Annotated in this window: 115 protein-coding genes and 1 pseudogene; 16 read left to right on the top strand and 100 right to left on the bottom strand. The window is 50.4% G+C overall.

The window, feature by feature from the left end:
• Nucleotides 1-81: 81 nt before the first annotated feature.
• Together AB5Y53_RS08635 and AB5Y53_RS08630 are read right to left on the bottom strand one after the other, a co-directional pair.
• Nucleotides 82-324 carry a hypothetical protein gene (locus tag AB5Y53_RS08635; RefSeq protein WP_135320540.1) on the bottom strand — a complete coding sequence of 81 codons (243 nt, stop codon included), beginning with the start codon at nt 322-324 and terminating at the stop codon, nt 82-84.
• A 72-nt stretch (nt 325-396) separates the two neighbouring features.
• Nucleotides 397-744, bottom strand: a complete 348-nt coding sequence (locus AB5Y53_RS08630) for a hypothetical protein (RefSeq protein ID WP_135320539.1) — start codon at nt 742-744, stop codon at nt 397-399.
• Nucleotides 745-1,207: 463 nt separating this feature from the next.
• Between AB5Y53_RS08630 and AB5Y53_RS08625 the strand changes: the two genes are divergently transcribed.
• The 6 genes from AB5Y53_RS08625 (at nt 1,208) to AB5Y53_RS08600 (ending at nt 7,299) form a co-directional block, all read left to right on the top strand.
• Entirely contained in the window at nt 1,208-2,026 is an 819-nt protein-coding gene (locus tag AB5Y53_RS08625) for a hypothetical protein (protein WP_368181659.1), read from the top strand.
• The gene (locus AB5Y53_RS08620) at nt 2,023-2,595 is read left to right on the top strand and encodes a hypothetical protein (RefSeq protein WP_368181657.1); all 573 of its coding nucleotides are present in this window, start codon (nt 2,023-2,025) and stop codon (nt 2,593-2,595) included. The genes AB5Y53_RS08625 and AB5Y53_RS08620 overlap by 4 nt, the downstream gene beginning before the upstream one ends.
• Nucleotides 2,592-4,541, top strand: coding sequence for a helicase C-terminal domain-containing protein (locus tag AB5Y53_RS08615; RefSeq protein ID WP_368181656.1), 1,950 nt, complete (start codon nt 2,592-2,594; stop codon nt 4,539-4,541). The genes AB5Y53_RS08620 and AB5Y53_RS08615 overlap by 4 nt, the downstream gene beginning before the upstream one ends.
• On the top strand, nt 4,541-5,239 hold the full coding sequence (locus AB5Y53_RS08610) for a hypothetical protein (protein ID WP_368181654.1): 699 nt from the start codon (nt 4,541-4,543) through the stop codon (nt 5,237-5,239). The genes AB5Y53_RS08615 and AB5Y53_RS08610 overlap by 1 nt, the downstream gene beginning before the upstream one ends.
• Nucleotides 5,240-5,257: 18 nt before the next feature.
• Nucleotides 5,258-6,289 carry a hypothetical protein gene (locus AB5Y53_RS08605; protein WP_368181652.1) on the top strand — a complete coding sequence of 344 codons (1,032 nt, stop codon included), beginning with the start codon at nt 5,258-5,260 and terminating at the stop codon, nt 6,287-6,289.
• Nucleotides 6,290-6,750: 461 nt separating this feature from the next.
• Nucleotides 6,751-7,299: a hypothetical protein gene (locus AB5Y53_RS08600; RefSeq protein ID WP_368181650.1), complete on the top strand. Its 549-nt coding sequence runs from the start codon at nt 6,751-6,753 to the stop codon at nt 7,297-7,299.
• A 17-nt stretch (nt 7,300-7,316) separates the two neighbouring features.
• Here AB5Y53_RS08600 and AB5Y53_RS08595 read toward each other — a convergent pair whose 3' ends face one another.
• The 36 genes from AB5Y53_RS08595 to AB5Y53_RS08420 all read right to left on the bottom strand — a co-directional run bounded on the left by AB5Y53_RS08595 (nt 7,317) and on the right by AB5Y53_RS08420 (nt 37,375).
• A complete protein-coding gene (locus AB5Y53_RS08595) occupies nt 7,317-8,042 on the bottom strand; it encodes a hypothetical protein (protein WP_368181647.1) in 726 nt (241 codons plus the stop codon).
• Nucleotides 8,043-9,366: 1,324 nt separating this feature from the next.
• The gene (locus AB5Y53_RS08590; RefSeq protein WP_047235032.1) at nt 9,367-9,615 is read right to left on the bottom strand and encodes a hypothetical protein; all 249 of its coding nucleotides are present in this window, start codon (nt 9,613-9,615) and stop codon (nt 9,367-9,369) included.
• Nucleotides 9,616-9,947: 332 nt separating this feature from the next.
• The gene (locus AB5Y53_RS08585; protein ID WP_047235075.1) at nt 9,948-11,654 is read right to left on the bottom strand and encodes a toprim domain-containing protein; all 1,707 of its coding nucleotides are present in this window, start codon (nt 11,652-11,654) and stop codon (nt 9,948-9,950) included.
• 177 nt (nt 11,655-11,831) lie between these two features.
• Nucleotides 11,832-12,218 carry a hypothetical protein gene (locus AB5Y53_RS08580; RefSeq protein ID WP_059296309.1) on the bottom strand — a complete coding sequence of 129 codons (387 nt, stop codon included), beginning with the start codon at nt 12,216-12,218 and terminating at the stop codon, nt 11,832-11,834.
• A gap of 258 nt (nt 12,219-12,476) precedes the next feature.
• A complete protein-coding gene (locus tag AB5Y53_RS08575) occupies nt 12,477-13,337 on the bottom strand; it encodes an NgrC (RefSeq protein ID WP_368181644.1) in 861 nt (286 codons plus the stop codon).
• Nucleotides 13,338-13,406: 69 nt separating this feature from the next.
• A complete protein-coding gene (locus AB5Y53_RS08570) occupies nt 13,407-13,628 on the bottom strand; it encodes a hypothetical protein (protein WP_368181642.1) in 222 nt (73 codons plus the stop codon).
• Nucleotides 13,629-13,633: 5 nt separating this feature from the next.
• Entirely contained in the window at nt 13,634-13,870 is a 237-nt protein-coding gene (locus AB5Y53_RS08565; RefSeq protein WP_047235036.1) for a hypothetical protein, read from the bottom strand.
• A gap of 34 nt (nt 13,871-13,904) precedes the next feature.
• Nucleotides 13,905-14,096 carry a hypothetical protein gene (locus AB5Y53_RS08560; protein WP_047235037.1) on the bottom strand — a complete coding sequence of 64 codons (192 nt, stop codon included), beginning with the start codon at nt 14,094-14,096 and terminating at the stop codon, nt 13,905-13,907.
• 120 nt (nt 14,097-14,216) lie between these two features.
• Nucleotides 14,217-14,414, bottom strand: coding sequence for a hypothetical protein (locus AB5Y53_RS08555; protein WP_047235038.1), 198 nt, complete (start codon nt 14,412-14,414; stop codon nt 14,217-14,219).
• A gap of 202 nt (nt 14,415-14,616) precedes the next feature.
• On the bottom strand, nt 14,617-17,067 hold the full coding sequence (locus AB5Y53_RS08550) for a phosphoadenosine phosphosulfate reductase (protein WP_368181639.1): 2,451 nt from the start codon (nt 17,065-17,067) through the stop codon (nt 14,617-14,619).
• A gap of 79 nt (nt 17,068-17,146) precedes the next feature.
• Nucleotides 17,147-18,214, bottom strand: coding sequence for a type I restriction endonuclease subunit M (locus AB5Y53_RS08545; RefSeq protein WP_235695763.1), 1,068 nt, complete (start codon nt 18,212-18,214; stop codon nt 17,147-17,149).
• Nucleotides 18,215-18,444: 230 nt separating this feature from the next.
• Nucleotides 18,445-18,813, bottom strand: coding sequence for a hypothetical protein (locus AB5Y53_RS08540; RefSeq protein ID WP_232489908.1), 369 nt, complete (start codon nt 18,811-18,813; stop codon nt 18,445-18,447).
• 79 nt (nt 18,814-18,892) lie between these two features.
• Complete coding sequence (locus AB5Y53_RS08535) at nt 18,893-19,291, bottom strand: hypothetical protein (RefSeq protein WP_368181636.1); 399 nt, start codon at nt 19,289-19,291, stop codon at nt 18,893-18,895.
• A 73-nt stretch (nt 19,292-19,364) separates the two neighbouring features.
• Nucleotides 19,365-19,796, bottom strand: a complete 432-nt coding sequence (locus AB5Y53_RS08530; protein ID WP_059296313.1) for a hypothetical protein — start codon at nt 19,794-19,796, stop codon at nt 19,365-19,367.
• 60 nt (nt 19,797-19,856) lie between these two features.
• Nucleotides 19,857-21,482 (bottom strand): DNA cytosine methyltransferase, encoded by a 1,626-nt coding sequence (locus AB5Y53_RS08525; RefSeq protein ID WP_368181633.1) that lies wholly within the window; start codon nt 21,480-21,482, stop codon nt 19,857-19,859.
• Nucleotides 21,483-21,576: 94 nt separating this feature from the next.
• A complete protein-coding gene (locus AB5Y53_RS08520) occupies nt 21,577-21,882 on the bottom strand; it encodes a hypothetical protein (RefSeq protein ID WP_059296315.1) in 306 nt (101 codons plus the stop codon).
• A gap of 437 nt (nt 21,883-22,319) precedes the next feature.
• Entirely contained in the window at nt 22,320-22,652 is a 333-nt protein-coding gene (locus tag AB5Y53_RS08515) for a hypothetical protein (protein ID WP_059296316.1), read from the bottom strand.
• Between the two features lie 224 nt (nt 22,653-22,876).
• The gene (locus AB5Y53_RS08510; RefSeq protein ID WP_081051749.1) at nt 22,877-23,230 is read right to left on the bottom strand and encodes a topoisomerase II; all 354 of its coding nucleotides are present in this window, start codon (nt 23,228-23,230) and stop codon (nt 22,877-22,879) included.
• 76 nt (nt 23,231-23,306) lie between these two features.
• Nucleotides 23,307-23,756, bottom strand: a complete 450-nt coding sequence (locus AB5Y53_RS08505; RefSeq protein WP_059296317.1) for a hypothetical protein — start codon at nt 23,754-23,756, stop codon at nt 23,307-23,309.
• Nucleotides 23,746-24,150 carry a hypothetical protein gene (locus AB5Y53_RS08500; protein ID WP_059296318.1) on the bottom strand — a complete coding sequence of 135 codons (405 nt, stop codon included), beginning with the start codon at nt 24,148-24,150 and terminating at the stop codon, nt 23,746-23,748. The genes AB5Y53_RS08505 and AB5Y53_RS08500 overlap by 11 nt, the downstream gene beginning before the upstream one ends.
• A gap of 59 nt (nt 24,151-24,209) precedes the next feature.
• On the bottom strand, nt 24,210-24,440 hold the full coding sequence (gene yfaE, locus AB5Y53_RS08495) for a class I ribonucleotide reductase maintenance protein YfaE (RefSeq protein ID WP_155621638.1): 231 nt from the start codon (nt 24,438-24,440) through the stop codon (nt 24,210-24,212).
• 57 nt (nt 24,441-24,497) lie between these two features.
• Nucleotides 24,498-25,382: a hypothetical protein gene (locus AB5Y53_RS08490; protein ID WP_059296320.1), complete on the bottom strand. Its 885-nt coding sequence runs from the start codon at nt 25,380-25,382 to the stop codon at nt 24,498-24,500.
• Between the two features lie 66 nt (nt 25,383-25,448).
• A complete protein-coding gene (locus AB5Y53_RS08485) occupies nt 25,449-25,943 on the bottom strand; it encodes a hypothetical protein (protein WP_059296321.1) in 495 nt (164 codons plus the stop codon).
• A 74-nt stretch (nt 25,944-26,017) separates the two neighbouring features.
• The gene (locus AB5Y53_RS08480; protein ID WP_157162474.1) at nt 26,018-26,626 is read right to left on the bottom strand and encodes a hypothetical protein; all 609 of its coding nucleotides are present in this window, start codon (nt 26,624-26,626) and stop codon (nt 26,018-26,020) included.
• An 11-nt stretch (nt 26,627-26,637) separates the two neighbouring features.
• Nucleotides 26,638-27,180 (bottom strand): hypothetical protein, encoded by a 543-nt coding sequence (locus AB5Y53_RS08475; RefSeq protein WP_059296323.1) that lies wholly within the window; start codon nt 27,178-27,180, stop codon nt 26,638-26,640.
• 343 nt (nt 27,181-27,523) lie between these two features.
• On the bottom strand, nt 27,524-28,015 hold the full coding sequence (locus AB5Y53_RS08470) for a DUF3085 domain-containing protein (protein ID WP_059296324.1): 492 nt from the start codon (nt 28,013-28,015) through the stop codon (nt 27,524-27,526).
• Between the two features lie 132 nt (nt 28,016-28,147).
• Nucleotides 28,148-28,342 (bottom strand): hypothetical protein, encoded by a 195-nt coding sequence (locus AB5Y53_RS08465; RefSeq protein ID WP_232489909.1) that lies wholly within the window; start codon nt 28,340-28,342, stop codon nt 28,148-28,150.
• Nucleotides 28,343-28,404: 62 nt separating this feature from the next.
• Nucleotides 28,405-28,884 carry a hypothetical protein gene (locus AB5Y53_RS08460; RefSeq protein WP_368181627.1) on the bottom strand — a complete coding sequence of 160 codons (480 nt, stop codon included), beginning with the start codon at nt 28,882-28,884 and terminating at the stop codon, nt 28,405-28,407.
• A 107-nt stretch (nt 28,885-28,991) separates the two neighbouring features.
• A complete protein-coding gene (locus AB5Y53_RS08455) occupies nt 28,992-30,788 on the bottom strand; it encodes a VWA domain-containing protein (protein WP_059296327.1) in 1,797 nt (598 codons plus the stop codon).
• 81 nt (nt 30,789-30,869) lie between these two features.
• Nucleotides 30,870-32,060 carry a DUF3150 domain-containing protein gene (locus AB5Y53_RS08450; protein WP_059296328.1) on the bottom strand — a complete coding sequence of 397 codons (1,191 nt, stop codon included), beginning with the start codon at nt 32,058-32,060 and terminating at the stop codon, nt 30,870-30,872.
• 204 nt (nt 32,061-32,264) lie between these two features.
• The gene (locus AB5Y53_RS08445) at nt 32,265-33,275 is read right to left on the bottom strand and encodes a YqaJ viral recombinase family protein (protein ID WP_368181624.1); all 1,011 of its coding nucleotides are present in this window, start codon (nt 33,273-33,275) and stop codon (nt 32,265-32,267) included.
• A gap of 68 nt (nt 33,276-33,343) precedes the next feature.
• Nucleotides 33,344-34,348, bottom strand: coding sequence for a phage recombination protein Bet (gene bet / locus AB5Y53_RS08440; protein WP_059296330.1), 1,005 nt, complete (start codon nt 34,346-34,348; stop codon nt 33,344-33,346).
• Nucleotides 34,349-34,450: 102 nt separating this feature from the next.
• Entirely contained in the window at nt 34,451-35,350 is a 900-nt protein-coding gene (locus tag AB5Y53_RS08435; protein WP_230947786.1) for a hypothetical protein, read from the bottom strand.
• A gap of 11 nt (nt 35,351-35,361) precedes the next feature.
• Nucleotides 35,362-36,330: an AAA family ATPase gene (locus tag AB5Y53_RS08430; RefSeq protein ID WP_059296331.1), complete on the bottom strand. Its 969-nt coding sequence runs from the start codon at nt 36,328-36,330 to the stop codon at nt 35,362-35,364.
• Nucleotides 36,331-36,541: 211 nt separating this feature from the next.
• Complete coding sequence (locus AB5Y53_RS08425; protein ID WP_059296332.1) at nt 36,542-36,721, bottom strand: hypothetical protein; 180 nt, start codon at nt 36,719-36,721, stop codon at nt 36,542-36,544.
• 291 nt (nt 36,722-37,012) lie between these two features.
• Entirely contained in the window at nt 37,013-37,375 is a 363-nt protein-coding gene (locus tag AB5Y53_RS08420; protein WP_059296333.1) for a hypothetical protein, read from the bottom strand.
• Between the two features lie 290 nt (nt 37,376-37,665).
• On the opposite strand from AB5Y53_RS08420, the gene AB5Y53_RS08415 reads away from it, so the two are divergent.
• Nucleotides 37,666-38,331 carry a hypothetical protein gene (locus AB5Y53_RS08415; protein ID WP_059296334.1) on the top strand — a complete coding sequence of 222 codons (666 nt, stop codon included), beginning with the start codon at nt 37,666-37,668 and terminating at the stop codon, nt 38,329-38,331.
• 140 nt (nt 38,332-38,471) lie between these two features.
• Nucleotides 38,472-39,335: a hypothetical protein gene (locus AB5Y53_RS08410; protein ID WP_059296335.1), complete on the top strand. Its 864-nt coding sequence runs from the start codon at nt 38,472-38,474 to the stop codon at nt 39,333-39,335.
• 754 nt (nt 39,336-40,089) lie between these two features.
• On the opposite strand, the gene traN is transcribed toward AB5Y53_RS08410, so the two are convergent.
• From traN to mobH, 26 genes are all read right to left on the bottom strand, one after another.
• On the bottom strand, nt 40,090-42,870 hold the full coding sequence (gene traN / locus AB5Y53_RS08405) for a conjugal transfer mating pair stabilization protein TraN (RefSeq protein WP_157162487.1): 2,781 nt from the start codon (nt 42,868-42,870) through the stop codon (nt 40,090-40,092).
• A gap of 8 nt (nt 42,871-42,878) precedes the next feature.
• Nucleotides 42,879-43,886: a TraU family protein gene (locus tag AB5Y53_RS08400; protein ID WP_081051744.1), complete on the bottom strand. Its 1,008-nt coding sequence runs from the start codon at nt 43,884-43,886 to the stop codon at nt 42,879-42,881.
• Nucleotides 43,883-44,554: an EAL domain-containing protein gene (locus tag AB5Y53_RS08395; protein ID WP_368181619.1), complete on the bottom strand. Its 672-nt coding sequence runs from the start codon at nt 44,552-44,554 to the stop codon at nt 43,883-43,885. The genes AB5Y53_RS08400 and AB5Y53_RS08395 overlap by 4 nt, the downstream gene beginning before the upstream one ends.
• The gene (locus AB5Y53_RS08390; protein ID WP_059296338.1) at nt 44,554-45,816 is read right to left on the bottom strand and encodes a TrbC family F-type conjugative pilus assembly protein; all 1,263 of its coding nucleotides are present in this window, start codon (nt 45,814-45,816) and stop codon (nt 44,554-44,556) included. Before AB5Y53_RS08390 ends, AB5Y53_RS08395 begins: the two co-directional genes overlap by 1 nt.
• The gene (locus AB5Y53_RS08385) at nt 45,779-46,309 is read right to left on the bottom strand and encodes a S26 family signal peptidase (protein ID WP_059296339.1); all 531 of its coding nucleotides are present in this window, start codon (nt 46,307-46,309) and stop codon (nt 45,779-45,781) included. The genes AB5Y53_RS08390 and AB5Y53_RS08385 overlap by 38 nt, the downstream gene beginning before the upstream one ends.
• On the bottom strand, nt 46,306-46,623 hold the full coding sequence (locus tag AB5Y53_RS08380; RefSeq protein ID WP_059296340.1) for a hypothetical protein: 318 nt from the start codon (nt 46,621-46,623) through the stop codon (nt 46,306-46,308). The genes AB5Y53_RS08385 and AB5Y53_RS08380 overlap by 4 nt, the downstream gene beginning before the upstream one ends.
• A 13-nt stretch (nt 46,624-46,636) precedes the next feature.
• On the bottom strand, nt 46,637-49,081 hold the full coding sequence (gene traC / locus AB5Y53_RS08375) for a type IV secretion system protein TraC (RefSeq protein ID WP_368181617.1): 2,445 nt from the start codon (nt 49,079-49,081) through the stop codon (nt 46,637-46,639).
• Nucleotides 49,078-49,791: a DsbC family protein gene (locus AB5Y53_RS08370; protein WP_059296372.1), complete on the bottom strand. Its 714-nt coding sequence runs from the start codon at nt 49,789-49,791 to the stop codon at nt 49,078-49,080. Before AB5Y53_RS08370 ends, traC begins: the two co-directional genes overlap by 4 nt.
• 153 nt (nt 49,792-49,944) lie before the next feature.
• Nucleotides 49,945-55,404, bottom strand: a complete 5,460-nt coding sequence (locus AB5Y53_RS08365) for an Ig-like domain-containing protein (RefSeq protein WP_368181615.1) — start codon at nt 55,402-55,404, stop codon at nt 49,945-49,947.
• 169 nt (nt 55,405-55,573) lie between these two features.
• Nucleotides 55,574-55,900, bottom strand: coding sequence for a TraA family conjugative transfer protein (gene traA, locus AB5Y53_RS08360; protein ID WP_059296373.1), 327 nt, complete (start codon nt 55,898-55,900; stop codon nt 55,574-55,576).
• 90 nt (nt 55,901-55,990) lie between these two features.
• Nucleotides 55,991-56,563, bottom strand: a complete 573-nt coding sequence (gene traV, locus AB5Y53_RS08355; protein WP_080962342.1) for a type IV conjugative transfer system lipoprotein TraV — start codon at nt 56,561-56,563, stop codon at nt 55,991-55,993.
• Nucleotides 56,560-57,870, bottom strand: coding sequence for a TraB/VirB10 family protein (locus tag AB5Y53_RS08350; RefSeq protein WP_196481600.1), 1,311 nt, complete (start codon nt 57,868-57,870; stop codon nt 56,560-56,562). Before AB5Y53_RS08350 ends, traV begins: the two co-directional genes overlap by 4 nt.
• Before the next feature lie 2 nt (nt 57,871-57,872).
• Complete coding sequence (locus AB5Y53_RS08345) at nt 57,873-58,778, bottom strand: type-F conjugative transfer system secretin TraK (RefSeq protein WP_047234959.1); 906 nt, start codon at nt 58,776-58,778, stop codon at nt 57,873-57,875.
• The gene (locus tag AB5Y53_RS08340) at nt 58,762-59,397 is read right to left on the bottom strand and encodes a TraE/TraK family type IV conjugative transfer system protein (RefSeq protein WP_047234960.1); all 636 of its coding nucleotides are present in this window, start codon (nt 59,395-59,397) and stop codon (nt 58,762-58,764) included. The genes AB5Y53_RS08345 and AB5Y53_RS08340 overlap by 17 nt, the downstream gene beginning before the upstream one ends.
• Nucleotides 59,394-59,675: a type IV conjugative transfer system protein TraL gene (traL, locus tag AB5Y53_RS08335; protein ID WP_011899398.1), complete on the bottom strand. Its 282-nt coding sequence runs from the start codon at nt 59,673-59,675 to the stop codon at nt 59,394-59,396. Before traL ends, AB5Y53_RS08340 begins: the two co-directional genes overlap by 4 nt.
• A 529-nt stretch (nt 59,676-60,204) precedes the next feature.
• Nucleotides 60,205-60,462, bottom strand: a complete 258-nt coding sequence (locus tag AB5Y53_RS08330) for a hypothetical protein (protein WP_047234961.1) — start codon at nt 60,460-60,462, stop codon at nt 60,205-60,207.
• Nucleotides 60,459-60,914 carry a hypothetical protein gene (locus tag AB5Y53_RS08325; RefSeq protein WP_047234962.1) on the bottom strand — a complete coding sequence of 152 codons (456 nt, stop codon included), beginning with the start codon at nt 60,912-60,914 and terminating at the stop codon, nt 60,459-60,461. Before AB5Y53_RS08325 ends, AB5Y53_RS08330 begins: the two co-directional genes overlap by 4 nt.
• A 24-nt stretch (nt 60,915-60,938) precedes the next feature.
• Nucleotides 60,939-61,307: a hypothetical protein gene (locus tag AB5Y53_RS08320; RefSeq protein ID WP_368181612.1), complete on the bottom strand. Its 369-nt coding sequence runs from the start codon at nt 61,305-61,307 to the stop codon at nt 60,939-60,941.
• 14 nt (nt 61,308-61,321) lie between these two features.
• Nucleotides 61,322-61,561 carry a hypothetical protein gene (locus AB5Y53_RS08315; RefSeq protein WP_047234964.1) on the bottom strand — a complete coding sequence of 80 codons (240 nt, stop codon included), beginning with the start codon at nt 61,559-61,561 and terminating at the stop codon, nt 61,322-61,324.
• Nucleotides 61,562-61,990: 429 nt separating this feature from the next.
• On the bottom strand, nt 61,991-62,185 hold the full coding sequence (locus tag AB5Y53_RS08310) for a hypothetical protein (RefSeq protein WP_047234966.1): 195 nt from the start codon (nt 62,183-62,185) through the stop codon (nt 61,991-61,993).
• A 385-nt stretch (nt 62,186-62,570) separates the two neighbouring features.
• Nucleotides 62,571-63,098 carry a hypothetical protein gene (locus AB5Y53_RS08305; RefSeq protein WP_368181610.1) on the bottom strand — a complete coding sequence of 176 codons (528 nt, stop codon included), beginning with the start codon at nt 63,096-63,098 and terminating at the stop codon, nt 62,571-62,573.
• 176 nt (nt 63,099-63,274) lie between these two features.
• Entirely contained in the window at nt 63,275-63,679 is a 405-nt protein-coding gene (locus AB5Y53_RS08300; protein ID WP_059296345.1) for a hypothetical protein, read from the bottom strand.
• A 141-nt stretch (nt 63,680-63,820) separates the two neighbouring features.
• Complete coding sequence (locus tag AB5Y53_RS08295; RefSeq protein WP_047234967.1) at nt 63,821-64,450, bottom strand: DUF4400 domain-containing protein; 630 nt, start codon at nt 64,448-64,450, stop codon at nt 63,821-63,823.
• Complete coding sequence (locus tag AB5Y53_RS08290; RefSeq protein ID WP_230947777.1) at nt 64,407-64,958, bottom strand: hypothetical protein; 552 nt, start codon at nt 64,956-64,958, stop codon at nt 64,407-64,409. Before AB5Y53_RS08290 ends, AB5Y53_RS08295 begins: the two co-directional genes overlap by 44 nt.
• A gap of 43 nt (nt 64,959-65,001) precedes the next feature.
• Nucleotides 65,002-66,867: a conjugative transfer system coupling protein TraD gene (gene traD / locus AB5Y53_RS08285; RefSeq protein ID WP_059296346.1), complete on the bottom strand. Its 1,866-nt coding sequence runs from the start codon at nt 66,865-66,867 to the stop codon at nt 65,002-65,004.
• Between the two features lie 2 nt (nt 66,868-66,869).
• Nucleotides 66,870-69,923 carry a MobH family relaxase gene (gene mobH, locus AB5Y53_RS08280; RefSeq protein ID WP_368181607.1) on the bottom strand — a complete coding sequence of 1,018 codons (3,054 nt, stop codon included), beginning with the start codon at nt 69,921-69,923 and terminating at the stop codon, nt 66,870-66,872.
• A gap of 162 nt (nt 69,924-70,085) precedes the next feature.
• On the opposite strand from mobH, the gene AB5Y53_RS08275 reads away from it, so the two are divergent.
• From AB5Y53_RS08275 to AB5Y53_RS08265, 3 genes are read left to right on the top strand one after another with little or no spacing between them, the layout of a single operon-like run.
• Nucleotides 70,086-70,700 (top strand): hypothetical protein, encoded by a 615-nt coding sequence (locus tag AB5Y53_RS08275; RefSeq protein ID WP_080962344.1) that lies wholly within the window; start codon nt 70,086-70,088, stop codon nt 70,698-70,700.
• Nucleotides 70,682-70,897 (top strand): hypothetical protein, encoded by a 216-nt coding sequence (locus AB5Y53_RS08270; protein ID WP_047234968.1) that lies wholly within the window; start codon nt 70,682-70,684, stop codon nt 70,895-70,897. The genes AB5Y53_RS08275 and AB5Y53_RS08270 overlap by 19 nt, the downstream gene beginning before the upstream one ends.
• Nucleotides 70,897-73,092, top strand: coding sequence for a DNA topoisomerase 3 (locus AB5Y53_RS08265; protein ID WP_368181606.1), 2,196 nt, complete (start codon nt 70,897-70,899; stop codon nt 73,090-73,092). The genes AB5Y53_RS08270 and AB5Y53_RS08265 overlap by 1 nt, the downstream gene beginning before the upstream one ends.
• A 125-nt stretch (nt 73,093-73,217) precedes the next feature.
• Here the strand turns inward: AB5Y53_RS08265 and AB5Y53_RS08260 are convergent, their stop codons facing one another.
• The 6 genes from AB5Y53_RS08260 to AB5Y53_RS08235 form a co-directional block, all read right to left on the bottom strand.
• Nucleotides 73,218-73,895 carry a hypothetical protein gene (locus AB5Y53_RS08260; protein ID WP_368181605.1) on the bottom strand — a complete coding sequence of 226 codons (678 nt, stop codon included), beginning with the start codon at nt 73,893-73,895 and terminating at the stop codon, nt 73,218-73,220.
• A gap of 33 nt (nt 73,896-73,928) precedes the next feature.
• Nucleotides 73,929-74,432 (bottom strand): hypothetical protein, encoded by a 504-nt coding sequence (locus AB5Y53_RS08255; protein ID WP_368181604.1) that lies wholly within the window; start codon nt 74,430-74,432, stop codon nt 73,929-73,931.
• Nucleotides 74,433-74,661: 229 nt separating this feature from the next.
• Nucleotides 74,662-75,273 (bottom strand): DUF262 domain-containing protein, encoded by a 612-nt coding sequence (locus tag AB5Y53_RS08250; protein WP_368181601.1) that lies wholly within the window; start codon nt 75,271-75,273, stop codon nt 74,662-74,664.
• Between the two features lie 19 nt (nt 75,274-75,292).
• On the bottom strand, nt 75,293-75,757 hold the full coding sequence (locus tag AB5Y53_RS08245; protein ID WP_368181600.1) for a hypothetical protein: 465 nt from the start codon (nt 75,755-75,757) through the stop codon (nt 75,293-75,295).
• A 4-nt stretch (nt 75,758-75,761) separates the two neighbouring features.
• The gene (locus AB5Y53_RS08240; RefSeq protein WP_368181599.1) at nt 75,762-76,193 is read right to left on the bottom strand and encodes a hypothetical protein; all 432 of its coding nucleotides are present in this window, start codon (nt 76,191-76,193) and stop codon (nt 75,762-75,764) included.
• A 64-nt stretch (nt 76,194-76,257) separates the two neighbouring features.
• Nucleotides 76,258-76,854, bottom strand: coding sequence for a hypothetical protein (locus tag AB5Y53_RS08235; RefSeq protein WP_368181597.1), 597 nt, complete (start codon nt 76,852-76,854; stop codon nt 76,258-76,260).
• Nucleotides 76,855-77,335: 481 nt separating this feature from the next.
• On the opposite strand from AB5Y53_RS08235, the gene AB5Y53_RS08230 reads away from it, so the two are divergent.
• A complete protein-coding gene (locus tag AB5Y53_RS08230; protein ID WP_047234973.1) occupies nt 77,336-77,965 on the top strand; it encodes a hypothetical protein in 630 nt (209 codons plus the stop codon).
• Nucleotides 77,966-78,330: 365 nt separating this feature from the next.
• On the opposite strand, the gene AB5Y53_RS08225 is transcribed toward AB5Y53_RS08230, so the two are convergent.
• The 13 genes from AB5Y53_RS08225 to AB5Y53_RS08165 form a co-directional block, all read right to left on the bottom strand.
• Entirely contained in the window at nt 78,331-79,497 is a 1,167-nt protein-coding gene (locus AB5Y53_RS08225) for a ParB/RepB/Spo0J family partition protein (RefSeq protein ID WP_368181596.1), read from the bottom strand.
• Between the two features lie 2 nt (nt 79,498-79,499).
• The gene (locus AB5Y53_RS08220; RefSeq protein WP_368181594.1) at nt 79,500-80,285 is read right to left on the bottom strand and encodes a ParA family protein; all 786 of its coding nucleotides are present in this window, start codon (nt 80,283-80,285) and stop codon (nt 79,500-79,502) included.
• A gap of 507 nt (nt 80,286-80,792) precedes the next feature.
• Complete coding sequence (locus AB5Y53_RS08215) at nt 80,793-82,040, bottom strand: DNA methyltransferase (protein WP_368181593.1); 1,248 nt, start codon at nt 82,038-82,040, stop codon at nt 80,793-80,795.
• Nucleotides 82,041-82,056: 16 nt separating this feature from the next.
• Nucleotides 82,057-82,410, bottom strand: coding sequence for a hypothetical protein (locus AB5Y53_RS08210; protein WP_138135586.1), 354 nt, complete (start codon nt 82,408-82,410; stop codon nt 82,057-82,059).
• Between the two features lie 429 nt (nt 82,411-82,839).
• Entirely contained in the window at nt 82,840-83,799 is a 960-nt protein-coding gene (locus tag AB5Y53_RS08205; protein WP_368181592.1) for a ParB/RepB/Spo0J family partition protein, read from the bottom strand.
• Nucleotides 83,800-83,949: 150 nt separating this feature from the next.
• Complete coding sequence (locus AB5Y53_RS08200; RefSeq protein ID WP_047234980.1) at nt 83,950-84,144, bottom strand: hypothetical protein; 195 nt, start codon at nt 84,142-84,144, stop codon at nt 83,950-83,952.
• Between the two features lie 14 nt (nt 84,145-84,158).
• Nucleotides 84,159-84,689, bottom strand: a complete 531-nt coding sequence (locus AB5Y53_RS08195) for a hypothetical protein (protein ID WP_368181589.1) — start codon at nt 84,687-84,689, stop codon at nt 84,159-84,161.
• A gap of 6 nt (nt 84,690-84,695) precedes the next feature.
• Nucleotides 84,696-85,025 carry a hypothetical protein gene (locus AB5Y53_RS08190; RefSeq protein WP_368181588.1) on the bottom strand — a complete coding sequence of 110 codons (330 nt, stop codon included), beginning with the start codon at nt 85,023-85,025 and terminating at the stop codon, nt 84,696-84,698.
• 12 nt (nt 85,026-85,037) lie between these two features.
• The gene (locus tag AB5Y53_RS08185; RefSeq protein ID WP_368181587.1) at nt 85,038-86,228 is read right to left on the bottom strand and encodes a hypothetical protein; all 1,191 of its coding nucleotides are present in this window, start codon (nt 86,226-86,228) and stop codon (nt 85,038-85,040) included.
• Entirely contained in the window at nt 86,222-86,407 is a 186-nt protein-coding gene (locus AB5Y53_RS08180; protein ID WP_368181586.1) for a hypothetical protein, read from the bottom strand. The genes AB5Y53_RS08185 and AB5Y53_RS08180 overlap by 7 nt, the downstream gene beginning before the upstream one ends.
• A gap of 79 nt (nt 86,408-86,486) precedes the next feature.
• A complete protein-coding gene (locus AB5Y53_RS08175; protein ID WP_368181584.1) occupies nt 86,487-86,879 on the bottom strand; it encodes a hypothetical protein in 393 nt (130 codons plus the stop codon).
• Nucleotides 86,880-86,940: 61 nt separating this feature from the next.
• Entirely contained in the window at nt 86,941-88,401 is a 1,461-nt protein-coding gene (locus tag AB5Y53_RS08170) for an AAA family ATPase (RefSeq protein ID WP_368181583.1), read from the bottom strand.
• Between the two features lie 61 nt (nt 88,402-88,462).
• Entirely contained in the window at nt 88,463-89,395 is a 933-nt protein-coding gene (locus tag AB5Y53_RS08165; protein ID WP_368181582.1) for a hypothetical protein, read from the bottom strand.
• Nucleotides 89,396-89,656: 261 nt separating this feature from the next.
• Here AB5Y53_RS08165 and AB5Y53_RS08160 point away from each other — a divergent pair, with 261 nt between their 5' ends.
• Complete coding sequence (locus AB5Y53_RS08160; protein ID WP_047234987.1) at nt 89,657-90,010, top strand: hypothetical protein; 354 nt, start codon at nt 89,657-89,659, stop codon at nt 90,008-90,010.
• A 410-nt stretch (nt 90,011-90,420) separates the two neighbouring features.
• On the opposite strand, the gene AB5Y53_RS08155 is transcribed toward AB5Y53_RS08160, so the two are convergent.
• From AB5Y53_RS08155 to AB5Y53_RS08120, 8 genes are all read right to left on the bottom strand, one after another.
• Nucleotides 90,421-90,693 carry an HU family DNA-binding protein gene (locus tag AB5Y53_RS08155; protein ID WP_368181580.1) on the bottom strand — a complete coding sequence of 91 codons (273 nt, stop codon included), beginning with the start codon at nt 90,691-90,693 and terminating at the stop codon, nt 90,421-90,423.
• A gap of 169 nt (nt 90,694-90,862) precedes the next feature.
• The gene (locus AB5Y53_RS08150) at nt 90,863-91,390 is read right to left on the bottom strand and encodes a thermonuclease family protein (protein WP_368181579.1); all 528 of its coding nucleotides are present in this window, start codon (nt 91,388-91,390) and stop codon (nt 90,863-90,865) included.
• A 231-nt stretch (nt 91,391-91,621) separates the two neighbouring features.
• On the bottom strand, nt 91,622-92,482 hold the full coding sequence (locus tag AB5Y53_RS08145; protein ID WP_047235064.1) for a hypothetical protein: 861 nt from the start codon (nt 92,480-92,482) through the stop codon (nt 91,622-91,624).
• Complete coding sequence (locus AB5Y53_RS08140) at nt 92,469-92,696, bottom strand: hypothetical protein (protein WP_368181577.1); 228 nt, start codon at nt 92,694-92,696, stop codon at nt 92,469-92,471. Before AB5Y53_RS08140 ends, AB5Y53_RS08145 begins: the two co-directional genes overlap by 14 nt.
• 2 nt (nt 92,697-92,698) lie before the next feature.
• Nucleotides 92,699-93,214: a nitrite reductase gene (locus AB5Y53_RS08135; RefSeq protein ID WP_368181576.1), complete on the bottom strand. Its 516-nt coding sequence runs from the start codon at nt 93,212-93,214 to the stop codon at nt 92,699-92,701.
• A 33-nt stretch (nt 93,215-93,247) separates the two neighbouring features.
• Complete coding sequence (locus AB5Y53_RS08130) at nt 93,248-94,114, bottom strand: DsbA family protein (protein WP_368181575.1); 867 nt, start codon at nt 94,112-94,114, stop codon at nt 93,248-93,250.
• 158 nt (nt 94,115-94,272) lie between these two features.
• On the bottom strand, nt 94,273-94,566 hold the full coding sequence (locus tag AB5Y53_RS08125; protein ID WP_230947781.1) for a hypothetical protein: 294 nt from the start codon (nt 94,564-94,566) through the stop codon (nt 94,273-94,275).
• 10 nt (nt 94,567-94,576) lie between these two features.
• A complete protein-coding gene (locus AB5Y53_RS08120; protein ID WP_052814312.1) occupies nt 94,577-95,050 on the bottom strand; it encodes a hypothetical protein in 474 nt (157 codons plus the stop codon).
• A 1,150-nt stretch (nt 95,051-96,200) separates the two neighbouring features.
• Between AB5Y53_RS08120 and AB5Y53_RS08115 the strand changes: the two genes are divergently transcribed.
• Nucleotides 96,201-98,294 (top strand): hypothetical protein, encoded by a 2,094-nt coding sequence (locus AB5Y53_RS08115; RefSeq protein ID WP_059296355.1) that lies wholly within the window; start codon nt 96,201-96,203, stop codon nt 98,292-98,294.
• A gap of 364 nt (nt 98,295-98,658) precedes the next feature.
• On the opposite strand, the gene AB5Y53_RS08110 is transcribed toward AB5Y53_RS08115, so the two are convergent.
• The 9 genes and pseudogenes from AB5Y53_RS08110 to AB5Y53_RS08070 all read right to left on the bottom strand — a co-directional run bounded on the left by AB5Y53_RS08110 (nt 98,659) and on the right by AB5Y53_RS08070 (nt 102,740).
• Entirely contained in the window at nt 98,659-98,865 is a 207-nt protein-coding gene (locus AB5Y53_RS08110) for a hypothetical protein (protein WP_047234995.1), read from the bottom strand.
• Between the two features lie 62 nt (nt 98,866-98,927).
• Complete coding sequence (locus AB5Y53_RS08105) at nt 98,928-99,218, bottom strand: hypothetical protein (protein ID WP_047234996.1); 291 nt, start codon at nt 99,216-99,218, stop codon at nt 98,928-98,930.
• 13 nt (nt 99,219-99,231) lie between these two features.
• Nucleotides 99,232-99,594, bottom strand: a complete 363-nt coding sequence (locus AB5Y53_RS08100) for a type II toxin-antitoxin system PemK/MazF family toxin (RefSeq protein WP_047234997.1) — start codon at nt 99,592-99,594, stop codon at nt 99,232-99,234.
• The gene (locus tag AB5Y53_RS08095) at nt 99,594-99,854 is read right to left on the bottom strand and encodes an AbrB/MazE/SpoVT family DNA-binding domain-containing protein (protein WP_080962347.1); all 261 of its coding nucleotides are present in this window, start codon (nt 99,852-99,854) and stop codon (nt 99,594-99,596) included. The genes AB5Y53_RS08100 and AB5Y53_RS08095 overlap by 1 nt, the downstream gene beginning before the upstream one ends.
• 342 nt (nt 99,855-100,196) lie before the next feature.
• Entirely contained in the window at nt 100,197-100,982 is a 786-nt protein-coding gene (locus AB5Y53_RS08090) for a hypothetical protein (RefSeq protein WP_059296356.1), read from the bottom strand.
• 2 nt (nt 100,983-100,984) lie between these two features.
• Nucleotides 100,985-101,146, bottom strand: a pseudogene (rdgC, locus tag AB5Y53_RS08085) (recombination-associated protein RdgC); the annotation flags it as partial.
• Between the two features lie 58 nt (nt 101,147-101,204).
• Complete coding sequence (locus AB5Y53_RS08080) at nt 101,205-101,735, bottom strand: hypothetical protein (protein WP_059296358.1); 531 nt, start codon at nt 101,733-101,735, stop codon at nt 101,205-101,207.
• Between the two features lie 2 nt (nt 101,736-101,737).
• Complete coding sequence (locus AB5Y53_RS08075) at nt 101,738-102,283, bottom strand: hypothetical protein (protein WP_047235067.1); 546 nt, start codon at nt 102,281-102,283, stop codon at nt 101,738-101,740.
• A gap of 16 nt (nt 102,284-102,299) precedes the next feature.
• Nucleotides 102,300-102,740, bottom strand: coding sequence for a hypothetical protein (locus AB5Y53_RS08070; RefSeq protein WP_232489913.1), 441 nt, complete (start codon nt 102,738-102,740; stop codon nt 102,300-102,302).
• A gap of 304 nt (nt 102,741-103,044) precedes the next feature.
• On the opposite strand from AB5Y53_RS08070, the gene AB5Y53_RS08065 reads away from it, so the two are divergent.
• A complete protein-coding gene (locus AB5Y53_RS08065; protein WP_047235001.1) occupies nt 103,045-104,157 on the top strand; it encodes a phosphoadenosine phosphosulfate reductase family protein in 1,113 nt (370 codons plus the stop codon).
• Nucleotides 104,158-104,163: 6 nt separating this feature from the next.
• The gene (locus AB5Y53_RS08060; RefSeq protein WP_052814313.1) at nt 104,164-104,604 is read left to right on the top strand and encodes a hypothetical protein; all 441 of its coding nucleotides are present in this window, start codon (nt 104,164-104,166) and stop codon (nt 104,602-104,604) included.
• The last annotated feature ends 934 nt before the right edge of the window (nt 104,605-105,538 follow it).

Genomic DNA, 105,538 nt, shown 5'->3' with positions numbered 1-105,538 from the left:
CGTTTCATTATGCGCAGTCAGACACAGGCCTGTGGGTAGAACAAAGGGGCCAGTGGCCCCCTTAGTTATAAATGCACTCGCTCAAAATCGAATGCTGTTAGCTGGATGGTCAGCAAATCCTTGTCCAAGCTCAGATTCATGAACAAAAACACCATCATCGCTAGGATGTACTTCAACTGCAATTGGACGAGTACCATGAGCAATCATGCCTGTAACCGTACCAGCAACACACTTCCATGCAATCACTGGGCGAAGGACACCATCAGAGGTACTAAGAAACCAACCAGATGCAGGAAGGATTTGAAATGGCATATCGGGAATCACTTTATCTCCTAGATAGAGCAGGTCTGAAAAAAGACACTAAGTCATTGATGCCGATAACTAGCTTTATCGGCATCAATCGCCTTTGGCTACGCCATTAGCAATACGTCCTGCTACAAAAGCCTCTTGCTCAGCGCAATCATCACACTGGACGGATTCGGGGTCTTGAGATTGGGTATAGGCTTCGAGTAAATCATCGCCTTCCAAAAGACGTGCGCAATCTACCCATTCATCACCGTCTCGATGACCACAGCACTCTCGTGAAAACCACTTTCTAAACAGTGCTTGTTGAGGGCCTGAAAGATTCTCATAGCCACCGTTATCTTTAGCATATTGAGCAACACCAGCTCTCTTACCGCCATCATCTTCGCGATCAAAAGCGTCATGATCCAACAAAAATGCAAGAATTTTATTATTTACCATCAGAAAGGCCCTTTAAAAACATGATGTTATAGATTATCGGTCAAACCTTTACTGGGACTTAATCGGAGATTGATAAATCAAAAGAGATAACACCCCTCGCCCGTGCATGGTGTGAGCATGGTTGTCTGGGAATTCCCCCCGTATTACTGGACGGAGAGACCGTCTTTCAATAGAGATTGGTACCGGATCCGACGATAAACCAACGGGGCATGGCTACGGCCTAAGTAAGGATGAATCTTTATTGCTCGGTATGACACTTTGATGCTTGGTATGGCACTTTATTACTCGCCAACACTTGACTATTCGTTCGCGCATCTGGCCGCGACCTTTTTCAAGGTAGTAGGTCGCGGATCTCGATGCTGGCCAGTTCTGTGACCCAAGCGCGGGTCCAGCCTTCCGACCACTTTACAAAAAAAAGAAATCTATTATCTTATGTGAAGATTCAAATGTTTCCGGAGGGGACGTGCAACATCCAATTGATCTTCTTTATGCCCATCTAACTCACATTTTGGCTCCCGCATTGGGGGAGTCGGTTGCGACTGTAGCGGCATGTTCTTGCTGCAAACGTCCTGCAAGTTCGTTCGGCAATGTGGGATATCAGGGGCTAGATAGCTATAAAACACCTTTCAACCACTGCGCTCCCTGCCAAGCCATGTTTGTCACTGATCCCAATATCATGGGGAACGAGCGAACTGCTGGAAAAAGCGATAAGAAAGTGGGTCAGCGTTTTGGGATGATGAGTGGTGTCGGTTGGGTGCACGAAATTGCAGATGCCTCTGGGGTGCCTCATCGCTCAACGCTACTTGCCCCGCCTGGGGTATACGACAAGTTCCCTGCATCATTTTTTGAATGCATTGATGTTGTGAAGATTACCGTCGGCGGCCACCTGCCTTGGATCGCAAAGAATGCAAAATTCCCTCTGCTCTACATAGAATCGTTTGGCCGTAAAACTGCGGCGCTAATGCGCGGGCTGACCATATCGCTGTCGCCGCACGCGCTCTATTGCTGTAGTGATGCAGGCATGGATTCGGTTACCAGAGTTGAATGCACGATAGATCTGGTCGCGGCAATGCAGCTATCTGAGGGCCTAAGTTCACTGACAAGCCCGGAACGCAATGCCTTCAATAAGCTTGTGGTTGATATATCGAATGGGCGGATCTCTCCCAAACAGGCTAGCGAACAGATTAACAAGAAGCCAGCGTTCGGACCGATATTTCGCACCTTACCAGCAGATCCCCATCAGCGTATCAAGTTGATTAACATCGCGGACAAACTCCAATGATTTACTATGAAAATACCCTCAAGCTGCGTGAAACTGATCCATCTAGCCCTTATTTGGTCCACCAGCGTCTTGATTATCTGGTACAGGAGACATTGCGCAGTAAAGTGCCATATAGCTGGCGACGCATTGCCCACCCTCATGAGCCCAACACTACAGTCATTTACTTGCGTTCGGCAACACAGCTTGGCCTGGCTGGCGAACAAGCAATAAAGCTTGAACTGAACGTGGCGGATATTGTCATGTTCAACATCAACTTCTGCTTCCCTATCAAGCATCCGATACCTGGGACCACAAAAAAACGGTCGATGCATCTGCCAATGGCTATTTTGCCTGATGTTCTAGCCAGACAATGCGAAGGGGCAGGCCTCTCACTCCAGAGCCACTCAGCCAACAGCCCCTACCTAGAGTGCTACCACAAGAAAAAGCAGAGCTTCACCCTCCAGTGCAACCCGGTCAGTGTAGTTGCTGAGATCAAGGATGTTACGCTGGCAGAGCTGGCAGTTGTTTATGGCATTGGCCGTAAGCGGGTGTTTGGCTACGGCCAGTTGTCGAACCTGGAGGTGCTATGAGCCCATTGCCAGAGGACGGGATCCACACAGCCAAGTTCGAAGAGCTGATGGCCGCTGGCGGTCTCATCGCTCGGGATGAGCAGACCCAATATGCGCTACTGGCTGAGCAAGTGCTGGCTGATACAGGGAAAATATCGCTTCTTCACGCAGATACCGGCCTAGGAAAGTCGCTGGGCTACCTCTTACCAGCCATGCAGTTTGTACTCCGCGACCCACGTCGCCCTCGGGTTATCGTCGCAACGCACAGCCACGCACTGATGCAACAACTGCTCGAAAAAGACTGTGTGCTGCTGACCAAAGTTGCCCGTCATTATGGACATAGCCCGTTGTCTATCGGTCGTCTTCTTGGGCGGGTCAATTTCGTATCGCCAAAGCGGGTAAACATTGCCCTCGCCAACCGCTCTCTGTCCACCCTAGAAGAGCGCGAAGTGGCTACCCTACGTGACTGGTCAGGGACGATTGCAGAATTTGAGGATGAGTTTGGCGGACTCCCCTGCGACTTGTTGGCCTCTCAAATTTGCCTGACGGCTGAGTGTGAAAATGGGGCATTTGACGAACAGCAACAGGCTGAATCTCAATGCGACATCGTGATCACAACTCACGCCATGATCGCAGTAGACATGCTGCGAAATAATGCGCTTTTGGCTGATAAATCACGGCCGACAGTGCTGATTGTTGATGAAGCTGATGCCCTGGTGGATCGGTTACAAGAATGGACTCAGAGGCGCCTGAATCTTGTTCGTGTCGCCTCCCTGCTGGGGGAGCATCTTACTGCTAGACAGTTAGCCCCTCTTACCAATTCAGTTAAGACAATCCAAGAGCGGCTAGGGATGCAGCAATATGCTTGGGATACCGAGTTGGCGGAACTGGCGCGGGTCACCATTGGAAAGATCGAGAAGATTTGCCGCTTAAATAATCTCGACAAAGATGTCTCAACATCCTTACAGCAGCAGCTCCAGATGATGCAAACCTCATCCATGGGGATCGGGGTTTCTCAGATACGTTGCGAACCAGCCATCGTGTCACTCTCACCTTGGTTTGTTCGGTTCTTCGGAAAATACGCAACCTCAGCCTTTGAGTCGGTACTCCTGACTTCTGGCACTTTGAGTATCACTCCTGAACCTGTGAACGGTACCACATCACTTCGAATTGAACTTGGCATCGAAGACACCATGCTGGGCGCTATTGCCCTTTTCTCACCAAAAATTTTTGGCAACATGGCCCTGACGCTAGCTGGTCCCTCGTTTCCGTCTATCTACTCAGGAGCGCACCAGTACGGAACACGCCCAAGCCTCTCTGAAAAATGGTTGCAGGCGGTAGTTCGCCAGATCACCAACCGTTCCGGGCGAGTGGTTGTGTTGACAGCCTCGCATGAAGAGAGCCAAAAATTGGCCGCGATTATGTCACCAATTGAGAACCGGCAGGTTCTGGTCCACCAGCGCGGTATTCCGCTCAAGTCACTAACTGAGGAGTTCAAGAAAATATGCAAGCTTCATGGAAGGGGAGTAATGATCACCGCGGCGGGTCATACTGGCCTCAACATAATCGACAATTCAGGTTCAATTGGATTTGACCATCTTATTATCACTCGCATTGCCTACGGCCAACCTCACACTTCCGAAGTTGAAGCTCTGGTGAGTTTCTACAAGAAGACCAAGAAAATCGACCTGAGTCAGCAACTCCGCAAACAGGAGTATATGCGTACTCAAAACGCCGTTGTTCGGTTGATGCGACAAGCCATTGGCCGTGGGATCCGTTCACCTGACGACTCCATTGAAATCGATATTCTCGACCCCCGCTTTCCACTGTCTCACGATTTGTCGTCCAAACATGCCATCCTGCGAAACATCATTCCCGTTCGTTTTCTGCAACAGTACCGGCAGGCCAAAGTGCTGTTAACTGACGGTGAGCAATCACCAGCAACACCAATGGAGGTTTACTTTTGATGTTCGAATTTGAGCCCTTTCGCTTGGTCATGTCGTTAAAGACCCCGGTGGTATTAACTGACTACCCCCCAACCCTTGATGCCTTGGTTTTCGAAGCGCTGAGCCAGCGCTCCCCACTGGCTAGCAGGGAGGAACTCTTGCAGGAAATGAGCAATTACCTTCTCTATAACGACCAACTTGGTGTCTTCCATGCCTCGGCAATGAGATTCGGTGTCACCATGGCCGTTGGCTTGACTGTCGGCAGTTATGTCAGAGCTGATCGGCATACTCCCGAGAAACTATCTCCTGCGATGTTTGCCCCCAACGGAAAAGGACGCTATGTGAAGATCAAGCTCAAGGGAGGACCGACCAAACGACGCTTGCGGGAAATGCCAGCTTACCAGGCCCCTTTTGCTGTGTTCGATGGGCTGGGGAACCCCTACTTAATAAAGGGGTTGCTGGATTTTTTCGTTCTGGGCTTAGGTTACGACGCTCAGAATTGCCAGATGGGAGCCTTCGATAATCTGATCATCACACCCATGCAGGAAGATACCAGCCTTGTCTTGTTGAATAAGGCTAATCGACCACTCCCGGTATCATCCGGGATCGCTGGGATAGCAGGCCTATCTCCACTACTACCTCCTTATTACACAAAAGAAAAAATGCCCATTGTCGCCCCCCAAAGGGTCCGTTCAGAAATGCTTCACCAGCTGATTTAACTTCAAAAAGGAAATACCATGACTCAAAACACCTTTGTTTTTGACGGCCACCTAACCGCTGTAGAACCCCTGACCGTCAGCATGAAGAACTCCCAAGGCCGCCTCCCACGTAATGGGGGAATTGATGCCCCGGCCTATTGGCCTGCAACCACAATTCGCGGGTCATTGCGCCATGCTGCGCACCGAGTTGTGTTGATGTTCAATGAAGACAATAAACGCCCACCATTTGACCTCGCAGAACATTTCATGCTGGCCCAAGGAGTAGATATTGTGGGGGATATTTCTACTCCCGCCGATGATGAGGTAAACGCCGAGCAGCATCTGCGCGAAGGCAACCCGATGTTGAGTCTATTTGGCTTATGGGGACTTTCTTCAAAAGCCAACATAGGGAACGGCTTCCCCATAACTACCAACTCGACGGCTCTGTTTGGTGGCGGGGCTCGCAGCATCATGTTTGAACGCAACCCGGAACTACTCGAAACGCTGGATCAGTCAGAAAGAAATCGGCTCCAAGTAATCTTGGAAGAGCAGAGCCTTGCGTCAGCTGATATCGTGGCGTTAAAGGACAAACAAAAAGAACTAAAAAAACAGCTAAAAACGGCGACAAGCGACGAAAAAACGGTGTTGTTTGAGCAGATCGCTGCACTAGCATCACAAATCCAGGCTCGTAAGGATCAGAAAGGGGAAGCTCGTGAATCTATACGTCGCCCTATCGATCAGTACGAGGCGATCTGTGCCGGTACCGTGATGGAACACCGCATGTCCCTAAAGTCGGTCAATCAGATCGAACTGGGCTTTTTCATAGCCGTTTTGCTAGAATTTGCTCGTTTCCCCCGAATGGGCGGACACCAAGCTCATAACTGTGGTTTGGTATCAGGTTCTTGGGAAGTGAAGACTTGGCCGCCGAAAGCTTTGAGCCCAGTCACTATTGGTTCGATTGCATTTGATGGTGAAGGGTTCCGGGTTGAAGGTGACGCGCTCCTCTCTGCCTATGATGCTTGGTGCAAAGACGTCACAAGTTCCTTCCACAAAGTAAAGGATGGTGCCTGATAGACGTGTTGTATTGCTTCCGCCCAATGGTTGGCGGTTTACGACTATTTTCTTAGGTGCTTCTTCAAAGTCCTATCTCTCATCCCTCCTTTAGCTGAGGGCCAATTAAATGGCTCATCGTGTAGGAACGAACGTCCAACACGGCGAGTCATTTAAGTCTCACCATTAACTAATGGCTATGCCCCAATTAAGTGTTGCATGGGGCGCCTCATGCAAACACGCTTTGATATTCTCACTTTTCCCGTAACGCTCCTGCATCCTTCACCAACCCAGGCAGTTTACAAAGCGGCAAGCTAAAATTGGTACTATTAGTGAGTCATGATCTGTCGATTGGTTTAGTGTGCAACCTAACTTCAAGTCTGTTCTACTGGTACAATCTTGGGCTGTGCAAGCCCAGTTCAAGCATAGTGGTTTATTATCAACCTACGGATGCCATACAACAAATTAAGAGGTGTGTGTGAATGTACAAGAATCAGGATGAGCTGATAGCAGCCATCTATTCGATGGCTGCGCCAGGTGGCACCATCTTCCAGAATGTCTCCGACTTCTTTCTTGAACGAGGCATCGCTCTTGAGCAGGTCAGTTCTGGTCTGTGGGTCTTTTCATGGCTCAAGAGCAGCCCCCAAGGGGAAGTAACAATACAACGCGACATCCCCGGTCACGGTGCTGTATTAGTTCTCCCCACCCACGATGACATGCTCATGCAGCGAGTTACGGCATTGATTGCCCGCGAGTGTGAAGGACTGAGTTACGTTGCCAAGTACGGCAATGTGGAAGATTGGCTCTGCGACGGCTCAGTGGAAAAAAGTAAGGAGGAACTAAAAGCGGGAGCAATAGTGGAAGACTTTATAGAAGGCTTCCACGATATCGCCGATACAGCCTTAATTAATGTACTTGATAGTTATCATTTAATAACGGAGCCTGAAATTTCAACTCTTCTTTTCCATGGTGATTTATCCGACAACTGCTTAGTTGGCACAGCTTTTACACACCTTGCTGATGAACCATAAATGTAATGGCCGAGATTCTATTCCTTCCGTTCGAATACAGTGACTAACACTCGCTTGTTATTATCATCGTTAATGACCATCAGGTATTTGAATTTTGAATCCCTGTGCCCCCAAACCTCCACATTGTCCACACGACCATATTTTACAGCTTTATGACGAGCGACCTTATCATCGAATGGTTGAAGCTGTAGCTCTGGGTGTTGAAGGCGGCCAACAAGTGATGCCCATGGCTTTTTAGGGTCGCCAGATGTAATCCGTGCTTGATACTGGTTGAGGGCATGTTGAGTAACCAGTACCGGCCCAATAGCTGGGGTGTCGATCTCATCATAGGTCTGAGTGAAGGCCTGCTTGTCCACATCAAGGATCTCTACATTCCCCTCACTTGGCTCATCCATGTAATCCATGCTCTGAGCCACTTCAATCATGGCCCCCTGCATCCTGCCAGTCAGAAAAGACGCAAACCTAGTGGCAAAAGCCTTACTTGATTTTCCTAATGCAAGTTTCTTGATCGCACCTTTCGATACCACTAGCTTGTAACCGGTACCGCCACCAGGCTCCCGGCAGAATACCTGCTTGTCCAATGCCAAGTATCGAATGGCAATCAGCTCAGCTATGAGATCCGACTCATCATGCTCGAAGTCCGTGTGAACATCCAGAATGCCCTTCCTTTTCGTACCAACACGCCAAAATACCAAAGCGGAATTGCGGGATGTCTTTTTGGCGACCGTGGTCAATGTCATCATGATATTTACCTCGTTATGGTTTCAGGGTGTTGATCGGCCTCACCGTCAAATCCCCTATTTGTGTTTTATTCAATGGTATCACTACATCTCAAAATGCAACTGCATAGACTGGTGCCCCCCCCGAGCTCGGGGCAACAACGTACATCAATCTTCCTCTATTTTTTATCGCTGGTTCTCGACGGGAAAAATTTCACATGTGAAATTTTTCCCGTTCAAGTGTGGCACCGTAGACATGCTCACTCTGGTTTTTCCTTATGAGGCAAGCAGGTTGCAGTATCAGGGGCTCTTGATGCTTTTCAGTTGTAAAACAAAGATCTAGCGCCACCCGAACTTCTCTCGTAACGGGATGAACTCTTCGAGCAAGTTGGATGAGTGATTGATACGAATTGGGCTGTTGGGCATTAACCTCGACCCCGGCTGGAATTTTGTTATCTTAAAATCCAAATGCTCCTTAGCCGAAGATAATGGCCCCCCACACATTGGACAGTTTAATTGCACCCCGAATGGGGCCTGTTCAATATCCCCCTTCCACCAAACTTTTTTACAGGTTCCTTTGCACTTATAAATTGGAAGTTCGTCTAAATCCGAGTTGGTGATATGGTACTCGGTAGTGACTTCAATCATAATTTTCCCTTTTATTGCTGTTAGCGGCAGGTATACCATTCACGAGAGCACACACCGCCATCAAGTTTAAAAACCCCCATATGACCTGATAGCCATGCTCGATGAAGTCTTGTGCCAGCAATACGTCGCCTCAACCACCTTGGCCATAGATGTTGCTGGTACCCCTCAAGATATGCCCACAAAAGAATTCGCTCGATGATTCAATCCTCACACCTTGAACTCAGGGTCGATAATCCAAGTCTTCCCCTTGCTTGTAACGGCCGAGGGCTTAACTCGCAACGCATAAATAGCATGTCGGAGGGTGAGCTCTCCAGCTAAAAAATGTTGTGCTACCCTGAGTATGTACCGCATCTTTGCTCCTTAGACTCCGCACCGCACCAGCAACTCAGATTGGTTGAATGCATGAGGGATCATGATGACTTCTTTTGGACGTATTAGTCATATGTGTCTACTCTAATCCCCGCAGCATCCCCCATCAAGTCTACCAGGCTTTAACCAGAAACCTGATAAGATCCACTTAGCCACCTGTTTTCGAGGCATAAAAAAGGGCCAGCACTATGGCTGGCCCTTTTTATCATCGTGATTCACAGATGACTGTGAGGATGCTTTTTTTGCTTTTCGCGCTCATGGAAAAGGTATGCACTTCCAATCGCAAACAATACTAAGAATCCAAACAGACCACCCAAGATGGCGATGCTGCTCATTCGTCCTCCCTATTGCTCATGCCGGTCAGAATTACCCCTGTTAACCAAAGGATAACGCCCCCCAGCAGTACGAGCAAGGCTTCGTCGGCGGTTATTGTATCTCCAGTAACAACTACGCCGACAATGCCGACACTAATCGCGTTAACGGCAACCTTACGCAGGTCCTCCCCAATTGCAATCATTGTCTTTTTGTCAGGTGCGAACATCTGCACCAACCATGTTTTCATGCGCAAAAACTTTTTCATCGTTTTCTCCAAAAAATGGAGGGCGCATGTCTCCCCTCAGGGGAAAGCGCCCCCTGAGGGTTTAAAAAATCACCTAGGCCCGGAGGGCTTTTGGCTTGTTATGAATGGCTTCAATGATCTTGGTTGCCTCCTTGGCATAGGGCCCGACTATCTCCACCTTGTTTCCCCTTCTCGCGAAAGAGCTGGTGAACATCATTCGTTGCCCATGCATTAAGTGGCTGTACCGAGAACGCATCAAATCCATATATGCCGCGGAATCACCCTCCCACCCAAGAGGGGGTGAGAAGGGACATACTGCGTCGTTTCCAGGAGTAGTATCAACTTTCGATGAGTTAAGAACGGCCATATTCAGCTCTCCTTCTCGCAATGAAATCGCGTAGATAGCGAGCATTTGGGAACCCAAGGCTCCCCTGGCTCATCAAAACATCATTCCAGTCAACACCCTTCTCCCTAGCTGGGATGGGGAGTTTCGGCAGCAGCACGTAAACTTGAATGCCAAGCTTTTCAAGCTTCGCTTTGAGTACGTTTGCTGACTTCTCACCAGTCACCGACTTATCTTTGTCTGCCCAGATCAACACGGTGTGAACACCGTCCGGAACCTCGAAAGACTCCATCAGGGTCGCATTCACAGTTGACCACACTGGGATTTGAGTCACTCGATAGGCAGATAGTGCTGTCTCCAGCCCTTCGGCCAGACCCAGAATCCCTTCCGTTGGTTCGCCCAGCCTCACCGCGGCGCCATTGACATCCAATCCATCCGGAATAGGCATCATCTTCTTCGCGCTACCGACCTTGGCCTTTTTACCGCTCTTGGTCAGATAGGTGCGGTGGAGCGTTACCAGATTGCCAGCAACGTCTCTGATAGCGCACACGATAGCCGGAAATTTCCCGACCTCATTGCCATCTTCGTCGTAGTAAGGCATTTCTGGATTGAACCGCAGGCAGTCTGATTTCTCTACTTCATCCACGTTGAACACGAGTTCGCGGCTTTGGAGGTAGAGCCTCATAGGCTCGGTTATCCGGCAGGAATACGGAACGCACCCGGCCCAAATTTTCTCAATCTTCTCGCGAAGACGAGCGCTGTAGACGCGTTCACGCTCCATCCGCTTCGCCATTTCTTCTTGAAGTTCGAGTAACCAAGGCTTCGGTTGTTCACGGAACATTGGAACAACTGTCGCCTTTTGGGTGGGTTCTTCGCGAGACGCCTCCTGTTGAGGATCCGTCACGGTAGTCACAACTTCATTACCGCAAACTGGCTCAACACCGCCGTTTGAGCGAGCGCGGAGCTCAGTTACCGTTGCACTATTGCGCTTCACCACCCAAGTATTGCGGTGGGTTTGCATGGGTTGCTCTTTCACAACATGCCCCTGCTCATCCTTTACCTGGATGATGACAGTTACGGGCTCACGCCCGAGGTTTGTCATGACGATCTCATCGCCCAATGCCACTCCACTTTCACTAATAGCTCTCTCAAGATCCACTCCCCAGGAAGTCAAATTGACACCAGACTTACTACGGAGCACTGCGAAGTAATTGAGCTCGTTTTCCTCTTTGTGGTCAAACGGCGCTTGGCCGTGATCAATCAGAGTACCGACAACAGTCTTGTAAGGTTTACCTTCACGAAGCTTGTTGTTCACCTTCATAGGCTCTTGCTGAACAGGCGCTTTGGCTTGGGCAGGAGATCGTGTCGGTGCAGCGGCTTGTTGATACTGGGGTTGCTCTTTCTCAACCCCCAAATAATCACCAACCTCGCTCAGGCACTGTTTAAAGTCCCAGTTATTGAGCCACATCAGCAGCTCAAAACCGTCGTGTTTGGCACCGCATGAGTTACATACGCCGCCACCAGTCTGGTGGGCATCTTTGTACAGACGGAAGCCATCACCTTTACCATTCCGGTTTTTTGTTCCATGAACAGGGCAAGTGACATGATGACCAGGTTTACGGAGAGCTGGTTCAAGATGGGGCGCTAGGGCCGCCAGGATGAATAGCCAGTTCCCGTTTGCAGCTTCACGAACAGTGTCAGCTTTGTAGTAAGACATAGGTTTTCTCCTTAGCGTGAACCCCAGCATCGAGGTTTCCTTAACCCCCCGTCGCCAGGGTTTTAAGGAAACCCCGACACCGGGAGGATGTGCCAAGGAGGCTCCCCAGCCGGGGAGAACTCCCCGGCAAGGGGTTTAAAAAGGTCGCCCCCGAAACGGAGGCGAATTTTGTGAACATCACAAGCACAAATGGGTGCCCTCTTCCGAGGCCATCATGATTGTGACATCTGCGGTAACAGGATCTGACTTAATCACAACTTCAGTTGGTTTGAAAAAGCCATCTACAGTGGGCATGGGGTAATAAAGACGAATCTTTCCCCAGTTCTTGTTGTCGGTAAAAGCGACCTTTGTCTGAGCAGCGCAAAGTTGCAAAAACATGGAGAGATAAGCCTCTGCCGGATGTTTACCAACAACACTGATTACTCCCTTGATAAGAGCTGGAGTGACGGCGACATTCGTCATGAAGCCGACTTGTTCCGCAATTATCGAGTGATCCACCAGCAAACCATCATCGATGGCATTCTGACGAATTTGAGCATGATCAAATTTTGTTACTTGGTTCATAAGGTGTACTCCAATGTTATGGGGTACACCGATCCCGTGCGGGAGGGTGTACCCGCAGGGGTTATATTGAATACACGGCAGATTCGCCGTGGCAGGGAGTTAAACCTGCATTGATTGAGGTAAATAAAATTTGCTGTTTGTTTTTGGCGACCAGCTATCGCACGTTTTCGTCCTCAAAGAGGACAAAATCAACTTACTGATGGCCTGACCATGAGTAAGATGACTTGGGCAGTAAAGCAGGGGTTGCCCCCTGCCCTATTATGCCGCCTTGAGGTGGCGAGAGAAAAAATCTCTGGTTTGCTGAATAGCCCCCCGAAGAAGTTCTCGTCTGTAGCCAGCGTAGACCTTATCATCACTAGCGACGGTCAAACCGTGCAGACTCTCTTCACCCAGGACAATCTCGTTTTCACGAGATAGCACCTCAATACGTAGGCCAAGCACTCGCTCTTTCCCCTCCAGGATAGAACTAATCGTTTGGTCTCTTATGTCATCATCCCAGTGGTTCATGTCGAAATCCCGTTCAGGGAGTTCTGTCACTCGCACCAAGTAATTTTCAGTAGTCCGTTCCCAAACTACTTTCTCTTCGTATGGCGAGGCCTCGATCAACGCATAGCCGTCGGATTCGAGCTTCTTTGAAAGCTGTTTCACATCATCCGACAGTTCCAACACGAAACGATCCCAGATATCTTGCCAACGTTCTAACATCGCTTGATCAATCCCTTCAATGCCGGTTCTAAGCATGGTGTCATCATCAGGAAAGATCTCAGTGAAGGCCACGTTGCTATCAACACGCATGGTGTTCCAGTGACTGTAATGAAGACCGTAGCTGTTTTTGCTGATGTCCAGCTCGCAGAACTGGAGCTCCGCATACTCACGAAGGACAAAAAACATATTATCAATGTCTTTTTGCGCCATCAGATTCTTCACTCTGCTGACAGCATCTACTTGCCCTTTTGTGGTGCTTAACAAGCGCTTCATTAGCACCTGAGCATTATCAATGCCCAAACATCCGTAGAACGCCACGCCATCACCCTGACAGTACCCAAGACTGTACTCAATGGTCAGGTCATCCGGGTATCCGCATTTAACCAGTTCGTTTTGAAAATGCTGTTTAATCATTGGTATCTCCTTAGTTTCATTGGGAGACACCATCCCCTCGGGGACTGATGTCTCCATGGGGTTAAGTCATTACTTAGCTGGAATTTGGAGGTATTCTCTCTTGCCAGTGACAGGATGATTGCGATGGCGGAATGAATGAGCGCCACAGCTGCTTCCCATGTACTGCCAAGATTCAAGCGTTTCGGGATGGACACACTCAGTATCGCCGAAGTTGATGTCCTTAGACGCCAGCTCGGCCCACATGCGGTTCCACTCGTGCGAATCGCGCTGCACTTCAAATCCTTTCATCATCGAACCTAAACCTCTGTTGAGCCTATCCAGGTATTACCAAGATAGGCATCAGCGCCTTGAAGGCGTTCCAGTGGAATATCAAGGGCGCATAGTTTCTCATGTGTCCAACCCCCTACAGGAGAAGCATATTCAAACAGGACATCAGTTCTGTCGAATAAATCCACGATCTGGAGTTGGTTAAAAATGACAGAGGGAATGAGGATCACTCTTTCCCCCGGCAAGATATCAGTGATGAAAATCATAGCGATGCTACCTCTGTGATTTGATACGAATCTCTTACGAGCTCACATGACGCGGTAGGCAACCTTCGCTGGGGATTAAAATCCAAGGAGCGTTCTCCATCATGCTCTCCAGTTCCGAAATGCGAGAATTGGTGTCACCGGTCTCTTCGCCCTTCGCAATAGCGAGATTTAAACGCTCCAGTTCATCCTGAAATTGCAGGAACTTTTCTTTTGTCATTGCAGCCATGGTGGTTTTCTCCGCTTTAAATGGAGGTACACCAAGCCCGACCGGGGCATGATGTACCCGGTGGGTGAAAGTGGGATAGATGGAATTGTGCTCTCACAGCATTTTGCGAGAGAGGCACAGTCACTTTTTGTTGATCTTGTGCGAGAGGGCGGCAACAAACGGCATGAAGGGATGGTTCGCGGGTAGCGAGCCAACTAACTCCAGCGCCAAGCCTTGCTCTCGGCTTTGAATGACGTTGATGACCTCTTCGATGATTTCATCATCAAGTTCGGCCTGGACGTTCTCAAGTTGAGAAACGAGAGAGTTCAATTTTTCCATGAGGCATTCTCCTTTGTGGGGGTTGGATCACCCCCAGAGAGGGCTCTCCGGATTGAGGAAGTTTTGCTGTTTTGGGCCAGCTACCATTGAGCCAGCAAACGCTGACAATGGGGAGATACTATGTGCCCCAGATCTTTTTGTAAAACGCTGTAACTGCCTTTTTGGGGTGCAAAAAAACCCTCCCCGTATGGGGAGGGCCATGTTATGCAGCCAAAGACAGTACAACCTGTCCCTTATGCGGTTTACCATGCTGATGCCCTTGGCGATGGATTGCCTTGATCATCGTTCTGACATGCCGATGCAGGACCTCAGGATGACGCTTTGACAGTAAATTCAACCAGTCCAGACTCAACGCTAACGCTGAACCCTCGTTAAGCGCAGCCAGAATGCCCTCATACTCTTTCACAAGCTCATGGATAACCTTACCAGCCCAATTACTGCTAGCATGTTCCAGAAGTTCGCTGAGAGCCTTATAGGCCTTCCTTCGCGTGGCGATCATGTAGCGACGGATGTCCGTATTACCGGCACCTTCCTTCCCTTCCATGACACTCATGCCAAAAGCACTGGAGTAGCCAAGCATTGCACCGGATACGTTGTTAAACCAACGAGCTTGGTGCTCTCTAGCCTCCGCCTGAGCTTCCGCATCAAGACGAGCCTGAATGAACAGGCCTGTCGGCGTTTTGTGGTGGAGGTGGTATCTGAACGCAAGATCTAGATTCAGCCACCAGCGCACCGTTGCCAGTCTTCCTTTGATTTTTCGTTTCACCAGATCCCGGTACTTAGCATCACTGAGCACCTTGAGATCCTTGCGTTGCTGGAGGCCTTCCATCGTTTGGTACCCGGTGAGGCCCATTTGATGGTAGGTTTGGCCACGCTGCATCATTTTGTGATACAGAGCGCCCTTCCCCTTTGCAAGCTGGATTACTCCAAATCTGAGGTAGAACTGTGCTGCACTGCCGGGGGTATATTGTCCTGCCAGTACAGATTCACGTAATCGCGGATACTCTTCCCAGATAATGAACGCTGCGGAATCCGGATCTACCGTCACCTCGTCATCCTCTGCGAAACAAACAACCCGCCTTTTTCCATCCACGGTATTTATGACCCGCACTGCTGCCGGATCATCGCCACCGTCAAAGTAGGTCATCTCCGCCATCGGATCGGCCAAGCCATCAAATAGGGAACCATCCCCCCAACGGGCTACCTTTAGCCACAAAGGCTTCGGGATTGGTGTCTGAGGAAAAGTTTCACACTCAGCTTCATCTTCCAACAAATCCAACTCGCCGAACGACCAAACCCGGTGATAAATCTCCAGGGCTTGGAATGGTTTGTCGTTAAAATGGTGGAAGGACCACATGAAGTCGATGTGGACCAGCGCTTGCTCCGAGACGATCCGAAACTGTGGTTCAGCCATACGACGATTCCACTCGTTATCCTCGATCAGCCCCATAGCCAGCATGTCAGCCTGTTTTTCGGCTCTCTGCTGCTCTACATAGTCCATGCTGCAACAAACATGAAGCAGCCTCTCGATGAACTTCGGATGGTAAACGTCTGGCTGAATTTTGATGTATCCGCCCTCATAGATCGTTCTCCCAATAGGATGGCGATCTTCCCAAGCATAACGCCGCTTAGCTAGATAACGTTGGATGCGGTTCAGTCCCTTCATGTAGCCATGCTTCTCAGGGTCAGTGGCGAGCAACGTCTCCATGGACTTGTCCAGCCCGACAGCCTGACAAGCCCAGCACCCGAAACGGGCACCGCAGGCGTCACTCTTCTTCTTGTCTATAGCAGACCAGACACATTCCCCTGTCGCAGCCTTGTAGAGCTCGGCCGTTTCGGTATTGCTCTCCAAGTAACTTGGTAAAGGGTATGCTGGCCCCATTCCTGATGACAGCAACAGTTCCCACACGTCGCTTGCCAGCCATTGCTTTACAACGTACAACTCGCCGCCCTCTTTCGTTTTCACGACACGTTCGGCGTTTCCTTGTTGTTTCGCAATGTTGGCCGCACGGATGGAGCTCTCAGCATCACGGCTACCAAGCATCAGGCAGACCTTCTCACGCACCTCCTTGGGGAGTTCTCGCATGTAGGCCGCTTTGGCTCTCTTCGCCGCCCCGACCTTTAGATCTTGGGAGCACTGCCTAACGGCACTCCCCGTGAAAGTTGGAAGTCCCCGTCCAGTAAGGATTCGGCCTGTCCAACTTTGAGTGATCCCTGGTTTTGCTAAAACGATGGTCAGCGGCAGATTTTCCTGCGCGATGAAACGCTCCAGCGCGGCCAATTTTTTATCCGCCAACCAGCGTACTTCCGGGCTCTCGATCAGAGTATCCGTGTGGATAACAAAGTGGTGCTGACTAATATTTTGTCCTGTCCGAACAGCCCGGATCAGAGCCATCAAAAACAGGTGCAACACTGTCTCTGAGTCTTTTCCACTTGAGTACCCTAGCATCATTGTCCACCCATCCAATAGAGCTGTATGGATAGCTTCTACAGATGAGGTGATCAACGATGCTAGGCTGGTACCTCGACTGGCATCCACGAAGTTCAGATCTTCGTTATCTGCCAGCGTTGACCATACCGAATCCCACTTGTCCCCCCTAAGAAGAACTGCGTGAGGCTGTACCGGCACGTCAAAGTTCAGTGATTGTTGCATTTAGGGCCTCCTGGTTAAGTTAAGCAGGGTGCCCTCCCCTTCCGGGTAAGCACCCCGGTAGGGTTTGTTTCAACGACACTTATGCCACTAGCGAAGTTTTGCGGCGGCTAGGTATCCGAACGATGCAGCTTTTGACTTGAGTACCGGAGTCTTTGAAGGTTCCAGCAGGCAAGTCTTCTGGCTTTATTCCAAACGCATCCAGCAAGGATCGAAACCCCTGATAGATCCGGCTTGAGTTGCTCGGCACGGCCCCTGACATGATGGAGTGGATCTCCACATGGTCAGGAACAATCGAAAGTACATATTCAACGTGTTTCACATCCTGGGCACCGGAGAATGGCGGGTTCATGAGCACAACGTCTACATTCGCGACATCATCAGGAGTGACATCGAAAATATCGCGCCCAATAACACGGCCACCAGCTCGGCGGAGAGACTCATGGAACGGCTCATAGAGCTCGACCGCCAACACCTCTTTAGCACCGGCAGCTAGAGCCCGACGAACAATGGAACCTTCTCCGGCCGATGGTTCAAAAACCACCTTACCGCTGAGCTTCAAACCATCCAGAAGACGTTCACCAGCAAGATCTGTGGTCGGATAATACTGGAGAGTTTTCTTGATGTTGATGTCATGCCCTTGCATAAGCTTGGTCAGTACATCGGTTGCGGTTTCCTGACTATCAAACACAAACGAGGCGTCTTGATACTTCCCATTTGCTTTGGTCAGTGCTTTTCTAAGTGCCTGATAGGAAAGCGGTGAAAAGGTGACCACGGTTGGCAATACCAAGCGCGGGCCATCCACCACAAGCAATTCAAGCATTTTGGCCATTGTCAGATCGATTCCCTCATCACGTAGCTGAGATTCGGAAACCGGCTCGACACTCAACAGTCGGTACTGGCTTACGTTGTCTAGGTATTTCTTACGGGGTACACAAGGCACATTCCTCGGGGTTCCTTTATGGCCCTCCCAAGTCACGACACCGAGGTGTTCTCCCAGCCGATACACACTCCAGCTCACGCCGTTGTCCACGATTGTCACATGCCCTTGACGGTGCATGGCAATGGCGTCTTCGACGGTAGCGGCTTTGTATTTCATCATCTGCTGAACTTCCACAGGAAGGTCACTGCATTGCACGTAATTAGTCATCGTTCTTCTCCGGTAGGAGAAGGAACGGCCCCATCAGGGGCACGTTCCCCCAGTGGGTTAATAAAAAATTGCTAGTTTGCTGTTTGTTTTTGGCGACCAGCTATCGCACGTTTTCGCTCTCCAGAGAGAACAAAATCTGCTTACCGATGGCGCGGCCATGGGTAAGTAGACTGTGGTGAAAGCAGGGGTTCCCCCCTGCCCTTTAAGACAAATGACTGAGCCGGATTGGCTCAGGCAATACCTCTCATCAGCTTGACGAAATCGATGCTCTCTTGCATTGCACCGGGCGTCTGACCTTCGAGTTTCACCGCCAACATGCCAGAGTCTATCCCGTTGACTGCATCCATATGTGGATACGGGGGGAAAGTCTCTCTTGGTGGGGCGATGTAATCACCAAACACCGCGAACAACTCCCGGCACTCCAGCGTTGACCCATGAAGCAGCGCAGCTTCCAGTTGCTTCGCATAAGCGTCGTCTTCGCGAGACTTGCTGATGGCTTTATCCAGCAGCTCAAGGGCCCCGGTTCTGCGAGTCTCTGTCAGCACATAACGCAGCTTCTCCAGCGTTTCCGCCAGGGTATACGGATTGGTTAATCCCATGCTCTCTTCCTTCATGATGGGGAGGGAACATGGCCCAGAAGGCGGCATGTCCCCCCTCTGGGTTGGTATTGAGATCTGGCTAGTTGGTTCTGACATAACAAGCGGCCAGCGCTTGGGGACGCCAGCCATTATCCATCAGCTTCGCAACCAGAAACTGTGTCTCCGAACAGATGTGAGGGTTTGTTGCCTTCACGCCGAGCTCGTTAAGCAACGGTGCGTACCGAAGATGGAAGGTGTTACACCAGGTCCGGTAAACTCGCCAGTCAACAGCCAGATACTGGCCTTGGAGCTCCACCTTGAAGGTGCTGCATCCCTGGTACTTGGTACTGTAGACATGAGGCTTGCGCCGGTACTGCATGAACCACTGATCCCATTGTTCGAGATCCGCTTCCTCCACTTCCAGGTTGATATACCTGTAGCAGGGGATTGTCAGCAGCTCTTCGTTGGAAAGAGGTGCGAGTGTTGCTTGATATGCCATGTTTGTTCTCCATTGAAGGGAGAGCAAAGTAAACCCTCACCGGGCTCACTTTGCCCGTTAAAGGGTTATTGGATTATCCCAGAAGGTACGGAGCAAGCCCGGTAAGGAAGCCAAGGATTCCCAAAACCGTTCCGACTACGCCCATCTTGATGGACAGCTGAACGCTCTGATCCCGATGGTTCCAGAACCATTGCCATACTTCCCAGCGCTTAGCCCTGCGAACCTCAAGATCTACAGCGCTCTTGAACCGGACGCCAAGCGCATCAACCGCGTCGTAATCCAGCGCGATCGCTACCTTGGTGATAGAGAGTCCACCAGGGTTACCCATCGCATACCGCAAAACTTTTGCGTTTGTCTCAGGGTTCACGATGACAACTGGCTCCCTGCGGAAGAACCTGGCTTTATCTTGCCTCTTTGAGTCCATGTTAAAATTATGGAACCTGGCAATGCTGTGTTGAAGCCCCGAATCCTCTACAGGTAGGGGCACAACCATTTCGATTCTCATGACTTACTCCTTTTCGGATAAACCGGGGTAATTGCCTTTCGGCATTACCCCGGTGAGTTACTAATGGACAAGTGAGGACTGAACCATGAGCGCATCTCCGTACATCATGACCGGGAGGTACTCACAGGGCCCATGGCCATGGCTTGTCTTCGAACCAGTTCGGGAGTAAACGGCTAGTTGGCCGTCCCGGACGTGGATGGGCATCCCCAGCTGTTTCGCCGTCGGCGACAGCGTGAGAGTGCCTTTCGTATCAACCAGAGCAGTTGCCCAGTGGAAGTCACCCCCACCGATGGTCGGCTGAGAGTCGTCCACCAGCTCAACCATGAGTGGTGTCAGCCCCACCCAGCTCCAAAGGCTGTTACCCAGCGATGAGGCCAAGGCCTCGAACGCAGGATAAACAACCGACTGCCCGAGGATCTCGTGAGCTGTCGTGTCCGACAGACCATCAATTAGCTCAACGGGAATCCCCTTAATCCGGCAATGCTCTACCGGTGTGAAAAGTCTGGACAGCTCACTCTGCTCCGGATGGACAATGAACGGCTCAGTCGATCTGCACTTGCTGTATCCCTTACCTACCGTACCGCAGAAAGCTTCATCGCCAGTCAAAAGCTGACGAGAGAAGCCTTTGCCCGCGGCCTTGTCTCTCAGTTCTTTATCCGCCAAGTAGTCGAATGACTTCCAGCGTTGGGAATCGAGCGCTACCGGCTCCAGGATGTCGTTGATGCAGCTTTCTTTGGTACGGACAGGCTGAACCTGTTCAAGGTCAAACCCATCAATCCCGTGAGAAAGCGCAACGACGCAAAGACGCTTTCGACATTCAATGACACCGAACTCGTTGCCATCGAGTATCCGCTCCTGTAGCGAATAACCGAGCGAAGAGAGGACAGATCGGATCACCTCCATACTGGCGGTTCTCTGGTACTCAGGCACATTCTCAATCAGCACCATTGCCGGATTGAGGGCTTTGACAAACTCAAGGAAGTTGAAGAACAGGGCACCGGCATCCGAATGAGATTCGGCGTACTCCAGTTTGTTCTTGCTCCGCCCACTTTTTGAGGCCCCAGTGCAGGGTATCCCGCCGATAACGAGATCCACTTGAACTCCACCTCTATTCAGGTTCACGGCCTGGATTGGTGACTCAATAGCTATCGAGTTTTCATCCCACAGCTCAGGATTGTTGGCGAGGGACGAGTCAAGATATGACCCCTCCATCTCGACAGCGACCGCGATAGAGCTTGCGATACCTGCTTTCTTAAATCCCGCATGGATCGCTTTATCCAGCACACCGCCCCCATGGAAGAGACTGCATACCGAAAGAGGCTCTCCTTTCTCCAGTTTGCTGGTGAGGCGGTTGACACGCTCAACGACTCGCTCATGTTGATGATGAGCGGAGATCAGAATCGCGCCTTGACGAATGAACACCCGGAGCATCTCAACACCGTCAAAGACGGTAGCGAGCTCCTGCGCGTTCAAATCGATGATGGGGGTGACACGGCCATTACGCTCCCGCTTGCTGACCGTGAACTTGCCTTCTTCCTTGACCCGCAGAACGATTTGAGAGTCTTTTAACTCCAGATCGAACTTAGTGCCAGGCGAGTAGCCTTCACGCAGCAGCTTGTAGCCTTCCAGCCACACACGCGGTTTGCCCCGATGTTCCCCTAATTTGGTGTTAACGATAGTAGCCATTTGCATCTCCTTGATGTAGGGAGGGCCACTACCGGCCCAAAAGGGGGGTGGCCCCCAATTGGGTTTGTGTGTTGTTAATACAAAGCGATCTGCATTACTGAATGGCGTGGGAATACCCAGCCATGTTTTCGGGGAAGGTGTAGCGGTTGATGTCCTGACTGCGAGCGAGTCGCAGATAGACCTTTTTCACCCGTACCTCGTCACCGTTGGGCTTTGCAGCAACATTTCCATTGAACTTCTCAGTCACCAGTTGTTCGGCTTCCTGTTGATCGCGGCCTAATGAATAGGCGTAGATCACGTCGGTGAACCCCAGCCCGGTACCCATCGAATAGATCACGTCGTCAAAATAGACATCGGCGAAATAAATGCTGTATCCGTCTTTGAGGTGTAATTTTTCCATGATGCTCTCCAAGTAAATTGTGAGCGCATCACGTCCCAACCGGGCGGATGCGCCGGTTGGCTTGTTGTAAAAAACAATCTAGTTCGCGAGCTCTTGGCCGCTGTAGGCATCACCTAATCTTAGGCAATCGAGCACATGCTGATTGGTAACTTTGTCCCGACACCACTGATTGAAAAGTTCTGACCATGCACTGGGATAGCAACCAGCACAGGCCTCTCGCTCCTCACGAGTTTTTGCCTTGGACAACCTTGAGTTGTACGCAGCTCTGGCCGCAGCACTCACCCGTTGTTCCAGCAAGTCATAGATCTGGTTGAAGTGAGGGTCTGGTAATTGGCTTGCGTATTCCATGTATTGCACTCCTATCGTTGACATGGGCGCAATGCCCCATCAGGGGTTGCGCCCTGGTGGGTTAGTAAGTCTGCTTTAGGGTGTGAGGCTTAATGGTGAGCCAACGCGTAAACGTCAAAGCAATACTGCCCTGACTCACCGCTGTCAAAGCCGGATGTGAATCCCCCCTTCAACTTGGCAACGAGCTCATCCAGTTCGCAAGCTTCATCCAGACCAACATCGCTTTCGATGAAGGCGGTCAACCAGTAGCCATAGCTATCGGTACCATGGGTGAGCGCCTCCTCCTTTTCAGTGAGGAAGCGGTAGCAAATAGACTCGGCATCGAGGTTGTTGATTGGCCGCTGCTTCTGAGTTTGGCATTGAGCCACGCGAAGTGTTTCTTTGATCGCCTCAAGAACCAGGGTTTTGATATTTACATTCATGACGCACTCCTTAGGGTTAAAGAAGGACGCACGACCCCAAAGGGCGTCTACGTCCCAATGGGTTTTTGATGGTCTGACCGGTGAAACCGGCCCGAGTAACTATGAGCTGTTTGTTTTGGGAGACCAGCTATCTCACGATTTACTCTCGACAGAGAGCAAAATCTTGCTTTCCGAGTAACACAAAATTTCACATGTGAAATTTATGCCCCTGGGAAAGCAGGGGGTTACCCCCCCACTTTAACCCGCGCAAGGCGGTTTAGGATAGACTCAACGCCTTCCCGAATACCTGATGGGTCATAACCCGCTTGAGCGCAACAGACGACGAACGAAAACGGATGGATGTCATCTGACATCATCCATCCCATCGTCTCCTGTTTGATCTCCACACCAGCTCGACCATCGGCCAGGACTCTTAGGCTATGCCAGAGCAGTCCGTCTCGTAATTGCAAAACCTCATCATCAGTCCATTCAAGCTGTGGCTCGAAAGGTATGATTTCTGCGGTCTTGGGTATTTCCTCCGGGAAAAAAAGTTGTAGCTCAAGCTGGCTTTCTTTCTGGAGCAACTTCACTGCGTTCATGGTGACTCCTGTGACGGGCACCATGTCCCCCATAGGGGCATTGTGCCCCGATTAGGGTTGTGTTCATTCCTACTGCTCAGTCCTCGTCGTCGTCGCAAATACAGAGATCACGAGACACGATTTCTGCCGCTATGTCTGCATAGTCGTGACCTAAGCAGAACCATTTCTCCGCCAGTTCATAGGCGTCGTTAGACGGCACGCCATAACCATATGCAACCACGTAGTCATGGAACATGTCCTGGTCGAAGGTACGACCATGCGCCTCCATGAACCAGTCCAACGGGCACTCCAAAATGCGATGTCTGATAACATCACGTTCGTCGTACCCTTCTTTGATTGCATCGCCTAACATTTCCCGAGACATCCCCGGTGGGGCGATGATCTCAAGATTGATACCTTCACTCCCAGACTGCTTCTCATCGAACGGCAGGCCTGCCAGTGAAAGGTGGTTACGTCGGCACCAACCGATGGCTCGCAGGATCCGGCTTTTATCAACGCTTTGAGCTGCGTATCGATTAAGCTGCATACCCACCTCCAGCAGTCTCAGCCTGTTCGAGCTCACTCCCCTTTTCGACCATAGATTTCAGGTCAAGCTGGTTCAGGTCCGAATCCAGCGTACAATCAATCGCAGATTGCACAATGCCTTTATGGGCGAGTGACAGCACGGTCTTCAACGTTGAAAGCAGAGCTTCGGCCTCATTGTCGATCTGGTTCAGAACATCGAGCAAACTCCAATCTTCGAAAGGTCCCCAAGCCGAAATGCCATCAGGAAGCTGTTCGTTTGGATCTTCACTTTGTTCAGCCAGCACGCACAAATACAGATAAGCTGAATAGCCATTTTCATGTGTTCCCAGATTACTGAGCATCATCGCGGTAGCATGGCTGTAGGCGATCTGTTCCAATTGGGTTTTGATGGACATATTCTTTTCCTCATATTTCAGAGGAGCCCCCCCCTCGGGGGTTGGCCCCTCCGGGTGGGTTAAATTTCAAGGGTCACGTCAGTTTTTGCTTTAGCGCAACAAACCAATACTTCCCCTTCGTTCACAAATGCTATCGGTATCTCCTCATAGGCGACTTGGCCTTTGATGAGACGAGTCCTGCACATGCCACAAAAGCCACTGCGACAATGTGTTTCGACAGTAAGACCCTTGCGTTCGATTTGTAACAACAGCACATCACTGTTGGCATGGAGCTCAATGTTCATGGTCATGTTCCTTAGGGTTAATAGAACGTGACCAGCCCATCCGGGAGTCACGCCACGGAAGGACTACTCAGCAAGTGCATAGACACCAGCCTCGCGTTGAACAAAAAACTTACTGTCTTCGAGAATCTGCCTGACATTTTCACGCCAATACTGACTATCAAAGTGTTTCGCATAAGCCTCTATCTCTTGATAAATCTGCTCAAGCGTTAACGTCTTTCCTTGCATCACACGCCTTATTGCTGCACTCCAAGTAGTCGCAACCGATTTGGTTGCTCTACGGTCAACAGCAGGAAGAAGACGAAGCGATGCCATGGAATCACTACGACGAAACACGAGGAGTTTTTCATGTGAGATTCGGACTAGCTTCCCAGCATACTGGGTACGGTCACTGACACAGTTGTGCTGCGTCTTGATGATCTCATCCACCAGCTTCCCAGGAGCCAGACGTTCTACGAGGCTGGATAGGTTGTAGTAGTCCCCTTCCCGCCTCATATTGCCCATCAGGATCCCGTAGTGGCCACCAGGTTCGCAAGCATCATGAATATTCATGATTGCGAGCTCCAGAGCCTCCACAAAGGCAGGTAAGGTCATTCGACTCATATCCCACTTATGTGGTTCTCCCCACTGTTCACCGGAATATTGGATCATGTCCCAGTAAGGTGGATGCCACCAGATTAGATGGGCTGGCTCTCCGAGAAACTCCCGGAAGTCGTCCCGCAGCAGATTGAACCCCTGATGCAGATCTGTACCTTTAAAACGAACTCCAAGTTCATTGGCGACATCGACACTGGATCCTCCCCCGATACTGGGGTCAGCAACCAAGCCTCCAGGCCTTTTCATGTAAGTTTCAATAAAGTCCCTCACAATGTGGCCCGTGCAATTGCCGCGATACTTGTTGTTTCCATAAGGCCCCCGGTTTTCATAGGAGCATACTGACGATTTGAACATGGTGTCCTCCATCTTGGATGGGGCGCACCTACCCCCGTCAGGAGCATGTTCGCCCCTGGTTAGGGATTAATTCTCCTCGTACCACTGGTACAGACGATCGTAATCACGTTCGAAGGCTCCTTCATCAGGAGACCTCATCATGACCACATCACCTTCACAGTAAGTACAGAGCTGTAGCTCATGTACGTTTACCCAAAAACCACTGTAAGGAGACGGCACGAAAGTGCTCTCCCAACCGGTTCCAAGGTGATGTTGGAAAAACATCCATACATCTCCACCAAGATATTTGAAGCGCTCCATCTCGGAACCATGCACTGTCAATTCAGGCTTGGCCCGCCCGGTACTCAGGCGTTTCTTGATGATGCGCCAGATCCAACGAAGCCGAGCAAATTGTCGGGTGGAATCTTTTTTGAACCACTGGGGATTACGTTTGTACCAGTAGAACTTGGCAAAAACCTCACCAGATAGAGAGCGCAGTTCGTTCTTATCGAGTTGTTCGACAAAGCGACGCATTGAACTATCACGGGAGATCATTGTTTCCAGGGTGGATAGGTTGTTCATAGGGGCTCCTTAATTGTGTTTTGGAGCCACCAGCCCCTTGGGGCAGCATGGCCCCAGAGGGTTGTTATTAAGTGTTAGCTATACCGGATACGAGGCCAGTACAGAATGGAGCCATGCCCCATACTGTCTTTGCTACCTTGGCCCAGTAACTTGAACGCCTCCCCCATCTTGATGGCTACGGGGGTTGCATCCTTACCTGGCGGAATGTCGAGAGCAAGACAATAACGTCCGTACATACCGCGACCAGAGTACGATCGAAGGGAATACTTCTCCCGATCGGAATCACAACCTTTGTTGGCTTCTTCCACTGCTCTGACGAGAGCTTGAATCAGCACTTTATGTTTGCTTTCCGGATCAAGACTATGAACGTATTCAACATTCAAGGCTTGACCATTATTTCTTTCTACCGCAGTACAGAGAACACGCTCCCTAGCCGCTTGTAGCTCTTTTTCCATTGGTTTCCAGATTTCCTCGGCCGATTGCTCGACATGGGAAACCACTTCAAACCAACTCCAGAAGTCAAATCCTTCTCGGATAGAACAATGCTCAGGCTGGCGCCCTTCACGAACATCATTCTGGAGCCGTTCAAAAGCCTCGTTCCACCGCCCCGAATACTCAGGGGCAAATTCGAGAACCTGCAACGCAGCCAAACCGAGAGCTTGCTGCTTGATAGAGTCAATCATGCTCCCCCCTATCAGCGTTGACTGGTGAAACGAATTGCCTTACCCAAGAAATCAGCCATCAGGTGATTCCCGGAAGTAAGGAAATATCGCTGCCACTGCCCCCAACTACCGATTGAATCGATGCTGGAGGGCGACTCAAATACTCCCCAAATCTTGAGCTCACAACCAAGGGCCAGCGCTTCGTTGACCTGTTTGGTTATAACCTCTTTACCAAGGGAAATACTAAGCTGACGCGGCGGCTGCATAATCATGCGTTCCGCCTCTTCAAAATCGATCTTTTCGATGACACCGGTAAGAGTATCAATCGCGTAAGTCACTATTTGCTGTCCTGAGTTTCCCCAGATCCAATGAGTTACATGGCAGGGATGAACTCCAACCTTGGTCGGAACCAGGGCAGAGCCACAAGTACGGAGCACCCATACCAACTTACGGCCACTGAAATTCTCTATAAGGGATATGTCATGTGACAGGTCCTCTTTATAGATTTCAGGCAGTTTGTTCTTCTTGGAGATGCTCAGCATTTCTGCTTTGATTTTTTCGATGATGGTAGACATATGCGTTCCTTAAAAGTTTAGGACGCACATTGCCCAACGGGCGCAGTGCGCCCAAGGGGCTTAGGTTGATTGCTGTTTGTTTTAGGAGACCAGCTATCTCACGATTTACTCTCGACAGAGAGCAAAATCTTGCTTTCCGAGGAACACAAAAAATTTCACATGTGAAATTTATGCTCCTGGGAAAGCAGGAGGGGAGCATCCCCCTCCATGCTTAAATTGTTGCATAACAACAGCATGAGCTATACCGCTCAAACTGCCCTTTTCGGGTGCAATACCCGTGGCAGAACAGCCCTCCCAAAGGGGACAACTATCTGGAACAATTACACTCTGCTGAGTGTATTTATCACTTAGTTACCAGCGAAATAGAACCACTGGTGGATTTAATGCGAAACTCTTTCATCTTGTTTTGGATAGCCCATTCGGCCCATGCCATAGGCAGGGTTACCGAGCCATCGTCATCACCAAAAAGTTCACACTTATTCTCGTAGAAATCGTCATCTAGCGTGGGGTTGCAACCTGCTGCATAGACTACTGTTCCACGAGAAGCAGGACTACCTTCGACCTTCGCGTTTGTAATCAAATACAAACCATGATCACCCACCAGCACCAAAGCAGGCTTAACTTTGCTCTGGTTGATGTACTTTGACGAAGGCCAAAAAAACTCACCCAACTTCTCTGCCTCTTGCTCACTGCGGCCATGTTCATCGCGTGGTATACCATCCGAATACATGGCTGGATTGAACAGATCATCAGTGCTGGCTGAGTAGGCTTGTGCAGCCTTGAGTTCATCAACAAGCTTTTTAACTTCTTGGATGTTGAAAGAAATGATGGACATGAGTATTCCTCGATAATCTGAGGCCTCATCCCCCAGCAGGGGGAAATCAGCCCCCAGTGGGTTTTAGTAAAGGCCGGTTACCCAAGGGGTAACCGCTATCGTTTCACAGCGCGGGACCAAACTGCTCCAGCACTAATTTTTCACACCAGCCCAGTATGCGGGGGTATATGCCGCACCGCAGAGAAAAGAGCCGTCGGTTTTCAGTACCAGCACATCCCGGTGGTCTGCTGTCAACTCCACTCCATTCAGGTGCGTACATTCATAATACGATCCCTCACAAAGCGCTTTCAGCGTGTAGCCTTTCGTGGTCGTGATGGTGTTTTCCATGATGATCTCCTCAAAAACTTGAGGCTTCATCCCCAGCAGGGGAGCTCAGCCCCTGGTGGGTTTTAGTATCCGTAGTGCTGTTCTCTTGCAGATACTGTTGGTCGTTTTCCTTCGACTTCGCGAACCAGTGCAACAATTCGGGTCAATATTTCTATTTGCTCTGTGCAGAGCCCCATTCTTGTGCCAACTGATAGCACGGCCTCCTGCGACCTGTTCTTGTCAGCTTGTTGCGCAGATTTCTCTGTGCTGCTGTTGCTATAAAAATAACCCCAGCCGCCTCTGTAGTGTGGGGGAAGCTCTTTTCCCCAACCGAGGAACCCCCCCTGTTGGAGCTGCCGGTAAATATCTTCCGGCCAACTAGACAACTCCAAATGTTGCAGCTCATAAGAGTCCGGGCGGTACCACTTAGAAAAACTGGCTTGCACAGGATCTGATACGGTCACACAACCGCGAAGTTCCCAGCAGTCCCTCTTTTCGTCAGCCACCCAGCTGATGTCCGCACAGATGGTTTTGTTATCTAGTTCGAAGATTGGTTTTTTCATGATGTCTTCCTCGAAAATTTGAGGCTACATCCCCCAACGGGGGAATCAGCCCCGATGGGTTTAGAAACTGGCGGCCACCCCCGAGGGAGTAGCCGCTATATGCTCAATCAAGCAGCGAAGGAGGTCAAAGACCGCTCAAGCAACTTGAACAATGTGCGTTGGAGAGCCGCCGCGTCATCAATGACAATGTTCGTTGGGAACAGTCTTGTTACCGCGTTAGTCTCAACTCCAATGCCTATCACTTCTACATTACTGCATTCACAGAGGTTAATGACCGAACTACAGGCCGGGGCATTCTGAGGTGCCCCATCAGTAACAACGATCAACATCTTCCGCTCTTCACGGGTCTTGGTAAGCTCAAAGGCGGCGTACCAAATGGCTTCTGCCATCGGAGTATTACCTCTCGCCTTGAACCCAAAACGACCAGCCCGGTTCTGAACCGGCTCCCCATGCTTCACCGCGCTGAACACCGGTTGTTTTTGATCACCACCGAAGAAAGTAACGGCCGGATTCACACCGGGGATCGCCTCCAGCGCCATAGCAATGGCGAGAGATGCTTCCCGAGCGATGTCCTGACGCTCCTTTCCATTAGCTGCGCGATAAGACATGGAAGAACTCATATCGACCAAAATATGCACCGCTGTATTAGGGCGCTTCTTGGCCTCCGGTTTGAGGAAGACACGAGTGTCGCCAGTCACTACGCGATGTAGCTTCCGAGCGTCAAGACGCTTCCCAGACCGTTGACTACGATGGGCAACTCGCTGACTGGCTTGAACTAAGCCATACAGCTGCTGTCTTATCTTAGTTGTGGTGCTCTTCACATCCCCAATGAGGCTTTTACCAGCGGCGGGATTGTCGTGAGTGTCACTAGCAGAACGAACAGTCGAGTAGCTACTGTTCCCCTGCTCAAGCGCCACTTGGTTGAGCTCGGCCTTGAGTGAATCATGCGTGTCACCACGCAGATCACCGGCACTGGCATTTAGAACCTGTTGAAGCAACTTGGCAGCATCCTGTTTGGACGGGCCATGTTCACCACCAGCAGATTGCTGTCCTGCTTGAGTACCCCCATCGGCATTCGATGAGCTTTGGTCACCTTGCCCTTTCGGATCAGACTGACCACCAGCCCCTTCTTGCTTCTGGTTTTGGCCTTGTAGATCTCCACCATTGCTACCAGCACTTTGGTTTTGATCTTTCCCACTCCCCCCCTGATGGTTTTGAGACTGCTCGCCACCTGCGTTTTGCTGGTTTTGCTCACCCTGACCACCTTGGGATTTTTGTGCTTCTTTCTCCTTTTCCTCCTCAATCATCTTGATGATTTCGTCGGCCAAGGAAACAACCTCTGCGGTTGATTTCGTATTCACGGCTTTACGCAGCAACGCATTGAGCCGAACAACGACACCTTGAGGGAACACGCGCCCGATAACGGCGGTGGCTGAATCGAGGTATGGATGCAGAACAATTTGACCTACAGCCTTAGTTTGCAACCAATAGAGACAGAACCCTGTCAGGATCGATGCAGGAGCCTCATCGTCAGTCACATGAGCATAATGGCCCGCTTGAGCCATATACCTAGCGACTTCATTCAAGGTTTGCACCGTGCCAGGGAAGAGCTCCATCATGGCCCGCTCGATGCGGCAGTCTTCTAAAATGTTGGTCAGCTCAGCATGAAGTCCTTTACGGCGGTGCGCACTAAAATCCGTAAAACGGACGTGGGCTGCCTCGTGGGCCAAATATCCCCAGACGGCATCCATGTTCGGATAATCGTCAGGAACATTCGGCACTACGATGGTTTTTCCGTCGGTGTAAGCGGTATCGTGACCGATCGCCACTTTGACACCGAGCTTCTCTCCATAAGCCGCGGCTACGATGGGCAAAGCACTGTAGATGGTTCTTTTTTTGGACATATCATTTCTCCTAGTAGAGAAGGAGATAGTCCATCCCGGAGGGTGGCTATCCCCTCCGGGTAGATTTGTTGAGCACGGCGTTTAGAAATAAAGATCGTTTACGCCATCATCTTTAGGTGGCGTTTCAACCACAGGGGGTTGGTTCACCACTACATCAGTCACTGGCATCTCCAAAGGTTCCTCCGTCGCTACCGGCACTCCCGGTGTGGCTTCGGTCTTCTCCTCTTTCTGACCACCAGCATCATGATTTTCTATGTAGTTGTTGAAGAATGCTTCGATGTCATCTTCATCAACCTGCATCTCAGCTTGCGCATTGGTGTTCCCGGTCTCGGGAGCAACAGATGCGGTAGGCTGCGCATTAACCTGATGAACCGGTTTCTGATCGGTGCTAGCGACGAGCTCGGCACAAACCATCCCCACAGTCATCCCTTCCACAGTGAGCGCTCCATTGGCGTATTGTTCAATACGTCCTTTGTCGCTCATGATTAACACTGCTGCCACAACTTGATAGAAGAAAGGTGCAACGACATTTCGACCATCAGCGTGTTGATCGTAACCCCGAAGGGTTTGATCGAGCAGCTTAACCAGTGGGGTAAAGGCATTATTCAGAAAGCTCAGTCCGTCCACTTTATCGCGGATGTTCCGAAGAGTTTGTCGTGTTGTGACAGCACATTGGTCACGACCCGCCAGACGCTCCGTGTAGAACTTATTAGCTTCCTGGGTAACTTCAGCGATTAGGTCATCTCCGAGGCTCTCGACCTTGCGGTTGAGCTTCATTGCATGGCCTTTATCGCTATCGGCAACAATCATGAATGCCTGATATTCAAAGGCTATTCGCTTCTCAACTGTCTCCTTGGGAAGAGCTCCAGCTCGAAGTGCACCTTCGTATTCAGGGTTCTCCTGACACCATTCATCAACGGCCATGTTATAGCCTCTGATGAAGTCTTGTTTTAGAGCATTGAACTGGTAGCCCACTTCATCGAGCTTTCCAGTAATTTCATCTACCTTCTCTATCGGTACGGCAAAACCGTTCATGAACGGCATACCGAATTTCAGCAGGAGGCGACGAGTTTCTGTTTTCAGACGATGGAAGCCTTTCAGCTTCGCCGGATCACAGATTTTTTTACTACCAAGCAGTGCTATCTTTTCCGGAGGAATTTCGCCCCCAACGCCCAACTTCAAGTCGGATGCGGTCAAACGGGTCTGTCCGCTCCAGATATCGAAGTCAACGTGAATGATGCACAAGCGATTCAGGTGGTTCACTTTAGTCATGATGCTCTCCATATTTTTGAGGCGCATCACGTCCCTTACCGGGCGGATGCGCCCGGTTGGGCTAGTAAATTACTGTTAATTTGCTGTTTATTTTTGGCGACCAGCTATCGCACGTTTTCGCTCTCCGAAGAGAACAAAATCTGCTTTCCATTGGAGACTCATGGAATCCACAATGGAAAGTGGGTAAAGCGGGGTTCCCCCCGCTTACCACCAACTTGATGTTACTTCTTCCGATAAATCTTGAAGAGGCGCGAGAACATCCTCATTCACAATGTACCGTGGTTTCACCGAGCCTGTTACCGTTACACGGCACCGTTCGGATGAACTTTCTCTATATTTTTCTATGTCTTCGGGCTTAACACCCGAAGCCTTGTCAGCCAACAGCTTCTTGTAGTCCACCCTGCCTGCTGCCTTGTACCTTGTCACCATCACGCCACAGTAGTCGGCATGGAAGTATTGCCCCATGAGGGCCTTCATGGTTTCAAGATGAGGCTTCTGCCTTTCCTGCAACTCGGCCAAGCGCTGTTTTAGCTCCTGGACCTCTGCATCATAAAGACGGTATTCCTCAGCAGCAGCGATCCATGCGTTAACCTCTCTACCTTGCGGAATGAAGAGATCTTTCTCCGGATCTTTTTCTGGCTCCTTCTTGTCAATCACCTGCTGCCAGAACCTCTGTGCCTCAGCCAAGATCTCATGAATCATGGCTTCATCACGGAGTATGAGGAACTCCCGAATCTCCCCTTCAAAGTAGAAAACTAACCAGCCTTGCTTTGCTCCTGTTGCCAAAAGCTGATGTTGCACTTGCGGGTAGTAAAGCCGGTATGCGTTGCAGTTTGCTTTCTCAAGACAAACCTCTTGCCAGACAGTAGCGCTCGGGCATTTCAACTCGACCGGTTCACCACAATCCCTCAGCCCATCCAGTGAAGCTCGGATGAGGGGGTATTGTTCCGACTCGACACAGACAGGAAGCAGCAAGTCATCATGCTTCTTCTCAAACGCTTGTCTTGCCAGATCTTCATTTGCAACCCCCCGGCGAACCAAAGGATTGAGACTCAGATCGACTTCCCGCGCATATCCAGTCTTCTCGGCCCACAGTCTCCATCGTGTTTTGTACGGGGAACGATTGAGCAGAATAGCAGCGTCGGTGGCTGTGATGCCTCGACGCCGCCATGCAAGCCAATCCTCCTCGCGTTGCGACAGGTTGACAATTTTCATGACGGACCTCTCCAGTGATTAAAAGGGAGATCCCCCCACCAAGGGGGGATGCCCCCCGGTGGGGTTTATTATTCGTACCATTCACTTGCGTCCAACTCTGGCAGCGGTTCCGCCGACTCGGTAAGTTGCGAATGGTCTTGCTGTACTACCGGCTCTACTTCTGCCTGTCTTTGAATATCGACCGGCGCTTGGACATCCTGGTAGTTGGTCTCAACTGGCGGCATATGGTCCAGTTCCTTCTCACGAAGGAAGTGAACTGCATAGTCCAACTGAGAGCCTTTATATCGCTCTTGCACATACTCATGTGCCGCAGACCATGCATTGGCTTTCACGGCACGACGAACGAGTGTCATCAGTGTTGGATCCAGCTCTTTGTGTTCAATGAGCACAACTTCCGGTCCTTGCTCTGATTCACTCTGGCTCATGTGCTCCGGAGATGGAAGATTGCCGATGGCGGGGTTAATCGCCGTAGCCTGCTCCATTTCACGGATACGTTCAGCTTCATCTTGGTCGTAGAGGCCAGAGAACCCCAACGCAACCCGAGCACACTGAATCAACCCTTTGTGACGAAGTTGACGCTTGGTGTGGGTTTGCCATGGGCCATTAATGGTGTATGGACCATACTGACCATTACCTTGTGAGGGCAGACGATAGACCTCATCGATAAACTCCTTGATGCGGGTAGGGCGAGATCTGTCCTTACGGTAAATCACACACTCAATCCACTCAGGGCACTCAACGTTTGCCCCAGGCATTTTGACCATCTTGTCCGCATACACGAATTCGACGCCATCGTACTGGGGGTGGTCATTAATAATGCGACTCCAACCATCGACACCCACAACAGGGAAAATCCCTTTGTTCTGTTTGTCTGGAAACGCATAGATCTCTCGCGTGAATGGGTTCAAGTTGTACTGTTCTGCAACCACCAATAGAGCCAACATCTGCTCATTAGTTGGCGCACTGCCGTCACGCTGCTTAAAGGCCGTGGCCTTCAAAGCCTCATAAAATTTCTCTTTATCGACACCGAAGCGGGCTGCAAAACGGGCGATCAGGGATTTGTTATCAGACATGGTGTTTCTCCTGAATTAAGGGGGACACCATGCCCGTCGGGGCAATAGCGCCCCCGAAGGGTTAATAACAAATAACTTGGAAGGGAAATGCCCCTCCCAAGGTTAAAAGAACAAGTCTTCTTGCTCGGTTTCTATCCCAGCCAAACGGATTAATTCAGACGCGAGACCAAGCCTTTCCGCATCTTTCCTCACCTCGTCATAGCTGAAACCGAATCGCTCAATAACAGGTACCAGCGAATCAAAGTTCGAATACTCGAAGGGATTACCCTGCTCATCGCAGAAACTCACCCAAGGAGCATCGCCCACACCGATAAAAGTCATTGCATATTGCTGCTGCAAGAAAATCAGCGTCAGCAATGGCAAGTGACCATGCTCCAAGCGAATTTCACCAGCGCCTTCCAGTGTGTCCGGATGGATAGTGTTTTCGCCTAGGCTTCGGTCAACTCTGAGTTCAAAGCCACTGTCAGTATGCATCAGCACACTGGGCAATTGCTCATCACTGCTCTTATCTCTTTTCACCGTGAAGCCTATCAGGCTGGCTGCTTTGACAAAGGTACCGAGGATGAACCCTTTGTAAATTTGTCCCCCTCCTGAGGGAGGGGTAAACAACCAATTGATCGAGCCGCCACCAGAGGTGTGATTCGACGCTACTGTCACCAATCCCTGCACAATACGAGTCGTTGCGTTTACCAGTACCTCGTCAAGGTAGACATACCCCTGCTCGATTAACTGCGACACATACTGCTTTTCCAGGTCTTTATAGACCATAGGGATCGTTTCGAAGGTGTTGGCTTCAAAGGTGGTAGAGAGTATTGTTTCGACCCATTTCTGAGCCTTTCCATTGAGTATGACCTGGGAAATCTCCACCAGCCGGAAATGGCCTGGAGAGGAGGAGGTTGGCTCACGAAGCATTTCGAAGCCTATTAACTTCTCTTTCACTTCCCAACCAGTTTCATTGGTAAGAGTGTAACGACGACACAAATATTCATTGAGCTTCATCATCACACACTCCCTTAACGCCACTGCTCGCCAAACACATCCTTCGCAATGCGCAAGATGGCCTCACGTTCCTCTTTTGCTGCCCGGATCAGCAAAGCTTGATCAAGGGCATACTCAAGAGCGTTAGGGGCGCCACGGAAGGCGAGAGACAGCTTGGCCCAGCGCACCAATGTCCGAGTGGACATGGTAATACTGAGTTGACCATCTTCACCGTTTTCACCAAGGAACAACTTCCGAATCTGGTTGGCAATACGCACCATTCCATTACGAATGTTCTCCGGTAAATTTGGTGTTACGCGACCAAGGATGCTGAGTTCTGCAATGTCCTCGGCGTACCCAACCTTAATGAAACGATATCGATCCATTGAGGCGATATTCTGCATCATCACGCCCTGGTACAAACCAGAAGCATCACCGGAACCAGTAGAGTTGCCGGTAACAACCACACGAAACATCGGGTGCGGCTTGATGATTTCCCCACCGTTCTGAGCGATCACAAGAGGACGACCTTCAAGGACATCATTAAGACCAGCCAGCTCGGCAGGATCAGCCAAATCCACCTCATTGATGAGGAGAATATGGCCTTCACGCATAGCAACTGCCAGCGGTCCATACATGAACTGCATAACAGGTGGCTCACCAGGTTTCACAGCAACCAAAGCATGGTGACCGATTAGATCGCACAACTCCATCCGCCCATGGGCCGTGATTTGCTGTACAGGCCAATTCAGACGACCAGCGATTTCAGTAATACCTGATGTTTTTCCTGATCCGGTAGGACCGGTAGTGAACAACCCGTCACCGCCAGGTTCTTTGAGAAAGGCCAAAACCTCACGCAAGAACTCTTTGCGGAAAACGTAGTTGGGATCAGTAGCAGGGATGAAAGGGTTTGTTGCATCGGCGTAGCCTATGGCCAAAACCTTTTCCGGGATGCTTGGCATACCGAAGACCTTGCTTACTGAGAATTGAGCGTATTGAGACATAGATGCGTTCCTTATAAATGGCAGGCGCATCTACTCCCGAACCGGGAAGATGCACCCGGATGGGTTAGAAAAAACTCTTGTTTGCTGTTTGTTTTTGGCGACCAGCTATCGCACTTTTCGCTCTCAGAAGAGAACAAAATCTACTGACTGATGGCTGAGCCATGAGTGAGCAGACTTCAAGTTAGAGGTGGCCTCTTTGTGAAGCCACCTCTCAATGAACGAACATCACCACATCATCATCCTTGCCAATGACGCCTGTTGCTTTGGCCCATTTCTCCGCTTCGCTATGCGCCATTTCGGCGCTGGAGTAGAGCTTTGAGTCAAACCTTACCTCACGCCCGTCGGCAAGGTAGATGACGCCTTCGTTGTCGTCATATACATGTTGTTGCATTCAACATTCCCCCTGTAGCTTGTCGTCAAAGCCCACTCGCTCAGCAAGCTTTAAAGACAAGCCACAGAGGCTTGACCAAAGAGAGAGGTTACCCTCTCTCTTTGTATTAACTATCAGCGGAAGCCAAACCACTTGGTCATCTTCACCAACGGGCGAGAGATGAACCAAGCGGGAGGGATACACGCAGCGATGATAGCGATTTCCATGATGTTGCTCCTGGAGTTAAAAGGAGCAACACCCCCATCAGGGATAGTTGCCCCGGTGGGTTGAAACAGTCATTAACGACAGAGGTTACCAGACAATATTGGTTCCCTTACGCAAGTACGCAGGGACATCGAGATCCGGATAAGCCAGCTCGAAATCAATATGCGGAACATTAAATGCTTGCGGTTCAAACACAACTGTAGCTTTGGGCTTGCTGGCTTTGGCTACGTTCTTTGTCATGACGGCCTTCAAAGACCGCATTGCTGGCTCGACAAGCTTGTTCTTGAGGAACAAACCAATCGAAGCAACTGGGAACTTGTTCCAGAGGAACAAGCCGACGCGCTGAAACAACTTAGCAAGGGCAACAAACGAAAGTGCGAAGACCTTCGCGCCGATGTAAAGCATACCCAAGGCGACGATCAGAGCAGCAATGAAAGTGATAATGTGCATGGTGTTACTCCTGAAAGGTAGTTCAGGGGCAACACCCGATAACCGGGAGATTGCCCCCGGAGTGGGGTTTGAAAATGCCAGATGGCACATAGCAGAATGCTGTTTGTTTTTGGAGACCAGCTATCTCACACAAAGTCGCAGAGCGACTAAGATGGTTCAAATATAGCGGAACTATTTCGGATGGAAAACGCTGTAACAGTCCATTTTGGGCAACTTGAGCGATCTGATTACCAAAAAAATCTCTTTATCCTTATCGTGCGTTTACCTCGTACCCTAAGGAGCACATATCAATGGCAGAAGCACAAGTAGCTACCGTGGCAAGCCAGCCGCGCACTAACGTCAGCCGTCCTGACTACTCACGTCCGGTGTTCAAACAATCACTGACCATGAACAGCCTCCAGGCTCAACGAGTCATGGATCGCAGTTTTGACCGGGTTTCCAATTCTTTGTTCTCTATCGATGTTATCCTGCGCATCATTGGCGAACAGGATGAAATCGACCAAGTTGAAACCGTCATTCTGGAACTCATCGCCAAGGTTTCGGAAGATCTTGATAAGAGCCATGGCCAACTCAAGAAGTTGATGGAAGACAATGGCATCCAAGGTATGCCTGGTTACAGCAAGCCAAATACCTATGACATTGAGATCAGTTCACCTCAGGTTGCCCAGTTTATTCACCTGATCCGTAAGCTTGATGCTCTGATGGGGATTGTCGATGCTCTCTGGCTCAACGCCATCCTCAGCAACAAACAACGGACCGAAGCCAACTATCAATGGCAACAACGACTATTCAAACTGGCTGGTCGTATCATCGGCATCGAGAAACGTGCCAGAGTTTCCGCCCACGCTAAAGGTAAAGAGAGTGAAGTCGAGCAGGCTGCTCCTATCGCAGCCGAACACGAATTGGATACCGAAGCCGAAGCTGAGAGCGAGTCTCAAGCGGAAGCTGTTGCATAGATCAACCTGTGACAACCCTTGTTTGCCCCTCAATTTGTTGAGGGGCTTTTTTTTGCTTTTTACAATTGCATTTTATGATACTGTGATATTGTCTAAACCAATGAAGTAAAACCCAAATTCAGGTAAGGAAGGAGAACAAAATGAACAAGTCTCTGATCGCCACTACAGCTTTCTGCATGATAGGGCTCGTAGGTTGCGCTAGTACAAATGGCGGATATTCGGCCCCGAAATTCAAAGCCGAACACAGCCGCGCCTACAACATTGCTGAGGCTGGTGGACTGAAAACGGGGATTCAGGACGCGTCTGTTCCACGCGATCAGTTGGAACGTCTAACAGACACTAAAAGCTTCGGGGCCGCTTATGTACTTTCTGGCTATGTTGCCCCTAGTCTTGCTGGCTTATCTAATTGGCAGGGCGGGCTAGTCAACCTTGCTAACTGGGCAATTGGCCCAAAACAACATGGCTCTCGCAACAGTGTGATCGCTTGGATGCCAGCAAGTGAGGCCGCGTCTTCGGCAGATGCTCAGACAAAATTTATTTCACATGTGAAATTTTCTGTCGAGTCATCTCTGACCGATCTAGGGGCGGAGTTTACTTTGCTATATGACAAAGACGGCAACCTTACATATCAGTTTTACAAGAATGAATGGGGCTGCCCAACTTGGACCAACGGTAAGAGCAAAGTCTCTGATATGTGCTCGATTAAGGTGCGTATAGCAGAACCGCTTAGGGGGGCCGCTCCGACGTTTGTTGCTGGAGTTCAAGGTGATGCTTACGCGTTCACTTCCGGCCATGATACTCAGTTTAATTTCATTAATGTCACAAATGGAACTGGCGCCCACGCCCCAGAACAAGCTGTCTACGCAAAAATCAGCCAACATCTCCCAACCTGGAGCTTCATTTATCTAGCCCCGAATAAGGTTACTTTGGAAAATGGCGATAAAGTAAAATTCCCATATCTGCTTGAGAAAGGTAAACCCGAGCTCTTTGTTTATCCTTCATGAAACCTTAACCACGGTTCTGGCCGCCATACTGGCGGCCATTTTGTTCATAAAAATCCAAACCATAGCCCTCCCCGCCTGAGTTCTACCAGCTGACGGAGCCTGCTGCCGCAGCCGGTGCGCCGATACCATCCGAGGGCCCCCGCCCGAGCTCTACCAGCTGGCGGAACCTGCTGCCGCAGCCGGAGCACCGATACCAAGGCCCGATACCATCCGAGGGCCCCCGCCCGAGCTCTACCAGCTGGCGGAGCCTGCTGCCGCAGCCGGAGCACCGGTACCAAGGCCCGATACCATCCGAGGGCCCCCGCCCGAGCTCTACCAGCTGGCGGAGCCTGCTGCCGCAGCCGGAGCGCCGGTACCAAGGCCCGATACCATCGAGGGCCCCCGCCCGAGCTCTACCAGCTGGCGGAACCTGCTGCCGCAGCCGGAGCACCGGTACCAAGGCCCGATACCATCGAGGGCCCCCGCCCGAGCTCTACCAGCTGACGGAGCCTGCTGCCGCAGCCGGAGCACCGGTACCATCGAGGGCCCCCGCCCGAGCTCTACCAGCTGGCGGAACCTGCTGCCGCAGCCGGAGCACCGGTACCAAGACCCGATACCATCGAGGGCCCCCGCCCGAGCTCTACCAGCTGACGGAACCTGCTGCCGCAGCCGGTGCGCCGATACCAAGGTGTCGATGCCTCTGCGAGCCATGTGCCTACAATTTTTCCGAATAAAAAAGGGAGGCATCACGCCCCCCTTTATATCCGCAGTATTATTATGGCTGCCTAGCTCCTGTTGAAACATCCATGTTTTCTGTCACCTTTTTCCTTACAGCATCAACATCAACTCCATTTAATCTTTCAGTTGCTCTCTCCTGAGCATTTTTTCTACCCCCATCAATATTAAAGTCACTTCCTTGGCCAGTCAGTTTATTAATATCCATGTTTTGTGGGTTTGGAAATTTTCCGTTTTGCTGCAAAATACCCAACCACTCGGTCAAGTCCACTTTATCCCAATCAATATTTTCAATATCAGTTAGAAGAACGCCTTCACACTGAGGTTCCTTTGCTGAGCCGAAGTTTTTCCCCAATTGCGGTCTAACTTGCTCTTGAATAATTCTTGAAAGAGGCGAATTAAAACAGCAATACGACTCTCTCTCCTCAATGCACTGCCCTAAAACTTTAGTCTTGCAGTATGATCCAACATAGGTGCAATTATTAAGCGCTCGCTGTGCATTCATTGTGAACTCATCCTCTTCGCATTTCCAAATCATTTGAATCATGACCATAGTCACGACGTAGATCGTGTAGATAGTCATAGCTGTACTCATCCATGTTGTAGCGGTTTGCATTAATTGCTCAGCTGCTTGTTCTGATGCTGCCGCAGCAGCCTGCTCTGTTGCTGCATCCTGCCCTGCGGACTTGAATACATCCATCATGACTTCTTTGATCTGGGCTTTAATTTGATCGATAAATTGATCAACAAACTGCTCAATTGGCTGAGTGAATGAGTCCACACTTCCCGATAGGTTTTCAACATAACTGGTGAACGGCTTAGTAACTTCGGTCCAGCCTTGTACAGCAGGGTCACGAATTACCTGATATGCCCCCTTCATCACATTGCCATCACTCAGACTCATAACGGCGCCATCAAGCTTAGGAACTGCCATTATTAAATCAAGATAATCAGACAATGAGATATTGCTCGGCTTTTCGCAGCAATCAGATACCCCACCGACAGCAATCTTACATTCCCCCTTTTTTCCTGCAAAAGCTGAGCAAATGATATTTTCCTCACCTGTTGGTTTGTCACTTCCGTCTTTACCTGTGCAGGTCATGTCCTGAGTCATAAACTGCGCGGCGTTAAGCAATGCGGTTGCTTTTGCAAAATCGGTGCTCTGAGTTTTCGTCATATCGAGACAATCATCACCCATGCAGCGAATAGGTCCACCACACTTGAACTCAGTCTCTTTTTCCATGGATGGGACTTTTACATCAGTTCCGCAATCATAGGTATCCTTGAAAACATAGCATGTGCCTGACTGGCCCTTTGCTCCGTCAATACATTCCGAACTGATAAAACCACATTGAGGATTGTTTTCATATTGCTTACATGAATTAAGATTCCCACCATTATTTATCGGGCAATGTTTTTCCCCCTGAGGATCAACCCAGCATTCCATTTGCCCCTTATAGTAATCCCAGTCAGCCTTGACATGTACCTTTCTACATAAACGATCAATTCCAGGCAGCGGAGACTCAGCCAGATTATTTGCACAGACACGAATGCCATTAAGCATAGTGCATTTATCCGCATCAACTACCGGCATATCAGTACACTCAAAGGATCCATTAGCAAATTTATCTACGACACCTTTAGCTGAATCCAAACAAGATTGCGGAGTCCATGTGTCTTTTGTTACGACTTTTGAAGGATCAAACTTTATCTTGATTCGGCCAAAACCTTCACCAGCATCCGCTACCGAAACTCTGATTTTAAATGTAACTATATCACCAGGCGATACATTCTTAAAATATTGAGTAACATTTACATTAGGATTCTGCTCCCAACTTGTATTTAGCTCACATTCACCCGCTGTTTCCGGAGGGAAATTATTATTAGGTCCTTGCCAAACCTTTGTTTCTGAGCCAGATTTCCCGACCCACACTTGCATGTAGTCATCATATTTTGCATATTCCAGAGTTGCAGAAACGATTGCCTCCGGGTTACTTACTATAACTCTGGTATATTCTTCATAAATGGTACACCAACCATTCCAGTAGTTATCACCTACCTTACCTATCCATAACTCAGTACAGTCAGGCCCGCACGACTTTATGTTATAGGGGCCATCATAATGCTTCACTACCGAAGCATCATAATCATGCAAAACTTCACAGTCTGCACTCTGATCCATTGCCCTCTGGCAGCGTTCATATTTCGGAACATGAGTATTCAACGTAGAGTCTTTAATAATCGTCTCAGCAGAGCAATCCCCAAAACCTTGTGAAATAAGGTCTATGTTTTTATAGGTGTCTTTGCTCATGTTGAGCATCGGATCATTTGAAAAGTCAGGCCTAGAACGATTAGTAGCATCAAGCAACACTTTATATGCCGCACCGGATATAGATGGACTACTACCAGTAGCATCAGAATAAAGGGAGCCTTGAGCATCCCCCCCCTGTGAGTCCATATTTGTATTCGAGTCGTATATGCCCTTTAAATTATCTACATTGGGATTGTTCGCATCTGGGAAGTAGTAGCTACTCCCTTGAGTATTGGAACTGCTGGTACCAGGAAATAACTCGTTGACGCTAAAACTAGACTGCCCAGACGTATCAAATTTTCCATCTTTAATTGATGGCAGTGTGATTTGTCCATTCTGTACAGAGCCAGATGCTCCCTTGAATGAGTTCGCCATCTCATTGCCAAGATCTTGTGCATTCTTTCCTACTTGAGCAATGCCGTCGGCGGCGTAACCATGTACTGGCAGCATTGAAATAGTGAGTGTCAATGTAACTGCAATAAGCTTGTAGGCTACCGATTGATTGTTCATATAACTCCTTACCGATTGCAGCAATCGTTCCAGCGCCAAATGGTGTATATCGGGTCTTGGCCGATGGCTGGAATCGTTTTGGATAGGCCCCAAGTCAATGCAGACTCACCGATAACATGGGACGAGTTAGTTTCGGGCACGGGATGTAACAGCGTGAATTTATACTGTGTCTTTGGCATCGTAGGGCTTATCACACCTCGACACATCGCTTCATTTCCCATTGTCTTCCATGCAAGGCCTCGGCGGTGAAGGGCCGTCAGCACTCTGGCGCTCAATAAGGAGCTATCTCTGATAACCCCCTTCCCTCCATTCTGGTTACCACTCAATGGATACAAAGCCCCCCAAGATCCCGCACACCAGAACATTTGCTTTAATGGCTTACCTGCGGTTGAAGACACTGCATCTGCGGTACAAGCCATAGCAGCTACAGGGTTAGCGACTAGGGCCGCCTCAGGATTAGTAAAGAAAGCCAATTCATCGTTGTTCCAAGTAGGATCCAGTTCCGAGAGGTACATGATGTCTAGGTCCATGTAACCATCTGGGTTACATGCCTGTTTGACGAACAGATCCAGCATCGTCAGCAACGGGAAGGCATAGTAGTGGTAGTGCATGAACGAACCGTCGCCACCATCCATGTCTCCTTCACCGTGGTGTCCTTGGTTCGTTCTGTCGAATGGGAATCTCATGCCATTGAGAACCGATGAGCAACCAGGTACACGTTGGAACTCGATGAGCCGAGCAGGCTCCCACATTGAGGTGGTGACCCCAGGCCGAGGAACCCCCAAGTTGTCATTGCACAGACACAGCGGGTTCTTAGCTGAATCATCTGGATAACTACCACCAGGACCACTTATCGAGACGCCAGCAATTCTGATTGGGAAAATGCAACTCCAGCAGACGTCAGTTATTAGCTTCCCGCTAATCACATCGGCGTTCTGACAGCCAGGTTCAGCAGCAACTGTGCCCCCCAAAAAAGCTGCCAAGATGGCAATGAACCTCAATGTTTTTTTCATCATGTTAAGGCCTTTAAGCAATTCATATGTTTATCCAAGATTGTCGGTTTTCCATGGTGAAAACCTTGCTGCAACAAAAGTCCAAATAATTTGGCACTCTGCTCTTGGAGCGGAGTTTCTATTTGCTCAGCAATGACCTGAATTCCATTTTTTCGACAATATTGAATGGCTAGATAGTCAACTAACAGATGAAGTCTGTTTGCATCAAACTTACAATAGTCCCACGAGTATTTACTTAACCTTGTCATAGTCGAGTTCTCGTCGCCGTAATCATCGAGTGCAAACTCGCCTCCTAAGTTTTTTAGTGCATCCCATCTATCCGATAAAGACTCATCCTCAACACCCTCGGTAATTTCGATAACAATCTTGGTACTCCGAGTTTCGACAATTCTGCTGACAATCCCTGCCCACTCTTGGAAAAGCACGTTTGTACTTAGCGTTTGTTCTGAGACATTAATAAAAAGAGCGCAGTGCTGCCTACATAAAAGAGGTAGGTTGTTTTCAATGAACCTTGCCACCTCAATATCTACCCTCCCCCAATCAACAGGAGGCTTGATGTTTTGTGGTGCGATCATTCGGCCTTTTTCATACCAACGAGCCAAGACTTCCGCCGCAATAAAAGAGCCAGTGCCGACGTGTTTAATTGGTTGAAAAACCGGAATCAAAATCATTACTCAGCATCCTCTGCGAGCTCACGAACAATGAATTTCCTGTGTTTAGCGGTAATGACTGTCGGTGTATGTTCCAACTCAAATCTAGAAATAAGATCCGGAGTCAACAGATAAACAGGCGCGTCGAACTGGTCTGAAACACTTTTGTAAGAGTCCCATCCTTTCTCTTTATCCAGAGCCGTTGCTATAAATGTGACTTTTTGCACCCCTGGCTCCTGCCTAATTTTGGGCAATTCTTTGGATAATAAAGCCATCTGTTTTTTGTCCTGAGGATCAAAGACCACTACGGCCTGGGTAAAAGGCCGCGTCCCAGGTTGGCATTCCATGCGGAGATCACATAGGGGATTGATCACCTCACCGGCCCGAGCAAACACTGAGCCATCGGCAGCAGCTATATCTTTCGTAACTACGACGCTTGGATCTACTTCACGAGTTCGGGTTTTTGTGGCTTTAGGCAACTCATTGAATTTTTGTTTGCTCCAGAAGCGCGCAATAGCTTGTTTCTTCTTCTCAGCCCAATCAATTTTGGCGAGACGAGCCTTGGCTACGTCTATCAGGTCGGGTTCGCTGATGCCTTCCACAGGGCCTTTCACACCGAGATCCCCTGTTTTGCCGCTATCTACTTCCCTTGTCAGCCAAGAGGGATCTGCCAACCCAGATACTTGAGCCACGACCTTGGGCGGCTGACCGAGTAGTTGCTCGCCGTCAAGCATGATGATGGTTGGTACTGACGTAACATTGTGTGTCTTGAAAAGCTGGGGGTTAATGATGATATTCGGCACAGGCTCTTTCTTAGCTGCCAGATCCTGTATGGCTTTTACACCTTGACCAAGGTTCATTCCGTCAGGAATGCCTCGGAACACGATCACCGCATCAGGCTGGCCTGATACGGCAGTGAGCAGATCATCAAGTCCCTGAGTCCCCAAAGAGTGCGAAGCAAAGACAAGCATCCTATGGTCGGTATATGCCCCTTTCTCCACTTGCCTACGCTGCATCTCTTTCAGGGTTTTATCGGTTGACTGGAGCTGATTGAAGAACTCCTTTGCTTCGTTCTGAGCCTCATTCATATGTCGATTTTGCAAGGGCAACGACATGTCGAGGTCCGATGTATTTTTAGAGGTAAGCCTACCTTGCTCAATTAGGGCAATATCTTCCTCTGTCAAAATTGTATTTTGAGACCAGACATTACCAACCATGGTCAGCAACACAACTGCGATAACCCTCTTATAGGAGGGGATAAGCGCGGCCAATGATTTGCTCATCGCTCACCGTCCCCCAATAGCGTGAATCGAAACTGAATGGGCTTTTCCCCATAAACCAGTAGTGCCCGTCCGTCAGCTTCTGCTTACCGTAAAATTGGCTCTCATTGAGATGCAGTCTACGAGCGAGCTGGAGTCCCTCCCCCACAACTTCGCCGTTCACAGTGGTATTCCATGTCTCATCAATCTGCACTATGTCCCCAGGAATACCGGACAAAATCTTGACCATCCGAGTTCCGTCTCTGTAAAACGGCTGCATATTCTTAGCGTGAAAGGCGTAAATAGCCCCCTTTTGAAGTGAGCGATCATGCATATCAATCAGAAATACGGTGTAACCAGGTAGGCATTTTTCATTCTGCGGATCGATACCTATGCGGTACCGGTTTATGAACCCATAGCCTGCGACCAGCATAACGAGCAATGTCAGGGCGGCCTTCACACCAAACCGCGGCCATGACTCTTTTCTGACCAACCAATTCTTTGGTGATAGGGTCATCTCAGCAAATCCTCCGGTAGGTAAACATCACTCGGAGCACCTACCACAGAACCGGCGTCGAGAACCAAGTAGCCTGCATCTTTGAGTTTTAGGATCGCATCGTTGGTCTTGACCATCAGCTTTTCCACCTCTTCCGCCGGGGCTCCAGCAGGGTATGAAGCTGCCACTTTGGTAAAATCGACAACCACAATGGGCGGAGTTTGATTAAGTCGCTCTTGCATCGCCGAAGTTCGTTCATTCAGCACGTAATAGCTGCTACCAAAGCCCCCTGTGGCCCCCAGTACAGCTGCGATTGCTATCGATTTGATGTCCATTATCTTCTCTCGTCTATGCTGCTTGTCCGCGGGATCTCATCACCGCTCTGATTGCATCTGGGATGCTGAGGCCTTGGTTGACGTACTGCTCAATGGCATTCACATCTACCGGGTCAGTCGAGTACAACAACTTCTGGAAATCGCCGACGATAAGGCGACCTACGCCCATACCTGATTTCGACTTGATGAAAATCTCTGAATAGACACCCTGAATGGTGTGAACGGTCTTGAGGGTGTGGAAGCCCCCCTCAGTGAGGGACAAACGACCACTTCGCTTGACTGACTCTACGGTCTCTTCTGTCTGCCCAAGCAAGTACATGCTCGCCGAGTTCTCAGCAATAGCTCGACCTACCGCGTTTTCATACAGGTCATTGATGGACTGAGTTGCGATGACAACACTACCGCCATATTTCCTGAACTTCCGGTACGCGTGTTCCATGAATACAGAGACTTCGCCTTCCTTGAGCAGATCCCAAGCCTCATCGACGATCACAACTTTTTTACGGTTGCGTTCCCCAAGGAATACCTCTTGTTGGATCTGATAGATGAGCTGGAGCAGGACTACTTGGCGCAGGTGCTTACGTCCCTGGAGCTCATCCAGCTCAAGCACTGTGAATTGGTTCTGGAAAGAGACGTTGTTCTTCTGTGAAAAATACTTTCCATAGCTACCTTCTGACGTAAAGGCATAAAGCTGCTGGCCCACGTCCTTCAAGCGCTGATCCGCCCCCTCAAGACAACACCGAGCGATATCGTCCACTTTCATCGTGGTGCCTTTTTCTTCCCAGATGGAGGACAAGACCTGCTTCAACGCAGAAACTTGCCATTCACCCAAGAGCCCTTTAGCCGAAGCCATCGCACACACAAGACTAACGATGGCATCCTCCTCGTCCTCATAGTTTTGGATCAACTCGAACGGATTGAGGCAAACGTGGGTACCTTCTTCAAAATGCACAAAATCGCCCTTGAGCATTTCTGATAGCTTCTGATAGGACTTCCCGGCGTCGATGACCCACACTTGTGCGCCTTCGGATAAGTAGGAAAAAATCAGCTCATTGGTCAGAAACGACTTACCCGACCCCGACTCCGCAGCGATGACCAGATTCTTGTTGGTGTTACTGTCATGAAGTGACAAGCTCATGAGCTGCCCATTACGTGAAATAAGCGCAGCATGATGCGTCCCGGTACCCTTCCACTCACCAAACACAGGCAAAACGACAGCTGCCTGCTCGCTTGTCATGGTCTTGTATCGAAACAGGTCACGAACGGCGTCCCGATCGGTACAAAACGGGAGGCAGTTAAGAAAGACCGGAAGGGCAATAAAGCGATCCTCCATCAATTCAAAACGGCTCTCACGCCAGGTACTTCTTGCTGCTGTTGCAGCCGATTCAACCCGCTCCTTCGTCGGGGCAAAAATAACGAGCGAATAACTGATTTTGACCGGTTTGGCTCCCTCTTTCAGAGACTCGTATACCGTGTCAAAGGAATCCTTTTTGTCTGCCAGAACAGGAACAAACTTGAGCATAGGGCCGTAAGCCTGGTTAACAGTGAACTGGCGCTTTCGCTCAAGAGTATTTTTGGTGCTTTCCACCTCAGGGAAAAATACGTTGGCAACCACCATGTAATTTTCCTTGATATTTGAGTTCCCCCCCGTCAGATCCCCCGCATATGCGATCGCATCGCCGAAATAAGCAATATCAGGCAGCTTCTTCGCAGACAGCACTTTGGCGTGATAGTCCCCCAAGCGGATACCGTTTTTGCTGACCTCAAGGTCTGTGCCGTAATCGAATAGTTGTTCACAAAGAGGTTTATCTGTTTCCCAACTTGCAGCGTCATGGCGCCACGAAGCATCCGGTCCCCAGTTGAGGATAGTGCTCATGATCCGCACATAGCTCACCGCGGTCATAGTTTTGGGTCGCAAGCCAACTGTTTGCAGAGACGACTGAACCTTGGTTTTTAATTGGTCAAGTTCCACGAGCTCTTGGTCTGTAGGTGTATTGCCTTTGATTGGCACTTTGCACGTAACAAACAATTTGAGGTCTTGGATTAGCCCGTTGTCGTAAATACCCTTGTTGGTTTTCGCTGTAATCCGTTCGGTCGTGTGATGCTGGAGATAGTTGATTCGCTCCTGGATAACTGAGCTCAATAGACTGTGGCGAAAGCCATCCCGAAGCCCTAACATTTGGTACATTTCTTGGCTTATATCGGGGGATCTGAATAACAGAAACTGGAGGGTCGTCTTGGAAGGAAACTCCTGATTCAGGAAGCCGTTCATCCGCTCCTGAACTTTTTCATCCGCACTACACATAGGCTCGCAGATAAAACCGAATCCGGCACTCTCGTCATCCATGAGGAACACATTTTCATCTTCGCTATAAGCCAGTACGGGAATAATCCCCGCGGCCCTTAAATGTTCAGGGATCAACGCATCGTTGAGTCTTTTTTTGATAGTCACTATCACTGTGCACTCTCCAGCCATGCTCTCAGGTTATTCGGGCGCCCATTACTCACACGGCCATCAGGAGCAACGACAAAAGGCACCCCTTGGATACCGATCAGGTGGGCAGTCATCAGGGTCTGGTCATATTGAGCAGGATCGCATGGAGATTTTGACGGGAGAGAACCCAGATTGTTGTTCAGGAGCGCATCTAGGGCATTGGTTTTGTCCTTAGCGCAGTGAAGTGCTTTGGCCAGCCGATTTGACTCATCTCCCAATGCTGGGATAACTACGATCTTGAAGGTGTATTCCTCAGCCAAGGGCTTGGCCTCACCAATCAACTTGTGGCAGACACTGCAACGTGGATCGACAAACAACACCACATCCTTAGGCCCATGCCCAAAAGAGATGGTGTTCAGCTTGTCAACGTCCATCCCCATCTCTTTGAGATGCAGTCTTTCTGCAACATCTCTCATTTCTGACATAGTGCTGAGGGGCTTTTTACCCCACACATCGTAAATCTGCCCTGATATGACAAATCGGCCGTTGTCTGAGATGAAAACTATCTGCCCATCACTCTGGATAGCCCTGACTCCCTTGATCGGGAGTGCCACAATCTCATCAATCTTGGCCGCTCTGGGATCTGTAATTTCCAACTTCGAGGCAGCCATCACCTGAGTTGAAATAGTTGTGATCCCAAGAGCCATCAGCCCTCCAAATATTTTCCTCAGCATGTTTACCCTCATGTCGAACTCCTAGATGCATGGAGTTTATCTGGGGGGATTAAATAGCCTCGACTCTGTAACGGCCCAATTTGGTCACATCCAGCGGTATCGCAAAAAAAAGCCCGGTTGTTAACCGGGCTTTGACGCATATATGTCCACAGATTAGTTCAGGGAAACAGACTCCGACTTACCACCGGAATCATCTACCCCAACCAGCGCGATACTCGGCATCACGCCATCCTTGCCCTTGCTGATCGTCAGTCTGTCTGCCGTGATGGCTTGCACTTCCCCACCCACCGTCCACTGATAAGACTTCATCCGACCATCCGGGTCTTCACAGCTCGCATAAACGATCCACGAACCGATCGTCTCCCGGCTGCGCACCGTGCACGTCGGCAACTTGTTCTCTGCCACCTTGAGCACCAGCTTGCCTTCTACATCCTTGCCCATCTCCGATGTCGCCTTGAGCTTGATCTCGTGCTCACCGGCCTGCAACGTCGTGCGACCATAGAACCCCGCACTCTCCAGTGGCTTGCCATCCACCAAATACTGGCGCGTCAGGATCCGGTCTCTTGGGTGACCACCTGAAATGTACGGCCGCAACAACACGTCCAGTGGCTCCCGGTCGTTGGCATTTGAACCGGAATATTGAAGGTCGATCACATACTGCTCGGCTTCGCCCAGCTTCACCGGCTCCTCCAGCTCTGTCTCGTTGCCTCGGGCATCCCGTACCTTGAGCTTCACCAGGTATTCACCCGCGCTGCCTATCGTCAGCGCCCGCACTGCCGGTTGCTTCTGGTCTTCTATGACTGCCCCTTCCGGCAGGGTCCACTCGTAGACCACCTCGTCCAGCTTGCCCGAAAAACCGATGGGGCGGGCCGTCACTGTGAGCGTGGCGGGGGCTACGTTTGCAGTCTTACGCACCTGCATCCCGAACCGCGGCCACACATACTCCCACACGCGAGAGTTCATTGAGTGGGTAGCCTCCGCCCCCTGCTCCCGGAATCCCTCTATCCAGGCTGTGTAGGTCGTCTCTACCCGCTCCTTGGTCAGGTCCTCGGCACTTGGTGTGTATTGCGCCGTGTCTCCCTCCACTTGCTGCCCGTTCGGCAGGGTGAAGACCCCCTTCACCTGCACATCCATCCCTTTGTACGGCAGGCTCGTCGTCGCCTTGAAGGTGTAGCTCTTGCCCGTCTCAATCACTGAGGGGCCCGACACATACGGCCGTGGCGCCTTCACCGCCCGGAACTCGACGGCGGTTTTCGCAACCCGATAGGCATAATCATCGTTCGCTGGCGCATCACCTGAGCGGACCCTTGCCCACAGCTTGATCCGGGTATCCTTGTCACTGCTCAAGGTGAGCGTCGGACCTTGTTTGTCCCAGGTCTTGCCGCCATCAGTTGACCATTCCACAACAGCGTTCTCCGCGCCGATCTCCTCCTCCTTCACTGTCAGCCGGGTCGAGAACGTTCCCTCACTACCCACAAACAGGGTCTGCGGCCCTTTCACTTCCAGCTTCGGCTTGTCATAGGCGATCACATCTACCACCTCGGTATAAGCCTCGGCGCCGGAGTTGCGGTTGATCACCTTGGCCCGCACCTTGTACTGCCCCTTCTGGAACACCTTCACCATCTGGTACTTGTAGCGTTCCTCCGGGGTAGTGCTCTCCCAGGTGGCCCCACCGTCACCGCTAACGTCCCATACCACGTCACCGGCCGCACGGTAGTCCTGACGGTCATTCAGCGCCAACTTGAACACTGCGGTGAACGGCGCCTCGCCTGACAGCCTGCGAGCATCAACATTGGCGCCTATCGCGCCGCCTCGCAGTACAGTCAGGAACGCTGGCCGCGTGGATTGCACTGTCCGGGAGTACCCCTCAAACGGTGAGACCAGCTCCGCCTCCGCCACAATGCGCACCGAGGTCGTGTCTACCTTCGACAGGTCTACCGCAAAGCTCGCTGTGCCGTTCGGCGCATTCACAAAATCCGTCAGCGCCTCGGTCTTGTTATAAGCCATCTGCCGGATCAACCGCACCTTCCAATTCCCCATCGTGGCCGCGTCGAACACCTCGGTTGGCTTGTACTGATCCTGGATCTTCACCTGCACAGGCAGCGCCTGAGTGTCGATGGCCGTGTCACCAGCCACTTCAACTACCGGCACCAGGTTATAGGATGGCACCGACACGGCGCGGTATACCGCCTCCGTCTTCACCTCCGGTACCTTGTTATAAGCCGCCTTCACCTTATAGGTAGTCTCTTCCCACAGGCCCCGCTGATCGGTATTCAGCCGACGGTAAACCTTGGTGTTCGAGCCCCAACCGGGAGAGAAGGTCTCCGATTCCAGGGTATCGGCATTACGGCTGATCGTTACGTCCAGATCTGCCCGCTCCGAGGTGATGGTCGCATCCCCCAGGTAGTCACCCAGCATCGGCACCATGTAGATGTTGTCCTTGAAGCTGTACTTCGAGGTCAAATCCACAGCTGGAGCCGGGGGGTCGATGGCATCGATGGCAAAGGTCTGATCATTGAGGGTTACACGAGTGCCATTCTTGCTGAAAATGCTCACCCGCCAACCCAACATGTGCTGCATTTTCTCCGTCACGGAACCGCTCAGACCGGGGGTGGTTGTTCCCTGATCTTGTACCAGTCCGTCCGGGATGGCTTGCCACTCAAACAGGCAACTGCGACTGATACTGCCGGAAGCCTTGTTGGCCGCATCTTTCTTCGCCTGATCGGCACTGAGGGTCACCGAGCAGGCTGGCCCCAGATTCTGGCTCATCCGCACGTCGAAGGCCTCGATGATACGGTTCACCTGTGCGACCTCGGGGCCGGGGGTGTAACCAACGGCACCGTAAGCACTGGTCACCGTCAACGTGCGACTGCCACCCCCCACCTTCACCTTGGCGCCGTCGCCGCTGAACAGGTAGAGGCTGTATTCGAGTGGTTGTTCGCCCAGGCTGACGGCCTGGCCCACCAGTCCCGCCAGTTTCAGGCCATCGGTCTCCTGAGTGCTCTGCTCGGCCTCATCGGGAATGCGGTCCCACTGCAACAGACACACCGGATCCCGGATCGGGTCGGAGCGCTTCGCTTCTTCCTCTTTGGAAGTGAAGCGGCAGGGCACCCCGACATCTGGCAACGCGGAGATCTTCACCGGGTCGATCACCTGGCGCACAGTCCACGATTCCGCAGAGAGTTTGGCCGTCGGCTTCCAGGTATTCACGTCCAGTACCAGGATCGGTGCGTTGGGCGCCGCAGTGGTGACCAGCAGGCCGGAGGAGCCGACCACATCGGGCACAGCGGGTTTCATCGGGATGCTCAGCCGTCCCTTTGAGGCCCCGAAGTTGTGTTTACTCATGATCCCCATGGTCTGGCCAGGTTCAATGCGTACTCCGTTGACAACCAGCGGCACTTTCGCGTCAGTTCGCAGCGTGGCGAACACATCGTAGGAACCGGTTACTGTAGAGCCATCATTGAGGGTCAACGGTTCTGTCTCGATGATCTTGCTGCCATCAGCATGGATAAACTCCTGCGTCACAGCAGGGATCATGAGCTTGCCATCCATCCCATCAGCCAACCTCACCTGCCTCGGGGTATAATTGAAATTTATACTTTTAGTTGCCTGATTACCTTGGTCATCTTGTGCAATAACTGTAAGGCTATATGATTCGCCCGCCTTCAACGAAGGGAACATGACTGGGTATTCAAGTTTAAATAAATTGGCACTTATAGCTCGGACAGATAGGAATACATTGTCCGATGAGGGACCACCTTTTAAATTGACAGAAGTAATCGATGGTTTATCACTCAACGCATCAGTCACATTAATCTGAATATCATCAAGTGAAGGGACGCCACCTTGTGGGGCCTGAATCACAAGATTGGGCGCTGTATTATCGATAACAATCTGCGATATTACTTTTCTTGCAGTATTACCATAAGTATCTACAGCTACAGCCTCTAATGTATATTTTCCATCAGGAATGCCTGTAGTAGTGAACTCTCTATTCTTTGTATTATAGCTTTCATCATAGCTTTTTTTTAGTTTCAGTGGTACTCGGCCACCTTTTTCATCAATGGCGTCAACACCAATATCCCTCGTATCCCACATACCAATCTGCCAATTATTAATTCTATCATTATCAATAACTCGAACCGCGGCAGTCTTGGTCGATGCATCCCACACAGCGCTATTAATCACTGGCGGGTTAAAATCCCAATAGGTGTACAGATATGTTGCATGTTGTGTTAGCGAGCCAGACCCGTTCCTGACATATACTGGATATGGAATATAACCTCTACCCGAAGTGAATGTTACATTGGGGTTGAGTGTGCATGATTGACTACCAGCCGGGATAACGCATGAAGCTCCGTTTACACTAACAGTCTGATCATATGACCTTGGTTCTACCGTAGTGGTGTATCTATCGATGCTAGATGGTGTTTTAATCGTGGGTGATGTCCCACTTACCATTGGCATCCCTGCCACTCCATATGAAAAATCAATGGCTTGCGGTCCCTGCTGAGCAGCACCGCCCAGCTTCACACCATTCAATGAACTAAAATAAAAGTTCTGATATACGCCAGAAAGCGTCTGAATGTTCCAATAGGACTGGGAGCTAGATGGTATCGCTACCGCGCCCTCATTATAGACAAAATTAGCGTCCTGATTATTATATGAAAATTTCAAACCATACTTTGTCCCATTGAAATCAACGTGATCCGCTTTGGCGATTTTCGTTCTAAACTTAATTGGGTTTTCGTATGACGTTGCTGATTCATATGGTTGCCATACGCCAGACTGGCTATTCCACACCTCAACAGAATACGGAGGCATAGTTCTATCTATTGCGCTAATGCGAGTTTTTTTTGCGATATTTCCCGCTGCATCAACAACCTCAACGCCTATTTCATACTCAACTCTATTTGTAGGTGCAACATCCCCCCCAGAAGCATCATTTGCGTACAAAGTTATGCTTGCAGGTGTATTTTTTGTCAATGCCACCGTTTTACTTCTTTTCACACCTTGTGGATCAATGGCAAAGTATTTTGCCGACACGGCGCCAGAACCTGCATCTGTAATTCCACCAATTGATATTGTGTTGTTGATATTATCTGGCCCGAAAATATCAATGCGCCCCCATGTCCACCCACTTACATTAAAAGTGAAATCACCACTAATGATTGGCGCAGTTGTATCAATAACCAGACGCTCACTGGCTGACTGGATCACCCCCCCCTGAGAAGATAATATCTCTGACTTAATCTGATACTCGCCCTCAGCTGGAGCAGGAATTACCAACTCAGCCCCATAATAGGAATTTCCTCCAACGGTAATTCTATCCGTTGCTCCGAGTAAAGAACTAATTGCCGACGAAACAACTGAACCATCAGATCTCAAAATAGAAACCTTCACTTTTCTGTCAATGCCTGCACTCACAGAAAAGGTCATGTTTCCAACAGGGTTGGCATAGATAGCCCCTGATGATAGGGATTTTTGCTCTCCAGAAGGTGTTGCAAACCGGTATGCTAACAAGTCTGCATTTGCACTCCCGGCAGTTATAGCTGCGATGGCCCCTATTAGGGCCGGAAGCCTAAGTCTTGCGTTGTTCATTACAATCTCCATTCATGAGTTATACGAACCCAAAATGCAGATTACGGGGATAACTTGGATTAGAGCGGCTGTGTTTCTGCCCTTTTTGGGCGCATTGAGAAAAATATTTGGCTGTTGATGAAAAAATAGGGCAGCCCACTGGCTGCCCTATTTTTTCATGTGTCTGGCGAGTTATGGTGCCTTAGCCCCCAAGCCCATTGGTGAGGTGGATTGTGGCCGGGGCGATCTTGTCGGCATGTTCCAGTGTTGCAGACATGATCGACTCAACCACTGTCGGGGAGTTGTACAGCCCCATCCCACCACCGATACCCATGGCGAATGCCATCAGGCTCTGGCGAGCGATTCCACCGACAACACCAACCAGGATCATGGCACCAGCAACGATTCTGCCAAGCGTCCCCTGAGTCCAGTCTTTGAGTGTCGTCCACACATCATCAAATGCCGTCCCGCCGGTCCCCGCATGGACTGAATCGGGGGCCAGAACAAGAGCCACCGCCACCAGCCCCATCAAGAGGAAGAGGGCACTGTTTTTATTTACACCGGAGGCATTAGCCGCCATACCTGCATGACCTACATTCATGTTCATTCAGAACATCTCCTACTTTGTTGTTTCTGTTTTTGGTTCGTGCTGCACGGTTTGCAATGGTCTCAGCACCGGCTCACTTTCTGGTGTGCCATCCCCAATCACCCATCTGCGTGGTTCAATCTCCGTGTAGACATATCCCGTTACAATGAGGTCACCATTGGTATCCTCCCAGGGTGCCACCCAGATACGCATAACCTGCGCAGGAGTGCGAATGGGAATAGGGCGATCCGGAAGGCGCGGTGCGACATACGTGTCGATCACCGGGTCTCCAGAACCAGATGCGTTCGTTGCAACAGGAGGGGGGTTATTACTGTTTTTTCCCTCACTTTTTGCATTGGACTCATCGGCATTCATCGGGCGGGGGACGTTCCCGTCATTAGTCGCGGCATACACATCACGCGCAGACATGCACTGAACCCCATTTGGCATACCTGGACAGCTGTATTCATCAGCTCCGATGTTGAGCGATGAACACCCTGCTAGTAGCAAGAATGCAGCACCTACCCCAAATAGTCTTAGGGATACTACTCCAGGACCTTGTTGAACCTCGTCTGTGTAACTGCCCTTTTTGGTCACAATGCTCATTTTTTCTTGTCCCCTCCAGACGAACGGATTTGTAACTTGCTGCCCTTGGTGATGATGATGTCAACCTGACGCCCTGCATCAATCTCGATCACAGGGAAAATGCCCTCAGCCATATCGATGTAGAACTGCGCTATGCGCTCCAGAGCCTTTCCAGCGCCTTTCGCAGCAGCGCCCTGCACCATGTCAGTAGAGAAGACAGACTGATATTGGGTAGAGGAACCAGGGTTTGTACTGACGACAGGAACTGGATTGACATCGAAAGCCTCCGCTGCGCCACTCAGGAACCCTGCCATCAGCGATTTAGCTATGATTTGGCCTTGTTTGGATACCACCCTCCCACGAACACCAGCTTTGCCATCCTCACCTACCGCATAGGCATCGAGCTTTGCCTCGATCACCCCACCATCTTCACGTACACACGAGAACGTTTCCCCACGCAGGTAGGCGCGTTCTGAACTCAGATCACCGTAGCCAGAGACAATGAGGAAACATTCGCGAACATCGGCTCGGAAGCGGTTCGGGAGAATCGCTTCTTTCTGTATGCGGAGAGTTGATGGAAACGGATCGCGGCGAGCGCCCTGGGATGTTGGGGCATCCATACCGTTAATCAGCACACCTGTCAGGATTGAGCCAGATGGTAGGTACATAGAGTCATCATCAGCAGTCTCCGATTTGTCTGCCTCAGGAGCTGTCTGGGTATAACTGACTATTTGAATGCCTGGCTTTGCGCCCTCTTTACCGCTCCCCTTCCCCGTGGGACTACCCTTGGAGTCAGGTAAAGGTGCATCACGGAAAAGGGCTGCTGGATCCTTATAATCCAGTTTTTTGTCCATGAATTGGCTATTAGTGGCAGAGCTAGGGGCGCTAGCCTGTTCATCCCCGGCAGCATCCTTGCCCCGTGCTTTATCCCTTTCTTCTTTCTTGGCCAACTCGGCCAACTCGGCGTTCTGTTTCGCCAGTTGCTCAAGATCCTGACGCAAACGTGAAAGTTCCCGATCGACATCTGCATCCTTTCCTGCCTTCTGCTTGTTTTGCTCCAGTTGTGAATTGATGCGCTCCAACGCCTTTTTGATATCCGCGTTTTCACGAGAAACCATCTTCACGTCGGCAGAAAGGGAGTCGATCCCAATTTCCCTTGTATTCTTATCAGTAAGTACGTTCTTGATCGTTTCCTGACGCCCGCGGGGTTCCCCTTTCTCGGGGGCACCAGAAAACACGGTCACAACAGAAAAAAGAGCAAAAACACCACCAGAAACGGCTATCCAGCGCTTCTTCTTCGGATCAAGCTCACTCCAAAACTGGCGGATGTTCATTGGCGACCTCCCAACAGAGATGGCCGTTTAGAGGCTGTGGATTGCCCACGACCTTGCTTCATCGCGACATAGATCTCGGTCTTTTGTCCCGGTTCGAGCACATTTAGCGGCCAGGTAGTCACAGCAGCTACCTCCCACCCCCCACATAGCGCCTCTTTAAACTCGATAGTCTGAGTGGACGTATTCTGGGCCACACCAATGAACACGTTTAGATTGTGCCCCATCATGTACTGGCCCCTGGTAAAATCGACCCTAATACCTCCAGATGCACACTGTGGGACAGCTGCTCCGGCTGGTATGTTGTTCATGGTGTAGCCTTGGGGGACTTCACCAAGGGCTATCTTGCGGAACACAGTGCGTACCGTTTCGACGTAGGGCTGGCTTTTCTCCCAAGCATCGGCCTTAGTATTGGCAAAGGATCCGCTCATGCTGGCTCCACCAGTAAGTTTGAGGAATACCTCACGGGGAGGAATTCGCCGAGGTACCATCGTTAGGCTCAACGCCTGTGCCTCTGACCCTTTTTCGGTGATAAACATCGTGACTGGATATTCCTTGTCAGTTGCAACGTAAACCACGTTCTCCTTAATACACACTTCACCACATTGCCCATCAGTAGTGGCTCCGCTCAGCGAAGTAGAAACCACTTCTGGATTGCCAAAAGGGGTAACGATTCGGTTGGGATGACCGATGGCGATCGGGATTATTTGGTTCACACCGGGATTCATCGTAAGTACAGGGCTCTCATTAACCTGCCCCATTACACCGCTGCTTCCGATGGGTGCTGGAACCCCCTGTTTCATTACTTTCGCCGGTACGACAGGAATATCCTCAGAGGAGTCAGCCATGACCCCTGTTGCTAACAGGGCAAGCGTCAAAAATGGGTATTTAACGTTGAGCTTCATTGGTTCTCCGTTCCTTTTCTTCTTCTTTACGCTTGAGTTGCTCCAGTACAGTCTTGGTGCGTGGCTTACCCATATAGGTTTCCACGTAATCGATAGATGGGGCGTAATTTGAGATCTTGATAATGAATTCATAAGTGCGCTCCCCACGTTCTTCCTGCTGCGAGGAGGCTCCTTTCACATAGGAGTATCCATAGGCGAATACCTTGTTGCTCTTCTCTTCGTACTCCACAAAGCGGGGCTCGAACCGCATCGTTACGCGGTCTTCTTTGATTTGCTTTGACTGGATCTCAATTGCATCAATGACATCCTGGTAGATTTCCGGTGAGAGCATGGGACTCAATCGTTCTTTAACAAAGTCCACTGAACCTGGGGTAACGTTGCCAAGGAGTGTTGCAAGCGCAAAACCCCACGCCTCTTTGTACGAGCGTGAGGCATTGCTTTGTGTCACCCATGCCTCCTCGGAGAGGGTAAACGGTTGCATGGTGACGATAGTCTCTTTAGTGAAGACCTTGATGACCAGTAGCAACACAATGACTAACAACCCTGCTTGGATAAGTCGGCCCCATTTGTTTTCGGCTTGGGTCCCTTCCCAGGTTCTGAGATAGGCTTTCAATTTCAAGGTAAGTACCTCCGTACAAATGGGTTCTTCATTGACTTGGCCTTAGTTGCTATGAACCCGGCCCAATAGATCATGTGGAGTAGGTAACCATCTGGGTGGTTATCCCGAAATCGGCGATAAAGGTTGGTAACGAGCAACCCTCCAATGAAGCAGATGAGAGCCTTTCCGATGATTACGCCAATTGTCAGTCCCAGTAGCATTGGTGCCAGTTCATCGGCACTCCACAGGAGTAGGTGGGGGGGTTCATCGACCCTCCGCGGGATTTTTACAGGCTTCATTGCAACCTCCATATCTTCATGGCCTGTATTTTCATTCAGTTGACTCAGTTTCCTGCTACGGCTTTGCGCCCATTTAGGGCAGTTACAGCGACAAATAAAAAAAAGGTGGCATCATGCCACCTTTCATTCATTTACCGGCCTGCTTATTGGCTCTGCCTTTTCACAAAGAAAGGCCTGAACTCACGCCCCTATCAAAGCGAGCATTTTGTCGATCCCAAAGCCTACAGAAAGGCCAAATACGAACAATGCCAACCTGATGAGAGTGAATAACGGCCAAGAGTCTGTGCGCCATGCCTCCATCTCTACTTTTCTGGTTTGAGTTTGCACCGACACGATGAACTCCAAATGAGGTTGCCTTTGGTATGTGGATTTTCTCTTCCTCAGTACCGATAGCACAGCGCTCTTGAGGCCCTTTTGGGGCGCGAGACGAAAATCGCTGGAGACGAATGAATATATGGAGGTGGAAAAATTTCACATGTGAAATTTTTTACCGGTCTGGCAGTACCTCTAAATTTGGTCAGAGCTCACTCTAATGACGGTTCAACATATCGATGATCCCGCGCTTGGCATCTGTTTTCGTGAACGGGCGAATGGTGTTTTGCTCACCACGCACCAGAGCTAACCTAAGGAGGCAGAATGGCTCAAGCCCAGCTAGATCGGTCGTAACAACGTTAGCTTTGTCTGTCCAGTAGTACCAGCATCCATTGAGCACCCAAGCATGACGCCCATCCAACCGCCCTTGGTATTCCAGCTCACTGACCGTCAACATGACTTTTCGTTGATTCATGGGGTAATAGCCTCCTCGGCAAGGGCACAATTCCAGCACCTCAAGGCAACCATGATATTGTCCTCATTGAGGTAACCCATTACATCCTCAAATCGGTAGTCGGTGTTCTGTCCTGTCGGGTCAAAGCTGCACCTGCAAATTATGAACACCTCGCAACAATCTTCCACCACTTGAACTGAGCAGGCGGTAAATGCCGTATTGTTGCCACACCGCGGGCAGGCCGTCACAGTAGAGTTTGGTTTCAAAGTAAACTGTCTGGTGAGCATCAATACTTTATGGGCATGACCAGTATCATCAACGGCGAACCTCCAGCCTTTTGGTATCCTGACGTCACCGCCGTGCTGGTGAATGATCAGAACACCATCTTTGTGGTGAAAATTATGGTCTGGCAGAAGGCCCGCCACATCCACAGCATTATCCCCCAGCCACCGCATTTGCATGATCTCAGCCATGTTTTCCCTTAACTCCTATCGCGCTCACAGCAGTTCGGCTGCGGAGATCTCGTCCTCAATGTCAGACAGAGCGGCTTTCATGTCCGCTGGGGTCATCGAAGACCAGTCGCGGATTCGCTCGCTGATGCTCTTGAGCAGTCCTTCCTGTTTCAGCAGCTCGTCGCCGACGAGGGCAGCAAGCCCCCTCTGTTCGAGTTCATCTGTCGAGTAACCTCGGCAAATTTTCTGACAGACCACGATGCGCCGAGCGTTAGCTTTCTGCTGGCCACCATAAATAGGTGGGCAGATCGCGATAGGGGCGCTGCCCCCCTTCTGCTCGATGATAACCTCAGCATCATTGCTACGAGCAGGGTGCTTTTCATTGACGACCCAAGGGCCTTCTGTGTGTTCCAACAAACTACCCTCGATCAGTTGATGCCCAACGCGGACTTAATTTGGTTGGCCTTACGGGCCTCCCCCAGCTGGACGCCGCGATCATAGTGGCGATTAATCAGACCGATGCAGAATCGAATCTGCTCGTCAGTCATTTCAGGTGGGAAGCTTTCGAACAATTCACCGTCGGCATCAAACACAGCGGTTTGTCCCTGATCTCCCCATGCCCTGACGATTGCCAGATCTGACTGATGAATTGCTGTTGTTGATCCCATGATTTTCCCTCAACTATGCAGCGATTGCTGCTTGGGTTCGATTGTTACCACCCCGAGATCGCACTCGAACTGGATAGTTTGGCCGTGGTCTGATGCAACCCAGCACATCACCCTGGCCATGCAGCCAAGCGCCTCGCTAGTGCCAAGGCTGGCAACTGCGGCCCCAATTTGCTCGGCAAACTCTCGATTGTCAGCCATTGCGTTTTTTCTCTATCTCTTGGCCATTGCCTTGAGGCAATGCTTACAGGTCACGGCAGAGCGGTCAGAGGTGAGCGATGCCGCGTTCTTTACTTTGACCATCAGCTGGTCGCACGTCCTGACTTGATCCGGCACAAGGCCCTCTCGCTCCCATTGGTCACGAGCAATTTGCCGATAACCAGGGGCTACATCTGCCCATTGCTGGAGGTGCACTTTCATCGCGTTTTTCCCTTAACTGCGGCGGCGAAACAGCTTGCGCCAGTTGATAGTTATCGAGTCGTCCAAGCCCCATAGAAACACGATCAAGATAACCCACCAGGACAGGTGGCCTGCCAGAACTAAAAAACAAACCAGCAAGGTAGCCAGAGCAGGCCCGACCTTGAGTTGATTCGATACAGTGATGAGCTTGCTTTCCTGTTCGTCCATCTTTTTCCTCGACAATTACGGCCAGCGCGGGCCACCTCGGTCCAGCTAGGAATACAAACCCTGCCAGCCCATGACTCAGGGCTCCAATTTTCCCGGCCTTCACATCAATGCTGATTGGGCTGGATACATCCAGATTGGCTTGCGCCAAAATCTTGCTGGGTATGCGAACAGCAGCACTGTTCCCCCAATGCTTAATCACACATGGCTGTAGCTACACATGTAGCTACATTATTCCCAGCCCAGACATGTGTCAACATATGTATCTACAACAGTGGTAAATATCTGCTCACAAGGTCACCATAAACGCCAGCCTGATGACATTAGGGGGCCTCTTGGTGCTCATACAGTGCGGTTCACGGAAAAGTTAGAGATAGGTCTTATTTCACTATGAATGAGGGGTTACCTGCCCACAGTGGGGGCATACAGAATCAGACTTTTTCACAATAAAAGCTCTTTCCAAAGAGGCCTTAATTATACGATTAAGTGGCAACCTTATCGTTGCGAGTGCCATTGCAAAGCAAGAACCGATTCCTACTGCTGGATTTTCTACAGCCCGAATATACTCATGTCCTATTGCATCAGCTGCCTCCTGAACACCTTTGAGCTGGTCAATGAAATTCAAGTACCAATTACGGTATTCACAGGCTAACCATGGCGATACTGCAAAAATAATTGAAGTTGCAAGGAGAGCAACCATATCGGTTCGAAATGCATCTCTTTTCAACTCATACATGGCACTAATAAAAAGTGATGTACACAGAACAAATTTCATTGGGAGTGGATTAGACAAGCCATTGAGATATATTTCCAGTCCACACCAGTAAACAAACAGAGCAAACAATAATGATGGCACCAAGAGAGTGTCACGAATAAATTGAGCTTTGCTCCCATCAGGTCCATTAAAAATATTCACAACTATCCCCTTACATGTCGTGGTCGCCCCAGGTCAACCACATCCAGCCACCTCTACCAACAGTATTGTTTGTATAACATCGGCCCCAATTAACTTGGTTTTCTGCTTCAAGTCTGCCGCTAAAAAATTTCACATGTGAAATTTTTTAGCGGCTCGCAGGCAGCCATGAAATCGAATCAGCTAACTTTTTGGGGTGTGATCTTCTTGAGTTCCTTCTGCGTCATGTCGATCCAGTTTTGCGGGTTTCCGCAATCAACCTGGGTTGCTGCGGCCGTCAGGATGGTTTTATAAGTCGCAGACTCCACCATCGAGTCAACAGCCAGCATAAAGCCATACATTGGATCACTGCGCATGGTGCTAATCATCATCTCGGCCGATGTGTTCTTGAGCTGACAATGCTCCGCCCGAATAGTCATCACATCGTTCGCTACCTTCACACAGCTGGGACAGGCCGCATCCAGAGCCTTAATCTTATCGATGTTGTTAGTATCGCCCGATGCAGCAGTAGCTTGACCAGCCACCAGCACTCCCATTGCTACCATAATCAGCTGCAAACAATTTTGTAATTTCATCGCCATCATCTCCTACTCATCTTTCAAAAAATGCCCCTGTAACCAGAAGCGCTAGGTCTGGGTTAATTTCCCCAACTGAATTAGCTCACTATCGCTGGTCCGTGCCAAACTCAGACACGGCCAACAGGAGACAAAAATCAACTCACGCTATCAAACGCGTTTCTGGAAATTGCTGACGGTAAGACCTATCAGCACACAGCAAGCCATCATCGTCAGCGGGATCACAACCGGGTCGAGTGCGAAGGGGATAAAGAAACAAATGAACAATCCGGCCATGATGAACATCGTTCCTCGCACGCTATAGCGATGCAGCACAGGGCTTGCATAGTCGAAATTTGTCCGCTTAATTTTCCAAGTCATCCAGCCGTCATAGATCGCCGGAGCGAACAAGATCAGCATGTATGGAGCCCATGCCAGCAGGAGCGCAGCTCGGGTGTAGAACTGGAAAATGATGCTCACAAAAGCATCCATTCGACCATTAACCCACACAAACCACTCTTTACCCATGCCTTCCATCCCTCTGGACCGGGCTCGCTCTGCTTCGGAGGGGATCAACGTCCTATACATCCCATCGTAAAACCCGGAATCGATGATGCTTGATTGGTACCAGATGGTGGCTTTGTCATGTATCCAGTTCTGAGCCTCTACACCTAAACTCTGCTTCACCAATGAAGACTCTTTTTTGATCGCTCTGTCAGTCCAATCTCCTGGAATCAACAACAAAATCGCAAGCAGCTCAAGAGTGAGCAACCAGACAACCACTAACCACGGCTTGTTCATAATCTGTTCTCCTCAAAACATTTTTCACGCTTTCACATATAAGCAACTCATACAACAGACCTCTCAGAGAAGGCTCATCCTCATGTACATGTGGGGTAATCGAAAGGTCGCCGGGATGATTGGTGGACCACTCCGAAAATGAGGTGCCTGACTCGACAGACCAGACATCCCCCCCATTGTTCGCTGCGATCTGCACTTCAAGAGCCTTGCAAGTTTCGGTAATGAGCGAATCTAAAAAGGCACTGAGCCTTGCTGGGTCTTCGTATTTATATCTTTGAGCATGGAAAACCAGTTGACTGTAACGGAACAAAGCCTCTTCTATGATCGGATAAATAACCGGTTCCTGATTTGCCTTAATACTGTCACTGATATAGTCACTAAGTTTTTGGATAATCAATTCAGAAGCAGGCCAATCCAACTGCAAAATACTCAATATATGGGCATTCTTACGGCCTCGACTTCTTAGTGCATTCATCACTCGCTCAAAAGGGTTTTTACCTACGGTCACGACTTGATATTCCTCATATCTTTTACACCCCATGGCAGACCCCTTACTTCTCGGTCAAGATCGGCAGGCGACCCTTCACAATTTTTCCACCTGAAATTTTGGCTATGTACTCCAGATTTGGCAGCATCCCTAGCAACTGTGCGGGGAAAAGATCGGCCTCTTCCTCCATCAACCGCTCGCCTTGGTTACCACCATGCATAATTGGCTCACTCCCGTCGGTATTCTGGCCCTGTGTTCGCATGACGTACTTTAGCCGTGTTTTCGGTAGGTTTTCGGCTATGTACTCTTGGGTTTCCGCATCGACAATCCGCAGAGCAAACACGTTGTTGATGTTCCCAAGAACCTGGAGTGCCTTGTCTTTGCTACCCAAGCGGGCAGCAAAGTCAGCGAAGGTCTGAGTTGCCACGAAAAGACGTAGTTTCGCGCCGCGCCCTTTGTTGAGAAGCTGAATGAAGGGATCGTTGATAACCTCTGCGGCTTCATCGACAAAGATGTTGACCGGGAGGTTGTTCACCCCGTAGTTGTAGCGGTCTCCAGCTACCGCAGTCAGATCTGAGAGGAAGATCGAACCTAGGGCGCTGCCGACCATGTTATCGGTGAGAGAGTCGAGACCTAAATAAGCCACCTGGGCGTTGTTGATTATTTTGGCCGAATCAGTGATCTGACGCTCGTCACTGAGATCGGTTGCATCAGGTGATAGAAGTGGCCCGAGCTCTCCAGAGGTCAGCATGTTCATGATCGGGAGTAAGTTAGAGACCATCTTCGAGAAGTGGGTCGCATCATGCTTAAACATATTAAGCAGACCTTCCAGCTCAGAGCTCGGGTGCTCAGGCTGGATAACGTTGTTGTAGAAGGCCATGAAAGCAACGGCGAGCTTACTACGCGAACCATTCGCTGCCTTTTCCAAATATGGAGCAGCTGCGGCCTCCCAGTCGGGCATCACCCGTTCTGCGTAAGCCTGCACAGCTCTGATCACAAGTCCATCCGCACCACCTTCTAAAAAGCGTCGGAGCTTAATCAAGTTGGGACGGTCATAAGCCAAGATCAAGCCTTGTGCGATATTGTTCAGCGCCTGCCAACCAAACGATTTGAACGGATCCCCCCCCCCCTCCGAGGGGATGAGTGCAGCTAAGCGACTGGCGATCTCTGTAACACGGGTGAAGTTTCGCAGAGGATCAATCCGGACAGACTCCTCCGGAAACGCTGGATGGAATGAGACAAACCGTTCTGCTTGCCCCATCGCTTCACAGGCCCGACGCGCATTGTCACGCATCTCCTTATCACCTTTCGGATCGATGATAATCACAGCTTCGCCACGTAGAATGGCTTGGGAGATAAGTGTGTCGAACATTCTGGTCTTACCTGAGCCAGTAGTTCCCACGATGAGAGAATGCCCCTCAGTGTGCTTGAGTGGCTGCGTCAGGTGCTCTTCTTTTGGCTCAACCCCATGGATCCACGGTTGGCCTATAGGGACTTCTTTTTTCTTCTTACCCCGTATTGTCCGAACAACCTTGCTCGCGGTTGACTCAGTACCCACGATAGAAGTCCAGTCTCGTTTTAGTATCTCGAACACTCGCTGAGCATGACGATTTTCCCAAGCAAACCCATGCCCAAGCCACATTTCCTCCGGTGATGCCTTAATCATCTTTTGCAGCTCCCGGATGGAAATGAACTCCAGATCCCTTCCCTTTAAATGCTTCTGGAGCAAATGAAGTTTTATTGCCTTTGGTAGGCGAGCCATTGTCATGACACCACAAATTCCCGCCATCCAGTAAAACGGTTCAGGTGGCATATCCGTCATTCTCTGGACGCCCAGCGCCACGCCAGATGCGGCCACCCAGCCAAAAACAGCGCTCATCTCATAATTTGGCCGCCACGGCATTTCATAAGCGAGTGGGTCATAGGTCATAGTCACGATTTATCTACCTCCAAATAGAGTTTTCCTTGGCGTTGTTTGAGCAATGGTCTGCTTTGTGCTCGGCGTAACGTTCCCCCCAGAACATGCTTGCTGAGCACTGCATATTCCCCAGCTATGACCTCAAAGGCCTTGTCGCTGGTAACGAGAAATCCTTCCTCTTCAAGCACAGCGCTGACTAACCACCGTCCGCTACGGTTCTTGATCATCTCCTTGAGCATCTGAATCGCTTTTTCGGCTGTCATTTTCGGTGGGAGATATAGTTCCTCATCAACCTCCGCCTTCGCCGTGCCGACGCCTTTATGGTTCTGATCCTCCAGGAGGTCAGGGGCTGGCAATGCCATGCTTCTCACGTCGAATTCCCGAGCCGGTTTCTGCTGTTGTTCAGGCTTTGACTTTTCACGTTGCGGCAAGCGAGCGATATTCTGAGTCCCCACAGTAGCGGGCTTGACTGCCGGAGCCGTCTGAACGGGTTCGTCTACTTTTTCCTTCCGCGGAACCTCCTTGTCCGGTTGTGGGGCTGCCTCGATAGCAGTCTCGATTGGTTGTTCTAGCTGTGGGGATGGTTCGATAGGAACGCCAACAACCAGCGCATCGGCAATAGCGGGCTGTTCTTGCACAAGCACCCTTTCTGGAGAAGCAGCCGGGGAATCTACCCCGCTAATTTCCGCTGTACTTGGTTTTCGCGGACTTCTCTTTTTCTTCGGCTGGTTTTTTTTGACCTCTTTTTTGACCTCTGGAGAGGCAACCAACTCGAAAGTATCTTGATAGCCCCCCAATAGAGACTCTGCCTGCTTGATGGCTGCAATAACCGCGTTGGACAATTGTTCCGTCAGAACAATCGCTTTGATGCCATTGAAGTCCTGCACCTTGCGTCCTGACATTATCGGATCGGGCACAATAGCTTGAGCCTGGAATAGGGTCGTCAGTATTTCTGACGGAGCTCCAAGTGCACGAGCCCCCTCCGGGTACAAGATCACGGCTTGGCCTTTCATAAGGCACAGCACTTCGCCTAACGTGGCCTTACCTTCCAATACGGGTAAAATGGCTTTTTCCAGAATAGGTCCTGCCTCTCCGAACGTTGCCATCAGCGCCACCAGCTCACCCTTAGCATCCTTCTCAAGCGCAGCAACACTTGACTGTTCTTCACTTAAAGGCTGGCCGACTTGATCCTCATAGGCTTGGAATGGTGGAATTTCCTCGATCGCCCACGATGGAGGTACGGCCATCCCATCCATTTCGCCGGTTGACTCGTCATTCATGAAATCCGGAAAGATCTGGTTCATTAGGCCCAGCTTGGGTGCATCTGTGTTGTCCGGTTTAGTAGAACTCTCACCCAGGTTCGGAGCCGGTGTATGACCAGACTCATCGGACATGCTTGTACCTGCAACAAACACATCGAATGGAAAGTCGAGGCCACCCAAGCCCCCACCAACATCCATGATGGCTTGCAGCGGGTTGTCCTCGGCCAGTGGAGGGGTACTTTTCGCGATCTCCTGAGGCGATAGCTCGGGCTGCTGTTTTTCGGGCTCCTGCGAAGTGTTTTTTTTGCCTTGTTTCTTCTCTCTATGACCACCAGCACCTTTTGCTTGTGGTGTGGAGCTAACTGTTGGTGACGCTTGCACAGTCTCGGTGGCTGTGTCCTCACCGCCCCCCAAGAGCGTCATTGCATCTCCAAATCCCAACCCAGCCAGTGCATTCATGGCTTCTTGCTCAGCAGACAGCAAGTTATCGCTCATGCCACTAGCTGAGTCATCATCAGCGTCATTCGTTTCATCAGGATCTATGAGCTCGATAGCCGCATCGCCCACATCACCCACAACCTCACCAGCCACAGCAGCTGGTGGCTCAGTAGTAAAAACCAGCTCATTCGACTCAAGGCGCAACATGAGGATCTTGATAGAGCCTGTAGCCTCTTGAAGCATCTCGGGGAGCACTTCCCAGTACCGGTAGTACGCTCGATCTCCTTTCTCTTGCACAGTGTTCGGTACGGCAAACCCGCGTTCGATCAGGATGTCGGCAAGGGTGTCCGGATCTCGCGGAATACCCGGAATTTTGTCGTGACTGATCAAGTCGTAGAGGTCACCCAAGTTTCTCCAAGCGATAAATACACCTTGCTGGAGATGCCAGACCTTAGCCCCTGGCTCATTGACCTTCCATTTTCCTGTTTTAACCAAACGGCGAATTGCGTCGAACACATACCTTTCAACGGGCACACCATAGGAAAACTCGTCCACGTTGAGCCGGTTCTGTTTCAGATCTCTGGCCACGCTCTCCTGATCGGCACGAAGCATCAGTCTGGTCACCGGCTGGTTGACGCTGGTACCTGAAATAGCCTCAAGCATTGCCTCAATGATCAGCGGACCAGACTCCGAGAGATATTCTCTGGTCTCAACCGGGATGATTCGATCAACAGCCAATAGGGAGAACTGCTCGTGGCGCTTATGGCGCTTCTCGCGCCAGCGAATAAAATATCGGTCTACGTGATGGCGTTCGGCCCAATCGTGGAGAGATTCAAAGTAGGGGTTCCAAGTCACCGCCCCATTTTTGTCTGTAATGGACACATCTGCGAGCGGCTTACCCACATCGTGCAGCAACCCTGAAAAGCAACTGGCCAACCGCCATCTAGGCTCATTATCGCGCCGCTCCTTAGGCGTCCCCTCAATAGAAAAGATCACAGACTCGGATGCCTGAGCAGCCCAAAAAGCGACCTCTAGGCCATGACGAAACAATCCACCAGCGCCCCGATGGTGATGAGCCTCCGATGCGGGCAGAAGGTGAACAAATGCTGCATAACGGCGGATCACCGGCAATACAAGCCGGTTGAAGTCCTCAACAGTGAAACCGAGGGAATTTCTGACCTTCTCGATCAGCTCTGCTTGAGTAGCCAGTATCTTGTCGATCGGGGCAACAGGTAGACCTTTAGCAAACGGAGGGTAGCGAGGGATGTCTTCTTCATCCATGTCCTTCAACGGCAGAATCCTGCCACTCTGATGGAGCTCGCCCTTACTCCCGCCCCATCCAAACAACTTGTTCAGGACATTCAACATGTAACTTAACCATGTTCATCGTTTTACATCCTTACATGCTCTCAGAACTATTTCTCTTCTCACACCTGCCTAACTGTCCAATTTGGGCAGTTTGACGAACGAGGTTCCACTTACTCCATCGGTAGAATGGGGCATCCATGATGGTAAGGAAGGAATGACGCGATGAGACAACGGCTATTGATTCTTGGGGCCGCAATGCTGGCTGGGTGTGCAACAAACACACCGAAGGCTCCTCCAGCTCCACAGCCCCCGGAGATCAACGACAAACCTGCTCGGGTCAGCCGTGACCTGACTGTTGCGTGGGACAACTATGGGCGGGGTGGGGCGGCGCTGAGACAACCGGCGTTTGTCCATGTTTTGGGACAGGATGGCTCGCTGACATCCAACATAACCAGCACAACATCAGAAACCATTTCCCTTCCTGCACCGATGCTGACGCCTGGTGATATCGCAGCGACTATGACGGCGTTCAAAGGGATCCAATCCAGTGCCCGCCAAGGCTATTCCGTTTATGAGATTTCCCGCTGGGAGCGCTATTGCAATGCAGGGAAAGGGATGGACGAGCACGACTGGCGCTTTATCGATGCACAAGGTGCAACAAATGTTCCTTCGGAAGTGCTCACCGGCTGCATCCCGCCTGTTCACACCTACCACGGTTATTTACAGGCCTGGACCCATTTCTGTACCAGCCAAGGAGTGACCCCAGATGAACGACGAATTGTACGTGAGTCTGTACGCCCCTACTCAGTGGTGAATCCATGCAAAGCACTGAAATGACCAGCAATGCTGATCTCGTCAATGCCTTCACTCTTATGCTCCAGGAAGCTGCTTCCAGGGGGAGTCCACAGGAGGCAGCTTATGTCATCTCTGGGGTACTCAAGGATCTGTCTAAAGACCACCCGCAAGTCAAAAGCTTGGCCAGAAACTGGAGCGAATTGGCAAACCCGAGCCAAGCGATGATGGAGACTGTTTAATGGACCTGTACATTTGCGAAAAACCTTCACAGGCAAAAGATCTTGCCGGTGTATTGAAGATTACCCAACAAGGAGACGGCTTTCTCCATGATGGGGGCAAGCGTGTCGTAACCTGGGCGTTTGGCCATTTGCTTGAGCTGTATATGCCCGACGACTACGACGAAAAATACAAATCATGGTCTCTCGACACTCTGCCAATTTCGCCGGGAACATGGCAGTACAACGTGCGCAAAAGCTCCTTCAAACAGTTCAAAATCATTGAGGGCTTGGTGAAGAAAGCCAGCACCGTCTACATCTCAACAGACTATGACCGTGAGGGTGAAGCTATTGCGAGATCGCTCTTAGAGCGGTTCCGATATTCAGGCTCGGTGCGCCGTGTCTGTCTAAGTGCACTGGATGAACACAACATCCGAAAGGCGCTTGATAATGTGCTGGATGGTCAAGCGACTTTACCCATGTACTATGCAGCTATGGCACGGCAACGCGCTGACTGGCTGATCGGCATGAATATCAGTCGCCTCTATACCGTCCTAGCTCGTCAGATCGGTTTCGAAAGCACGCTCCACGTTGGCCGGGTGCTCACCCCGACCATCGCACTGGTGTGCCAGCGCGATAGGGATATTGCGGGTTTCACACCATCACCTTACTGGGTACTGAGCGTCAACGTAGCTGTTCAGAATGGGCAGTTTTTAGCGCAGTGGGTAGCGCCAGAAGAGTGCAGTGACGATCAGAGGAGGTGCACCAATAAAGCCTATGCTGAGCAGGTAGCCTCCCAGGTTAATGGCGCCCAAGCTGTTATCAGCAAAGCTGAAACAACTCCGGGTAAAGAGTCCGCCCCCCTCCCCTTCAATCTCAGTGCTCTACAACAGTACGGCAACCGTCGCTGGGGTTATACCGCTCAACAGGTGCTCGATGCAGCGCAGTCTCTGTACGAAACGCACAAAGCCACCACCTACCCACGAACCGATAGCCGGTATCTACCGGAAAGCCAGAAGGAGGACATATCCGACATCCTCCAAGCGCTCATCTTGTCCGACCCAAAAGTCTCTGGGCTGGTGGCCGGGGCTGACCCACATCGCAAGGCCAGAGTGTTCAATGATAGTAAGGTCACGGCACACCACGCGATTATCCCAACCCCAGCCAAAATCAACATAAGTGCAATGTCGGAGATCGAGCTCAACTTGTACGATGCAATCCGCCGTTTCTACATTGCTCAGTTCTACAGCGAGCATGAATTCTCCAAGACCGTCATTGAGGTGCAAAGTGGCCGCCACCTATTTACCGCTTCTGGTAAGACACCTAGCAAACAGGGTTGGAAACTACTTTTTACCTCTGACAGCGAGAGCGATCCCCAAGATGAAGTTGATGAGACAGACGCACCGATTGAACAAGAAAAGTTACCCCGCATCAGTCAAGGGGAACCAGCACAACTAAAAAGGCCTGATCTTGCGAGCAAGATGAGCCGCCCTCCCCCTCACTTCACCGAGTCAACACTGTTGGGGGCTATGGTCAACATCGCCCGATTCGTGACCGAGGAGAAGTTCAAACAGATCCTTAAAGACACAGCCGGTTTGGGAACAGAGGCATCCCGAGCAAGCATCATCGAGGGCTCTGTGAGCAAGGGATACATAAAGCGCCAGAAGAAGGTGTTGATCGCCACCGAGAAGGCTCATGCACTCATAGCCGTACTACCGCCAGCGATCAAGTCTCCAGGTATGACGGCAGCTTGGGAGCAAGAACTGGAAAAAATCGCCACTGGCGCCGGGAACATGTCTGTCTTCATGAAACAGATCTCATCCTGGATATGTCAGATGGTCGAGCAGCTAAAAACGGCGGCCCCAGCCCTAACACAAAACGGTGGAGCGATGGCGAAGGCATTTGCCGGGGCAAAACCCCAGTTACATGTCTGCTTCAACTGTGGTGGGGAAACCCTAAGCCGGATCAAGGGGAAAAACGGGTTCTTCTGGGCCTGCAAGAATGAGGCTTGTAAAAAGACTTTTCCTGATAATAAGGGTAAACCTGAGAAACGAATCGCAGCAGAGGATTGCCCTCTCTGTCCAGACTGCGCCAGCCCGATGCGACTGCGAAAAGGCAAGGCCCCCGGCAAAGTCAGAGCCACCAAGTTCTGGGGCTGCACAGGGTACCCTGATTGCAAGACCACAATGCCTTTCAAAAAATCCGACTTTCAGGATTGAGGAACTTGAAAGGACTGACAGCGAAGAAGGGGCCTATAGGCCCCTTTCTAATTTTATAAGTGAGGTTATTGTATGTGAGTAATTTGCTCCGTATCCGACTTTATTACTCGAACACAGTTATCACATTAAAAAACAGGCATAGGTGGATATAGAACAGTATGATAAATCATTGCCGTTTGCCGCCAAATAATTCTCTTGGGGATCAGTAATTTTCTGCGTCTGAAAAGGAGCATTAATCGCAAAACGGGGTGGCATGGAGTAGATGGATTATGTTCGATACGCCATCCCATTCTGGTAAGCCGCTTGGCCAAATAGCCGACTTTAAAAGGACTATCTACTTTTATCGGTTTTCTGACTTGAGTGCCGACTAGCTCTATCTGAGAGAGCAGAAGTTCAACAGACTCTTTTGTCGGTTTCAACTCAGGAACTTTACCTTTGGCACTCATCAAGTGTGGGTGAACATAGCCATCATCATCAATCCACCAAGATAGAACTGGGTCTACCCCATGTAAATTTAGTCGAGCTCCTTCATGCATTAATCCAGCAAAGATATATTGCACGCATACAAGGAGAATAATACAACTCAGAATGAACCCATCAAAACCAATATCATCAAGTGCTTTAGTTGCCACTATAGCAAAAAGCAGAGTCATAATTATAGGATATGTATTTGATGGGCTTGTCAGTCTAATCAAATAAAGGGGGGCGCTTGGCGATATACTTACATGATAGCTCTGAACATACATTATTAATGTAGAAATTGCAGCGAACGCCGTAAAGATTAATATAAAACAGCCTAGCATAATATTTACATTTCTCTATGTTGCTTGATCTTATCACCCGCGTGCCGGTGATGCGCAGAGATCGCAATCCTGCTCGGAAGACAACTTTGCCAGTTTGTGGCACTGCAACGTAACGGCGCCATGAGTACGACCAAGCACCGCAGCCATCTCACGATATGTCATGATTCGTCGGTGTGCTTCAAGAAAGGCATTATCCTCTTCGGTCCAAGGTTTACCTTTTGGGCTACACAACCCTTGTCGTAGAGCTTGCTTTTGTACCGATAGTAACGATCGCCCCATCTGAATTGCGATCTCTTTTTGGGTCATCTTGCCAAAGTTGGTAGTCAGAAATGCCTCTTCATCTGCCGTCCAGCGAGGTCTTTTGGAAAGACCGAGGAACTTGCAGCGATGCCTCACCGCCTCCACCGTTCTGTCCATGTGGCGGCTCATTTCTTCATGGGTCATTGTGGCATGATTGGCCCTTAGAAAAGCCTCTTCGTGCTCAGTCCACGACACCCCGTTAATCAGCACCATTTCCGCTTTTGGTGTTGAGCTCATCCCGCTTTTCCTCTTACTATCTTTTGCTTATCAGGGCTGAACTGACACCCAGTACCGTTATTACCGCAAGCCCAACAAAAACAGTGCCAGATGCATACCACCCCTTGATATAGCCAAACAGGAGCAACAGTAAAAACACGTAAAAAACATTTCGCGAACCCATGACTTGCACAAATTTTTTCATGCCATTTTTTCCTCTATGAATTGTGATTAGGGTCGCCGCCCCGAGTCAGACTACCTTGGTGGCTGCGGCCAGCAGCCCCTTAACCCGCTCGATCTCACTGGTGCTATGTGGTGTCCCGCCAGAGTTAATGGCGAGGTAATACCGGAGTAGGTCGGCTCGGTTCGCAAAGTTGTGTATGGCGAACTGCAAGCGGTAGTTGGGGCGATTGACCGCGTAGCGTGAGCCGTCGAGGTCGCAGGCTTTCAGGCCGCCAAAAATGGCGAACTCCCCGGCCATGAACATGCGAACAGTTGTGAGGCGCTGCAATCCGTCCACGATCTGGAGCTCGTTAGGCAGGTCTCCGCCGTGGTGGTTGTCCCAGTGCGGAGCGTTGAACTGGATGATGCGCTGGCTATCCCCTACGGTGCCCCGGAATATGCCCTCCATGAAGGCAACCCGCTGCTCAGGCGTCCATACATGGCCGCGCTGGAAATCAGGGTCAAGATTTAGGCCCCCCCAGTCCTTATCGTAGCCATTCAGCATATGCTCGATGTAACGGAATGGAGCGTCTATTGTGTAGCGCGGATTGGGTAGCGGGCAAATTATCGCATCCAGCGCGGCGTTCTTCTCTTCGTAGCTCATTTCGCCCTCAATGGGGTCTGCGGTGAATTCTTGCATTTTTCGTCCCTCCTCTACCTCATTGGCATGGATGGTTGGTGCTGGCAGTAAGCCGTTCTTGAGCCAAGATCAATTCATGCCCTGTGATTCTGTCCACCCCTTTGACATCCCGCTGGGGGGGACGGATCTCCAAACCATTGACAACCCCCGTCAGCATCCACTGCCGCAGTTGCCCTAGCGTCATTCCCATCTGCTTGGCAGCGTCCCCCATGCGCCATGAGTGCTTGAATTGAAGGTCATCTGCTACCGGATCAAAGGTGCCAGCCAACATTTTTTCCAGCGCCCTGCGTGCCAGATCCTCAGCTGTGTCTCCGTACCTGGCAGTGCTGTAGGTAACCATCTGTCCCTTGTGCTGGGCTTTCCATTGACATTTTGAGGCCTGAAAAGACAGCCCGATCGGGAGTTGTTCGGTTATACGCCCCCCATCGTTGCTCAACTGGGCCTTGATACCGTAACTAGAACCATGCTTCAAATTAGCAACCATTACTTCATCCTTTGGGGATGGGGGACATCACCACTTCATTATCGTTGGGCCATTCACCGCATAGCAGGTGCAGGCTGTCGCCAATGACTTTAAAGGGGATGCTCCACTGTTCTTTCGCCAGCGAACAACATACGGGTTCACCTTTCACTTGAAATGACAAACTAGCCTTGCTGCCATCGACATTTGTTACACCAATACATTGGTACTGCATGTCGCTACCTTGTTTGGCTCTCAGCTCCTTGAGATAGTGAACGCCGACGCTATTGCCCATCACCATGTGATCTGTTGGAGAGCGCACATATTGCCCTTCCCCGTAGAATTGCCTCAAGGTTCGATCCTGCATGTAGGTATGGCCTAAAGTCCAAAATAGCCAGAGCGGCATGACCATAAGGACACATGACTTCAATATCGACTGAGGGCCGATTTCAGCCTTCATAGTTATCTCCCCTCTAACTCAGATCCTTGAGTCTCTCGCGTTGTTCTACCGGTTCATTTTTATTTCACATGTGAAATTTTTTGACCCTATCGCGCATCATCTCACATTCGGCCCGAGCCCAAGAACCTTGCCAATTCGTCCGTTTACCGTACTTGCGGTGAAGCTTGTGCATTTCCGGCAAATTTTTCTCACTGATCTCATCCCAGATGTCGTGCCAGACTGCATCAAAAAAAGCACCTTGCTCAGGTTGGTATTCAAACGCACAAGCATGGACAACCCGAACCCTAGAGTCGTCACGGAACGACGGCCCAACTAACTTGATGACGTCTTCCGAATACTCCACCACTGTCACCGATTCTATTTCTGGCTTGTTCAAGATGGCCCCCAGAACCATCCCCAACCCCAGGCCATTGATGAGGACTTTTCCCTTGGCTCTGCGAATGAAAGCCCTGTTGGTACGGATCTCCATTGGGGTATTTGACATGACCACAATATCTTCCCGCATCAGCCGCGTGTAATTACCTGCGGGGACAAACTCATTGATAGCACCTTGAATTTTTGCTCGTGCCAAGGTCATTTCAGACTCTTGAGCCGAAACGCTGAACGCCTCAACGCGCCAAGGGCCACTGGCTCCCTCCGGCACGTTCACGTCAATACGCATGTTTTTCCCCATTTTAACTGACTCAAATTATGAGCCAATATTAAATAACTAAACTCTCTAGTCAAGATGTTGATGGATGGCTTCCCCAAAACATCACAGAATCATTTTTTGATTTGACTAACGCCATTTTTTGATGCTGTAATGTGAGTGCCAAAAAAAAACCCCCTGGGCGAACAGGGGGCCTACACACACTCTTATCGGAGGAGTTAGTATGCAATCCCATCATACTGTAAGTAACGACGCCAGTCGATCTGCAAAGCGGGTCCGCTTGGTCGATGTCCCCAATATGCCGCTGGAGACAGCGCTTCCCCTGATTTCTACAATGCCTGAGTGGTGCGGGGAGGCGATAGCAAAGTTGTGTAGCTCGAAGATAGGTAACAGACAGCCATCCTAAGGTTGTCTCAATGACCCCTGGCACATGGCCGGGGGTCTTCGTCTCAGGCGCCAACAACTTTGTTCTGTCACTACGCAGGAGCATTCAATGACACCTCAGATAACCCCCCTAGTGAACAAGGCGCTCTCGCTAATTGAGCAAGCGCGTTACCGGATGGGCACAGCTCCTTTTGTCGAGGCATTTATTGACCAATGGGCCTACCTCCAGACTGGGCTCTATCCTGCCGTCCATTCAATTCCAAATGAGCTACAACCTATTGCTATCGAGCTATCGCATGTACTGTCAGCAGCTATGCGGCAGGATCCCACCAGTGACGTGCTTGGCTACGTGCTCAGCATGTCTGGGTTTCACAAGAAAGGGACAAACTACTTCCCGACTCCACCAGAAGTAGGTCACCTTCTATCGCTGTTGGTGGGTACAGCACCGTCTGCTGACTTCTATGAACCTTGCTGCGGCTCGGGAATAAATGCCATTAAGTGGATGGATAACTTGCTGGAGAACCAAGGGCCAGAAGCCATGAGCAGCGCATCGATTTATCTCGAAGATATCGATAGATTAATGGTCAAGTGCAGCATGTTGCAGTTGTTATACTTCTTTGAGTCCCGCAATGTCTCTCCCAAAACACTCAGCATAGTTGGAGTCGATAGTCTGACTCGGCGCCCTACCGGGATCGGTTACTACGCCCAACACCATGCCACGGCTACAGCGGCCGCATAAAAAAACCCGCCGATGGCGGGTTTTTTATTTCGAGACTGGCTATAGCTTGCCATACCTCTTCAAGAACGCGGCTCTGTCTAAAATTCCCCAGTTTGCCAGCATGTAATAACCTGCTGCGCCTGGTTCGCCCGGAGCTCCCCTATACCCTCGGATGAACAAAATCTCCATCCCAAACTCTTCTCGCAATGCGGAAATTTGTCTCTTGATTGTTGACTCAGGGATGCCTGTTTCCAGAAACAGATCATTCAAGCTAGGCCTGTTCTTCTTCGACAAGGCATTCACCAGTTCAAATTTACGTTTAATGTCTCGCGAAATAGTCATATGCCCCCGTTCTTGACAAAACCCCGGCGTGGCAGGGCATTCACTTAACCTTCAATACTCAAGATCTCGATACTTGATGCTGGCACATTAATCGTTATTTCCTTTCCATTAAAGTCCAGCGTCTTAACCCAGATGGTTGAAGGGTTCAGGGCAACCCGATCTGTCATGATAACCCCTTTCTTCACTTCCTCACCCACCAGCACATGGACAACGAAGATCAGATTATCGGCTCTAACCGCCTTCCATTCCCGATCCTTTTCCATGGGGGGGAGCGCATCCCCACCTTCCTTGTCAGTGTTGGTTTTGTTGGGCTTCTTATGCTTTTCGGGCTCAGCCGGTGCGGAGTTACCTGTGCCTGTTCCGGATACTTCCTCAATCAGGTCAAGATCGCTATTGCCACTACCACTGCCAGCCTGATGCTTGTTATCTTGTTCCGACGTGACATTTTCTTGTTCCGGTGGAGGTAGATCGCTATTGCCCTTTCCACCAGCCCCATCATTATCGCCCACCAGCCCAGGAAGTTGGACGCTATCCAGCTTTTCCTGGATGCGCTTTGCATCATTTAGCAGTTCACGACTCTGCTTACGGGTGACCCCATCAGTCATCGCAACAGCACAAATGGCTCGACAGCGATCGGCATTTAGTTCGAACAGTTGACGCAGGTTGTTCAGGGTTTCTGTGTCAGAGGATATGTCGCCGTCATAGAGCTCACGCACACAGTCAGGCATCTTTAACAATGACAAATGCGATGAGACGAACGAATTGTTCACGCCCAGACGTAGAGCAATGTCTTTCTTCTTCCAGCCCGCTTGGGCGAATTTGTCCAACGCTTCTGCAATTTCCAACGGGGTAAGATCGTCACGCTGGATGTTCTCTATCAGTTCCCCAGCAGTCTCATCCAGTTCGTCTTGGTCCTTATCATTTACAATGATGTCAATATTTGGAATGGCAGCATGTTTACAGGCCCTCCAACGGCGCTCTCCCTTTTGGATGACATATTTACCATCATCCCCCTTGGGGGACACAATGATCGGCGATTGCTGGCCTTCTGTAACAATAGTTGCCGCAAGTTCTTCAATATTCCGGAAGCGCTTGCGAACCTGCGCCTTCGAAACCACATCTGTAACAGGTACGCTCAACACCTGTTTCCCTGTCTTTCCCTTTGCGACATTAGCAAGTTCGGATAGACCTTTAAGGTTACCAAGAGCCATCGTTAACCCACCTTATCAATCATTTCTTCCAACACAGCTTGTACCTCTTTCGCAGCAACATGGCCGTATTGCAATTCCCACACAGGAATGCCATCGGTCGTTGCGGTATCAAGAGGCGGGCGGTGCATAATCTTGTTCTGGAACAGGAGATCCGGCACCTCCTTTTGGAGTGCCTTTAATGCCTTGTCATGGTTAACAGAGCGATCCATATCGTTAATTAGTATCCCCAGGATCTCCAAATCCGGGTTGTACTGGGCTCTAACACCGATGATGGTATTGAGAAGACCCTCCACGCCATCTACAGCGAACCCTGACAGCTTTACTGGACATGCAACGTGGGTGGACATCACCAGCGCGGCCACAAGCTTTCTACCAAGGCTAGGGGCACAATCAATAAGCACATAGTCATATTGCTCAAATAATGCGGCCAAGTGACGTGCTGGGTTCATAGCTTGGTCAAGAGGCACAGCCTCCATCTCAAACAGATCCGGGTCGTTCTTGGGTGTGTGAATTAGGTCTGCTCCGCATGGACAGTGCATAACCTCTATATGAGGTAGTTCATGGGCAAACAGCTCTGCTGTCTTTGTACCCGAAAAAATCGGCTCGAACTCACCATCGCCAAGATCACGCTTGGCGGCCAGCCGAGAGGAGGTGTTACCCTGACCATCCATGTCCATAACGAGCACTTTCTTCTTCTTCTTCATCGACAGATAAAAGGCTTGCTGGATACATATGGTACTTTTACCCACTCCGCCCTTCTGGTTGGCGAAGCTGATGACTTTTGCCATACCGACCCCTATGTTGTTTTCGCTAGGTGATACAGATCACCCCCCAAACTTTCACATGTGAAATATTCTAGCGTTCATAAAATGATGCTGCAATCGCTTATTATGGTTCTGTAAATACATTCAGGAAGCAAAAACGGCCAGTTGGCCGTTTTTGTAAGAGTTTGCGCTGTCAGTACAAATCTCATCTGTGGTAGCTCAACCCCAGTCGATACTGTGACACCTGTTCCTGGTAGCCCACCAGATGACAGCCGGTTCTCCTCAGCTATCAAACCGCCAGCCCTCTATTTGGAACGGAATCGGCGACAGTCACCATCGACAACTCTCGTGCAAAATCGGACTCAAAACCGTGTTCGAATCCCTTGGCTCGTCAAACAAGGAGTCCTTTGCAGTAAATCTCGACTTGCTGCGCCCCATGAGCAGTAGCAGATATGGCAAGGGTATATACCGCTTTGAGCTTTGGCTGTACCGCCGCAATTCGTTGTTCCATGCCTTTCTCGTTCACTTCACTCAATTACAAGCTCCCCCATTACCCACCATTGCAATCGCAGGGTTCATCCAAAATCCATCGAAACCGGTGAACATCTCGGCCTGCTGCCTGATGTACTCAAGGATGTTGTCACAGGCGGCCCAGCGCCGGTCATTGCGCTCTGCCGCGAGGCCGCTCTTGTTGGAGCCGCAGAAGGGATCAACCACGAGCTCGCCAGCCTCAGTGAGGAACCGGATTGCCAACTCAGGTATGTCTGTTGGAAACATTGCTGGGTGAGGCGGCAGCCCCAACTCCTTGGCCACCTTTCGGATCCCCATCGTGTCAGCACAACGATGGCCCCGCTGGATCACGTTTTTGGGGATACGCCCCTGTGTCTGTTTTCCGAAAGCATTACCCCGTAGCCGGTAGGCCCCATCGCCGTAGGTCACCACTCGGCGATCGCCACCCGCATCCATCAGGCGCTGATGGGCGTCGGTATGAGGAAGCAGGACCCTGCGATTGTCCGAGCGGACACAGCTGGGGTCATTAGTGAACCAGTACACCGGCTCCCACCCTGAACATAGCTGGACTCGATTCACGCAAGCCCATTGTGTTGGCGACGGCGGCTTGGCGGTGTTAATCCACGGCCACCGGTCCATCAGCGACAACCCTAGTCGGTCATGCAGTGCCAGCACCATGCGCTCCAAGTACATCGAGCGCGAGGGGAGCTTTGACTCGAAAATATCGTTGCTCACGTTGAGCACGACACTACCACCGGGAACCAAGTTCTTCACGATGGGTTCGAGCGTCTGGGTGATGAAATCGACCCACTGCATCTCCTGTACATTGCCATAGCCGCGGGTGACCCGCAGTGGATAGGGGGGCGAGGTCACACACAGATGGATCGGTTCATTGAAATCAGTGAAAAAGCTCCGGTTATCAGACCAGACCGCCAGCCCGAGTTTCGTGGAGTAGGCCACCAGCCTGACGCCACCCAAGACCTCATGGAGACCCTTTTTGGTCTTGTTGGCAAGCGCCCAGATCCCACGTTCTCCTTCGACCCGTTGAAGCAGGTTCATGGCTTTGAGCGTCTGCTGATACCAGCGGATTTGCCGTTTCAGCTTGCTGTGCTTGGCCTTCCCCTCGCCGATCTCGCTTTTCTCCTCCAGCGCTCCCCTGGGGATGCCCGCCAGCTCGGCTACCGAGTCATAGAGCTCGGTGTTGGAGAGAGGCCTATCAGCCTTGGCATAGGCCTCCTGCACATGAAACAGGTCAAGTTGATAGTTCACTACGGCCTCCATCGCGTTATTCTAGATCCGGGCCAGTGAACAGCCGGGAAAATGCGTCAACCACCTCGGGCTTACTCACACTGATCGTGGAGTAGAACGGCCACAGGCTCAACCCACCGCCTTCAAACCAAGAACATCGTAACTGGAGTGTCTTGTCAGGTAGGACTTTGAAATCGACGTGCTGAGGTTTGTCGTGGCGGCACATATCATCAAGCGTTATGCCGTACTTATCCTCCAGCAGGCTTGACGACATAGCCCCACTAAGCCCCTCGCTGTTCACCCAGTACAGGCGATCGATGGTACCGACAACGGCAATACCGAATACCCCCAGCCACAACACGGCCTTGATCATTGGAAATGTGACTTGCAATCTGAACCTTCCTTCTTAGTGAATGAACTGAGCCCTACCACCGCTTCCGCAGTCCCAAAATATCCCTCACATCCCGCACACAGAAGAACCAACTTACTTGTGGCAGGAAAGCATCGATCAGAACGCAAATGGCAATGACAAATAGCGGGCTCATAAGCCAAAAACCGCATTGTGCAGTGACCCCTGCGACACCGATGCTGATGAGCAAGATTGCAATCACGGAACAAACTATCTGGTGTCTGCGGCGCAGGCTTTTCAGTAGCGCGACTTTATCGCAACGGTCCATGCCCCCCCCCTACTGGTGGAGCGCTAACATCGAGACAGGCTGGTGGGTTGAGAGGTGCGGCAAAATCAGAATGAAGCATTGGCATGAGCGGGGCTGCGGCAAGCAAGACCCCACTCTCCCGGAGAGAGAAGCACTGGACACCATTACTGATTACCAACGAGATCCAACTCTTGCTGATTCTCATCGGCTTTGTCACTTTTCGGCTCCAGAGCAGCCAGTTTGGCTTTCAGAGCTTGCAATTCCTCAACCTCTGCCAAGTTGAGGGTCAGGGTAAAGGTTTGACCGTCAGAGTTGGCCTGGATGCTATCCAAGCGGCTGGTGATGGCGCTTACTCCGCGGTGCATCGCTTCTACAACCTTTTTGCCCAGTCTCGGTACCTTTTCAACTGACTTCTTAGTCAACTTTTTCGGAGCTGCATTGGGCGTTCCCGAATTGCCTGAGGACTGTTCCGCTTGAGCATTTTTCAAGATTTCGACCGCTTTGGTTCCATGCTCGTTGAAGAGTTCTTGGGCATAAGTGGCTGCAACAATTCCCTCCTGAACCATGCGTTTCAGCTCAATGGGCATATTCAGCAGAGCACGATCCTGGCGAACGCTCTCTGCGTGAATATTGCCTACATAAGTCGCGATTTTCTGGTCACTCCAACCCCACTTCGACAGACGCATAAAAATCACGGCCCGCTCCAGCCGGGACAACGGCTCACCAGAGTTGCTGGTGACAACCAACAGGGCCTGCTCAGCTTCATCGCCTTTATGCTCAAAGACTGGAGTCCGCTTGATGTCAGCACCTTCCGAAATGGCAAGATGCAAGCCTCGCAGGCGGCGATGCCCCTCACGAACAAAGATTTCGCCGTCAATGACTTTCACGACAATTGGGTCGATGTGGTCGCCCCGCTTGTAGGCCTCCGCGAACATGCGGATACGGGCTTTGACCTCTGGCCGCTCGTAGTAGTCCCCCTCACAAAATGCCCCACGGGCATTGAACCCTTCTTCTTCCCGGATTCGCATCGGGTTGATCATGTAGAGGTCACTTCGAGATACGTCCGACTCAACATCGTCCTTGCTTGCCCTGGCAAAAGCCTTGAGGGAATTGATTGCTGCCATTTGTTGGTTCTCCTTTTGAGTTACCGATTTTATAGCATCATTTTTTGATACTGTAAACTTCTGCCGGGCAAAAAAAAACCGGCACTCCACAGTACCGGCATCTTCTTGTTACCACATCAGATTCACAACCCAATCGAGACTCTCGAAAGCTTATATTTTCCTACAATACAGCCCAGCCTCAATCTCATCCTCTCTTTTCTCGTGAGCCAAAATAATGTTGCCTATTTCCCTGATGTTTGTTGGCTCTCGCAGCGCAGCATCAAGCATCACATCAAGGGTTTTGTTGCATTTTGCCCGCCTAAATTTGATGAGCCAGTCTTTTCGATCCATTTCCTTTCTATTCATCTACAACGCACCCGTTAATCCAAAATAACTTTGCGCTTACCTGGCTGCACAGCATCGGCTCCGTCATCCAGAACCTTTGGCACAGCGGACGAAGCGCTGACAATGACAGGCTGGCCGCCCCTCGGTGTGGTTGCGATGAACTCATCTCGTTGTTCTGGCGTCATTCTCCACATCTGGTCTGCCACTTGATTGAATGCAGCCCCGCCCCTCAGGGTGTCTATGGTGGGGAGATCGTTGCGTTGACTTTCCCCACCCCCATCGTGATCGGCCTCACTTTCAGGCTGTGTGTGCACCAATACCAAGTACAGTGCAAAGGCGATCACCATCAGTGCAAGGGTGATCACCACAGCCGCGACTACAGCGGCTAAAAAACCTTTTAGAGCAATCAGAACGAAGATAACGGGTACGAATCCACCGACTACCGCCAAAGGGTCTCTCTTGATAATGCCAACGCATACCCCTGCAATGGCTATCATGCCAGAGAGGGCATATAGTGCATCGTGCATGTACGTTGTTATTTCATCGGCATTGGGCATCATCATCATGATTCCTCACTTAGCATTGAAGAGCTTGCCCTGCTGATAGATTTTCTCCTTCTCAAACAAGATCGCCGCGGACCGGCTTTGGAAGGGCCCATAGGTTTTGCCGTCAATCAGTACCTTCCACTCACAGCCCCAGCGCCGCGTCCAGGCCGCCAGCTTTGAATCGTCAGAACAAAGCTTACGGATGACCAAGAACGCGGACATGAGGAGCCATGAGGTAGGAACGATACGGGATACGCGCTGTTGGCTGAACACCTGAACATCCAGCCCCCGGCAAGATACTTCATCGACAAAGCCACAGACTTCACCTCCCTTAATCACAATCCGCTTTTTGCTCATTCCGACCTTCCATTAATCCAAAATAATTTTGCGCTTACCTGGCTGTATATACTCAGGTTCGCTGTTCTGAGCCTCAGGTGTTACGGCCGATGAGCTAGTGACAACGGGTTCGTTCGTATTGCTCTGCTGCTGACGTTCACGCAGGGTGTCTATAGATGGAGGTTCGCTATTACGACTTACGGGTGAGCTGCGTTGAGCAGCGGCAGCTGCGGTTCTCGTTTGCCTCAGCAACACCTCAATTCGCTCATCACTGACACGATCGGCATAGCTACGGTAGCCACGATAGATAAAGTAGATAAAGACACAAACAACCATGGGCCCAAGCAAGGCTATTGGAGTAACCTCCCAGCTCCCCTCACCTGATGCAGCTGGAGTTTTAGTAACACCAGAGGAAGAGAAGAGATCCTTCACGATCAGTGGTGATATCATCAAAGGAATGCACATAAGAGCCATCGTGAAGTTACCATTGGTCAAACCACGAGCCACCCCCACGAGAGCTATCACCATCATGATGATCTTCATTGCAGGGCTCTCTAACCATTGCAATGCGACCTCGGGCGCAGAAATAACGCTCAGGCTATTCAGTGCCTGAGTTTTTTTTTCTGCCTCAGTCGGAGAGTTTATGGTTGCTTGCCCTGCACTGACATGCTCCATTTTATGAGCAGGGAGATCGCTCCCCTCGGTTACATCAATGTTTACCGGGGTTTGTTTTACCGGAACAATGAAGTATTTCACCGCCAGCTGCCTTGATTCGACCTTTAGGGACTCCAGAGTGATAGGTGCCCCTTCCTTGACAGTGAGAGCCTCAGCTAACGGGAGCTCCTTGGCGTCCCTCATCCCCCCTAATAAACCAGAAAATCCCGTGTCAGCCACCCTGCAACGAAGGCGCCCCGAGTAGCTGCGGTACTCTCCCTTCCCTGGACATATAAAGTACCGGCCTTGCCCCTCAGACCCTTCTTCTCTGCGCCATTTACTGCTTTGAAACCAGACTTCTTTGCTAATCGCAGCTTGCGCGGCATTGAAATCAACGAACTCCGTATCACCTTGGGAATTATCTCCCTGTTTCGTACCGCCGTTATTGTTCGAGAGTGCTTGCCCAACAACGAGGCCAGTCACAAAATCACTGGCCATGGATGCAGAGGAAGCAATCATGAGACTGACGATCAAAAGTAAGAAGGGTACCCTTCTTCCCCTCACTACCATTTGTTGCTCTCCATTTCTTGCTCTGTGAGAGCCGCACTAAAGTGGTACTCCGGCTTGAGCTCCTTCTCTTCAATATCCAGCACATCTGGGCGGATCTTTTGCTCCAGCGTTTCACAGGCCTTTCCCTGAAACCCGGTAAAGTCGGCCGCAATTTTTCCGCCTTTGATCTTGATGTTCACCTTTTTCACTTTGCTACCTCGTTGCTTAACTTTACGACCCCATCTGAATGGAGGAATAAACGCACCGGCACCTGAACCGTCACCATGAGATCTCCTCGGCCTCCAGCTCCAACGTACCGTCATTATGCTGTTTCACAGTGACGTTAAACCCCTCCTCGCACAGTTGCTGTTCGTAGTGGAAAGCGATATAGCGATCTTGGATCAGACTACTGGCAGCTTTAGTCCAGGTACCGTAAGAGCCATAATTTTCTTGGTATTGCTCCCAAACCCCATTGACCTCCTTGTACCCGATGCGGTGCTCTTTGTTGTTTTTGTCGATCAACACCAATGGGTAGCGCTCAAAGGTGTACCCAGCCCCAACTCGGTACAATTTTTCGTTTTCAACGACGACACCAACCCCCTCCAGAGCCTTGAGCAGAAGCTCCTTGCTTCTGTAGGCAACAGACACTCTTCCTTTTACGATATGGCTCATATAACTACCCCTGAAAACACTCAATCGAGACCGACTTCTTTTTTCGCCACTGGCCTATTGGTTATTCCGCGATAGCAAGCTTCCTGCCGATAACCCCCTGTTCTTCCTCCACCCTGTTTGCCGGATAGAAGCCCTGATCGCGGAGAAGGCGGATCTGGTTGATGTCTTCTCTACGGGTCTCACTCGTCGGTGTAATGTGTTTCACAGCAGCTACCAGCGTTTCGTTATCGAGCTCTACCTCCTTGGCGTTCGCCAGGTACAAGGCATCTATGACTGCCTGCTCGATTTCAGCGCCGGTATATCCCGCGGATTCACGCAACAGCAGGGGCATGTTGAAGTCGCTGACATTTGCCTTCTGCTTGGTGATATGGATATCGAAGATCTTCTCTCGCTCCACGTCTGTAGGCAGGTCGATGAAAAAGGCCCGATCCCAACGGCCTGCTCGCATCAACTCGGGAGGCAGTGACTGAACTCGGTTGGCTGTGGCGACAATGAAAATCTTGCTCTTCCGCTCTTGCAACCAGTAAAGGAATGTACCAAGCAGGCGCTTGGATACTTCGTGCTCGCCATCAGCGTTTCCAAAGAACTTTTCCATCTCGTCAATCAGTACGACAACAGGCGAGATCTGCTCGATAGTTTGCAGGGCGCGGGAGAACTGGCGCTCAGTTTCTCCCAGATACTTGCTGTAGAACCGCCCCATATCCAGACGAACGAGGGTAGTCCCCAATACACCAGCCGCAGCCTTGGCAATCAGTGATTTACCACCTCCAGGGACACCGGCCAGCAGGACACCTTTCACAGGTAAACTCTTATCCCAACCAGCCTTGCGGATCTGGAGGAACTCTTTGAGGTTCTCCAACCCCCCCACGTTGGCAATGTCGATGGCTTCCAGCACATCAAGACCGACATCGCGCAAGATGTGGGCCTTCTCTTTGCGGATTTCCCCGAGATACTCCTCGTTCTTGTATTTCAGGTAGGCAGAGTAGGTGAACACGTTCTTCATCTGGGTATAGGACAGTCCCAGAGCGTGATTTGCGATAACAGCGCGTTCCTTCTCATCAAACACGCCACTCTCCTGAACGTTTTGCTCGCAGGTGCAGAGCAGTTCCAGGATGTCTGCATTACTCATGGCTGGAAGATCGAGGTGATACACGAACTCTTCACTGAGCAGTTCCTTTCCGGCGATGATGTAGTTGATCCCCTCGTTTTCAAGGAGGGTCAAGGAAGCTTTCAGAGCAGGCATGGTCTCAGGGTTCGCCCGCTGGCGGTCAAAAAAGTAGGTATCAAACACCACTACGCCCTTTTGCTGATCCTTTTTTGCTTCCTCAGCAAAGGCCTTCAAGCTCGGTGGGTCTGGCAACTTCTTGAATGGCATTACGACAAAGCGCTTACCGACCGTCTTTGCAATGTTTGAAAAAACACTCTCAGCTCGCCCCAGCTCGAAAGTATTGACGTTGATCACCGGGAAGGAGAGCTTGATTGGGATTTCAAGCTTTTCCAATTGCTGCGCATTTTCCTTCATCACTATTCCTTAGTTATTGCATCGAAAATTCACGCCCTCACCATGGATGACGTTGTTCAATTCAGTTCTGAATGCGGCAGGCCATTACAGCCGACTGATATTGCTTTTGCGAGACATCGACTCCATTGCCGACAAGCATTTCGTATACAGGCAGACAAGCTTGTCTCTTCATGTCCAAAAACTGCTCGTGGATAAGGCGGCATTCAGCCTCGGAACTGGAGGCTGTTTGATTGAGGGCCGTAACTATGTCCTTCAACTGGTATTCCAAGCTCTTGAGGGAAGAGCTTGCCGACGCCAGATTGGCGAGCGAGAGCACACTCCCAATATCAACCCCATCGTTCAGTCCAGAAAAGTCCATGCCAAGGTCGAATAGCTCGGCACTCATTGAGTGATTTAGCGAACTAACCAACCCCTGGTGCTCACCTATGGCATCAACAAACCGCCTGACCGACTGTTTGGCTTGGTGAATGCCATCGTTTGCCGAGTTATTTGAAATGGAGGACAGCATTGAAATACCCTTGTCTTTGGTGAAAAGATCCAGAGTTTCCATTGTTTGTGCTGACGAGACACTGGCCGCTGCGCGACCAACGTCACGCAAAGCCCTTTCACCAAGCTCAGCAAGGCGCTTGTGATCCTGCTCCATTCGAGTCATTTCATCTAGCTGCGCCTGAACGCGAATCAAATCCACGGCCATAGGATGTTCGTTCACCGCTTTCTGGATGACCAATGAGAGCAAATTTGTTTTCAACTGTTCCCGACTATTCTGCTGGTGGCGCAGACTGCGGTTACACCTTTCCAAGGCAGTGAGGATGGAAGTCATTTCATTGCGATTGCGGAAATAGGTTTTCAGTCGCCCCCAGAAGCCTGACTGTTCAATGTGCTGACACAAAGCTGCATAGGCAGTACCTTTCTGCTCAACCTCACCCGCGATAGCAGCAATCTTGTCTTGGTACTCTTGATCACTAACCAAGTATTTCCGAATGAACTCTTCCACACCTTCCCCTAAAAAATTTCACATGTGAAATTTTTACCCTACCGCCAGGCGGTACAGTGAACAGTAAAAACCAAAATTGCAGGCAAACGTTAGCATCATTTAATGACCCAGTAAACAACCATGGTCACATTAATGTGAATCTATTTGAAACCCATTAAATTTGATAAAAAACATCACAAAAGAGCTCATGACACAGCCTTTTACAGTTGCATTATTTGGCCCTGTGATAGAGTGAATACATAACTTGAGAGGAGCTCAACAATGAAAGACTTAATCAACATTTTTATGATGACCCTAGTTGTTATTGGTGCCGCAATGCTGCAAACAACTAACTTTGGTTACGCTGTGCTAGCGGTCGCAGTGGTTTACTGGTTTAAACCTGCACTGGACCTGCTCCACAAAAATTACTGGGTGGGTTTGGTGTTCTGGGGAGGGGTGGCTTTATTCGCTTGGCCGGGAGCTCTCGTAGGTGGCCTGTTCTATGGCCTACTCGCCACACCAAATGGTCAAACTGAAAGCAAGGGTAATGTCACCAGAAGTAAGAGATCCATCAGGCTTGTTTCTAATGGTTATGACATTGAGACTGGGGAACGCGTCGGCTCAGTATTTTGGTAAGCTCTCGGGCTCTCGGGCTCGCAGAACGCTAACATGTCTCTTCACTCCGGGCCTGATAAATCTCTTTAGCTTTAGCTCGCCCATCGGTAGTTAGAGTGAATGCCAGCATCAGAGTTGATGATCGGTACTTGCTCAACAAACCATGGGTGACCAAGGTATGGCATGATATGCGGAAGTTCCGATCATTAATCTCTTTACTACGTGTCAGGTTAAGCATCTCCAGTAGCTTCATACCAGGTACAGGGTCAAACCTTCTCCTCGCCTCAATAGAGAACAGGATGTACAACACGTCCTTTTGTATCGCTGATAACCTCATACCCCTACCTTATTCATGTGCCACATGAATAAGGCTCCCACAATGGGAGCCAAATGTACAGCTCACCCTTATTCATGTGCCACATGAATAAGAGTCAATTCACAGCATCTTTCAGGGATTTACCAGCCTTGAATCCAGGGATATTTGCAGCAGCCACCTCAATTGGCTCGCCTGTTTGCGGATTACGCCCACTCCGCGCAGCTCTCGCTCTTACCCGGAAGGTTCCGAAGCCAGTGAGGGACACAGAACCACCTTCCTTGAGCTCGGTGGTTATAGATGCAATCAAAGCGTTAACCGCAGCTTCGGCATTTGCTTTGCTGATGTCAGCGTCTTCGGCCACTTTCATAATCAGTTCGCTTTTGTTCATACCGCCCCCTTATTGCAAATTAATTTGAACAACTCGTCGATCTTTCAACAATTTAGGATCTACATCCTCAATAAGTTGAGCCATTATAACAGCCTTCATGTCATGACTAATGACCTGAGCTATCACTTAATCCAATTCATCGCCCTGCACCTATAAAGCTGTGGTGCGGTTAGTGCTTTCTTCGCCACTCCCAAGGGGGGGTTCTCTCCGATTCCGGTAATGCCCAAAGTCCTCGCTTATCGGCTTTGGCTTCGGCCTCCAGCTTGAACAACTCCGGTGTTTTAGCGTACTGCCGGTACACCCACGCACTCCCAGAACGGACCATTTCGGCATTGACCCATTTGCCATCAACATAAAGGTTGGCGACCAAGCGGCCATAACGGTCTTTGTCGAGCGCCTCGACTTTGAGCATTCGACCAAACACCAGATCGGATAACGCCTGTTTCGCTTTTGAGCCATAAGGTTGTTTCTTTTCTGGTGTGTCGATTTCCGCCAGCCTTACCCGGTACTGGACTTTTCCGCTCCGGCAATCTTTCCCGGAGTCACAACTTTGTTCAGTCAGAACCCTGACAGTATCGCCGTCAGACACTCCCACAACCTTTGCAGTAAAGGCTTCTGCCCATACCAGAGGGGCTACCACCAGCATTGCTACCAGGAACGCAGCCCCCCCCGTTTTTTTCACAAAACCTAACTTCATAATCACTCCATCCAAATTACTTGTTTTTCCCATTAGGTTGAGCCTTGGCCCAACAGAGCCTTGTTTCATTCTCCTTGCTGTCTACTATCCGACAGGCATCCCAGTTAAGAGATGACCAGTGAGCAATGGCAGAGGCCAACCAGTACCAAGGAGCCGTAAACACTGGCGGTCCCCCTTCCCTCGTTTTAAATACCTGGAATCGCATGTTGATCCTCCTGTATGAATGAGGTCTTAGGCCTTGTAATAGAAATTTTTTGTGTCTGGATATGGTTTGAAGCAATGAACGGTGGCTCCCCCCAAGGAAAGCACCGTAGCCTCTGCTTCCGGTGCTTCCTCGGTGGTGTCTTCACGAGCCCCCCCGCCAAGCTGCTTCACCCATTCGGCGGCGAGCTGCACACCCTCATCAAACGGAACTTTGTTCTTTTGAAGCACATCCAGATAGGAAAGCAGCAAGCAGTGAGGAGTAATGACGGCAGAGTCCCAATCGGTTGCGAGCCATGCTTCGTCCATATCTGCATACCAGGCATCGACCTGGTGCTTTAACCCGACTTCGGCCATCATGCCGAACTTACCGGCGTTCTTTCTGCCTTCCTCTACCACATCAACTGGGGCGTCCCAGTAGAGGACTTCTCCGTCCGCTTCTTGGGTCGCACACGTTGCACCTTGCGGCCAATATCGCCGTTCCATGATGAGCTCGCGAAGTGTTTGGTTGCCAACAGGAGCCTTGTAGTCCTCATCGAGATTCACCACTATTGTTTCCGGCTCCCGTTCCACAGGTGGCAGGTATCTAGCGACCAGAGGCATAGTCAAAATCACAGCCCCATCCATGTGAAAGGATGTTGGTGCCTTCACTATTCTGTCTATCAACCAGCACCAAGCATGAAGCAGCCGATCCTCTACCTTGTCGTCAGCTTCAATTTCTTGAACGAACTGGTCGAAACGAATCCGACTATCCAGAAACAGACCTGTGCTCTGACACTTATCGCTGATCGTGTGAATGAGCTCCGCCTGTTCAAGAAGCATTTCTCGGGTGACTTTTTCTGCACCCCCGAATGCGTCAAACAACTTTGTCATGTGGTCACGAATTTGCATGTTCTCCCCCCTCAGCATCGAATTGCTTTGCAAGCACAGGATCACCTGCCCAGCGAAGGGCGTCTCCCATGTGCGTGAAAGCGCGTTCATTTTCATCTTGCTTATTCACCCTGACTGGCGTCTTTTGGTCACGAGGTTGTAGTAGCCAGTATCCAGCCTCTTCCCTGATTAGTTCTGCGGCCACCAGCAAGCCGCTCTTCGTTGCAATGATCATCATCAGCTCCCGTGGTTAAGACAGTACGCATAGACAGTGATGGCAAGGCCCCATGCGAGCACAATGACAGCGACGGTACGCTGGACCCACTTCGATGCACCAAACCGCGCCAAGGGCCTTCCTAGAGACTGGACTGGTGCCGTCTTGCGGATAGCGCGAATCCCCCAGGTGATAGCCAACAAAAGGAAGGCGGTGGCCGGGTATATTCCAACCCCAAAGAGATTTATCTCTCCGACCGCTAGCTGATATATGAATGCAAACAACATGGCTACCGCAGTCAATACAGCCACAACTTTGATCCCGTTCCGCCAGTCCCACGCTCGACGTGCATCACTGGTAAAACACACCATCGAGACAAGGAACGGCATGAATGGCAGGTTCATGCTGGTGGATTTATCCATGAATGCGTCAAGCCCCAGAAACATGGCCGTCATCACCACATAAAACAAAAGAGCGGGGACAAGCATGTTGCGTAAAGACTTAACCTGGTTGATGTTCGCGTTTTGAGTCTTGCTCATCAGTTCTCGCTCCACTTTCACATGTGAACGTTTTTATTGGTTTGTTGAGTCGTTTGGTTGCGACTCAATCATCATTTTTCGCATCACCGCCATGATGGCCTCAGGCGGCTGAGCCCCCCCCAAGAGCTGGCTCTTACCTGTTTTGTTATCAACAACAAATGTGGCCGGTGTGCCGTTGATCCCTAGGCTCTTTGCTTGCTGGATGTTTTCCTGAACCTTCTCATCCATCTTTCCAGTGGCCAGGCATTCTCGGAACACTCTCAAATCGGCCCCGACGCCAGTAACCACCTCAGCCAGATCTTTTACCCCAGCCCCATTACCCTGGGTTTGTTCGAACATGTCATTGATGAAGACCCAGAACCCGCGGTTCCCCTTCTGTTCTGAAATGCACTCAGCGGCCACAGCTTCCTTGAGAGCGGCTGGATTATGGAAATCGAGGGGCATGTGCTTCCACTGCCAGTTCACATTCCCCTTACTGGCATCAACAAGCTGTTTTGGAGTGTCATGGAATCGCTTGCAATAGGGGCATTCGATGTCAGAAAACTCGACCAGAGTGAAGCGAGCATTGAGATCACCGTAGATGTGCTTGCCATCACCGACTTGTTCAGCTGCCGCGTCAAACTTGGCGTACTTCTGACTTATGTTGTCCTTCTGCTGCTGTTCGACCAACTTGTTGATGCTGGCAGCCACCGAGGTATCGAATTCCGCGAGATTTTTGAACGTGACAGAAGTGGCCGCGGTAGCACTCATGTTGCTGAGCGTGCGGTTCATCTTGTGGAGGTCATTCGTCAGTTGGCCCAACTTCACTGACTGGTATATCCCTATACCGGTGCCGAGGGCCCCCAAGACGATTGCTGCGATAACACCTATCTGGATTTTCTTATTGCTTTGTTCGGGCATGTCAAACCACTCCTGATGGGAAAATAGTCAGGACGCAGAGGTCTGCTGGAGAGGATTAGGCTGGAAGGACTTTCCATGCAAAAAGAAAGGAGGCCAAAACCTCCTCTCCGGGATCACCGCACTCTCTATTCATCAAACCAGCGTCCAGGCCAGATGAATCAGCTGCCTAGGGCAGCAGTTAAAATGAATGTGCAAAACTTGGCGTAAATTGGAGCCAAACATACCGAGGCCAGCACCATCCCAAAGGCTTTTGACGGTGCACTTTTGGCAAAGTGTGGCAACCAAGGCATCATCCCACATCCCGCGGCCAATATGGCTCCTATCACACCAAGGGACGGGAACATCAAAACCTGAGCAAGGATGAAGATGCACTGTGCGTAGGCGGCATGGCTCATCGCCTTTTGGTCCTCGACCGTGAACTCAGCCACGGTCACTTCATTGGTTTTCTCCATCACTTTGTCCTCATGCAACATCGGGCTTTCCGAAAAAGGTTTGGTATGTGTCATAGTCCGCGGCCAACATGTGTTTTGCTTCGGGCTCACTGAGTTGATGTAGGTTGATCAGGTCTACGTTTTGGGCGCTTGATACAGCCAAGTCCACAACGAACCAAGTTCCACCTTGGGCTATTGCCATAACGCGAACTACTGAGAACACGTTAGATCGAATCGTTGGCAGCTGCTGGTGGGACACCTTCGCAACTGTTGCTGTAGCTCCAATCCATTGCTTATCGAACATCACCACATTTAGCGACTCAAAAGCTCTTTTGGCGGCTTGAATACTGGTGCGAGTCATTTCCATCTTCTGGCTGGCGTTGAGTTGCAAGACAACAATTCCACCCATTATCAAAGCAAGGACCTTCATCCCTGAGATTGCTAAAGCACCTGACAGAACTAGGGCGCCAACCATGATGACGCGGCTATATTTGAACTGGGCCAAAGCTTGCCTCCTTTTATGCCTACCAGCCTACAGGATTCCCCCAAAATGCAAGCCCGTGGAACTGCCCGGATTGGGCACCAACAGAGCTAAAATTTCACATGTGAAATTTTTATTTGCTGAGTTATCGCTGACACTGAATGTTGGAATCGCCAGACAGAGCCTAATTTTCACCTGTTTTTATTAGGCTTCGCGGCGAATGACAGTATCATTTTATGATTCTGTAATCAATGCGCCACCAGCGACTTATTGCTGCTGCCCATGTGAGGGAGGCTCTGAGTAGGAATTACCATTGGGAAGTGAAGGCGTTGAACCATGGGTAACCGACCTATCGATGACTGCACCGTGTTCTAGTTGCCATAGATGCTAGCCTAGGCACCGGCGAAGAAACCTTGTTACATGCAAAAGTCATCGAGTCGTGAATTGATGTTTGGGGGTTAAATCAAGCGCTGGATCTTCCCCATTTGGTAGTTAACTAAGGCGAAGGAAAAGCAAATTGGTACTGGCAACAACAACGCCAGGATCCGTAATTGCGTTGATGTAGATCTGCGTTTAGCTGGAGTAAGGGGCGAACATCCCTACGGATAAGGCCATACAAGAGCGCTGCTTCGCTCTGTACAGCGTTTCTGGAGTGCAGGCAATGACTTATCACCGCAAACACGCTCGGATGGCGTCATATCGCATCCTGATGCTCTTGCTATCGCTGGCCAAAATAGAGAATCGAAAAATGTATTGAGAGGACAGTTTGCTATTGCTTGATCACTCTAATCATTAGATCCCTGATCTGTAGATCCTACTTAGATCTTCTTTAGATCCTAAGATCAAAGATAAAGGATCAAAGATAAAAGATAGAAACCCCAACCTGTTGTTTTTATTATATTAAATGGCAAAATTAACCCCCACATAGATAACTTTAACCCCCAAATAGCCGGTATTAACCTCCAAATGGTATACTTTAGCCTTCATTGTGGGTATTTTGACCCCCTAATAGGTTTTTTTGACCTCCAAAAAAGTGACATTTAACCCCCAAATAACCTTGGTTTAACCCTCAAATAGCTCATTTTTTAGGGGTTTAAATGAGGCTTGTTTCAGGCTTTTCAACAGCTTATACGTAGATATTTACAGCCTATGCACAGGTTGTTAAGGATTATGTTTGACTGATGATGCGGTAGAGCGAATTGTGACAGCAATCGCAAAATATGAGGCCGAGAAGATAGGTTTACCTGCCAACCAGAAGAGTCTCGCGTTTTTTAGCGGCCTTGTGGATCGAGCCAAAATACAACCTATGTGCCAATTCCTCCGGGATTCTCCCTCTCGAAATCCTGACCAAGTGGTTGCAAGGTTTGTTGCTTTCTTTGACGATAGCTCGTGGCTTATTGATGAGGACGCCGATAGCGCCCCCCTCCCTGCATCGGTGCCGGATATTGCATCATCTGTTCAAGACGTACACCAGGCTCCTGTGTCAGAGTCTCTTAGTCCCTCAATACAGCCAGCTAGCCCCCCTGTATCCGCCATTTCTGAACCAGCACTGGTATCAGCTGTATCGCAGACAGAATCCAAGGATCTGGAGCCCGAGTCGTTATCGTCAGAGCCTGTTGCAAGGGTGTTTGATATGTCAGAACAAAAGGGGCCTTTGCCTGTCACTTTGGACAATCATACACAACTGGTGATCGGCACCGGTATTTTCCGCACCCTCAACAAGAACCTAATCAACAATCCAACCTTACGCCCGATGTTGGACAGCAAGATCATCTATGAGGTTGATCCGCGCTTTATGAATGGGTACAAGGCAATGACGCTGGCAGGGCCAGTGCTCGACTCTGACTTCGACATCAAGACGTATCTATGTCTGGTCAAGTTACTTGGATCGATGACCGACGCTCAATATGAGAGAGCAGCGGCTTCCAACATAGAGATCACGCCCGAGCAATTCTATTCGCCATTAGCTGAGTTCTTATCTCCCGCAGAATTTGGGAGCTACATCAGCGACTTCATGCGGACCGATAAGATCCTGCACTCCATGAAGCGTCTTCACGCATTCCAAATGACGCTTTTCAAGCGACCTGAGGATGCTGAGGGTCACCGTGGCAAGGAGAGCAAGGATAGCTCTAGGATGAAAGGCTCAGTGATGATAGTAGGCCTCGTAAGTGTCATTGGCCTGGATGGTGACGGCATTATCAGGATCACCCCCAACTTGCCAATGCGTGAGATGTACAGGGCTGCAAGCCGCCTTATTGCAGTCAATCGGAGCACCATCATTGGGTTTCAACACCCAATAAGCCGAATATTTAGCCTCTGGTTGACAACAATCGGGAATGGGCAGTTCAAAAAGGATTGGGTCTACATCAACAAAAAATTGTCTGTAAGGGAGATTCTTGAGGGTATTCACCCCCTAACAGAAGGGGGTTACTACAAGAAGAGGCACGTAAAGATGCTGGAAGTAGCCCTTGTCGAACTGGTGGGATCCGGAGTTCTGGAGTGCGCATATCGCAGACACACTGAAACGCAATTCGCAGCGATTACCCCAGAGAACTGCAAAGTGTTCAGCTTAGATGGGCTAAAGGTCGAAGTTGAATTGATCAGACATCGCATATCTCACAAGCAGTCCCCCCATGATACCCCAAGAGATGGAAGGGGGGAGCTGGAGATAGAAGAATTGGTGTTTGATACGCCAATCGAGGTACCCGCATTGACTCTTAGCATAGAGATCATGCACATCTTGAAGTCGCTTAACTTCAAGCGAGCTCGTAACCTCAATATGTCCGAAACTGTTGCGCTCTATCAGGCTGACTTGGCTAATGTGGCTGCAAGAATCAAGCTTCTCCACAAGGCTGATCCTGCATTGTGCAGGAAAGCAATGAAGTCAGTTCTTGGGTATAAACGAGAGCGCCTGGCAAAGCTTTTTGAGGCAGGCCTAAATGAGCCGGAGAAGACCTTTATGGCTGAGGTGTGCACTGAGTTCTGGGGCCCCATAACCAGCACCAGTTCCAACACAGAGAATCGTCTCTACAACCTTCTCTCCATGATGCCGCGAGAGTCACAAATCAAAGATCCTGACAAGTGGGCGATCACCTATGAGGCACAGGTTCAAGATTTCTTGGCTCTGATGGTTACCGAAGAAGGGGAAGCCATGTTGAAGGGGGTCAGGGCGGCCATGCTCAATTCTCGGTTGATCAACCCTCTGACCAAGGCTGGCCTGTCGAAGGAAGCAAAATTGGTGAAATTCCGGGCGGAGGCTGTCAAGTAGTAACAGTCAACTGAGGACCTCTCCAGTCAGTAGCGTCATTGCAATCACCAGTCACCTAATTGCAGATGCGCTGGCCTAGTGCCAGCGCATCGCGATACTTCCTCCACATTCCTTAGTTCGACGCTATGAACCTCAAGGTGAAAACAAAAAAATTTCACATGTGAAATTTTTACCCGTTATGTAGGCTCAAAGTCGCACTATGTGATCGTGGTCTTGCCAGACCAGATCAGCGTCCTGTGGCATCTTTTTCAAGATGGCGATCAGCTGCCGTACCTTCATGCCGTTTTCTCCTTAACAATTTCACTTCCTCGAACCCTGGCCCCAGAGCTCGGGAAGTGGGCCGCCATACGGCCTACTTCATCAATTACTCTTGGATAAACTTTCGTCCTTGCTCAAACCAGGCTCGCGCCTCGTCATAGTTATCCAGATCGAGAGCGGCCATAACGTGGGCAAGCCCTGCGATAGCTTTGGTCTTGTCGAGCACTCCTGCTTTATAGTCATCAAGGACATGCCCTAGGAAGGCATCCATATTTTTGTGATCCTTGCTTGTCAGAACGGGTTTAACTTTCATCTATTGGTCTCCATTGCTGTTGTTGCATCGCCTGACGCAACACCCCATTTTTTTCCTCTATCTCAGTGCTTGATGCACTGGTCATCAGATCCGAGTGCACTTTCCAGAGCTGCACAGATGGCGTGGCACTGGGCTTCAAATTCAGGCATGGACGATTCGAGAATCTTTTCGTAAGCGTCAGCCATGATCGCTGCGATGATGCCATCATCAAGATCCAGCGTCCCATAGTAGGGGATGCGAGTATCAAAATCAGGCGACTGAACAAACAGCTCGCCACTCACAGACACGATGCACATATCAACGCGATAGTCTGGGATGAGCAGCGTCTTGACTACTTCGATATGGTCTGCCATGCCGTTTTTCCTCTTACTCGATAAATTTCTCGATGACGCCATCAGCCCCGATCAATGGGATGATCCGCACCAGCACTTCATCCATTACTCCGGGTTCAGCCTTGGCGACGAACTTGGCTCGGCGCTCTTTCCACGAGAGGGTTTGGATCAGGCTTGAGGCGACAACCGACGGCTCATCAATATTGCCTACCGGAACTTCGGTTGGATGATTGCGAATGCTGGTGCTGATTGGGCAGCAGATAAGCAACCCGGTTTGCTTGTTGTACTGCTTCGAGGACAGTACCAGGGCGGGTCGATATTTACCGATCTCCTTGCCCTTGACGGGTTCAAAGTCCAGCAAAATGATGTCGTTACGATCTGGTATGTACTGCGCCATCAAGCCCCCAACTCAGTAATGGAAGGTTGAGCAAGCTCATCGGCATGGGCGCTATGCGCATCCAGCCCTTTCAACAAAAAGGCTTCACTGAACGGCAGGTTTACCTTTCGCTTTGTATTCACGGCAGCTTCGATAACAATTTTCCCGGCCTTCACATCAATGCTGATTGGGCTGGATACATCCAGATTAGCTTGCGCCAAAATCTTGCTGGGTATGCGAACAGCAGCACTGTTCCCCCAGCGTTTAATTTCACTGTGCATATAAAATCCTCACACATAGCTGTAGCAACATGTGTATCTACATTATTCCCAGCTCAGGCATGTGTCAACATGTGTATCTACGACGACTCGGTGACGCGAACGCCGGTTGAGTGCGTCAGCCAGAGCATCATCACATCGCAGTCGTACTGGCGGCCAGTGATCGAGGTTACCCGGATCACATGTTTGAGCCGTCTAGGCCGGAGGGCGGCAGGGTATCGAGAGAGTGAAGGACGGGCCTCCTGGTGATCATACCAGCAGGCCCTGATCGTTACCCCTATGAGGGATCTTAGTTGAGCCAGTTTTATCCACAAATTCTGGGGATAGGTCCACAACAACCTGTGGTTAATCCTTGAGCTGGCTTACCGTTGGTGGAGTGATCGTCGCCTGCGGTTCATCCTCCCCAGAATAACTGGGAGGGAACAGCACTGCGTGGTGCATCAGCGCAAGCTCCCGCCATTCATGGCTAGTTGGTAATCTCCAGTTCCTCCAAATTCTCCAGCTATTCGAGAGTACGGGGAGCTGCAATGTTCCTCTCTGGATCGACAGAGCGACCTTCACGATCCAAGGGCAACGAGTGGCAGGATACCTCTCTATCTTCCACCCCTGTTTCGCTAACCGGGTAGACAGGTAATCAAGCTTCAAGGGTGTTTTCAGAACAATGGGTCTGCCAAATGGGCCTACGTCTTCAATATCGGCCAATAGGCTAAGCACTTTTTCCTTCCTCTCACTGAAACATGTCATGCCGGTGTGACTCTTATTGTCTAAGTGCGCATGGAAATTTCCACTGTAATCGAGCCACCACTGCAACTCACGAACCGGTTTTTGCATGATAACTCTCGCGCCTTTGTGCAGAACCGCTTGGAATCCGTAGCTGATGAAGCTTGAAAGAATGAGCACGAAGATGCTCCAACCAGTTGCCCCATTAAAGTAGATGTTTCCTATGGCACACAGAAAAAATAAGATGGGGATGATGAAGAACACAGTCATTGGGCTCATGAGTAGAATCAGCCAACCAGGAGATGAAAGGGTTATCGTCTCCAATCTACGTTTTTGAAACCAGGCGATACCGATTACGGCAAGACCGATCACAGTAGAAGTGATGGTGAAAATGTAGAAAGCGTAATACATCGTTACCTCCATAATAAGGCGGTGAAAAGAGCCGGTGTAAACTGGGACAGCTCAGTGGTGACTGGGGCGAAGTCGGCATCCAGGCGGGCCGCGAGCTCTTCACTGGTCACGTCGTCGTTTTGTTCGCGCAATTCCTCGTTGAGCTTGAGCCGCTTGATAGATAGACGTCCATTCCTCTCCATGGGAAGAAAGGGCCAATCGGCCCGAGAACACAACCAAACCTCAACGAGATGTTGAGTGGAAATCCCCGCCACAGGTACAGGCTGGCATCACCAGACCTGTACGTATCGACTGATAGCGCTGCCATAGTTTGACCACTTTCCTCTCACTGAGCAGTTTTGTCTTGATGTAACGGACTTTCTCTCCGGTTGCTGTGTCAGTCACCGTTCTGACGTAGCCATAGTTGGCGACAGGAATGTTGTACTGATGCAACAGAATGATCCGGTAAACGGAGAGCTGGATGATGTCAGATTCGTAGACCTGAATTATCGGACGAGACTTGGTATCAAGCGGGATTAGCACTCCTCGCTTAGTCTTATACACCTGGTCAACCCTGCCATGCATCGGTACCGGCAGGGTTGTAGCGATATCCTGCTCCGATAGGAACAGAGTTGCAGTACGCAGTTCATGAGGCATGTTCTCTGTTTCCCACCAGCTCCAGGCTTCACCTATGCCTCGTCTACGCCACAAGTCCACTTTTGCAATGATGAAGGGGGCGACGATGAGGGTCACTATCCAGAGAACTGCCTTCATTACTACCTCCGCCCGCCGAGCTTTTTGGTCTTGAACCACTCAGGGTGATTCATTCTATCCATGTCCCGGATTTCCATTGAAGCCTTGAGAACTTCGTCCGTGCTCAGGACCGTTTCTGAGGTGCGCAAGATAATCGGTCTGAGTAGCCCATCATCACCACGAGTAGGGTAGATATTGAGGATCAAGTGCAGACGTTCTTTGGCTCCAGCAATAAGCCTCCATTGGCGGTATGTTTGAGTAGCTTTGGCGTAGCCGACCAAGGCATGAGCAAGCCCGGAGCTTTCGTTGATTTTGAGCGTTCCCCGAGAGAGGCGGATCATCGATGCAGCAATGACAGAAGTCATTACCTCGATTGGCTGGTGGGTAGGTACGCGGATGACATCAAACTCATCCTGCCTGATAGTGAACAGCCTAGTGTTCCCACTTCGGTAATCTTGCACGTAGATAACGTGGCTTTCGAAAGGGTTGGAATGATTGAATGCATCCATTCCCCAACCAGCGGCAGCTAGATGTGCGTCTGATACCGTTTTGTCGTAGTCAAATTCCACTCTAATTTTCTCCACTTTATGGCGATGGAATTTTCACATGTGAAATTTTTCCATCAGTCATCATGTCCAGTACCGCCCTCGATAACCGCATTCCTTGATGTTGTTGGACGAACTCACCTTGGTAGAAGAATCCCGGTTCGCTTAGAGGGTGAAAGATTCCATGGGGAACATCATCATGGTCCCCGAACCACATCCGGAGCCGCAGGTCCACCACCCAACCCCCATTGAGTTCTATCCAGTAGTGAGGCGTCACGATGTCTTTGGTCTGCTCGTTTCTCACCATACCGCTCATGCAGTAGTGGGATATCCCGGCCGCTTTCAGTAGGTGGCTCACGGCCCAAGTCATGCCATCGCACTCCAACTGACAATCGTCCAAAGCCATCAGCACCGCTTCGAGCTCTCGGTGCCATTCTGTCAATTCGGCCTCAGCCACCAGCGCTTGTTTGCTCTCTGTCAAGAAGACATCCTCTTTGTCATTGCCACCCCTCTATCGCATTCAAGCTTGTCACCTTCTCGTTGAACAACGAATCGGCCAACCAATCAAAAGCCCACCTAAAAACAACCTATCCGCACCTCCCTAACCCCCCTCGGCGTTGCCAAGTATCCCAAGCAACCCCAAAGGCTACGTTTAGATTGCTTTTTGATGGCTCCTTGTCGTGCGCCTAGCGTAATGGTCAAAATCCCCCCATTGATTACGGTATCATTTTATAATACTGTAATATGAAAATATAGAACGGTAAAGCAAAAATGGTGAGCTGTTTATGAGAGGTAATGTTCAGGGCGATCTGTTTGACGACAACGTGGTTATCCCGTCTATCGAAGGGGCCTTGACCGGTCTTTCAGTTAAAAAAGGTTGTCACGTTGAAACATCGTATTTCTCTGCCCCGGAAGTTGATCTGGCTTTGTACGATCACGTCATAGTCTGTCTATCTGGCGGCAAGGATTCGATAGCTGCCTACTTGAGGTTGCTCGATATGGGGGTAGACCGCTCGAAGGTGGAGTTCTGGCATCATGATGTCGATGGCCGGGAGGGGAGCTCTTTGATGGATTGGGGGTTTATGCGCGACTACTGCCACCGGTTGGCTGAGGTATTCCAGGTGCCGCTGTACTTTTCGTGGCTTGAGGGCGGTTTTGAGGGGGAGCTGCTAAAGGATAATGCCTACAGTCGCCCACACCACGTTGAGACGCCTGAGGGACTTCTGGTGCTGCCAAGGGATCATCAGCGAGCATCACCGTCCACTAGGCTTCGTTTCCCCCAGCAATCACCTTCACTTCAAACCAGGTGGTGCTCTAGTGCTTTGAAAATCGATGTGGGTCGTCGGGCGCTGAACAACCAAGATCGATTCAGGGGGAAGAAGATCCTATTCGTGACGGGTGAGCGGCGAGAGGAAAGTACCAACAGGGCTAAGTACAACCAGCTGGAGGCCCATGCTTGTGACAGGAGGAACGGCAGGACTGCGCGGAGGGTTGATGCTTGGAGGCCAGTGCTGCATTGGCCTGAGGAACTGGTATGGGAGGTACTGGAGAAACATCGCGTGAGCGCACCAGTACCCTACCGGCTTGGGTGGAATCGATCGTCTTGCATGACTTGCATATACAACTCCCCGCGGGTGTGGGCAACGATCAAACGCTATTGGCCTGAACGGGTGATGTCGATTGCGCGTTATGAACAAAGCTTCGGCGTGACGGTCTCAAGGAAGCGGATTGATGTGCTTGACTTGAGTGCTGGAGTTTCACCGATACAGATTTCTGATGTTGATGCGCTGAATCAAGTTTCAATGGAACAATACGTGTTGCCGGTGTTGGTGCCAACGGGACAGAAGTGGGAATTGCCACCAGGCGCGTTTGGCCGCGAGGCATGTGGTTCGGACTGATATGGAGTGAGGGATTTGGATGTTATTTTGATGGTTTTGATAGGGATTGTGACATCTGTGGTGCTGGTGCGCTTCTCGGCAAGAAGAGGTATGGGGGTCGAGCTCACTTGGGGTCAGTCGCTGAAAATTGTCCTGTGGCGTGGTACCGCGGCGCTGGTGCTGGGTTTTGGCTTGGGCAAGATCGCTGGTTGGAGTATCCAAAACGGTTTTCTGAGCGTGTCTGTGGTTAAGGGGAATGTTCTCTTGCTGGTGGGCGTTCTCGCGATTTGTGGTCTGGCCTCATTTGCTGTGTATCAGTGGATCGTTCACAGGATCACAGGAAAATCCATCACCCTAAAAGCGCTGGTCAAAGGTTTTATCCATGAGCTCGGCCATCTTGTTGTGATGTTGGGTTTGCTGTTTGCGCTATTCCTTGTCGTAGGGGCTATTTACGAGTATGTGAAATAGCTGCTTATGCACAGATGTGGTTGGTGCAGGATAAATAAGATCTGGTTAATGGATCGATCAAGGTTAAAGAAAGGATAAAGCATCTCTATTATGACTCAAGATATTGTTAATATTGTATTTTATGAAAAATTATCGTGCAATAAACCTACTTGGATCCGTGCAGCAAACCTACTGAGATCCGTGCAACAAACCTACCGTCACCTCCGAAATCATCACCGGTTTTGCACAGTTGGCAGTCGAACTATCCACATTTTCCCATGACATTTCGGCTTGTTGTGCAGCAAACCTACCGTATGTAGGCTTACCGTGCAGCAAACCTACCGAGAAATTACGATGTGGTTTTGTGTTGGTGCAACAAACCTACCGCGCTTTTCGTTCAAAAAAAGAACCGTGCAACAAACCTACCGTCTATCGTGCAGCTAACCTACCGAGTTGGCCTGTGGTTATCCACAGGCTATTGCTTTCATGAGGGGCGATTTTGTATTTATTTTGGTCTGCATGGGCTTCGTTCCGATCTGTCAACTTTCGACAGATTTCGTCATCAAGACATTTTCGTGCAATAGGCCTTTCGGCTGCGTTCTAGCGTGCAGTAAACCTACCGAAATGTGCTTCTCTTGGCGATCTCCTATCGTGCAACAAACCTACCGCCTTCCCTCCAGCCTCCTATCGTGCAGCAAACCTACCATCTCCCCTTGGCCTCCTATCGTGCAGTAAACCTACCGTCTTCCCTCCTGGTCTCCTATCGTGCAGCAAACCTACCGTCTTCCCCCCTGGTCTCCTATCGTGCAGCAAACCTACCGTCTTCCCCCTGGTCTCCTGTCGTGCAGTAAACCTACCGCCTTCCCCCCTGGTCTCCTGTCGTGCAGTAAACCTACCGCCTTCCCCCCTGGTCTCCTGTCGTGCAGTAAACCTACCGCCTTCCCCCCTGGTCTCC

Origin of the sequence: Aeromonas sp. R7-5 (genome assembly GCF_040908015.1) — a bacterium.
GTDB classification, from domain to species: Bacteria; Pseudomonadota; Gammaproteobacteria; order Enterobacterales; family Aeromonadaceae; genus Aeromonas; species Aeromonas caviae.
The sequence above is the reverse complement of the archived record's forward strand: the minus strand, read 5'-3'. Positions and strand labels throughout refer to the sequence as shown.

Coding starts and splice junctions, on each gene's coding strand:
- AB5Y53_RS08630 (WP_135320539.1), bottom strand. CDS start 744: ATGGTAAATAATAAAATTCTTGCATTTTTGTTGGATCATGACGCTTTT.
- AB5Y53_RS08620 (WP_368181657.1), top strand. CDS start 2,023: ATGATTTACTATGAAAATACCCTCAAGCTGCGTGAAACTGATCCATCT.
- AB5Y53_RS08615 (WP_368181656.1), top strand. CDS start 2,592: ATGAGCCCATTGCCAGAGGACGGGATCCACACAGCCAAGTTCGAAGAG.
- AB5Y53_RS08610 (WP_368181654.1), top strand. CDS start 4,541: ATGTTCGAATTTGAGCCCTTTCGCTTGGTCATGTCGTTAAAGACCCCG.
- AB5Y53_RS08605 (WP_368181652.1), top strand. CDS start 5,258: ATGACTCAAAACACCTTTGTTTTTGACGGCCACCTAACCGCTGTAGAA.
- AB5Y53_RS08600 (WP_368181650.1), top strand. CDS start 6,751: ATGTACAAGAATCAGGATGAGCTGATAGCAGCCATCTATTCGATGGCT.
- AB5Y53_RS08595 (WP_368181647.1), bottom strand. CDS start 8,042: ATGATGACATTGACCACGGTCGCCAAAAAGACATCCCGCAATTCCGCT.
- AB5Y53_RS08590 (WP_047235032.1), bottom strand. CDS start 9,615: ATGAAAAAGTTTTTGCGCATGAAAACATGGTTGGTGCAGATGTTCGCA.
- AB5Y53_RS08585 (WP_047235075.1), bottom strand. CDS start 11,654: ATGTCTTACTACAAAGCTGACACTGTTCGTGAAGCTGCAAACGGGAAC.
- AB5Y53_RS08580 (WP_059296309.1), bottom strand. CDS start 12,218: ATGAACCAAGTAACAAAATTTGATCATGCTCAAATTCGTCAGAATGCC.
- AB5Y53_RS08575 (WP_368181644.1), bottom strand. CDS start 13,337: ATGATTAAACAGCATTTTCAAAACGAACTGGTTAAATGCGGATACCCG.
- AB5Y53_RS08570 (WP_368181642.1), bottom strand. CDS start 13,628: ATGATGAAAGGATTTGAAGTGCAGCGCGATTCGCACGAGTGGAACCGC.
- AB5Y53_RS08565 (WP_047235036.1), bottom strand. CDS start 13,870: ATGATTTTCATCACTGATATCTTGCCGGGGGAAAGAGTGATCCTCATT.
- AB5Y53_RS08560 (WP_047235037.1), bottom strand. CDS start 14,096: ATGGCTGCAATGACAAAAGAAAAGTTCCTGCAATTTCAGGATGAACTG.
- AB5Y53_RS08555 (WP_047235038.1), bottom strand. CDS start 14,414: ATGGAAAAATTGAACTCTCTCGTTTCTCAACTTGAGAACGTCCAGGCC.
- AB5Y53_RS08550 (WP_368181639.1), bottom strand. CDS start 17,067: ATGCAACAATCACTGAACTTTGACGTGCCGGTACAGCCTCACGCAGTT.
- AB5Y53_RS08545 (WP_235695763.1), bottom strand. CDS start 18,214: ATGACTAATTACGTGCAATGCAGTGACCTTCCTGTGGAAGTTCAGCAG.
- AB5Y53_RS08540 (WP_232489908.1), bottom strand. CDS start 18,813: ATGGGATTAACCAATCCGTATACCCTGGCGGAAACGCTGGAGAAGCTG.
- AB5Y53_RS08535 (WP_368181636.1), bottom strand. CDS start 19,291: ATGGCATATCAAGCAACACTCGCACCTCTTTCCAACGAAGAGCTGCTG.
- AB5Y53_RS08530 (WP_059296313.1), bottom strand. CDS start 19,796: ATGAGAATCGAAATGGTTGTGCCCCTACCTGTAGAGGATTCGGGGCTT.
- AB5Y53_RS08525 (WP_368181633.1), bottom strand. CDS start 21,482: ATGGCTACTATCGTTAACACCAAATTAGGGGAACATCGGGGCAAACCG.
- AB5Y53_RS08520 (WP_059296315.1), bottom strand. CDS start 21,882: ATGGAAAAATTACACCTCAAAGACGGATACAGCATTTATTTCGCCGAT.
- AB5Y53_RS08515 (WP_059296316.1), bottom strand. CDS start 22,652: ATGAATGTAAATATCAAAACCCTGGTTCTTGAGGCGATCAAAGAAACA.
- AB5Y53_RS08510 (WP_081051749.1), bottom strand. CDS start 23,230: ATGAACGCAGTGAAGTTGCTCCAGAAAGAAAGCCAGCTTGAGCTACAA.
- AB5Y53_RS08505 (WP_059296317.1), bottom strand. CDS start 23,756: ATGCAGCTTAATCGATACGCAGCTCAAAGCGTTGATAAAAGCCGGATC.
- AB5Y53_RS08500 (WP_059296318.1), bottom strand. CDS start 24,150: ATGTCCATCAAAACCCAATTGGAACAGATCGCCTACAGCCATGCTACC.
- yfaE (WP_155621638.1), bottom strand. CDS start 24,440: ATGACCATGAACATTGAGCTCCATGCCAACAGTGATGTGCTGTTGTTA.
- AB5Y53_RS08490 (WP_059296320.1), bottom strand. CDS start 25,382: ATGTTCAAATCGTCAGTATGCTCCTATGAAAACCGGGGGCCTTATGGA.
- AB5Y53_RS08485 (WP_059296321.1), bottom strand. CDS start 25,943: ATGAACAACCTATCCACCCTGGAAACAATGATCTCCCGTGATAGTTCA.
- AB5Y53_RS08480 (WP_157162474.1), bottom strand. CDS start 26,626: ATGATTGACTCTATCAAGCAGCAAGCTCTCGGTTTGGCTGCGTTGCAG.
- AB5Y53_RS08475 (WP_059296323.1), bottom strand. CDS start 27,180: ATGTCTACCATCATCGAAAAAATCAAAGCAGAAATGCTGAGCATCTCC.
- AB5Y53_RS08470 (WP_059296324.1), bottom strand. CDS start 28,015: ATGTCCATCATTTCTTTCAACATCCAAGAAGTTAAAAAGCTTGTTGAT.
- AB5Y53_RS08465 (WP_232489909.1), bottom strand. CDS start 28,342: ATGGAAAACACCATCACGACCACGAAAGGCTACACGCTGAAAGCGCTT.
- AB5Y53_RS08460 (WP_368181627.1), bottom strand. CDS start 28,884: ATGAAAAAACCAATCTTCGAACTAGATAACAAAACCATCTGTGCGGAC.
- AB5Y53_RS08455 (WP_059296327.1), bottom strand. CDS start 30,788: ATGTCCAAAAAAAGAACCATCTACAGTGCTTTGCCCATCGTAGCCGCG.
- AB5Y53_RS08450 (WP_059296328.1), bottom strand. CDS start 32,060: ATGACTAAAGTGAACCACCTGAATCGCTTGTGCATCATTCACGTTGAC.
- AB5Y53_RS08445 (WP_368181624.1), bottom strand. CDS start 33,275: ATGAAAATTGTCAACCTGTCGCAACGCGAGGAGGATTGGCTTGCATGG.
- bet (WP_059296330.1), bottom strand. CDS start 34,348: ATGTCTGATAACAAATCCCTGATCGCCCGTTTTGCAGCCCGCTTCGGT.
- AB5Y53_RS08435 (WP_230947786.1), bottom strand. CDS start 35,350: ATGATGAAGCTCAATGAATATTTGTGTCGTCGTTACACTCTTACCAAT.
- AB5Y53_RS08430 (WP_059296331.1), bottom strand. CDS start 36,330: ATGTCTCAATACGCTCAATTCTCAGTAAGCAAGGTCTTCGGTATGCCA.
- AB5Y53_RS08425 (WP_059296332.1), bottom strand. CDS start 36,721: ATGCAACAACATGTATATGACGACAACGAAGGCGTCATCTACCTTGCC.
- AB5Y53_RS08420 (WP_059296333.1), bottom strand. CDS start 37,375: ATGCACATTATCACTTTCATTGCTGCTCTGATCGTCGCCTTGGGTATG.
- AB5Y53_RS08415 (WP_059296334.1), top strand. CDS start 37,666: ATGGCAGAAGCACAAGTAGCTACCGTGGCAAGCCAGCCGCGCACTAAC.
- AB5Y53_RS08410 (WP_059296335.1), top strand. CDS start 38,472: ATGAACAAGTCTCTGATCGCCACTACAGCTTTCTGCATGATAGGGCTC.
- traN (WP_157162487.1), bottom strand. CDS start 42,870: ATGAACAATCAATCGGTAGCCTACAAGCTTATTGCAGTTACATTGACA.
- AB5Y53_RS08400 (WP_081051744.1), bottom strand. CDS start 43,886: ATGATGAAAAAAACATTGAGGTTCATTGCCATCTTGGCAGCTTTTTTG.
- AB5Y53_RS08395 (WP_368181619.1), bottom strand. CDS start 44,554: ATGATTTTGATTCCGGTTTTTCAACCAATTAAACACGTCGGCACTGGC.
- AB5Y53_RS08390 (WP_059296338.1), bottom strand. CDS start 45,816: ATGAGCAAATCATTGGCCGCGCTTATCCCCTCCTATAAGAGGGTTATC.
- AB5Y53_RS08385 (WP_059296339.1), bottom strand. CDS start 46,309: ATGACCCTATCACCAAAGAATTGGTTGGTCAGAAAAGAGTCATGGCCG.
- AB5Y53_RS08380 (WP_059296340.1), bottom strand. CDS start 46,623: ATGGACATCAAATCGATAGCAATCGCAGCTGTACTGGGGGCCACAGGG.
- AB5Y53_RS08370 (WP_059296372.1), bottom strand. CDS start 49,791: ATGCTGAGGAAAATATTTGGAGGGCTGATGGCTCTTGGGATCACAACT.
- AB5Y53_RS08365 (WP_368181615.1), bottom strand. CDS start 55,404: ATGGAGATTGTAATGAACAACGCAAGACTTAGGCTTCCGGCCCTAATA.
- traA (WP_059296373.1), bottom strand. CDS start 55,900: ATGGGGCTGGTGGCGGTGGCTCTTGTTCTGGCCCCCGATTCAGTCCAT.
- traV (WP_080962342.1), bottom strand. CDS start 56,563: ATGAGCATTGTGACCAAAAAGGGCAGTTACACAGACGAGGTTCAACAA.
- AB5Y53_RS08345 (WP_047234959.1), bottom strand. CDS start 58,778: ATGAAGCTCAACGTTAAATACCCATTTTTGACGCTTGCCCTGTTAGCA.
- traL (WP_011899398.1), bottom strand. CDS start 59,675: ATGAAGCCTGTAAAAATCCCGCGGAGGGTCGATGAACCCCCCCACCTA.
- AB5Y53_RS08330 (WP_047234961.1), bottom strand. CDS start 60,462: ATGAATCAACGAAAAGTCATGTTGACGGTCAGTGAGCTGGAATACCAA.
- AB5Y53_RS08325 (WP_047234962.1), bottom strand. CDS start 60,914: ATGGCTGAGATCATGCAAATGCGGTGGCTGGGGGATAATGCTGTGGAT.
- AB5Y53_RS08315 (WP_047234964.1), bottom strand. CDS start 61,561: ATGGGATCAACAACAGCAATTCATCAGTCAGATCTGGCAATCGTCAGG.
- AB5Y53_RS08310 (WP_047234966.1), bottom strand. CDS start 62,185: ATGGACGAACAGGAAAGCAAGCTCATCACTGTATCGAATCAACTCAAG.
- AB5Y53_RS08300 (WP_059296345.1), bottom strand. CDS start 63,679: ATGATGGCGATGAAATTACAAAATTGTTTGCAGCTGATTATGGTAGCA.
- AB5Y53_RS08295 (WP_047234967.1), bottom strand. CDS start 64,450: ATGAACAAGCCGTGGTTAGTGGTTGTCTGGTTGCTCACTCTTGAGCTG.
- traD (WP_059296346.1), bottom strand. CDS start 66,867: ATGACCTATGACCCACTCGCTTATGAAATGCCGTGGCGGCCAAATTAT.
- mobH (WP_368181607.1), bottom strand. CDS start 69,923: ATGTTGAATGTCCTGAACAAGTTGTTTGGATGGGGCGGGAGTAAGGGC.
- AB5Y53_RS08275 (WP_080962344.1), top strand. CDS start 70,086: ATGAGACAACGGCTATTGATTCTTGGGGCCGCAATGCTGGCTGGGTGT.
- AB5Y53_RS08270 (WP_047234968.1), top strand. CDS start 70,682: ATGCAAAGCACTGAAATGACCAGCAATGCTGATCTCGTCAATGCCTTC.
- AB5Y53_RS08265 (WP_368181606.1), top strand. CDS start 70,897: ATGGACCTGTACATTTGCGAAAAACCTTCACAGGCAAAAGATCTTGCC.
- AB5Y53_RS08260 (WP_368181605.1), bottom strand. CDS start 73,895: ATGCTAGGCTGTTTTATATTAATCTTTACGGCGTTCGCTGCAATTTCT.
- AB5Y53_RS08255 (WP_368181604.1), bottom strand. CDS start 74,432: ATGAGCTCAACACCAAAAGCGGAAATGGTGCTGATTAACGGGGTGTCG.
- AB5Y53_RS08250 (WP_368181601.1), bottom strand. CDS start 75,273: ATGCAAGAATTCACCGCAGACCCCATTGAGGGCGAAATGAGCTACGAA.
- AB5Y53_RS08245 (WP_368181600.1), bottom strand. CDS start 75,757: ATGGTTGCTAATTTGAAGCATGGTTCTAGTTACGGTATCAAGGCCCAG.
- AB5Y53_RS08240 (WP_368181599.1), bottom strand. CDS start 76,193: ATGAAGGCTGAAATCGGCCCTCAGTCGATATTGAAGTCATGTGTCCTT.
- AB5Y53_RS08235 (WP_368181597.1), bottom strand. CDS start 76,854: ATGCGTATTGACGTGAACGTGCCGGAGGGAGCCAGTGGCCCTTGGCGC.
- AB5Y53_RS08230 (WP_047234973.1), top strand. CDS start 77,336: ATGACACCTCAGATAACCCCCCTAGTGAACAAGGCGCTCTCGCTAATT.
- AB5Y53_RS08225 (WP_368181596.1), bottom strand. CDS start 79,497: ATGGCTCTTGGTAACCTTAAAGGTCTATCCGAACTTGCTAATGTCGCA.
- AB5Y53_RS08220 (WP_368181594.1), bottom strand. CDS start 80,285: ATGGCAAAAGTCATCAGCTTCGCCAACCAGAAGGGCGGAGTGGGTAAA.
- AB5Y53_RS08205 (WP_368181592.1), bottom strand. CDS start 83,799: ATGGCAGCAATCAATTCCCTCAAGGCTTTTGCCAGGGCAAGCAAGGAC.
- AB5Y53_RS08200 (WP_047234980.1), bottom strand. CDS start 84,144: ATGAATAGAAAGGAAATGGATCGAAAAGACTGGCTCATCAAATTTAGG.
- AB5Y53_RS08195 (WP_368181589.1), bottom strand. CDS start 84,689: ATGATGATGATGCCCAATGCCGATGAAATAACAACGTACATGCACGAT.
- AB5Y53_RS08190 (WP_368181588.1), bottom strand. CDS start 85,025: ATGAGCAAAAAGCGGATTGTGATTAAGGGAGGTGAAGTCTGTGGCTTT.
- AB5Y53_RS08185 (WP_368181587.1), bottom strand. CDS start 86,228: ATGGTAGTGAGGGGAAGAAGGGTACCCTTCTTACTTTTGATCGTCAGT.
- AB5Y53_RS08175 (WP_368181584.1), bottom strand. CDS start 86,879: ATGAGCCATATCGTAAAAGGAAGAGTGTCTGTTGCCTACAGAAGCAAG.
- AB5Y53_RS08170 (WP_368181583.1), bottom strand. CDS start 88,401: ATGAAGGAAAATGCGCAGCAATTGGAAAAGCTTGAAATCCCAATCAAG.
- AB5Y53_RS08160 (WP_047234987.1), top strand. CDS start 89,657: ATGAAAGACTTAATCAACATTTTTATGATGACCCTAGTTGTTATTGGT.
- AB5Y53_RS08155 (WP_368181580.1), bottom strand. CDS start 90,693: ATGAACAAAAGCGAACTGATTATGAAAGTGGCCGAAGACGCTGACATC.
- AB5Y53_RS08150 (WP_368181579.1), bottom strand. CDS start 91,390: ATGAAGTTAGGTTTTGTGAAAAAAACGGGGGGGGCTGCGTTCCTGGTA.
- AB5Y53_RS08145 (WP_047235064.1), bottom strand. CDS start 92,482: ATGCAAATTCGTGACCACATGACAAAGTTGTTTGACGCATTCGGGGGT.
- AB5Y53_RS08140 (WP_368181577.1), bottom strand. CDS start 92,696: ATGATCATTGCAACGAAGAGCGGCTTGCTGGTGGCCGCAGAACTAATC.
- AB5Y53_RS08135 (WP_368181576.1), bottom strand. CDS start 93,214: ATGAGCAAGACTCAAAACGCGAACATCAACCAGGTTAAGTCTTTACGC.
- AB5Y53_RS08130 (WP_368181575.1), bottom strand. CDS start 94,114: ATGCCCGAACAAAGCAATAAGAAAATCCAGATAGGTGTTATCGCAGCA.
- AB5Y53_RS08125 (WP_230947781.1), bottom strand. CDS start 94,566: ATGGAGAAAACCAATGAAGTGACCGTGGCTGAGTTCACGGTCGAGGAC.
- AB5Y53_RS08110 (WP_047234995.1), bottom strand. CDS start 98,865: ATGAAAGTTAAACCCGTTCTGACAAGCAAGGATCACAAAAATATGGAT.
- AB5Y53_RS08105 (WP_047234996.1), bottom strand. CDS start 99,218: ATGGCAGACCATATCGAAGTAGTCAAGACGCTGCTCATCCCAGACTAT.
- AB5Y53_RS08100 (WP_047234997.1), bottom strand. CDS start 99,594: ATGGCGCAGTACATACCAGATCGTAACGACATCATTTTGCTGGACTTT.
- AB5Y53_RS08095 (WP_080962347.1), bottom strand. CDS start 99,854: ATGCACAGTGAAATTAAACGCTGGGGGAACAGTGCTGCTGTTCGCATA.
- AB5Y53_RS08090 (WP_059296356.1), bottom strand. CDS start 100,982: ATGTATTACGCTTTCTACATTTTCACCATCACTTCTACTGTGATCGGT.
- AB5Y53_RS08080 (WP_059296358.1), bottom strand. CDS start 101,735: ATGAAGGCAGTTCTCTGGATAGTGACCCTCATCGTCGCCCCCTTCATC.
- AB5Y53_RS08065 (WP_047235001.1), top strand. CDS start 103,045: ATGAGAGGTAATGTTCAGGGCGATCTGTTTGACGACAACGTGGTTATC.